Below are 110,777 nucleotides of genomic sequence, written 5' to 3' on the forward strand. Positions count from 1 at the left end.
CGGGGGCGGAGCCCCCCGAGGGATGGGAATGGGTAGGGGCGGCGGGGGCGAAGAAAGTTCGCCCCCGCCGCCCCTACCCGATGTCGACGTTCCTCAGGGGGACGCCGGTGGGTACAGCGTCCGTGGGAGTTGGGACGCTGCCGCCGCGTCCAGGAGCCACAGGGTGCGTTGTCTGCCGTACGCGCCTGCCGCCGGGGCCTGGATCTCGCCCGCGCCCGACAGGGCTATCGACGCCGCCCCCGCCTTGTCCTCGCCCGCCGCCAGCAGCCATACCTCCCTGGCCGCCCGGATCGCCGGGAGGGTCAGGGTGACTCGGGTCGGTGGGGGCTTCGGGGCGCCGTGGACGCCCACCACCGTGCGGTTCGTCTCCCGTACCGCCGGTAGTTCCGGGAACAGGGACGCCACGTGCGTGTCCGGGCCCACGCCCAGCATCAGGACGTCGAAGGTCGGGACCGGGCCGTGGTTCTCCGGGCCCGCCGCCTTCGCCAGTTCCGCCGCGTACGCCTCCGCCGCCGCGTCCACGTCGGAGCCGTACGGGCCGTCCGACGCGGGCATGGCGTGGACACGGGTCGGGTCCAGCGGCACCGCGTCCAGCAGTGCCGCCTTCGCCTGGGTGACGTTGCGGTCCGGGTCGCCCTCGGGCAGGAAGCGTTCGTCGCCCCACCACAGGTCGAGCCGGGTCCAGTCGATCGCGTCCCGGGCCGGTGCCGAGGCCAGGGCGGCCAGCAGGCCGTTGCCGTTGCGGCCGCCCGTCAACACCACCGACGCCGAGCCACGCGACGCCTGCGCGTCCACGATCTTCGTGATCAGGCGGGCCGCGGCGGCCTCGGCCATCAGCTCCTTGTCGCGGTGGACGACGAGCTGCGGTGCCGTACTCACTTCGTGGACACCTTCTTCACCGGTGGCATCAGAGCCGGAGTCGCCCTGTCCGAGTCCTCCGCCGTGGGCGGCTTCCTCGCCGGTTCCAGTGCCAGCGCCGACGACGGTGCCGGCGCCGCCTTCGGCGGTTCGGGGGTCGAAGAAGCGGTCAGCCGCTCCACCCCGTACCGCAGCGCCGACGCGTACGTGTCGTCCGGGTCCAGGCGGCGCAGTTCCTCCGCCATCAGCTCGGACGTCTCACGGCGCTTGAGCGCCACCGCGCGGTCCGGCTGGCCCTGGATGGAGAGGGTTGCGAGAGAGCCGTCGGCCCGGTCCAAGGTGATCGGGCCCGTGCTCGTCCGCATCCGGACCGCCGTCAGGCCGGGGCCCGAGGACAGGGAGCGCTTCACCGGGACGTCCAGCCGGTCCGCCAGCCACATCGCCAGCAGCTCGCAGCTCGGGTTGAACTCCTCGCCCTCCACCTCGACCGCGTCCACCTCGCAGATGACCTGGTCCAGGGCGGCGGCCAGCATCGAGCGCCAGGGAGTGATGCGGGTCCAGGAGAGGTCCGTGTCGCCCGGGGTGTAGGCGTCCGCGCGTGCCGCCAGTTCCCGTACCGGCTGCTCTGCCGCGTACGTGTCCGTCACCCTGCGCTGCGCCAGAGCGCCCAGCGGGTCCTTCGCCGGGTCCAGCGGGGCGTTCACCGGCCACCAGACGACCACGGGGGCGTCCGGCAGCAGCAGGGGCAGGACCACCGAGTCGGCGTGGTCGACGACCTCGCCGTACAGGCGAAGGACGACCGTCTCGCCGGAGCCCGCGTCCACGCCGACCCGGACCTCGGCGTCGAGACGGGACGTCGTACGGTCGCGGGGCGAGCGGGAGACGCGCTTGACGACGACCAGGGTGCGCGAGGGGTGCTCGCGCGAGGCGTCGTTCGCCGCCTTCAGGGCGTCGTACGCGTTCTCCTCGTCCGTGACGATGACGAGGGTCAACACCATGCCCACGGCCGGTGTGCCTATGGCCCTGCGGCCCTTCACCAGCGCCTTGTTGACCTTGCTGGCCGTGGTGTCCGTGAGGTCTATTTTCATGGGCGCCGCCAGCTCCGTCCGTCTCGTTCGAGCATTTCGTCCGCCTCGACGGGACCCCAGGTGCCCGAGGGGTACTGGGCGGGCTTGCCGTGCTTGTCCCAGTACTGCTCGATCGGGTCGAGGATCCGCCAGGACAGCTCGACCTCCTCGGTGCGCGGGAAGAGGTTCGAGTCGCCGAGGAGGACGTCCAGGATCAGGCGCTCGTACGCCTCGGGGCTGGACTCCGTGAAGGACTCGCCGTACGCGAAGTCCATCGACACGTCCCGGATCTCCATCGAGGTGCCGGGCACCTTGGAGCCGAAGCGGACGGTGATGCCCTCGTCGGGCTGGACGCGGATGACGATCGCGTTCTGGCCCAGCTCCTCCGTCGCCGTGTGGTCGAAGGGGGAGTGGGGCGCCCGCTGGAAGACCACCGCGATCTCCGTGACACGGCGGCCCAGGCGCTTGCCCGTGCGCAGGTAGAACGGGACGCCCGCCCAGCGGCGGTTGTCCACCTCCACCTTGATCGCCGCGTACGTGTCGGTCTTCGACTTGGGGTCGATACCGTCTTCCTGGAGGTAGCCGATCGCCTTCTCGCCACCCTGCCAGCCCGCCGCGTACTGCCCGCGGACCGTGTCCTTGCCCAGGTCGTGCGGGAGCTTGACCGCACCGAGGACCTTGGTCTTCTCGGCGGCCAGCGCGTCCGCGTCGAAGGAGGCGGGCTCCTCCATGGCGGTCAGCGCCATCAGCTGGAGGAGGTGGTTCTGGATGACGTCACGGGCCGCGCCGATGCCGTCGTAGTAGCCGGCCCGGCCGCCGATGCCGATGTCCTCGGCCATCGTGATCTGTACGTGGTCCACGTACGACCGGTTCCAGATCGGCTCGAACATCTGGTTGGCGAAACGGAGCGCCAGGATGTTCTGGACGGTCTCCTTGCCGAGGTAGTGGTCGATCCGGAAGACCTGGTCCGGGGCGAAGACCTCCTCGACGGTCGAGTTCAGCTCCTCGGCCGACCTGAGGTCGTGGCCGAAGGGCTTCTCGATGACCGCGCGCCGCCAGGAACCGTTGTCCTGGTCGGCCAGACCGTGCTTCTTCAGCTGCTTGATGACCACCGGGAAGGCGGACGGCGGCACGGAGAGGTAGAAGGCGAAGTTGCCGCCCGTCCCCTGTGCCTTGTCCAGCTCGTCGATCGTCGAGCGCAGCCGCTCGAAGGACTCGTCGTCGTCGAAGGTGCCCTGGACGAAGCGCATCCCCTGGATGAGCTGCTGCCAGACCTCCTCGCGGAACGGCGTACGGGCGTGCTCCTTGACGGCGTCGTGGACCTCCGCCGCGAAGTCCTCGTTCGCCCACTCGCGCCGGGCGAAGCCGACGAGGGAGAAACCTGGCGGCAGCAACCCGCGGTTGGCGAGGTCGTACACAGCAGGCATCAGCTTTTTGCGTGACAGGTCGCCAGTGACCCCGAAGATGACCAGGCCCGACGGCCCCGCGATACGCGGGAGCCGTCGGTCTGCGGGGTCACGCAGCGGGTTGCTGCTTGACAAGGTTTCAGCCCTCCGAGGGGGCGAGGCGCGCCAGTTCCGCCTCGGTCGACTTGAGCAGGTCGGTCCAGGACGCCTCGAACTTCTCGACGCCCTCGTCCTCCAGCAGCTGGACCACGTCGTCGTACGAGATCCCGAGCTTCTCGACCGCGTCGAGCTCGGCGCGGGACTGCTCGTACGTACCGGCGATGGTGTTGCCGGTGATCTGTCCGTGGTCCTCGGTGGCGAACAGGGTCGCCTCCGGCATGGTGTTCACGGTGTTCGGCGCGACCAGGTCGTCGACGTACAGGGTGTCCTTGTACGCCTTGTCCTTGACGCCGGTCGAGGCCCACAGCGGACGCTGCTTGTTGGCCTGCGCCTTGTCGAGGGCCGCCCAGCGGTCGGTCGAGAAGACCTCCTCGTACGCCTGGTAGGCGAGCCGCGCGTTGGCGAGACCGGCCTTGCCACGGGCGGCCTTGGCCGCGTCGGTGCCCAGCGCGTCGATCCGCTTGTCGATCTCGGTGTCCACACGGGACACGAAGAAGGACGCCACGGAGTGGATCTTCGACAGGTCCAGGCCGCGGTCCTTGGCCTTCTCCAGGCCGGCCACGTAGGCGTCCATGACCCCGCGGTAGCGCTCCAGCGAGAAGATCAGCGTGACGTTGACGCTGATCCCGAGGCCGATGACCTCGGTGATCGCCGGGAGACCCGCCTTGGTGGCCGGGATCTTGATCAGGGTGTTCGGGCGGTCCACCAGCCAGGCCAGCTGCTTGGCCTCGGCGACGGTCGCGGCGGTGTTGTGGGCGAGACGGGGGTCGACCTCGATCGACACCCGGCCGTCCTGGCCCTGCGTCGCGTCGAAGACCGGACGCAGGATGTCGGCGGCGTCACGGACGTCCGCCGTCGTGATCATGCGGATCGCCTCTTCGACGGTGACCTTGCGGGCGGCGAGGTCGGTGAGCTGCTGCTCGTAACCGTCACCGCTGCTGATCGCCTTCTGGAAGATCGACGGGTTGGTGGTGACGCCCACGACGTGCTGCTGGTCGATCAGTTCGGCGAGGTTGCCCGACGTGATCCGCTGGCGCGACAGGTCGTCCAGCCAGATCGCGACGCCTTCCTCGGAGAGGCGCTTCAGTGCGTCTGTCATGGAAAATGCATCTCCTACGAGTCGTTATGTCAGCGTCAGCGCTGGGCTGCGGCGATCGATTCCTTGGCTACTGCGGCGACGTTCTCGGGAGTGAAGCCGAACTCCTGGAAGAGGACCTTGCCGTCGGCCGACGCACCGAAGTGCTCCAGGGAAACGATGCGACCCGCGTCCCCGACGTACTTGTGCCACGTGAGACCGATACCGGCCTCGACCGCGACCCGCGCCTTGACGGACGGCGGCAGAACGCTGTCCCGGTACCCCTGGTCCTGCTCCTCGAACCACTCCACGGACGGCATGGACACGACCCGCGTCGGCACACCCTCCGCCTGGAGCTGCTCCCGCGCTCCGACGGCCACGTGGACCTCGGAACCGGTGGCGATGAGGACGACCTCGGGCGTGCCGCCCTCGGCCTCGAAGAGGACGTAGCCGCCCTTGGCCGTGTCCTCGTTGGCCTCGTACGTCGGCACGCCCTGGCGGGTCAGCGCGAGGCCGTGCGGGGCGCCCTTGCCGAAGACCTTCGTCCAGCGCTTGAGGATCTCGCGCCAGGCGATGGCCGTCTCGTTGGCGTCCGCCGGGCGGACCACGTTCAGACCCGGGATGGCACGCAGCGACGCGATGTGCTCGACCGGCTGGTGCGTCGGGCCGTCCTCGCCGAGGCCGATGGAGTCGTGCGTCCACACGTACGTCACCGGCACGTGCATCAGCGCGGACAGCCGTACCGCGTTGCGCATGTAGTCGGAGAAGACGAGGAAAGTACCGCCGTAGACACGGGTGTTGCCGTGCAGCGCGATGCCGTTCATCTCGGCGGCCATCGAGTGCTCACGGATACCGAAGTGGATCGTGCGGCCGTAAGGGTCCGCCTCCGGCAGCGGGTTGTCCGCCGGGAGGAACGAACTCGACGCGTCGATCGTGGTGTTGTTCGAGCCGGCCAGGTCGGCCGAGCCGCCCCACAGCTCCGGGATGACCGCACCCAGCGCCTGGAGGACCTTGCCGGACGCGGCGCGCGTGGCGACGCCCTTGCCCGCCTCGAAGACCGGGAGCTTCTCCTCCCAGCCCTTGGGCAGCTCGCCCGCGGCGATGCGGTCGAACTCGGCGGCGCGCTCCGCGTTGTTGTTGCGCCACTCCTGGAACGACTTCTCCCACTCCGCCTTGGCCTGACGGCCGCGCTCCAGCGCCTCGCGGGTGTGGTTGAGGACCGCGTCCGAGACCTCGAACGACTGCTCCGGGTCGAAGCCGAGGATGCGCTTGGTGGCCGCGACCTCGTCGTCGCCGAGCGCCGAGCCGTGCGCGGCCTCGGTGTTCTGGGCGTTCGGGGCGGGCCAGGCGATGATCGAGCGCATCGCGATGAACGACGGCTTGTCCGTCACCTTCTTCGCGGCCTGGACGGCGTTGTAGATGGCGTGCGGGTCGAGGTCGCCGTCCGGCTTCGGGGCGATCCGCTGCACATGCCAGCCGTACGCCTCGTACCGCTTGGCGACGTCCTCGGAGACGGCCGTCTCGGTGTCGCCCTCGATCGAGATGTGGTTGTCGTCCCACAGCAGGACCAGGTTGCCGAGCTTCTGGTGGCCGGCCAGCGAGGACGCCTCCGAGGAGATGCCCTCCTGGAGGCAGCCGTCACCGGCGATCGCGAAGATGAAGTGGTCGAACGGGGACTCCCCTTCGGGTGCCTCCGGGTCGAACAGACCGCGCTCGTAGCGGGCCGCCATGGCCATGCCGACGGCGTTGGCGACACCCTGGCCGAGCGGACCGGTCGTCGTCTCGACGCCCGTCGTGTGCCCGTACTCGGGGTGGCCGGGGGTCTTCGAACCCCACGTCCTGAACGCCTTCAGGTCGTCCAGCTCCAGGCCGAAACCGGCCAGGTACAGCTGGGTGTAGAGGGTCAGGGACGAGTGGCCGGCGGACAGCACGAAACGGTCGCGCCCGACCCAGTCGGCGTCCGCCGGGTCGTGCCGCATCACCTTCTGGAAGAGGGTGTACGCGGCGGGGGCCAGGCTCATCGCCGTACCGGGATGGCCGTTGCCGACCTTCTGTACGGCATCGGCGGCCAGGACGCGGGCGGTGTCGACGGCCCGTTGGTCCAACTCGGTCCACTCGAGGTCTGTGGTGGTCGGCTTGGTGCTCACCCTGGGTCAGGGCTCCTCTCCACATGTCTAATGCCGGCGTCCTCGGTGTCCACCGGCTGCCGGGGGCTGACACCCTCGGCCTTTGTCGAGCCTACCCCTGTAAGAACGTGCAGCTTTTCGAGTCATTCCAGACTGCCGGGACTGCTTCGGATCCGCCTCCCGACCACTGCCGGACTGCAATACGAAGCGGGTCGTCCGAGTGCTCAATCGAGCCATGTCACGCCCATCACAAAGCGTCCCTCAACACGACCCCACCCCCGCGAAGGACGGGGTCTGGGCAACGTCTAGAGTGGCGTGGTAAGCGCGAGCCGTTACCGGGACTTCACATCCGGGGGCTTGTTGGAATGTCTCTGTCAGGGGTGTGCGTGACGGCCGTTGAATCCCGTCCAGCGGGGATGATCGGGACGAGCCAGAGCCCGAGCCGACGGCCGTTCGGGGCCCGGGTCATGGCGTTCGTGGCACTGACGAAGCCGCGGATCATCGAGCTGTTGCTCATCACCACCGTTCCGGTGATGTTCCTCGCGGAGCAGGGTGTACCGGACCTGGGACTGGTCCTCCTCACCTGCCTCGGGGGCTATCTCTCCGCGGGCGGCGCCAACGCGCTCAACATGTACATCGACCGTGACATCGACGCGCTCATGGACCGCACGTCGCAGCGTCCGCTGGTCACCGGCATGGTCAGCCCGCGCGAGTGCCTGGCCTTCGGCATCACCCTCGCCGTCGCCGCCACCCTGCTCTTCGGCCTCACGGTCAACTGGCTGTCGGCCTGGCTGTCGCTGGGCGCCCTCCTCTTTTACGTGGTCATTTACACGATGATCCTCAAGCGGCGTACGTCGCAGAACATCGTGTGGGGCGGCATCGCGGGCTGTATGCCGGTCCTCATCGGCTGGTCCGCCGTCACGGACTCGCTCTCCTGGGCGCCGCTCATCCTCTTCCTGGTCATCTTCTTCTGGACCCCGCCGCACTACTGGCCGCTGTCCATGAAGGTGAAGGAGGACTACGCGCGCGTGGGTGTGCCGATGCTTCCGGTGATCGCCTCCAACAAGACGGTCGCCCGGCAGATCGTGGCGTACAGCTGGGCGATGGTCGCGGTCTCGCTGCTGCTCACTCCGCTCGGTTACACCGGCTGGTTCTATACGTCGGTGGCGCTCGCGGCGGGTGGGTGGTGGCTGTGGGAGGCGCATGCCTTGCAGAGTCGCGCACGGACTGAGTCGACTGGGGGCAAGCTCAAGGAGATGCGGCTGTTCCACTGGTCGATCACCTATGTGTCGCTGCTGTTCGTGGCTGTCGCGGTGGATCCCTTCCTTCGGTGATGCGCTCGTAGCCGGCTGCGGCGCCGTCGTGGCTGGTCGCGCAGTTCCCCGCGCCCCTGAAGGGGCGCTCTTGCTGGCCGGAGCTACCCGTCGGTAGCATCCTGGGCATGGCAGATACGCAGGAGCGCAGGGTGGCCAAGCTCGCCAAGCAGATCGACGGGTTCGCCAAGGAGCACGGTGGGGCCGAGGGGCAGGTGGCGTACATCGGGGAGCGTGGGGCCCGGATCGTGCTCGTCGGTGAGGACGGCGGCTGGGGCGACCTGGTGGCCCCCACGTACGAGATCGCCCAGCAGGCCGTCGAGAAGGCCGGCATCACCGTCCACGAGGACTTCGACGGTGAGTTCGCGGCCAAGGTGACGACCGGGCCGTACGAGTGGACTCGCATGGCCGGGATCCAGGTCGGCGGGCCCAGCAACTCGTGAGGCGTGGGGAGTGGCCGATCGGCGCCGCTCATTCCCACGGGGTGTGTGAGAGCAACACCTGACAGTCGGTTCACCCGTTAGGACCTTAGGAACACACGGTCCAGAACACGGGGAGCCCGGATGATCGAAACGCCGTCCCTCGTGGACCAGTACTGCCACGGCGTACTGAGAACAGAGCTGGGCCTCGGCACCTTCGAAGCCCAGCTCGCGCGTACGGAGGGTCCGCCCGCCGCCGGGACGACCTTCTTCGACACCCAGACCGGGTTCGCCGTACGCCGTTGGTGCCCCCCGCTGCTCGGGCTGGAACCGCACGCTCCCCCCGCCCGCTATCTCGCCCGGCGTCGTGAACTCGGCGTACTGGAGTCGGGGCGGCGGCTGCTGCGGGGCAGCGGAATCACGACATATCTGGTCGACGCGGGGCTCCCCGGCGACCTCACGGGGCCTGATGAGATGGCCTCCGCCGGGGCCGCCGAGGCCCATGAGATCGTCCGGCTCGAACTCCTGGCCGAACAGGTCGCCGACACCTCCGGCACCGTCGAGTCCTTCCTCGCCAACCTCGCCGAGTCGGTGCACGGCGCGGCCACGAGCGCCGTGGCGTTTACTTCCGTGGCGGGCTTACGGCACGGACTGGCGCTCGCGCCCGATCCGCCGGGGCCGGGGGAGGTGCGGGGCGCGGCGGGCCGCTGGCTGGCCGGGCGCAGGGTCGGCGGCGCGCTCAGTGACCCGGTGCTGCTGCGCCATCTGCTGTGGATCGCGGTCGCCTCCGGCCTGCCGCTGCAGCTCCACGCCGGGCTCGGCGAACCGGGTCTGCGCATCGACCGTACCGACCCGGTCCTGCTCACCGACTTCGTCCGCTCGACGGCCGGGCTCGGTACGGATCTGGTGCTGCTGCACGGATATCCGTACCACCGCCACGCGGCCCACCTCGCCGGTGTCTTCCCGCATGTGTACGCCGATCTGGGCGCAGCCATGGTCCGTACCGGTGCCCGGGCCGCCGCGATCCTCGCCGAGGTCCTCGAACTCGCCCCCTTCGGCAAGATCATCTTCTCCAGCGGCGCCCAGGGCCTGCCCGAACTCCATGTGGTGGGCGCCCGCCTCTTCCGCGAGGCTCTCGGCCGGGTGCTCGGTGGCTGGGTCGCCGAGGGGGCGTGGTCCCTGGGGGACGCGCAGCGGGTGGCGGGGCTGATCGCGGCGGGGAACGCGCGACGGGTGTACGGGCTGGGCTAGCTGTACAGACTGGGGGCATGACGACACACGGGACCCGGACGGACCGGACGGATGCCTTGACCGAAGCCTTACTGGACCGCTTCCTGGACGAGCTGAGCGCGCTCGCCCCGGTCGCCGTCTGGGCCCACGGATCGCTTGGCGGCGGCGACTACCAGGAGGGGCGCAGCGACCTCGACATGATCGCCGTTCTGGAGGGGCCGATCAGGCCGGCCACCGCCTGGCACCTGGCCAAGGCGCACGCCCGTCTCCGCACCCACCCCCTCGCCCCGCTGCTGCACTGCACCTACCTGTCCGACGCGACGACGGCCAACCCCGAGCGACGGCACCTCACCTGGGCGCACAGCCAGCTGTTCCGGCGGACCGTCTCCCCGGTGACCCGGCGCGAACTGCACACCTTCGGGCGGGTGCTGTACGGGGAGGTGCCCGGGGAACTGCTTCCGCCGGTGCCGGACCGGCAGCTGACCGACTACGTCGTGCGCGACCAGCGCGACAACTACCGACCCGCCGTGGACAAGGCCAGGCTCTGGACGCAGGACGTCTGGGTCGACCTGGGCCTGGTCACCTTCGCGCGGGCCACCGTGACGGTGAGGGAGGGCGGCCTGATCTCGAAACGGGAGGCGCTGGATCTGCTGCCGGGGCTGGGGGCACCGGTGGAGGTCGTCGAGGACGTCGTACGGCGGCGGTACGGGCAGGAGGGCGGGCCGCCGGTCGCGGACGGGTGGATCGAGCGGCGGGCAGAGCTGACGCGGGGCTACCTGGGGCCTGCGATCGACCGCCTGGTGGCCTCGTACAGCTGATGTCTTAAGGCACGTCTTACGCGCGCGTGCCGACCGTTGCCTCGGTCGCCGGGCCGGGTACGTCGGCCAGGGCGGCGGTTTCCGGGCGCTCGCGCAGGGCCAGCAGGACGCGCAGGACGGCGATCCACACCAGCGCCGAGCCGAGCATGTGCAGGCCGACCAGGACCTCGGGGAGGTTCGTGAAGTACTGGACGTACCCGAGAATGCCCTGGCTGAGCAGGATCAGGAACAGGTCCCGGGTGCGGTCCAGCGGGCTCTTGGGGGAGTCGACCGCCTTCAGGACGAACCACAGGGCGAACGTCAGTGTCACCACGACCCAGGCGAGCACCGCGTGCAGCTTGCTGACGTTCTCCCAGTTCAGCGGCATGCGTTCGATCTCGCTGGAGTCACCCGCGTGCGGGCCCGAGCCGGTCACCACCGTGCCGACCGCGATCAGCAGCACCGTGGCGGCCACCAGGAACCACACCAACTGCTGCACGGCCTTGCCGACCAGCGGGCGGGGCGCCTCGTCGCCCTCCTTCGTGCGCTGCCACATCACCGTGGCGACCGCGATCAGGGCGGAGGAGAGCAGGAAGTGGGCCGCGACCGTGTACGGGTTGAGGCCGACCAGGACGACGACGCCGCCCAGGACCGCGTTGCTCATGACGACCCAGAACTGCGCCCAGCCGAGCCGGGTCAGGCTGCGGCGGTACGGCTTCTCGGAACGGGCGGCGATGATCGCCCAGCCGACCGCGGAGCACAGGACGTACGTCAGCATGCGGTTGGTGAACTCGATGACCCCGTGGACGCCCATCGCGCTGGTCGTCGTGAGCGAGTCGTCGGTGCACTTGGGCCAGGTCGGGCAGCCGAGCCCCGATCCGGTCAGCCGTACGGCGCCGCCGGTGACCACGATGACCACCGACATGACGAGCGCGGCGAGCGCGGCGCGCCGCACGGTCCGGGGCGTCGGCGTCCAGCGGGCGGCGATGAAGGCGAGCGGGTTCCGCAGGGCGGACAGGGCCTCGGCGGGGGTCATCTTTGGCACGCGTCCCATCGTAGGCGGCTGCTTGTGCACGCTTTCACGAGGGGTCCCGGGTCGCCCGGTTCCTCGGTCACTCCCAGCGGAAGAAGCGGCCCGCCGCCGCCAGCCCCACGACCGCCCACACCCCGAGAATCCCCAGGTCGCCCCAGGGCATCCCGGCGCCGTGCTGCAACACGTCCCGCAGGCCGTCCGAGAGGGCCGAGATCGGGAGCAGGGCCAGTACGTCCTGGGCGCCGGGCGGGAACTTGTCCAGCGGGACGATCACGCCGCCGCCCACCAGGAGCAGCAGGAAGACGAGGTTCGCGGCGGCCAGGGTGGCCTCCGCCTTCAGAGTGCCCGCCATCAGCAGGCCGAGGCCCGAGAAGGCGGCCGTGCCGAGGAGGAGCAGGAGGAGTACGGCGAAGGGGTTGCCGTGCGGGGACCAGCCGAGCGCGAAGGCGATCGCCGTCAGCAGGGCGACCTGGAGTACCTCGGTGACCAGTACGGACGCTGTTTTCGCCGTCATCAGGGCCCAGCGGGGGAGCGGGGAGGAGGCGAGCCTCTTCAGGACGCCGTAACGGCGTTCGAAGCCCGTCGCGATCGCCTGGCCCGTGAACGCCGTCGACATCACGGCCAGCGCGAGGATGCCGGGGGCGAGGAAGTCGACCGCCTTGCCGGCGCCCGTGTCGACGATGTCCACCGAGCCGAAGAGGGCCAGCAGGAGGGCCGGGATGATCACCGTCAGCAGCAGCTGCTCGCCGTTGCGCAGCAGCATCTTCGTCTCCAGGGCCGCCTGCGCCCCGATCATGCGGAGGAGCGGGGCGGCGCCGGGCCGCGGGGTGTAGGTGCCTGTCGCTGTCGTGGTGGTCGTCATGAGCGCAGTTCCTTGCCCGTCAGCTCCAAAAAAACGTCTTCCAGGGTGTGCCGTTCCACCGAGATGCGGTCCGGCATCACCCCGTGCTGCGCGCACCACGACGTCACCGTCGCGAGGAGCTGCGGGTTGACCTTGCCGCCCACGCGGTAGGCGCCCGGGGTCAGCTCGGCGGCCGTGCAGTCCGCCGGGAGGGCCTTGAGCAGGGAGCCCACGTCCAGACCGGGGCGGCCCGTGAAGCGCAGGGTGTTCTCTGCGCCGCCTCGGCACAGTTGTTCGGGGCTGCCCTGGGCGATGACCTTGCCCGCGTCGATGATCGCGACGTCGTCGGCGAGCTGCTCGGCCTCGTCCATGTGGTGGGTGGTGAGGATGACCGAGACGCCGTCGGTGCGCAGGTCGCGGACCAGGTCCCAGGTGGCGCGGCGGGCCTGGGGGTCCAGGCCGGCGGTCGGTTCGTCGAGGAAGACCAGTTCCGGGCGGCCGACGACCGCCATCGCGAGCGCCAGCCGCTGCTGCTGGCCCCCGGAGAGGCGGCGGTAGGTGGTCCGGCCGCAGCTGCCGAGGCCCAGGCGTTCGACGAGGGCGTTCACGTCGAGCGGGTGGGCGTGGAGTTTCGCCACGTGGCGGAGCATTTCGTCGGCGCGGGCGCCCGAGTAGACGCCGCCGGACTGGAGCATCACGCCGACCCGTGGGCGGAGGGCGGCGGCTTCCCGTACCGGGTCGAGGCCCAGCACACGTACCGTCCCGGAGTCCGGTCTGCGGTATCCCTCGCAGGTCTCGACGGTGGTCGTCTTGCCCGCGCCGTTCGGACCGAGTACGGCGGTGATGCCCGCCAGGGCCACCAGGTCGAGGCCGTCCACCGCGGTCTTCGTGCCGTACCGCTTCACCAGGGCCTGGACCTGGACCACGGGCTCGCTTCGCATGGGTCCAGAGTCTAGGTACGGGAGGGGCCGTCCAGGTGCGCGGGGGCCTGATCCGGACGCGACGGCAGGTGCCCTCCCGACCTGCTCCCGTGCTGCTCGGAGCCGGTCCGGTGATCGATCAAAGATCGTTTTCGCAGGTCAGGTTAGGTGAGCCTAAGTGATGCAGGGCACCGTCGGGACGGGTGGACGCGGCTTGCCGCGCTCTGAGGAATTACGCAACAATGGTGTTGTGAAATACGTCGGCGAGGATCGGGAGGCTCCCATGGGTGCCCCTCAGGAGGAACTCGCGACCGGTGAGCGCTCGACGCGCAACCGGGTCGCGCGGTCCATCCTGGACCACGGTCCGTCGACCGTCGCCGAGCTTGCCGGGCGACTGGGCCTGACCCATGCGGCCGTACGCCGTCACCTTGACGCGCTGGTCGCCGACGACGTCGTACAACCGCGGGAACAGCGGGTCTACGGGGCACGTACCCGTGGCCGGCCCGCCAAGGCCTTCGCGCTCACGGACTGCGGACGCGACGCCTTCGACCAGTCGTACGACAAGCTCGCCGTGGACGCGCTGCGCTGGATCGCGGCGCGCGAGGGCGGCGACGAGGCGGTGCTCGCCTTCGCGCGTGCCCGGCTCGCCGAGCAGGCCGAGGGCTACCGCGAGGCGATCGAGGCCGCCGGCCCCGAGAAGCGCGCCGAAGCCCTGGCCAAGGCCCTGAGCACGGACGGGTACGCTGCTACGGCGCGCAGCGCACCGGTCGGAGAGCAGCTCTGCCAGCACCACTGCCCGGTGGTCCATGTCGCGGAAAAGTTCCCGCAGCTCTGCGAGGCGGAGACCGAGATCTTCTCCCAGCTGCTCGGCACGCATGTCCAGCGGCTCGCGACCATCGCCCACGGCGACGGTGTGTGCACGACGTTCATCCCCAAGGCCTCACCCGCCTCGGCACCACCTGCTCCACAGTTGTCCACCACCACCCATAAAGCATCTGCACGTACCGCCGGGAGGAACCCAGCATGACGCTCCCCATCGAGGAGACTGCCCACCCCGAGCTGGAGGGTCTGGGCACGTACGAATACGGCTGGGCCGACTCCGACGTGGCCGGTTCCTCCGCCAAGCGCGGCATCAACGAGGACGTCGTCCGCGACATCTCCTCGAAGAAGTCCGAGCCCGAGTGGATGACCAAGCTCCGCCTCAAGGGCCTGCGCCTCTTCGAGAAGAAGCCCATGCCGAACTGGGGCTCCGACCTCTCCGGCATCGACTTCGACAACATCAAGTACTTCGTGCGCTCCACGGAGAAGCAGGCGGAGTCCTGGGAGGACCTGCCCGAGGACATCAAGAACACGTACGACAAGCTCGGTATCCCGGAGGCGGAGAAGCAGCGCCTCGTCGCCGGTGTCGCCGCGCAGTACGAGTCGGAGGTCGTCTACCACCAGATCCGTGAGGACCTGGAGGAGCAGGGCGTCATCTTCCTCGACACCGACACCGCGCTGAAGCAGCACCCGGAACTCTTCAAGGAGTACTTCGGGACCGTCATCCCGGTCGGCGACAACAAGTTCGCGTCGCTGAACAGCGCCGTGTGGTCGGGCGGCTCGTTCATCTACGTGCCCAAGGGCGTGCAGGTCGAGATCCCGCTCCAGGCCTACTTCCGTATCAACACGGAGAACATGGGCCAGTTCGAGCGGACCCTGATCATCGTCGACGAGGGTGCCTACGTGCACTACGTCGAGGGCTGTACGGCGCCGATCTACAAGTCGGACTCCCTGCACTCCGCGGTCGTCGAGATCATCGTCAAGAAGAACGCCCGCTGCCGTTACACGACCATCCAGAACTGGTCGAACAACGTCTACAACCTGGTCACCAAGCGCGCCGTGGCGTACGAGGGCGCGACCATGGAGTGGATCGACGGCAACATCGGCTCCAAGGTGACGATGAAGTACCCGGCCGTCTACCTGATGGGCGAGCACGCCAAGGGCGAGACCCTCTCCATCGCCTTCGCGGGCGAGGGCCAGCACCAGGACGCCGGCTCCAAGATGGTCCACATGGCGCCGAACACCTCCTCGAACATCGTGTCGAAGTCCGTGGCACGCGGTGGCGGTCGTACGTCCTACCGCGGTCTCGTCGAGATCGGCGAGGGCGCCCACGGCTCCAAGTCCAACGTGCTGTGCGACGCGCTGCTGGTGGACACCATCTCCCGCTCCGACACGTACCCGTACGTCGACGTCCGCGAGGACGACGTGTCCATGGGCCACGAGGCGACCGTCTCCAAGGTCTCCGACGACCAGCTCTTCTACCTGATGAGCCGCGGTCTGTCCGAGTTCGAGGCGATGGCGATGATCGTGCGCGGCTTCGTCGAGCCGATCGCCAAGGAACTGCCCATGGAGTACGCGCTGGAACTCAACCGGCTGATCGAGCTCCAGATGGAGGGCTCGGTCGGCTGACGGGCCGACTGTCCTCCCCATCAAGCCACTTACGCAGGAAAGAGAGCAGACCGACAGCCATGGCTGAGGCTCAGAACATCCCGGTGGGATCCACCACCGCCGGCTCGATCGCGGTGGCCGCTGCCGCCGAGTCGACCGTAGCGACGCGCATGAGCGCGCCGCCGTCCTTCGACGTGGCGGACTTCCCCGTCCCCCACGGCCGCGAGGAGGAGTGGCGGTTCACCCCGCTGGAGCGGCTGCGCGGGCTGCACGACGGCACCGCGGTCGCCACCGGCACCGGCGTGAAGGTGGACGTCCAGGCACCCGCGGGCGTCACCGTCGAGGCCGTCGGCCGTGACGACGTACGCCTCGGCCGGGCCGGCACCCCCGTGGACCGCGTCGCCGCGCAGGCGTACTCCGCCTTCGAGGTGGCCGGTGTGATCACCGTCCCCAAGGAGACGGTCCTCACCGAGCCGATCCGGGTCGCCGTGCACGGCGAGGGCGGGGTGGCCTACGGCCACCAGGTCATCGAGCTGGGCGCCTTCGCCGAAGCCGTCGTGATCATCGACCACACCGGTGACGCCGTGCTCGCCGCCAACGTCGAGTACGTCCTGGGGGACGGTGCCAAGCTCACCGTCGTCTCCGTCCAGGACTGGGACGACCAGGCCGTGCACGTCGCCCAGCACAACGCGCTGATCGGCCGCGACGCCACCTTCAAGTCCTTCGTGGTCACCTTCGGCGGCGACCTCGTACGCCTCCACCCGCGCGTCACCTACGCCGGTCCCGGTGGCGAGGCCGAGCTGTTCGGCCTGTACTTCACGGACGCCGGCCAGCACCAGGAGCACCGCCTCCTCGTTGACCACAACACCCCGCACTGCAAGTCGAACGCCGTCTACAAGGGCGCGCTCCAGGGCGAGGGCGCCCACGCCGTGTGGATCGGTGACGTGCTCATCGAGGCCAAGGCCGAGGGCACCGACACCTACGAGATGAACCGCAACCTGGTCCTCACGGACGGGGCCCGCGTGGACTCCGTACCGAATCTGGAGATCGAGACCGGTGAGATCGTCGGCGCCGGGCACGCCAGCGCGACCGGGCGGTTCGACGACGAGCAGCTGTTCTATCTGATGGCCCGCGGCATCCCGGCCGACGAGGCCCGCCGACTGGTCGTGCGCGGCTTCTTCGCCGAGCTGGTCCAGCAGATCGGCGTCGACGACATCGAGCAGCGCCTTCTCACGAAGATCGACGAGGAGCTGGAGGCGTCGGTCTGATGTCGACCACCTTTGTGCGGGCCTGCGGGCTGAGCGAGCTGGACGAGGACACCCCGAAGCGGGTGGAACTCGACGGCACGCCGGTCTCGGTCGTCCGTACCGAGGGTGAGGTGTTCGCGATCCACGACATCTGCTCGCACGCGAACGTCTCGCTCTCCGAGGGCGAGGTGGAGGACTGTCAGATCGAGTGCTGGCTGCACGGCTCCAGCTTCGACCTCCGCACCGGCAAGCCGTCCGGCCTTCCCGCGACGCGCCCCGTCCCCGTATACCCCGTAAAGATCGAAGGGGACGACGTGCTCGTCTCCCTCAACCAGGAGTCCTGAGGAACCCATGGCAACGCTTGAAATCCACGACCTGCACGTCACCGTCGAGGCCGACAACGCCACGAAGGAGATCCTCAAGGGCGTCGACCTCACCGTGAAGCAGGGCGAGACCCACGCCATCATGGGCCCGAACGGCTCCGGCAAGTCGACCCTCGCCTACTCGCTCGCCGGTCACCCGAAGTACACGATCACCGGCGGCACCGTCACCCTCGACGGCGAGGACGTCCTGGAGATGTCCGTCGACGAGCGCGCCCGCGCGGGCCTGTTCCTGGCGATGCAGTACCCGGTCGAGATCCCCGGTGTCTCCGTCTCCAACTTCCTTCGTACGTCCGCCACCGCCATCCGCGGTGAGGCGCCGAAGCTCCGCACCTGGGTGAAGGAGGTCAAGGAGACCATGCAGCGCCTCCACATGGACCCCGCCTTCGCCGAGCGCAACGTCAACGAGGGCTTCTCCGGCGGCGAGAAGAAGCGCCACGAGATCCTCCAGCTGGAGCTGCTCAAGCCGAAGATCGCGATCCTCGACGAGACGGACTCCGGTCTGGACGTCGACGCCCTGCGGATCGTGTCGGAGGGCGTCAACCGAGTCCGCGAGACGGGCGAGGTCGGCACCCTGCTGATCACCCACTACACGCGCATCCTGCGCTACATCAAGCCCGACTTCGTCCACGTCTTCTCCGACGGCCGGATCGCCGAGTCCGGCGGCGCCGAACTCGCCGACAAGCTGGAGAACGAGGGCTACGAGGCTTACACCACGAAGGGTGGCGTATCCGCGTGACACAGCTGCCGGGCCTCCTCACGGATACATCTCAACTACTCGACGAGGCGATCCGTAAGGACTTCCCGATCCTCGACCGGGTGGTCCACGACGGCAAGAAGCTCGTGTACCTGGACAACGCGGCGACCTCCCAGACGCCCCGCCAGGTGATCGACACCCTCTCCGAGTACTACGAGCAGCACAACGCCAATGTGCACCGTGGCATCCATGTGCTCGCCGAGGAGGCCACGGCGCTGTACGAGGGCGCGCGGGACAAGGTCGCCGCGTTCATCAACGCGCCCAGCCGCGACGAGGTGATCTTCACCAAGAACGCCTCCGAATCGCTCAACCTCGTGGCCAACATGCTCGGCTGGGCCGACGAGCCCTACCGGGTCGACCACGAGACCGAGATCGTCATCACGGAGATGGAGCACCACTCCAACATCGTGCCGTGGCAGCTGCTCGCGCAGCGCACGGGCGCGAAGCTGAAGTGGTTCGGCCTCACGGACGACGGCCGGCTCGACCTCTCGAACATAGACGAGGTCATCACGGAGAAGACGAAGATCGTCTCCTTCGTCCTGGTGTCCAACATCCTGGGTACGGTCAACCCGGTCGAGAAGATCGTGCGCCGCGCGCAGGAGGTCGGGGCCCTGGTCCTGATCGACGCCTCGCAGGCCGCCCCGCACATGCCGCTGGACGTACAGGCCCTCCAGGCCGACTTCGTGGCCTTCACCGGCCACAAGATGTGCGGTCCGACGGGCATCGGGGTGCTGTGGGGCCGCCAGGAGCTGCTGGAGGACCTCCCGCCGTTCCTGGGCGGTGGCGAGATGATCGAGACCGTGTCGATGCACTCGTCGACCTACGCTCCCGCCCCGCACAAGTTCGAGGCGGGCACCCCGCCGATCGCGCAGGCGGTCGGCCTGGGAGCGGCGATTGACTACCTCTCGGCGATCGGCATGGACAAGATCCTCGCCCATGAGCACGCGCTCACCGAGTACGCGGTGAAGCGGCTCGGCGAGGTCCCCGACCTGCGGATCATCGGCCCGACCACGGCCGAGGACCGGGGCGCGGCGATCTCCTTCACGCTCGGTGACATCCACCCGCACGACGTGGGCCAGGTCCTCGACGAGCAGGGCATCGCCGTCCGGGTCGGCCACCACTGCGCCCGCCCGGTCTGCCTGCGCTACGGAATTCCCGCGACCACGCGAGCGTCGTTCTATCTGTACTCCACGCCGGCCGAGATCGATGCTTTGATCGACGGCTTGGAGCACGTACGGAACTTCTTCGGCTGAGGAGCGGCTGAGACGTGAAGCTGGATTCGATGTACCAGGAAGTCATCCTGGACCACTACAAGCACCCGCACGGCCGGGGCTTGCGGGACGGCGATGCCGAGGTGCACCACGTCAACCCGACGTGCGGCGACGAGATCACCCTGCGCGTGAAGTACGACGGCACGACGATCAGCGATGTCTCGTACGAGGGCCAGGGCTGCTCGATCAGCCAGGCCTCGGCCTCCGTACTGAACGAGCTGCTGGTCGGCAAGGAACTGTCCGAGGCGCAGAAGATCCAGGAGACCTTCCTGGAGCTGATGCAGTCCAAGGGCCGGATCGAGCCCGACGACGCGATGGAGGAGGTGCTGGAGGACGCGGTCGCGTTCGCCGGTGTCTCCAAGTACCCGGCCCGGGTGAAGTGCGCGCTGCTCAGCTGGATGGCGTGGAAGGACGCGACGGCCCAGGCCCTGGGCGCGGACGCCGCCGAAAGGAAGACGGCATGAGCGAGACCATTGAGATGAAGCCGGCCTCGGAGGACGAGGTCCGCGAGGCGCTGTACGACGTAGTCGACCCCGAACTGGGTATCGACGTCGTCAATCTCGGCCTGATCTACGGCATCCACATCGACGACGCGAACATCGCGACGATCGACATGACCCTGACGTCTGCGGCCTGCCCGCTCACGGACGTCATCGAGGACCAGGCCAAGTCCGCCACGGACGGCCTCGTCAACGAACTGCGCATCAACTGGGTGTGGATGCCGCCGTGGGGCCCGGACAAGATCACGGACGACGGACGGGACCAGCTTCGGGCGTTGGGGTTCAACGTCTGAGAGCCCTCGCCCGCGGGCCGGCATGTTGTACACGGAAGCGGCGGCACCCTGACCGGGTGCCGCCGCTCTCGTATGCGTATCAGGCCAGTGGGGCCACCAGGCGGAAGAGGAAGTCCTTCCGGTTGGTCGTGTTGTAGCCGTACGGGTCCAGGCGCAGCTGGAAGTTCTTGTGGCGCAGCGCGTAGTTGGGGTAGTTCACCGACGTGAGCATCGCCTCGCCGGTGTAGCCCGAGTACCCGCCGCAGAAGGTGGCGTCCTGCTTGAACAGCGAGGAGCCGTCGTTGCGTTCGGCGCGCAGGATGAACTCGCGGTGGCGCAGGTACTTGCCGTCGTTCGTCCTGAACGAGTAGCAGGAGCTGTTGGACAGCCCCTTGACCACGTCGAAGGTGCTGTCCTCGCGGGACTCCGAGCCACGGACCTGGTCGAGCTTCACCAGGCCGTTTGACACGTGCCAGTACCGGCCGGGGTAGTTGACCGACTCGACGGACCTTGAGGTGGAGGCCGGTTTCGCTGGAGCGGCCGAGGACTTGCTGGGGGACGGGGAAGCGGCGGGCTTCCCCGGGGTCTCCGAGACGGCCGCGGAGGCGGAGCCCTTGGCGTCCGGGGCGGGGACGGCGGCGGCGGGGGCCGTGGCGGCCGGTGCGGGCGGCTGCTCCGACGACAGGCCGCTCTTTCCGCTCGGCGGTGCGGCTCCGGTCGGCGACGGGGAGGCGTAGGTGAGGAGGCCGGGGTATGTGGAGCCCGGCGACGGCACGGGGGCCTTTGCCACGGGCGCCGGCTGCTCGGTCTGCCGCTCCGTGACGATGATCGCGGTCACACAGGCGGCCACGACCGACAGGGCCAGGGTGCCCGCCATCCAGAGCCGCCGCGTCCCGGGCACACGTGAGGTGTCCGGGGCCCAGCCGTTCTCCCACGGTTGAGTTGGGATGAGCCGGGGCTTTTCTTCTGTCATGCGCTGTTCCTCCGGCGTCGCCTGTGGCGAACGTGTGAACGAGTAGTTGAAACAGTAATGGACGCGAGGCTAGGCGACGGTCCATTGCTGTGAGAAGGGTTGTTTCCTCAATGAGACCGGGGGGTGGGGGAGTTGGCGGTCGGTGTGGGGTGGGGTGGGTGGGTTGGGGGTGGGATGGGGCTGGTGTGAGGTTGGGTTTGGGCGGTGCTGTGTACGGGCGTACATATCGATGCGTACACTCGTACACATGGGATATCTGCTGCTGGTCGGAGCCATCGCCGCCGAGGTGGGCGCCACGACCGCCATGAAGTACAGCGACGGGTTCAGCAGGCTGTGGCCGTCCGTGCTGACCGGTCTGGGTTACGCCGTCGCGTTCGTGCTGCTCGCGCAGACGCTGAAGACCGTGTCGGTGGGGACGGCTTACGCGATCTGGTCCGGGATAGGGACCGCTGCCGTCGCGACGATCGGCGCGGTGTTCCTGGGGGAGGGGATGGGCGTGGCGAAGGTCGCCGGGATCGTGCTCATCATCTGCGGGGTCGTCGTGCTGAACATGGGCGGTGCGCACTGATGGGGCGGCGGTACGACCCCGAGCGGCGCCAGCGGATCATCGACGCGGCGATCCGGGTGGTGGGGGAGAAGGGGATCGCGGGGCTCAGCCATCGGTCGGTCGCGGCGGAGGCGGATGTGCCGCTGGGGTCCACCACGTATCACTTCAGCACCCTCGATGAACTTCTCGTTGCCGCGCTTCGGCAGGCCAACGAGGGGTTCGCGAAAGTGGTGGCCGCGCGGGGTGGGCTGCGGGACGGGAAGGGGGATCTGGCGGGGGAGCTTGCCGGGTTGTTGGGGGAGTGGCTCGGTGGGGATCGGGCGGGGGTGGAGCTGGAGTGCGAGTTGTATTTGGCGGCGGTTCGGCGGCCGGCGTTGCGGCCTGTTGCGGCGGAGTGGGCGGAGGGGGTGGGGGAGTTGTTGGTGGGGCGGACTGATGCGGTTACTGCGCGGGCGTTGGTGGCGGTGATGGACGGGATGTGTCTGCAGGTGCTGGTTACGGGGTGTGAGTATGAGGAGGGGTTTGCTCGGGAGGTGTTCGGGAGGGTGTTGCGGGGGTGAGGTGGGGCGTTTTTTCGCCCCCGCCGCCCTTACCCGTTCCCATCCCCTGGGGGCTGCGCCCCCAGACCCCCCTTTCGCGCTGAACGCGCTCGTCCTCAAACGCCGGACGGGCTGGCATACCCAGCCCGCTGGTGACCGGTCCTTGAGACCCGGTCCGTACCGGTTCGCCCGGGCGGGGCACCTCAAGTTAGGTTTTCTCTATGACCGATACGACTGCTTCTCGTACCACCGGCGCCGTGGCCGCCGGGCTTGCCACCGTCGGTGCTGACGGCACTGTTCTCGACACCTGGTTCCCCGCCCCCGTGCTGTCCGCCGAGCCCGGTCCCGCCGGTACCGAGCGGCTGTCCGTCGAGCGGGCCGTCGAGGCGCTCGGCGAGGGTGCGGCCAAAGCGGTCGGCCCGGACGCTCGTCGTGGCGTCGAGGTCGTCGCGGTTCGTACGGTCATCGCCTCCCTTGACGACAAGCCGCTCGACGCGCACGACGTCTATCTGCGGCTGCACCTGCTCTCGCACCGGCTCGTCCAGCCGCACGGGCAGAGCCTGGACGGTATGTTCGCCCACCTCGCCAACGTCGCCTGGACCTCGCTCGGCCCGGTCGCCGTGGACGACATCGAGAAGGTGCGGCTCAACGCCCGCGCCGAGGGTCTGCACCTCCAGGTGACGTCCGTCGACAAGTTCCCCCGGATGACCGACTACGTGGCCCCCAAGGGCGTCCGTATCGCCGACGCCGACCGGGTGCGCCTCGGCGCGCACCTCGCCGAGGGCACGACCGTCATGCACGAGGGCTTCGTCAACTTCAACGCCGGCACGCTCGGTACGTCGATGGTCGAAGGCCGTATCTCCGCCGGTGTCGTGGTCGGCGACGGGTCCGACATCGGCGGTGGCGCCTCGACGATGGGCACGCTGTCCGGTGGCGGCCAGGTCCGTATCACCATCGGCGAGCGCTGCCTGGTCGGTGCCGAGGCCGGCGTGGGGATCGCGCTCGGCGACGAGTGCGTGGTCGAGGCCGGGCTGTACGTCACCGCCGGCACCCTCGTCACCATGCCCGACGGACAGATCGTCAAGGCCCGCGAACTCTCCGGCGCCTCCAACATCCTCTTCCGCCGCAACTCCGTCACCGGCCGGGTCGAGGCCCGCCCGAACAACGCGGTCTGGGGCGGTCTGAACGAGGTTCTCCACAGCCACAACTGAGGTAGCCGTATCCGTACCCGTACGGGTACGCGCGGCAACGTCCCAAGATCACGTACGGGTTACTCCGCGTGACCTCGTCCGGCTTCAGGCAGATGAACGGGTGGACACAGTGTCCGACGATCAGATGTCGAAGCAGGACGAGGGGCGGAGCTCATGACGAACGAGCGGGCGAGGATCGCTGCGCGCTGGCTGACGGGGGCGGCCACCGCGGCCGTGGTCTGCGGGCTCCCCGCAGGGACGGCGTACGCGGACGAGTACAACACGAACTCGCACAACGGTCCCAAGATCGGGCTCGTCAACGTCGGTCAGATCGACGACCCGATGGAGGACGTGCTGGAGCACTTCCTGCTGTTGGGTGACGGGTATCGCTGGGATTGATCCATGGCTTTGGGGAGGGGCGAGGTCCGTTTCGGACCTCGCCCCTCCCCCTTCGCCGGGCTCTATGCGGTCAACTCCTCGTACGCCGTCAGTAGTTCGTCCGTCGTCTTTCGGTCGGCCGGTCGCAGCGGCGCCCGTACCGGGCCCGAGGGCAGGTCGAGGGCTCCCAGCAGCGCCTTGGTCGTCACCGCTCCTGGCAGGTCCGACGCCATCATCAACTCGGTCAGCGGAAGCGCCCGTTGCTGGAGGCGGGCCGCCTCGGTCGTGTCGCCCGCGTCGAACGTGTCGATGGCCGAGCGGAAGTGACGGGGGATCACATTCGCCACGGTGCTGATGTATCCGGACCCTCCCAGCGCGTACAGCGCCAGTACGTATTCGTCGCAGCCCGTGTAGTACGCCAGGTCCGTCCGGGACAGCACCTTCTGGGTGCCCATCAGGTCGTACGCGCAGTCCTTCACGGCGACGATCCTCGGGTGTCCGGCCAGGCGGATCATCGTCTCCGGCTCGATGCGGACGCCGGTGCGGCCCGGGATGTCGTACAGCGCGAGGGGGAGGGCGGTGGCGTCCGCCAGTTCTCGGAAGTGGGCCTCGATCGCGTCCTGCGGGGGGCGGCTGTAGTAGGGGGCCACCGCCAACAGGCCGTCCGCGCCCGCCTTTTCGGCCGCCAGGGCCAGTTCGACGGAGTGCCGGGTGTCCACGGTGCCGACGCCCGCCACGATCGACGGCCGCGCGCCGACCGCCTCCCGCACCGCCCGTACCAGCGCCGACTTCTCCGCGTCCGTCGTGGTCGGGGACTCGCCCGTCGTACCGGAGAGCACCAGCCCGTCGCAGCCCCCGGCCACCAGCCGGTCGGCGAGCTGCTGGGCGCCGTCGAGGTCCAGGGCACCCTCAGCCGTGAAAGGGGTGACCATCGCGCACAGGGCGCGGCCGAAGGGTGTCGGTGTCCGAGTCGGCGTCGGTGGTGTCGTCATGCGAGTAGTCTCGGCGGGTTGTCTTTGAAGCTCTACTTAATTCTCCTATCGGGTATTTGTAAGACCTGCTACGCGGAGTGTTAGGCCCTAGTGCCAACTCGGGCCCCCATGAGTCACCATGGCCGGAACGGTCACCGAACAGCAGTCATGGGAGGCGTCATGAGGCTCGGCAAGGCACTCGCCACCGGTGTCGCGGAGGAGCAGGTTCCCGTCCAGGAGGAGGAACTCCAACTGCCTGACGAAGTGCGGGAGTTGGAAGCCTCCGTCGAAGAGGTCCCGGTCGCCCGATGAGGCTGCGGCTCCCCGAGGAACGTCCGGCGGAGCCGCCGACCGGATACAAGATCGCCCACCCGGTGCTGTCCCAGGACGGCACCCGGGCCGGGTTCACCGGGGTGTCGCTGGGCGGTGCGCTGCCGTACGGAGTCCTCGCCGACGCGTCCTGCGTCTACGGCCTGCGACACCGTGCGCCGCACCGCCGCTGCGACTGCGGCTTCCACTGTGTGCACGACCGGGCGACGGCGGAGGGGCTGCTGTGCACCGGCGAGCACCGGTCGGCCGTCCTGCTCGACGTCACCGTCCTCGGTGCCTACATCCGCTTCGAACTCGGCTTCCGGTACGCCCGTCAGCGGGTGCGTGTCGCGACCGTCGGGCCCTGCGCCTGCGGCGCGGTCGCCGTCGCGTTCGCCGACGCCGGCTGGGGCAGGCCCGGTTGGCTCGGCCTGGCCGCCGCGTGCGCGGGCTGCGTACGAGGGCGTACGTCCGTGTCGCTCGCCGGGTTCGCCCGGCTGGCCGGGGACGGGCTTCGGGTCGTCGCGGGGAGCGTTGGCGGCGCGGTGGCGGGTGCCGCCGGTCAACTCGGCTCCGCCGAAGGGCTCGGGGTGCCCGAACTCGTCGCCGAGGCCGCGCTGTTGCAGGCCCGGCTCGACTGGTTCCAGAGCCAGTTGGCGGGGCTGGAGGAAGGGGGGTCTGGCAACGGGCCCAAGGGGTAAGGGAGTTGGCCTCGGCTTCCAATAGGGCTTGACCTCAATCATGGTCGAGGTCGGAGGCTGGTCGGCGTACACACGTTGCCGACCAAACGGAGGCCGTCATGGCCCGTCGTACCCACACGCACCCCGATCTCACCCGCCCGGACGCCCCGGCGCCCTTCTTCAGCACCTGGCGGGTCGGTACGCCCGAGCGGCAGCGGGAGACCGTCGAGGCCATCGCCGCGACCTGGGAGCGCCGGGCCTGGCCCGCCGAGGGAGGGCTCGGCTACTACGTCTACGCCGGGCACGACGGGACCACCCTCCTCCACCACTCCCAGTGGGCCCGCGAACAGGACTACGAGGCCTTCGTCAAGACCCAGCGGCAGGAGCGCGTCGACGAGATCGACACCGCCGTACCGGGGATCGAGCGGGTCGCCCTCGACCGGTACCGGAGGTACCGCAGTCGGGAGCGGGTCGCCGGTGACACGCGGGTGGCCGGGCTCGTCGTGCTCGTCCGGATCGACTTCGTGGAGGGGGCTGTTGAGCAGCGGCGTCCCTGGGTCGATCTGGTGCTCGACGCCCTCGTCGAGCCGCCGGAGAGCGACCGCGGGCTCATCTCCGCGCACTTCCACCTCAGCCAGGACGGCACCCACGTCCTGAACTACGCCGAGTGGGAGAGTGCGGAGTCCTACGACGCCGCCATCGCCGCGCCGGGGGAGGGCATCGGCTCGCCCGACCCTGAGTGGGAGCGCATCCGGACGTATCCCGCGGTGAAGGAGTTCACGGCCCGCCGGTACTCGTACGCCCTGGGGCTCGTCCCTGAGTGATCCGGGCCTCGCGCCAGCCTCTCACCGAATACTTTTCTCCCCTGGACAAAAAAAGTGTTCGGTGAGACGGTGGAGCCATGTTGGACGTCACCGTGATCGAGGACCCGGCCGCCGCCGCCGTCTCGCTGGACCCCATAAGGGGCCGGCTGCTCGCCGAGCTGGCCGCCGGGCCCGCGTCGGCCGCCATGCTGGCCGGCCGGGTCGGACTGCCCCGACAGAAGGTGAACTACCACCTCAAGGCGCTGGAGCGGCACGGACTGGTCGAGCTGGCCGGGGAGCGCCGCAAGGGCAATGTGACCGAGCGGCTCATGCAGGCGACCGCCGCGTCGTACGTCATCTCGCCGCTCGCCCTGGCCGCCGTACAGCCCGATCCCGACCGCTTCCGGGACCAGCTCTCCGCGCGCTGGCTGCTGGCGGTCGGGGCGCGGCTCGTGCGGGATGTCGGGGCGCTGATCACCGGCGCGACGAAGGCCCGCAAGGGGCTCGCCACGTACGCGCTGGACGGCGAGGTGCGATTCGCCTCGGCGGGTGAACGGGCCGCGTTCGTCGAGGAGTTGACGGCGGGGGTGGCCGCGCTGGTGCGCAAGTACGACTCGCCGGATGCCGACGGTGGCCGTGACCACCGGATCGTCGTGGCCGTCCATCCCACGCTCAAGCAGACCGAGTTGGAATAGTCAGGAGTTCGTCATGTCCAAAGAGTTCGAGATCGTCCGGGAGTTCGAGGTCGACGCCACTCCGGAGCAGGTGTGGGCGGCGGTCACCAGCGGAACCGACGGCTATCTGTGGCCGATGGAGCCGCCCGAGCCCAGGGTCGGCGGAAAGGGGCCCTTCGGGTCGACGGTCACCGCCTGGGACCCGCCGCACCGCTACACCAACCGCGTCGAGGACGTCGAGGGGATGTCCGAACAGACCCTCAACCAGCTCGACTACACCGTCGAGCCGCGCGACGAGGGCCGCCGCGCCTGGGTGCGGTACGTGCACAGCGGGATCTTCGTCGACGACTGGGACAACCAGTACGACGGTGCCGCCAAGCACACCGACTTCTATCTGCACACCCTGCGCGAGTACCTCACCCACTTCGCGCCCCGGCCGGCCGCCTTCGCCACCTTCGACGGGCCCGAGGGTTCCAAGGCGCCCGATGCGCTGGCCGTCGTCGCGCGGGCGCTGGGTCTTGGGGAGGACGTGGCCGCGGGTGCGCGGGTGACTGTCCAGGGGCCCGACGTGTTCGAGGCCGTGGTCGACTTCCGGGACCCGTACTTCATCGGGCTGCGGACGGACCGGGGGCTGACCCGTATCTTCGGGCGCAACCACTGGGGTTACCCCGTCGGCATCTCCCTGCACGACTTCACGCCGGGCGCCGAGACCGGCGACATCAAGGAGTGCGAGGCCGAGTGGCAGGCCTGGCTGAACGGCGTGTTCAACCAGGCCTGAACCACTGGGAGTCACGGCTGGTTACGGCTTGAAGCGCAGCACCTGCGGGTCGTGGTCGCTGATCTGGTCGTTGAACTCCGAGTTGATGTGCACGGAGTCGTAGTCGAAGTCACAGCCACGGCTGATCGACGGGCTGACCAGGATCTGGTCCAGGACCTGACTGTTGCCCTGGTAGTCGTAGGTGTAACGCTCGCTCTTCGGCAGCGACTTGATCGCCGACCACAGCGCGCCGCCGTCCTCCAGCAGCTCGGTGGTGTCGGAGAACTCGAAGTCGTTGATGTCGCCGAGCGTGATCACGTGCGCGTTCTTCTGGACCTTCAGGATGTCCTTGACGAACGTGTTCACCGCGGTCGCCTGGAGGTGACGCTGGGTCTCCGAGCTGCGCGTCGGCGGCTGGTACTGCGCGGTGAGGCCCTGGTCGCCGCCCTTCGAGGAGAAGTGGTTGGCGATCAGGATGACGGTCTTGCCGCGGAAGACGAACTCGCCCGCGAGCGGCTTGCGGCTGTTCGTCCAGGCCGCGTCGGCCGGGTCGATCCGGCCCGGGGAGAGCGTCAGCGCCGCCTTGCCGTGGTCCTTGGTGACACCGGTGGCGGTCGTCGCGTCGCCGCCCGCGCGGTCGGTGAAGGAGACCCGCGCCGGGTTGAACAGGAACACCTGGCGGATGTTGCCGCCGGGCTCGCCGCCGTCCGCGAGGTCGACCGGGTCGATGGAACGCCAGTCGTACGTCGGGCCGCCTGCGGCCACGATCGCGTCGATCAGCTTCTGGACCGTCTGGTCGGCGGCGACCGTGCCGTCCTTCGTCGCGCCGTTGTTGTCCTGGATCTCCTCCAGGGACACGATGTCGGGCGACTGCAGGTTGTGCACGATCGCGGCGGCGTGCTCCTCGAACGTGGCGTCGGACGGGTCGAGGTTCTCGACGTTGTACGTCGCCACCGCCAGCTCGTTCCGCGACTGCTTGCGGGTCGTCTCGCGCTCCAGGCCGCCCTGCTTCAGGGTGCCGATCTCGTTGGCGACGAGGGTGTAGCCACCGAACTGGTTGTAGTCCAGCGGGCCGGTGGTGGTGCCGGTGAGGCTGTCGCCGACGTTCGCCGCCGGGAAGTCGGCGACCGCGCCCAGGGACTGGATCTGGATCCGGCCGGTGTTCTGCGAGGTGTACGAGCCGTACACCGTGCCGCCACGGCGGTTGGAGTTCTCGCGCGGCTTCACCGTGACCCACAGCTCGGTGTACGGGTCGGTGGCGGTGACCACACGGGCGTCCTTGACCTGGACGTTCATGCCCTCAAGGGACTCGTAGTAGTCCAGGGCGTACTTCTTGGGCTGCAGCGTCAGCGCGTTCACCGAGCCGCTCGCGGCGGTGTCGCCGGCCGGGGTGTAGGCGGCCGGCACGGATCTGGCGTCGACGACCGTCGGGGCCGGGACCGCGTTGCCGCTGGAGACGACGGTGACCGTCGGCTTGACGATCTCCGTCAGCGCCTGGTTGCCGGTCGAGGTGCCGCCGGGCACGTACTCCGAGACCGTGCCGGTGACGGTGACCGAGTCGCCGACGGCGACGGTCGGCTTCGAGCTGGTGAAGACGAAGACGCCCTCGCTGGTGGCCGGGTCGGCGTCCGGGGCCGTGTCCTGGATCCAGAAACCGCGCGACGAACCGTAGGTACGGACGCCGGTGACGATTCCCGCCACGTCCGTGACCTTCTCACCCGCGAGCGGGGACAGGCGCGTGGTGCCCTGGATGTCATGAATGCGCACGGTGTCGGCCTGCGCGGACGACGGAATCACCACCAGGGTGGCGACCGTGGAACAGACGGCGGCGACAGTGAGCGCGCCGAGGCGCGCGGAAGACTTGCTCGGCAACGGGATCCCTCCGGGGACAAGCATGGGTGCCGGGACGAAGGTGGTGAAGAAGGTGACAAGGGTGGTGCCGTGGGGGGAACGCGGCCTGCTGGGCGGCTGGCGACGCGCGTAGACATCCGGTGAACACCCGGTACGAAAGGCTCCGCACCGAAGGCTCGTGCACCGGGCGATCGACAGTGAACGCCCGGCTTGGGAGAACAGTGAACACGATGGAACACGGCGGAAGGCAAGGGGATGCGGTGAACCGATATCCACTCGACGCCCACTCGACTTCCACTCACTTCTACGCGCGTCAATCTCCTGCCTGGTCAGGCCACTTGTCAAGGTTTCAGCCATCTACCGCCTTTGGCAGGTTCATGAACCGGGCGGCATGGTGCCAAATCCGTCTAGGCTGAGCGGCTGAGTCGTACGGCCTTCAACACAACGCCGTACGGTCGTCAGACGCCGTCGTCGGACTTCGGATGCGTACCGGATGCGTACCGGGAGCCGCCGTACGGCCCTTCGGGCGCCTGAGGAGAAAACAGCCGATGTCAGACAGCTCCCCCCTGCCGCCGGTGCGACTGCACTCCGAAGCGGAGTTGGCGCGGGACGCGCTCGCCGCCCCGCTGGTTTCCCGCGCCGTCCGGCTCGCCCGCTGGGCCGGACCGGACACCCGGGTCGGGGCCGGTGGAGAACTCGTCGAGGAGCAGCTGCCGGCCGCGGCGGAGGCGCTGGGGCTGATCGGGGGCCAGGGCGCCGGGGAGGCTCTCACGGTCGAGGACGCGCTCGCGCACGCCAGTGAGGCGTGGCGGGTCGCCGTGGACAGCGGGCTCGTCGAGGTCGTCGACGAGGACGAGGGCACCGTCACGGCGGGCGAGGACCTGGCGCTGCTCACCGCCGGGGCACCGCACGACGTGCTCGCGGTCTGGCTCGCGGCGCTGGAGACCGTCCTCGCCGACGCGAGCGTGCCCGACCTCGACGATCTCGTCGACGCCATGGACGAGGGCGCCGAGGTCGACTTCTCCCAGCTGGACTGGGACCCCGAGGCGGAGGCCGACCTCCTCGACGGGGTGCTCGCCAACCTGTACCTGCTGACCGTCAGCGAGGGCGGCCCCGCCGACAGCCCGGTGCCGCTGCCCGCGCTGGCCGCCTCCATGGTCGTACCGAGCGACATGAGCGAGCCCACCAACGACGTCCTGGAGCAGGTCTCGGACACGATGATGCGCCTCGACGACCAGTTCCGGCTGCTCGAACCCATCGGGCTCGTCGCCTACCGGCCCGTCGACGAGGCGCTCATGGCGGACACCGACGAACCCGCCGAGGGCGCGCTCACGGGCGACGACACCGACGTCTCCCGCTACGGCATGGTCCGGCTGACCCCGCTCGGCCTGTACGGCGTACGGGCCCGGCTGCTGGAGTCCGGCTTCGCGGCGCCCGCCGTCGGAGACCTCGCCGACAAGGGTGCGGACGCGCTGCTCGACGGCACGGCGGCCTTCCCCGCGACGGCCGCGCAGGCCGAGACCGAACAGTGGCTGGCGCGTCGCGAACCCCTCGCCGCGGCACGGGAGTTGCTCGCGGCGGCGCGGGGCGCGGACGCGGGTGGGCCACTGCGGCGGCTGCTCTGCCAGCAGGCCCTGTCCCTCGTCGGTGCCGAGGCCGAGCCCGCGCTGCGCGAGGTGCTCGACGACGCGGAGCTGGGTGGTCTCGCGCGGGTCTGGCTCAGCGAGCACGGCGTGCCGGACGTGCCGGCTCCGTCCGAGGCGATGGTGTTCTGGCTGACCATCGACACGGTGGCCGCGCAGCTGGCTGCCGAGGGCAACTCGGCGGAGCTGCGTGGGCTGGTGGAGGGGTTGGCCGAGCAGCACGGGGGTTTCTTCGAGGCGGCCTGGCGGGTGGGGCATCCGGCTACGGCGGATGTGCTGGAGGCGATGGGGCGGTTGCATCCGGACAAGCGGGTGGCTAAGGAGGCGCGTAAGGCTGCGTTCAAGGCGCGGTCGCAGCAGGGGGGGTGAGCGGTGCGGAGTCTGTGAGGGGTGCTGCGGACCGGCCCCGGCTGCGGGTGCGTTGTGGCTTGTCGCGCAGTTCCCCGCGCCCCTGTCGGCGCTGCCCCTGCGGGGCAGCTGCCTCTGGGGCGTCGTCCTGCGTTCAACTCGTGTTCAAGCGTGGGCGGGACGGTTGCGGTCGGCTCGTCCACCGTCACAGGAGACATCACCATGTCGCTCACCCGTAGGGACTTCGGCAGGAACTCCGCGATCACCTCGGCCGGGGTCGTGCTGGCCGGCAGTGTCGGCGCCCTTGCCACCGCGCCGAACGCCCTCGCGTCCACGGAGACGGCCGAGTCGGCGGACCGGCACGGGCATGGCGGGGTCGGCTACGGGCCGCTGCTGCCCGACCCCAAGGGGCTGCTGGCGCTCCCCGCCGGATTCTCGTACCGCGTGATCACGTACAGCGGGAAGACCAAGCTGGAATCGGGGGAGATCACCCCGTCCAACCACGACGGCACCGCCGCCTTCGCGGGCCCGCGCGGTACGACCCTCCTCGTCAACAACCATGAGCTGAAGGGCCCGCGCGCCAACTGGAAGTACCCGGTGCCGCTCACCGAGGGCCTGGTGTACGACCCCGCCGCGTCCGGTGGCTGCACGGTCGTCGAGGTGCGTCCCGGCGGTCAGGTCGCCGAGTGGGTCGGTATCGCCGGTACGTCCACCAACTGCGCGGGCGGCAGCACCCCTTGGGGCACCTGGCTCACCTGCGAGGAGAACTCCGACCGGGCCGGGGTCAACGGCATGACCAAGGACCACGGGTACGTCTTCGAGGTCGACCCCTGCGACAAGCGCGCCAACAAGAACCCCAAGCCCCTGAAGTTCTTCGGGCGTTACGACCACGAGGCCGTCGTCATCGACCCCAAGCGCGGCCACGCCTACCTCACCGAGGACGCTGCCGCGCCCAACGGCCTTCTCTACCGCTGGACTCCGCCGCAGCACTTCCACTACGGCCACGGCACCTTCCGCACCCTCTCCGACACCGCCGGCACCCTCCAGGCGCCCAAGTGCTTCGACTCCGCGGGCAAGTTCGTCGACGACCTCTCCCGCGCCACGAAGATCGGCACGGTGTACGGCGTCGACTGGGTCGACGTACCCGACCGCGACGGCAAGTCGGTCGACGTGCGCAAGCAGTTCGGCACCGGGGAGATCACCCGGGCCCGCAAGCTCGAAGGCATGTGGTGGGGCGACGGCGGCACCTACGTCGTCTCCTCGTACGCCCGTGACGAGAGCCCCGTCCAGCACGACGGCCAGGTCTGGTTCTACGACCCCAGGCGCCGCACGCTCACCCTGAAGGTCCTGCTCGGCGTGAACCCCGACCCGTCCGTCGACGGCGCCTTCGACGGCCCCGACAACATCACCGTCTCCCCGTACGGCGGCCTGATCATCGCCGAGGACGGCGAGGGCATCCAGCACCTGTTCGGCGCGACGGACAGCGGACGGACGTATCCGATCGCCCGCAACGAACTCAACGCCGGTACTGAAGACGAGCCCGAATACAGCGAGTTCACGGGCGTGACGTTCTCGCCCGACGGCAAGACTTTGTACGCCAACATCCAGACGCCGGGGATCATGCTGGCCATTACGGGGCCCTGGAAGCGGCAGAAGCGCGGTTGATTAATTCGCTCGCCGGGCGTGTGCTGCGCCTCCTACAGTGAGATCACAACGTCACGCACCTCCCGGTGCGAAGGCTGCGGCTACTTCTCTTTCAAAGAATCCAGGCCGCCGCCGACTTGATCTCGGGAGGCGCAGCAATTGGTGGGTGACCGGTGCGCAGGCAGCGGATACTTCGGGAACTGGTGGGGTTGACTCCTCATGCGGGTTCGAATCCCGTCATCGGCTCAGGGCCGGTGTGGCGGAACGGAAGACGCGCCAGTTTATAAGCAACCGTCGCCGATTTCGATCTCGGTCACCTTCCTATTGCTGTGCCTCCCCTCCACAACAACCGTTCCACGCACGAAGTGCCGGCGAATGGGGGGGAATTCATCATGGCGCGATTCAACACCAAGGCCACCAAGGCGCAGCCCACTTCGCGGGTCACCTCGACGGGGCGGGTGCTCCGTACGTACGAGGGCGGCCGTGGCCGTGAGCGGGACGAGCGTTCGGAGCTTTTCCTGCTGTCGCTCGCCAACTTCGTTGCCCAGAAGACCTTCTACGAGAGCGGCGAGGACCGGGACGACCGGTTCGGCGCGCTCGTCCGCCGGCTCGCCGTCACCGACCCGGCGTGGACGGCCGGTCTGCTCGGCTGGCTGCGCGGCGAGGGCAACCTCCGTACGGCCGCCATCGTGGGCGCCGCCGAGTACGTGAAGGCGCGCCTCGACGCGAACGTCACCGACGGCCCGACCAACCGGCAGGTCATCGACTCCGTACTGCGTCGCCCGGACGAGCCCGGCGAGCTGCTCGCCTACTGGACCTCCCGGTACGGCCGGAACATCCCCAAGCCCGTCAAGCGCGGTGTCGCCGACGCCGTACGTCGGCTCTACAGCGGCAAGTCGCTGCTGAAGTACGACACCGCGTCCAAGGGCTACCGCTTCGGCGACATCCTCAACCTGGTGCACGCGGCGCCGGACCCGGACAAGCCGTGGCAGGGCGAGCTGTTCCAGTACGCGCTGGACCGGCGGCACAACCCGGACACGGCCGTCGTCCCCAAGTCGCTGCCCGTGCTCACCGCACACCGTGACCTGATGGCGCTGCGGCCCGCCAAGCGTCGCAAGGTCGTGACCGGGGCGCGGGGCGCCGAGCGGTTGGCGGACGCGGGTATGACCTGGGAGGCGCTGGCCGGCTGGCTGCAGGGGCCGATGGACAGGGCGGCCTGGGAGGCGGTCATTCCGTCCATGGGGGCGATGGCACTGGTCCGGAACCTGCGGAACTTCGACGAGGCGGGGGTGAGCGACGAGGTCGCGGCGCGGGTCGCGGCGAAGATCAGCGACCCGGCCGAGGTCGCGCGCTCGCGGCAGTTCCCCTTCCGGTACCTCGCCGCGTACCGCCACGCGCCCTCGCTGCGCTGGGCGTACCCGCTGGAGCAGGCGCTCGGCCACTCGCTGGCCAATGTGCCGGCGCTGGGCGGGCGGACGCTGGTCCTCGTCGACCGCTCGGGATCGATGTTCTACTCCCGGCTGTCCGAGCGCTCGGAACTCACCCGGGCCGACGCGGCGGCGATCTTCGGCTCGGCGCTCGCACTGCGGGCGGCGGACGCGGATCTCGTCGAGTTCGGTACGTCGAGCAAGCGCGTGACGTACCGCAAGGGCGAGTCGGTGCTGAAGATCCTGGACCGCTTCGGCGACCTGGGCGGCACCGACACGACCGAGGCGGTCCGGCGCCACTACAGGAAGCACGACCGGGTGCTGATCGTCACCGACGAGCAGTACGCGTACAGCCGGCACGGTGATCCGACCCAGCAGGTGCCGGCCGACGTGCCGGTCTACACCTGGAACCTCGCCGGGTACCGGCCGGGCCACGGCCCGTCGGGGGCGGCCAACCGGCACACCTTCGGGGGGCTCTCGGACGCGGCGTTCCGGATGGTTCCGCTGCTGGAGAGTGCGCGGGACGCGGACTGGCCGTGGGTCGGCTGAGTCGCGCTTGAAGTGAGCTGCGTGAGCTGCGTGGGGTGTGGCCCGTACTTCGGTGCGGGCCACACCCTTGTGCGTCCGCATGACTGACATCTAACATTTCAGTTGTGGAGGCGATAGGACCAGCGATACGACCCGTCCCCCGGACCCTGCTCAGGGACCGGGCGTACTCAGCGATTCGGGACGCCATCGTCGCCGGGGAGATCGAGCCCGGGGCGGTGGTGCGTGATGCCGAGCTGGCGGAGCGGCTCGGGTTGTCCCGGGCGCCCGTGCGGGAGGCGTTCTCGCGGCTTGTCGACGAGGGGCTGCTGGAGAGCAAGCCGCAGAGCTATACGCGGGTGACTCCCGTCGTGGCCGCCGAGGTGCGGGACGCCGCCGCCGTGGTCGGGGCCATGCACGAGTTGGCGGTGCGGGTGGCCGTACCCCGGTTGCGGGGCACGGACGTTGACGTCATGCGGGCCGCCAACGCGCGGTTCGCCGCCGCCGTGCGCGTCGGTGACGTGGATGCCGCCCTGCACGCCGACGACGAGTTGCACGACGTGCTCGTGCGCGTCAGCGGCAACCGGGCCGCAGCGGCCACCGTCGCCCGCTACACCCCTCTCATCCGCCGGCTGGAACGGCGGCGCTTCGGGGAGGGCGGCAACTGCCGTTCGGCCGGGCTGCACGAGCAGCTGATCGAGGCCTGCGCGGCGGGTGACGCGGACAGTGCGGTCCGGGTCACCGCGGAGATCTGGCGAGGCCTGGAGCAGCTCGCCGACGAAGCCGACCAAGAGGCTCACTGATACCGGGAGGAACCCCATGTCCCTTTCCTCGTACGAGCGTTACCCCCTTCTCTTCGGGCCCTCGCCCGTGCACCCTCTGGAGCGGCTCACCGCGCATCTCGGTGGTGCCGCCCTCTGGGCCAAGCGGGAGGACTGCAACTCCGGTGTGGCGTACGGCGGAAACAAGACCCGCAAGCTGGAGTACCTCGTCGCCGACGCCCTGGCCCAGGGATGCGACACGCTCGTCTCGATCGGCGGGGTGCAGTCCAACCACACCCGTCAGGTCGCGGCCTGTGCTGCGCGTGCTGGGCTCAAGTGTGTTCTGGTTCAGGAGAGTTGGGTGGAGTGGCCCGACTCCGTCTACGACAAGGTCGGCAACATCCTGATCAGCCGGCTCGCCGGGGCGGATGTGCGGTTGGTGCGTGCCGGGTTCGGGATCGGGTTCAAGGAGAGCTGGGAGCTGGCGCTGCGGGAGGTGGAGGAGGGTGGCGGCAAGCCGTACGCCATTCCCGCCGGTGCCTCCGACCATCCGCTGGGCGGGCTCGGGTTCGCCGGGTGGGCGTACGAAGTCGCCGAGCAGGAGAGGGAGTTGGGCGTCTTCTTCGACACCGTCGTGGTGTGCTCCGTGACCGGGTCCACCCAGGCCGGCATGGTCGCCGGGTTTGCCGCGCTGGAGGAGGCGGGCGGGCGGTCACGGCGCGTGCTCGGCATCGACGCGTCGGCGGCGCCCGCCCGGACCAAGGAGCAGATCGCGCGGATCGCCCACAACACCGGTCAACTCATCGGCCTCAAGCGGGAGTTGACCCAGGCCGACGTCGAACTGGACGACCGCTACCACGCCGGTGTGTACGGGATCCCCGACGACACGACCCTGGACGCGATGCGGCTCGCCGCCCGTACGGAGGGGATGGTCACCGATCCCGTGTACGAGGGGAAGTCGATGGCCGGGATGGTCGATCTCGTGGCGCGCGGGGAGATCGGGCGGGAGTCCACTGTGCTGTACGCGCACCTGGGCGGGCAGCCCGCCTTGAACGCGTACAGCGCGCTGTTCTAGTTCGTTGTTCTGGTGCGTCGTTCTGGTTCGTCGCTAGGCCTTCGCGTTCCAGGAGCGCGGTTCCGTTGTGGTGAAGGCGAGTTCGGCGAAGCGTTCGCCCATGCGGCGGTGCGTTGCCGCGTCTGGGTGGAGCTGGTCGGGGAGGGGGAGTTCGGCGAAGTCGGACTCGCCGTAGAGGGCCCGGCCGTCGAGGTGGTGGAGGTTCGGGTCCTCTGCCGACCGCTGTTTCACGATGCTGGACAGCTCCTCCCGGATGACGTTGAGCGTCAGTTTTCCGGCGGCGCGCTCGGCGGGGTCGCCCATGGGCTGGAAGCGCAGTTGACCGGCGTCGAGGGTGCTGAGGTCCAGGGCGGTGGGGCCGGGGGTGTCCTCGTGCATGGGGCAGTAGAGGGGCGAGACGACCAGGAGCGGTGTGGTGGGGTGGCCCTCGCGGATGGTGTCGAGGAAGCCGTGGACGGCCGGGGTGAAGGCGCGCAGCCGCATCAGATCGGTGTTGACCAGGTTGATGCCGATCTTGACGCTGATCAGGTCGGCGGGGGTGTCGCGCATCGCGCGGGCGGTGAACGGGTCGAGCAGGGCGCTGCCGGCCAGGCCCAGGTTGATCAGCTCCACGCCACCGAGGGAGGCGGCGAGCGCGGGCCAGGTGGTCGTGGGGCTCGCGGCGTCCGAGCCGTGGCTGATCGAACTGCCGTGGTGCAGCCAGACTTTGCGGCCCTCGTTCGGTGGGGGTACGGGTATGGGTTCGGTGGGGGAGTTGGTGCGGAGGGCTACGAGTTCGGTCGTTTCGTTGTGCGGCAGCCAGATCTCGACGTCCTTCATGCGGTCGGGTAGATCGGTGAAGCGGAGGGTTCCGGGTTCTCCGGGGCGGTGTTCGGCGGTTCCGGCGGTCATGTCGATGGTGATCGTGTTGCCGGTCCGCACGCTGCCCTGGCCGGCCTGGCGGCCGTCGACGAGCAGGTCGTACACGCCGTCCGGGCGGGGCGGGGCGCCCACGTAGGTGCGCTTGGTGGGCAGCGTGTCCAGTTCGACGGAGGTCGCCCGGGTGCGGAAGACCAGTCGTACGCCTGAGGGTTGGGCCTCCGCCATGGCGAGTTGGGGGTCCGTGTTCTGGGCGCGGGCCCAGGCGGGCAGGCGGTGGGGGAGTACGCCGTGGGGGGTGTGTTCCAGGTCCAGGGCGCCGCGTATGAGGTCTGCGGTGATGGGGGTGTGCGTGGTGGCGGGCTCGGTGGTCCACTCGGGTTCGGTGTGCATGTCCGTCCTCGGCCTGGGGGTCAGCGGGTAGACCTGGGGGTCAACGGGTGGAAGGGGCCGGCCAGTTGCGGAGCAAGGCGTCGAGGGCGTCCATGGTCCGGGTCCAGGTCTCCTGGGAGTCGGGGGCGCTGTGGCTGAAGCCGCCTGCCAGCTCCAGGCTGACGTAGCCGTGGAAGACGCTGCCCAGGAGGCGGACCGCGTGGGTCTGGTCGGGCTCCGTGAGGTCGTAGCCGCGCAGGATCGCCCGGGTCATCTGGGCGTGCAGGACGCCCGCACTCGCCGCCGCAGTCTCGGGGTCGAGTCTCATCCGGGTGGCGGCGGCGCGGCCGGGGTGTTCCCGGGCGTAGTCGCGGTAGACGTTCGCGAAGGCGGTCAGGGCGTCCTTGCCCGCGCGTCCGGCCACGGCGTCGGCGGCCCGGTCGGCGAGTTCCTCCAGGGCGAGGAGGGCGATCCTGGTCTTGAGGTCGTGGGTGTTCTTCACGTGCGAGTACAGACTCGCGACCTTGACGTCGAAGCGCCGGGCGAGTTCCGAGGCGGTCACCTGGTCGAAGCCGACCTCGTCGGCGAGGTCCGCTCCGGCTCTGGTCAGGCGTTCCGTGGTCAGTCCTGCGCGTGCCATGACCTTCCTCCTGTTCGGCCTGCCCCCGGGTTGGTGGCTAACGCCATTATGCTTTTGCCTAAAGCGTTTAGGCAAATTAGCCTGCCGTTATGGAACCGCTGACTGAGCAAGAGATCCGTGCCGCGTTCGTGAACTGCACGAAGGGTGAGGCGCGGCGCCTGTCCGTGCCGCGTGATCTGGCCGATCGGCCCTGGGCGGACCTGGACTTCCTGGGGTGGCGGGATCCGCAGGCCCCTGACCGTGCCTATCTCGTCACCGAGCTGGACGGTCGTCTGTCCGGTCTTGTCCTGCGCAGCGCGGCGCCCGCCTTCGGGCAGACGCGGCGCAGCATGTGCTCGATGTGTCTGACCTCGCACACGGGTGGCGTTTCGCTGATGGTCGCGCCGCGGGCGGGGAAGGCCGGGAAGCAGGGGAACTCGGTGGGGGCGTACATGTGTGGTGACCTGTGCTGCTCGCTGTATGTGCGCGGCAGGAAGGAGGCGGGGGCCGGGGCGCGGCTCCACGAGACGATCACTCTGGAGGAGAAGATCCGGCGGACCGTGGGGAACTTTGCCGCGTTCATCGCCAAGGTGACGGCTTGAGGGCTTGAACGGGGTGGCGGTGTCGCCCCACGGTCCGCTTCTGTGCGTGGTTGTGCTCGCTACAGCGCCTGCGCTGCCGGCTTCACCATGCCCCTGACCGTGCGGGACTTCACGAAGTCGCCGATCGCCGTCATCTCCCACTCGCCCGAGAACTGCTTGATCATCTTCGCCATGATCACGCCCGTCTGCGGTTCGGCGCTGGTCAGGTCGAAGCGGACCAGTTCCTCGCCCGTCGCGGCGTCCAGGAGACGGCAGTACGCCTTCGCCACCTCCGTGAACTTCTGGCCGGAGAAGGAGTTGACCGCGAAGACAAGGCCGGTGACCTCCTGGGGGAGGCGGCCCAGGTCGACCACGATGACCTCGTCGTCGCCGCCGCCCTCGCCCGTGAGGTTGTCGCCGGAGTGCTTGATCGCGCCGTTCACGATGGAGAGCTTGCCGAAGTAGCAGCTGTCGATGTGGTTGCGCTGCGGGCCGTACGCGATGACCGACGCGTCCAGGTCGATGTCCTTGCCCCGGTACGCCGGCTCCCAGCCGAGGCCCATCTTGACCTGCGAGAGGAGCGGCTGGCCGCCCTTGACCAGGGAGACGGTCTGGTTCTTCTGGAGGCTTACGCGGCCCTTGTCGAGGTTGATCTTGCCGGCGCCGAGGGTGGGGGCGGGGGGAGCCGGGGGTGCGGCGGGGGCGGGCGGCGGGGAGACCGAGCCGAGGGTGGGGGTGGGCGGTGCCGCCGGGGGTGCCGGGGGCTGGACCGGGGTCGGCTGTGCGGCCGGGGCCGCGGCCGGTGCCGGTTCCTCCACGCTCACGCCGAAGTCCGTGGCGATGCCGGCCAGGCCGTTCGCGTAGCCCTGGCCCACCGCGCGGGCCTTCCAGGCGCCGTTGCGGAGGTAGATCTCGACGATCACCAGTGCCGTTTCCGAGCCGAGCTGTGGGGGTGTGAACGTGGCCAGTACGGAGCTGTCGGCCGCGTTGCGGATCGTGGCCGTCGGTTCGATGCCCTGGAAGCTCTGGCCTGCGGCGTCCGGGCTTGCCGTGACGACGATCTTCTCGATGCCCGGGGGGACGGCCGTGGTGTCGACCGTGATCGAGTCGGGGGTGGTGCCGCCGCCGGAGCGGTAGGTCACGCCGGGGCCGGTGGGCTGGTTGTAGAAGATGAAGTCGTCGTCTGAGCGCACCTTGCCGTCGGCGGTGAGCAGCAGGCTCGATACGTCGAGCCGCACGGGGGCGGTGACGTCCACCGTCACGCGTGTGGTGGGAAGAGGGATGTTCGAGCCGGGGGTCATAGCTGTCATGCCGAGTGAACGACCGGGCCCGTTTTACCGTTCCCTTACTTGGCGTCCGATTGGGGGAGGGGGGTGCCTGGCGGGTTGTTCTCGCCCCCGCCGCCCCTACCCGTCCCATCCCTGGGGGCTGCGCCCCCAGACCCCCCTTTCGGCCTGAACGGCCTCGTCCTCAAACGCCGGACGGGCTGGAGATGCGGGCCGGCGCTGAAAGATCAAGCCCTGACCGCACCCCTCCAAGCCCTGACCGCAACCTCTAAGCCCCGACCGCAGACTCCAAGCCCTGACCGCAACTCTCCAGCCCCGACCGCAGACTCCAAGCCCTGACCGCAACTCTCCAGCCCTGGCCGCAACCTCTAAGCCCTGACCGCAGACTCCAAGCCCTGACCGCAATCTCTAAGCCCCGGCCGTAACCCTCCAAGCCCGACCGCAGCCCTCCAGCCCCGGTCGGCACCATCCAGCCCGTCCGGCGTTTGAGGACGAGCGCGTTCAGCGCGAAAGGGGGGTTCGGGGGCGGAGCCCCCGAGGATGGGACGGGTAGGGGCGGCGGGGGCGAGGATTCCTCGGGGTGGGTCAGGGGAGCCTTGGGAAGCGGGCCTGCAACGTCCAGATTGCTGGGTTTTCGTCGAGGGACTCGTGGAGGTCCGTCAGGTCGGCCAGGAGGTCGTGGAGGAAGTCGCGTGACTCCTTGCGGAGTTCGGCGTGGGAGAAGGTGAGGGGCGGCTCCTCCGCCGGCATCCAGTCGGACTCGATGTCCACCCACCCGAAGCGGCGCTGGAAGAGCATGCGGTCGGTGGACTCGGTGAAGTCCAGTTCGGCGTACTGGGGGCGGGCGGCGCGGGAGCCCGCGGGGTCCTGGTCCAGCAGTTCCACGATGTCGCACAGCGCCCACGCGAAGTCGAGCACCGGCACCCATCCCCAGGCTGTGGACAGTTCCCGGTCCGCCTTGGTGTCCGCGAGGTAGACGTCACCGCAGAACAGGTCGTGGCGGAGTGCGTGGACGTCCGCGCGGCGGTAGTCGGTCTGCGGGGGGTCCGGGAAACGGTTGGAGAGGGCGTAGCCGATATCGAGCACGGAGGTGATGGTGTCACGGCGGGATTCCCGCCCGGGAACCTGTGCCCTCCGTTGTCCTCCGGAACCGCGAATGTCCTCCGGAACCGCGAAAGCCCCCGGCCCAGACGCAGACTCGCGCTCGGCCAGGGGCTTTTCAGCCGCCGTTACGACTCAGACGTTGACGCCGAAGTCCTGGGCGATGCCCGTAAGGCCCGAGGCGTAGCCCTGGCCGACCGCGCGGAACTTCCACTCCGCGCCGTTGCGGTACAGCTCGCCGAAGACCATCGCCGTCTCCGTCGCCGCGTCCTCGGAGAGGTCGTAGCGGGCGATCTCCGCGCCGCCGGCCTCGTTCAGGATGCGGATGTAGGCGTTGCGGACCTGGCCGAAGTTCTGCGAGCGGTTCTCGGCGTCGTAGATCGAGACCGGGAAGACGATCTTGTCGATGTCGGCCGGGAGGCCGGCGAGGTTGACCTTGATCGCCTCGTCGTCGCCCGCGCCCTCGCCCGTGCGGTTGTCGCCGGTGTGGACGATCGTGCTGTCCGGGGTCTGCTTGTTGTTGAAGAAGACGAAGTGGCCGTCCGAGTAGACCTTGCCCTCCAGGTTGACCGCGATCGCCGAGGCGTCGAGGTCGAAGTCCGTGCCGGTGGTGCTGCGGACGTCCCAGCCGAGGCCCACGGTGACGGCGGTCAGGCCCGGAGCCTCCTTGGTGAGCGAGACGTTGCCACCCTTGGACAGGCTTACAGCCATTGTTGGGAGTCCTTCCCTCGTTTTTGACGTGCGTACGTGCGTGCGGTGACGAAGCTACCGTCACCTCCTTGAACGCCGACGGGGGTACCGAAGGTTCCGCGCGGCTTTACTTTCTTTACCTCCGGTGGCGAAAAGAGGGTGACGTGGACCGGACAGCCGCGCGACCATGGGGGGCATGTCCGGTCCCTACCTCATCCGTGGCTCCGTCTCGCTCCCCGAGGCCGAGCTGATGTGGCGTTTCTCGCGGTCCGGCGGGCCGGGCGGGCAGCACGTCAACACCAGTGACTCCAGGGTCGAGCTGAGCCTCGACCTCGCGAACACCGAGGTGCTGCCCGAGGTGTGGAAGCGGCGCGCCCTGGAGCGCCTCGCGGGGCGGCTCGTCGACGGAGTCGTCACCGTCCGCTCCTCCGAGCACCGCTCCCAGTGGCGCAACCGAGAGACGGCGGCCGTACGTCTGGCCGCCCTGCTCGCCGAGGCCACCGCGCCGCCGCCCAAGCCGCGCACCCCCACCCGTATCCCGCGCGGAATCAATGAACGCCGGTTGCGGCAGAAAAAGGCGCGCGCGGACGTGAAGCGGGGCCGTACCGGACGCGACTGGGGTTAGCGGGACCGGAGTTGGTCGGTAACGGTCGCCACGATCACAAGATCAGTGGATCAGTGGGTGGCGACGGATGAACGATTGCGAATTTCCGAACGGCCGGGAGAAAGAACCGTGGAACGGCCCCGGGAATGAATTTCTCGCGGTGGGATCCGAATCACACCGAAGCCGAGCCGAAGCCCCGGCCTAGGTCAGTTTCAGTACCCCGACCGTCTGGCCGCCGCTCGTCTCGCCGGTCGGGGTGAAGCCCAGGGCCAGATAGAAGGACTCGGGGCCGGTCGGGCCGGGGTGCCAGGTGACGTAGAGGTCGGTGCCCCCGCGGCGGCGGATCTCGGCGGCGACGGACTCGACGGCGAAGCGGCCGTAGCCCTTGCCCTGTTCGGCGGCGGCGATGTTCAGGCGCCAGAGGCCGGAGCGCAGGTCGGTGCCGGTGTCGCCCCAGTTGATGTCGAGGAAGGCCATGAGGAAACCGACGGGCCGCTGGCCGTCGAGGATCAGCCGGGGCCAGGCGGTGCGGGGATGGACGTACGCCTCGGCCAGGGACTTCACCACCGGGTCGACCGCGTGTTCCTGGTCCGGGCGGACCCGTACGGCGACGGCCGCCTCGAAGTTGTCGGAGCTGATCCGCTCCAGCCGGAGCGCGTCGTCGGTCACGTTCGTCATATGGGCAACCTAAGCCGCCCGCTACCGTCGTGACCAGCGAATATCCCGTCAGCCCAACTGCCGGTAGCGGCCCCGGAAGTACGCCAGCGGGCCGCCTTCCGCGCTCGGTGTCGTCGCCGTCAGGACGCGGCCGAGCACCAGGGTGTGGTCGCCCGCCGGGACCCGCTGTTCCGTACGGCACTCCAGGGTCGCCAGGGCGCCGCCCACCAGGGGAGCGCCGGACGCGTCGCCCCGGACGTACGGGATGTCCTCGAAGAGGAGGCGGTCGCTGATGCGGCCCTTCATGGCGAACCGGCCCGCGATGTGCCGCTGGCTCTCGGAGAGGACGGAGACCGCCCACAGGGGCTGCTCGGCGAGCAGGTCGTCCATCCGGGAGCCCTCGCGCAGGCTGACCATGACCAGGGGCGGGTCCAGGGAGACCGACAGGAAGGCGGTCGCCGTCATGCCGACGTCCTCGCCGACGGGCGCCTGGGGGTCGTCCGCGTCGAGGGACGCCTCCCGCGCGGTCACCAGGACCACGCCCGAGGCCAGGCGGGACATGGCGGCGCGGAAGTCGTCGTTGCTCACGCCCCCAGGATGCCCGCCCGACGGGGCAGGGGTGGCATGGGGGGCGGGCGAGGTGGGTACGGCAGGGGGAGTCGGCACACGGGAAACGTATGCGCCGCTCCCGCCCCGCCGCATCGGACCAGCGCCCGAACCCGGACCTAGGACCACCGACCGAGATCCTCGCCAACTCCAAAAGGCCGGTAAAGATCGGGAACGGCCCCGCCGACTTCTTCTCCCCCGTATCCTCGCTCGTAGTATCCGCACAGATACAAAGATTGCGTTCAGTAAACGCACAGGGAGAACCCAGAAACTCCACTCAATTGCTCATCTTTCGCTGTGACTTGAGTCACAGGTGCCCCTTTTTGTTGACCCTGTGTACCGAGTGAGCAGCGCGCTGTGATTCAGTGGCGGAGATGGTGGGACAGGCGGAGGGAGGGCGAATGGAGACCGACCAGGAGCCGTACGTCCGTCTCGCGACCTTGCGGCAGCTGCACCAGGTCATGGCGGACATGAACACCGCGCGCAGTCTGGCGGACACACTCCAGACCGTCGCCGACGGGGTCGTCAACGGCCTCGGGTACGAGCTGGCGTGCGTCAACCTCGTCCGCCCCGACGGCGATCTCGTCGTCGCCGCCCTCGCCGGGAACTCCGCCGCCGAGGCCCTCATCACCGGCCGTGTCGGCTCCCGCGACTCCTGGGAGCGCCGGCTCGCCATGGGCGAGGCCTGGGGCGAACTGGTCTTCATACCGCACACCGAGGGCTGGGTCCTCGACGACGACGACGTCCCGCAGTGGTACACCGACGGCCCCGCCCCGCGCTTCGAGGACGAGTGGCACCCCTCGGACCGCCTCTTCGCCCCGATGTTCACGCCCAGCGTGCCCGGCGGCAGCAGCAGCTGCGGCGAACTGATCGGCGTCCTGTCCGTGGACCGGCCCCGCAACGGCCGCCGGCCGGGCGCATGGGGCAAAGAAGCGCTCCAGATGTACGCCTTTCAGGCCGCGATCGCTATCAGCAACGCACGTCTACGCGCGAATATGCAGCGGGCACTGGTCAGACTCGAACGCGAGCAGCAGGCGCTGCGGGCCAGCGAGGAGAGTTTCCGGCAGGCCTTCGAGTACGCCCCCTCCGGCATGGCCATAGCCGAGATGGGCGGCGACCAGCACGGCCGAATACTGCGCACCAACGACGCCCTGTGCCGCCTCCTGGGCCGCCCCGCCTCCGCGATGCGCCGCTACGCCTTCTCCGACCTCGTGCACCCCGAGGACATCGGCACCCTGCTCCGCACCTCCGCCGAGGGCGGGCGCACCGAACTCCGGCTCTGCCGCCGCGACGGCTCCTACCTGTGGGTGTCACTGCGCAACTCCGTCGTCGCGGACGCCGCCGACGGCCCGCGCTTCCTGCTCACCCACGTCGAGGACATAGAGGAGCGCAAGCGCCGCGAGCTGCAGCTCGCCCACCGAGCCTCCCACGACTCCCTCACCGGCCTGCCCAACTCCGCCGAGCTGCGCTCCCGGCTCAGCGCCCGCCTCTGCCCGCGCCCGCAGTCGGCGGAGCCCGGCCTGGTCGAGTCGGTCGACGCGGCCTACGGCAACACCCAGCCCGACCCGTACGGCCGCAACGACCAGTACACGGCGACGGCGACGCCCGTGGCGGCCGACGGCACGCTCCAGCCGTACGACGCGAACGGCCATGCCTTCGCCTTCCGCGCCGCCCCCGATGTGTACGGCGCCTACGACCACCACGTCCACGCGGTCGCCCCTGAGGGTGAGAAGGACGACGGCACGAAGGGGCTCGCGGTTCTCTTCTGCGACCTCGACGGCTTCAAGTCGATCAACGACCGCTTCGGGCACAACGCCGGCGACGCGGTACTGATCGAGGTGGCCCGGCGGCTCGGCCGCGCCGTGCGCGACGGCGACACGGTGGCCCGGCTCGGCGGCGACGAGTTCGTGGTGCTCGCCGACGGCCTCGGCCGGGCCGACGCCCAGGACCTGGCCGTACGCCTGCGCAACGAGATCATCCAGCCCATCCGGGTCGACGGCCGCGCGATGCGGGTCGGCGGGAGCTTCGGCATCGGGTGGGCGCAGTGCGGGATGACGGCGGACGAGGTCCTGAAGTCGGCCGACGAACGGATGTACGTCGAGAAACGATCTCGTCCCAAACAGCACCGCCGGGCTGGATGATCACCAGGTCAGTGGCCTGACGGTGACCCTGTGCGGGCAGAGTCACCCGTTTGGGGCAGTGGGAGCGGGTAGGCTCGCTATTCGCATTGCATGTTTCGCAGGACCTCGCAAGATCTCGTGGTCCCGCCCCGCAGTAGTCCCACCCGCACCTGTTGAGGAGACCAAGGGATGACGCCCGGCAACAGCGGCGCGAGCACGCCCGAGGACGACGATCCGTTCGGCTACCTGTACGAAGACGGGCGGGCCAACGGCGCCCAGCCGCCGAGCAGCGGCTACGGCTACCCGAACTCGGTCGGCCGGGTGCGGCCGGTCGGCGAGCGTCAGTACAGCCCGTCGACGGGCCCGGGCCAGGCTCCCGGCCAGGGCCAGCAGCCGGCGTACGGCCAGACCGCCCCGACCGCGCAGTACGGCCAGACGGTCCCGCAGCAGCAGGGGGCGTACGGCAGCAGCCCGAACGCCCACTACCAGGCCCCCGAGGCCTTCGGCGGCGGCCCCACGGGTCCCCAGCAGCAGCCCGCGTACAGCGGTGGCAGCGGCAGAGGCGGGCGCGGCGGCGGGCCCAACACCAAGGGGCTGCTGATCGGCGCCATCGCGGTGGTCGCCGCGGTCGTCATCGGCATCGGCGTGGCCATGATGGGCGGCGACGACGACAAGACCGCCGGAGGCGACACCAGCGCGAGCCCGTCGGCCGGGCAGAGCGCCGAGCAGTCCCCGTCGGCCAGCGCCTCGGAGTCCGCCGACGCGGAGCTGCCGACCATCGACGCGAAGGCCCTGCTGCTCGGCGGTGGCGCCAGCGCGGTGTCGGACGTCGACGGCGCGCAGGCCGCCGGCGGTGTCTATGTGGGCAACTTCAACAACGTGGGCGCGTCCGTCACGTGGAACGTGAGCGGTATCGCGAAGGAGGGCGAGTACCGGCTGTACGTCAACTACGGCGTACCCGGCAAGGACGCCTCCGCGACGCTGACGGTCAACGGGACGGCGCAGTCCCGGTCGCTCAACCTGAGCAACTTCGCCAAGGCCGCCGAGGGCGACTATGCGAAGGGGTGGACGAACACGTGGGCGTCCGTCCAGCTGAACAAGGGCACCAACACGATCAAGATCTCCTGCGAGCAGGGGGATCAGTGCGATGTGAATCTGGATCAGTTGTATCTGGCTGCTGCTGAATAAGGGCCGCTTGCTGGGGTTCGGGGTTTCTGGGCTTCGTGCTTCGGCTGCGGGTCGGTGGGGGCTGGTCGCGCAGTTCCCCGCGTCCCTAAGGGGCGTGCCCCTGACGGGGCTGCCCCGATAGGGGCGCCTGCCTAAGCTGCCGTTGCTTCGGTTGTCACCCTTACTCGGCTCAGTAGCTTTTCGTACGTTGGTCTGTCGAACTCGCCCGCCACTGGGGTCGATACCGTTGCCGCCGACAGGGCTGTTGCCCTTGCCAGGCGTTCGGGCCACGGGAGTTGGTCCACGAAGCCCGACAGCAGGCCCGCTGCCGCCGAGTCGCCTGCGCCTGTCGGGTTGCCCCGGACGCGGGTCGGCGGGATCGCTCGCCAGCGGCCCTCCGGGGTCACCGCGAGCAGGCCGTCCGGGCCCAGTGAGGCCACCACCGCCCGTGCACCGCGCCTGCGGACGTCCCGGGTGGCCTGTGACGGCTCGTGGGAGCCGGTGAGTTCGGTGAGTTCGGCGGCGTTCGGCTTGACCACATCGGGGCGGGCCGCCACCCCGCGCCTGAGCGGCTCCCCGCTGGTGTCGAGCAGTACGGGTACGCCGGCTGCCCGTGCGGTGCGGATGAGGTGGGCGTACGCGCCCACCGGCACGCCCGGCGGCAGGCTTCCGCAGAGGGCGACCACGGAGACGGACGGCAGCAGCCCCTCGTACACGCCCTGGAAGGCGGACCACTCGGCCGGGGTGATCTGCGGGCCCGGTTCGTTGAGTTGGGTCGTGTCCGGGGTCAGGCTCGTGGCTGTTTCCTCGACCACCGCTATCGTGCGGCGAGTTGAGCCCGACACCGGGACCAGGGCGTCCAACACACCAGGCGTGGCGGTGAGTTGGTCCTGCACGGCCCGTCCGGCCGGGCCACCCGTGAAGCCGGTGACCGTCACCTCGTGACCGAGGGCCGCCAGGACGCGGGCCACGTTCAGGCCCTTGCCGCCGGGGCGTTCGGTCACCGAGGTGACCCGGTGGGAGGCGTACGGGCACAACTCCCGTACGCGGTACGTGATGTCCAGCGCGGTGTTCAGCGTGACCGTGAGGATCACCGGGGCGGCCCCCTCCCTCGGCACAGGCCGGTTACGGCAGTTGAGGCTTCACTACCCAACTCCCCTTGCGCATCACGCCCTTGACTGCGAAGTCCGCGTCCAGGAGCACCAGGTCCGCGTCCTTGCCCGGTTCCAGGGAGCCCACCCGGTCGTACATGCCCAGCAGGCGGGCCGGGTTGGCCGACAGGGCGGCGACCGCGTCCGTGATCGGGAGGCGGTCGACCGTGACCGCCCGGCGGAACGCGCGGTCCAGGGTCAGCGTCGAGCCCGCGATCGAACCGCCCTCGACCAGCCGTGCCACGCCCTCGCTGACCTCGACCTCCAGCGGGCCGAGGAGGTAACGGCCGTCGCCGAAGCCGGCCGCGTCCATCGCGTCCGTGATGAACGCCACGCGGTCCGCTCCCGCGTGGTGGAACGCGAGTTGGAGGGAGGCGGGGTGGAGGTGGGTTCCGTCGTTGATGAGTTCTACCGTTACTCGGTCGTCCTCCAGGAGCGCGGCGATCGGGCCCGGGGTGCGGTGGCCCAGGGCCGGCATCGCGTTGAAGAGGTGTGTTGCCACCGTGGCGCCCGCGTCGATGGCCTCCACCGTCTGTTCGTACGTCGCGTCCGTGTGGCCGATCGCCGCGATGACGCCGTGCTCGGCGAGCAGCCGTACGGAGTCGAGGCCGCCGGGGAGTTCGGTGGCGAGGGTGACCATCCGGGCGTGACCGCGCGCCGCGTCGATCAGCTTGCGGACCTCCGCCGGGTCCGGGTCGCGCAGCAGCGCCTCGGAGTGGGCTCCCTTGCGGCACGGGGAGATGAAGGGGCCCTCGAAGTGGACGCCGGCGATGTCGCCCTGCTCGGCCAGTTCGGAGAGGAGGCCGGCCTGGGCGGTGAGGGTGTCCATGTCGCCGGTGACTGTGCTGGCGACGAGGGTGGTGGTGCCGTGGGTTCGGTGGGTGTGGATGCCCTTGAGTACGTCTTCGGCGGTGCCGGAGGTGAAGGAGGCTCCGCCGCCGCCGTGGTTGTGGAGGTCCACGAAACCGGGGATCAGCCAGTGGCCGCTTACGTCGATCTCGTGGGCGTTTTCGGGGGCGTGCTCGGTGAACTTGGTGCCCTCGATGGCTAGTTGGGCGCCGTCGGTGATTCCTGTGGGGAGTACCAGCTTGGCGCCCTTGAGTACCAGGTTGTGTGCATGGTGCGGGGCGGTGGGGGCTGGTCGCGCAGTTCCCCGCGCCCCTAGGTGGGTTGCCATCAGGGCGTTGCCTCCGTGAGGTCGGTGACGGTCAGGAGATCCCAGGCCAGCAGGCCCGCGCCCAGGCAGCCTGCTGTGTCTCCGAGGGCTGCGGGGACGATGGTCGGGAGCTTCTGGAAGGTGATCCGCTGTTGTACGGCGGTGCGCAGTGGTGTGAACAAGGTGTCGCCCGCCTCCGCGAGGCCGCCGCCGATGATCAGGGTGCGGGGGTCGAGGAGGGTGAGGGCGGTGACCAGGCCGTCGGCCAGGGCGTCGATCGCCGCCTGCCAGACCTCGTGGGCCTGTGGGTCGCCGGCGTCCACTGCTCGGGCGCAGTCCGCCGCGTCCGCGTCGGGGGTGTCGGAGGCCGTGGCCCAGGCCTCGCTGACCGCCGCCGCCGACGCGTACCGCTCCAGACAGCCGCGCTGGCCGCACGGGCAGGGGGTTCCGCCGGGCCGTACGACGATGTGGCCGATCTCGCCCGCGAAGCCGTGCGCGCCCGCCTCCACCCGGCCGTCGATGCCGATCGCGCCCGCGATACCGGTGCCCAGGGGGACGAAGAGGAAGCGGTCGGCGCCCTGGCCGGCCCCGATCCGGCCCTCCGCGAGGCCGCCCGTGCGGACGTCGTGGCCGAGGGCGACCGGCAGGCCGAGCCGTTCGGTGAGCAGCTTGCGCAGGGGTACGTCGCGCCAGCCGAGGTTCGCCGCGTAGACGGCGAGGCCGCGGTCGGCGTCGACGATGCCGGGGACGGAGACCCCGGCCGCCGCGGCGCTCTCGCCGAGGTGGGCGATGCCGTGGGCGCGCAGGTCGGCGGCGAAGCCGAGGATCGCCTCGACCACGGCGTCGGGGCCGCGCTCACGTCCGGTCGACCGGCGCGCCTGGTGCAGCAGGGCGCCGTCCGGCCCGATCAGGGCGGCTTTCATCGCGGTGCCGCCCACGTCGAGGGCGATGACATGTCTCACGGGGACAGTGTGGCCCGTCGACCCGCAAGAGGTCTAGTCCACTCACGTGGTGTAGACCTGGTGGGTCAATTAAATTGAACGTACCAATGAACACATCTGTGAACTTTGGGTCGGGGTTTGGGGTTGAAGCAGTGCAGCGGCACAGGACAGGCATGATCGCGGCGGTGTCCGCACTCGGGATGACGGCGGCCCTCGGGGGCTGCGGAGGCACCGGCTCGGGTGAGGTCACCCTGAAGCTGGTCGCCGCCGACTACGGCGACTCCGACGCCAACAGCTCCCAGAAGTACTGGGACGACCTGGTCGCGGAGTACGAGGACGCCAACCCGGGTGTGAAGGTCGACGTCAGCGTCTACTCCTGGAACGACGTCGACCGCAAGGTCGGGGAGATGGTCGCCGCCGGTGACGCGCCCGACCTGGCGCAGATCGGCGCGTACGCCGACTACGCGGCCAAGGGCGAGCTGTACCAGGCCGACGAGCTGCTCTCCATCCCGACACAGGCCGACTTCGTCGCCCAGCTGGCCGACGCCGGCGAGGTCAGGCGCACCCAGTACGGCATGCCCTTCGCCGCCTCCACCCGCCTCCTCTTCTACAACAAGAAGCTCTTCACCGAGGCCGGCCTCACCCCGCCCACCACCTGGAGCGACCTGGCCGCCGACGCCGCCGTGCTGAAGGAGGCGGACGTGAAGTACCCGTACGCCCTTCCGCTCGGGCCCGAGGAGGCGCAGGCCGAGACCCTCCAGTGGCTGCTCAGTGGCGGCGACGGCTACACCAGCGCCGTCGGCACCTACGGCATCGACTCCCCGCAGAACATCCAGACGTTCACCTGGCTCAAGGACGAACTCGTCGACAAGGGCCTCACCGGTCCCGTCGCCCCCGGCAAGCTCAACCGGGCCGACGCCTTCGCCGCCTTCGCGCGCGGCGAGGTCGGCATGCTCAACGGCCATCCCTCGCTGATGAAGACGGCGGCGGCGCAGGGCGTAGACGTCGGCATGGTGCCGATGCCGGGCGAGGAGAGGTCGACGCGGGCCGCGCTGGGCGTCGCCGACTGGATGATGGCGTTCAAGAAGAACGGCCACCGCAGCGAGGCCGGCAAGTTCCTCGACTTCGTCTACGACGAGAAGAACGTGCTCGCCTTCTCCCGCAAGTACGACCTGCTGCCGGTCACCACCTCGGCCTCCGCGACGATGTCCACCGCCGCCCAGGACAAGGACCTCGCCCCCTTCCTGGAGGAACTCCCGACCGCCCAGCTCTACCCGGTCGGCAAGACGTCCTGGGCGCAGGTCAGCGCGGACATCAAGAAGCGGATCGGTACGGCGTTCGCGACGAACGGCAGCCCGGAGGCGGTACTGACGACGCTTCAGACGGAGGCCAACTCCCTGCAGAACGAGGCCGACAGCGCCGAATAGGCCCCGACGGGCCACCAGGCCATGGGAGTTGGGCCGGGAAATGTTGCACGGCCGAAACGCCCGGGGCATTGGACCGGACCCCAGGGTGCGGGAGGCTCTACGCGCGTCCACAGAGCGTGACGCGTGTGCCTCCCAGGGGAGGGGTCTGCCGTGCGAGAAGTGTGGGGCGGGAGCCGCTGGCCGGTCTTCACCGCCGTGACGGTTCTGAGTCTGGGTTCCGTCCTGGTGCTGGGCGGCTGCGGCGCGAGCGGTGAGGGGTCCGACGGTGTCACCCTCACCGTGGTCGCCACGAACTACGGCGACGGCGTCGTCAAGAACTCGGAGTCGTACTGGAACCGGGTCGACACCGCCTTCGAGGCCGCCAACCCCGGCATCCGGCTCGACGTCGAGGTGTACGAGCCCGGCGAGGCCGAGGCGCAGGTCGCCAAGATGGTCGCGGCCGGCGACCCGCCCGACATCGCCCAGATCGGCAACTACGCGGACTACGCCGCCGACGGCCTCCTCTACCCGGCCGACGACCTGCTCTCGATCCGCGTCCAGGGCAACTTCCTGCCCAACCTCGTCGACGCGGGCACCACGGACCGCACCCAGTACGGCCTGCCGTTCCTCGCCTCGACCCGCCTCCTCTACGTCAACAAGACCCTCTTCGCCGAGGCCGGCCTCGAACCCCCCACCACCTGGGCGGAGTTGAGGAACGCGGCGGAGGTCCTGGACGAGCGGGGCGTGAAGTACCCGTACGCGCTTCCGCTCGGCCCCGAGGAGGCGCAGGCGGAAACTCTCCAATGGCTGCTCGGCGGAGGCGGCGGGTACACCGGTGACACCGGCGAGTACGACATCGCCTCCACCACCAACATCTCCACCCTCACCTGGCTGCGCGACCGTCTCGTCGGCGAGGGCCTGACCGGCCCGATCCCGCCCGACCGCCTCAACCGCAAGGCCGCGCTCCAGGCCTTCGTGGACGGCGAGGCGGGCATGGTCAGCGCGCCGGGCGCGCTCGTACGGGAGATCGCGCGGTCCGTCGAACCGGTGGCGTACGAGGCGGTCCCGATGCCGGGCCGTACGGCGGGGCTGACGACGGCGACGGTCGGTACGTCGGACTGGATCGCCGCGTTCAAGGACGGCGGTCATGCCACGGAGATCGGTACGTATCTGAACTTCCTGTACGAGGACAAGAACATGGTGGATCTCGCGGGCACGTACCAGTTGCTGCCGGTGACGTCGTCGGCGTCCACGTTGATGCGCGCGAACAAGACGTACGAGGACCTGTGGGACGGCCTGGACGCGCTCGACGCCGCCCAGCTGTACCCGGTCGGCAAGCCGTCGTGGGCGGCCACGAGCCGGAACATCCAGAAGACGGTCGGTGGGGCGGTGCTGGGGGAAGGGAAGCCGGGGGAGGTGCTGGGGGCGATACAGCGGGCGGCTACGGCGGCGGAGGAGTCGGAGTCGGAGTCGGAGTAACTCCGGGTGTCAGTGGTGGGGGCTACGGTTCTTGCCATGGACGAAGGGGAGCGGCTGGGCCGACTGGGTCGACGGGAACAGGACATTCTTGCGTTGGAGCGGCGGGGGTTCGCGGGGCCGGGGGCGAAGGAGCGGGCGATACGGGAGGAGCTGGGGTTGGTGCCGGTTCGGTACTACCAGCTGCTGAACGCGCTGATCGATGATGAGCGGGCGTTGGCGTGTGATCCGGTGACGGTGAATCGGTTGCGGAGGGTGCGGGAGGGGAGGCGGGGGGAGCGGTAGGGGCGGCGGGGGCGAGGAAGATAGGGTCGGGGTCATGGACCTCCTGCCTACGCCCGTGACGCAGGCCGGGCGGGACGGGCTTGATGCCGTTCTCGCGCAGCCCGCCGGCGCCGTCGTCGTCCTCGACTTCGACGGGACCCTCGCTCCGATCGTGGCTGACCCCGAGCAGGCCCGCGCCCACCCGGAGACACTCCCCGCCCTCTCCGCCCTCGCCCCCCACATCGCCTCCGTCGCCGTCCTCACCGGCCGCCCCGCTGACGTCGCCGTCCGGCTCGGCGGCTTCGCGGGCGTCCCCGGGCTGGAACACCTCACCGTCCTCGGCCACTACGGCACCGAACGCTGGGACGCCGCCACCGGCACGGTCAGCGCCCCCGCCCCCCACCCCGGCGTCGCCGCAGTCCGCGCCGAACTCCCCGGGTTCCTCGAACGGCTCGGTGTCTCGCAGGGCACCTGGGTCGAGGAGAAGGGTCGGGCCGTCGCCGTGCATACCCGGCGCGCCGCAGATCCGCAGGCCGCCTTCGAGGCTCTCCGCGAGCCCCTCGCCGACCTCGCCACCCGCCACGGTCTCATCGTCGAACCCGGCCGCCTCGTACTGGAGCTGCGCCCACCCGGCATGGACAAGGGCGTCGCCCTCCAGGAGTACGTCCGCGAGACGGGCGCCACCTCGGTCGTCTACGCCGGCGACGACCTCGGCGACCTCCCGGCGTTCGCGGCGGTGGAGAAGCTCCGCCAGAACGGCATCCCGGGGCTGCTGGTCTGCAGCCGCAATGGCACCGAGGAGGTCACGGAACTGGTCGAGCGCGCCGACCTCGTCGTCGACGGGCCCGCAGGCGTCGTTCGACTGCTGGCAGCCCTGGCGTCGAGGCTTCTCTGACCTGCAGGGCCTGCGCGGCTGTGGGCCGAGACGACGGGGTGACAGCCGAGGCGCCGATTGTCACGCAAAGTCCTGGAGCGTCACCGTAAGATCACCCGCATGGTCGATGTAGGGGTGAGGCAGCTGCGACGCAGCAGAGACCGACTGGAGCAGCGCGGGGAAGAGCTGTCCGACGGTGACGATCACGCCACGGCCGGCCTGCTGTTGTTCTACAGCGCCGAGTGCGGCCTGAAGGCGGAGGTGATGCAGCGAATGAGGCTGCGGGACACCTCGCAACTCCCCGCCGATCTGCGTACCCACGACCTGCGGGTGCTTGCCAAGGAACTCAAGTGGTCGCCGCAGACCCAGAGCGCCCTGCAGGGTTGCGCCAGACCCCGGTACAACGGGCAGGCGGTCCAGAAGGTCGAGCCTCCGGCGCTGCACGAGGCTTGGAGGTACGGTGCGGATCTGGAACCGGATGATGAGAAACAGGCGTTGGCCGCATTGCGGACGCTGATCTCGGAATCCCGGAAGTGACGTCGTGAGCAGGGAAGCGGGATCACACGTGGGCATCGGCGACCGCAGCGGTGTTGTACCGGGCCGCCTCTTCACCTGGGTGGACGTCGACGAGCATCTCTCGTACCTGGCCGGAGCAGGGGAGTGGCCCGAGTGGCTTCGTGAAGCCGATGCCTGGTGGGATCAGCTGGCGCTGACTGTCCGTTCGGACACGACCGAGGACATGGTGCGCACGTGGTTGGACCAAGCCTTCGGCCGTGGCTCGGTGACCGGGGAGCCCGGGCGACCGGCCCTTGCCCTGGATCGGCCGAGTGGGCTTGGAACCGAAGACATCCCCGTGGTTCTCGACCCGGTCGACGAGCGCTCGGCGGGGCGGAGGGTTCCGCGGCTGGCAGAGCGCAGGACGACGGCCGAACTGGCTCAAACGCTCCCCCGCCCGCGATCCGAGCGCTTTGCCGGTGATGTGCAGGTCATCGCCTTCCACTCCTTCAAGGGTGGTGTGGGCCGTACCGTGCACGCGGTCGCTCTCGCCGACCAGCTTGCCCGGCAGGGGCGCCGGGTGCTGCTCATCGACGCGGATCTTGAGGCACCTGGTATCACCTGGATGCATCAGGCCCAAGGCGGGACGAGCGACATCAGCTACGAAGACGTGCTGGCCCTGCTCCATGGCACGGCTGATGGGGGTATCGCCTCGGTCACGGAGATCGTGCGCGACTTCCTGGCCGGTCAGTTCGTGGTCGGAACCGGACCGGGACGGCTCGCGATCCTTCCCGCCACCCGCCGCTCCAGGCTCGGCCCGCCGCGCATCGAACCAGTCGACCTGCTGACACACGACCGGTCGAGCTACTTCCTCACAGAGTCCCTGGCCGAAGTGGCCTCGGCCGCCGATCTCGACACGGTGATCATCGATTTGAGGGCGGGGGCGTCCGAGTTGTCAGCACCCGTACTACTCGATCCGCGGGTACAGCGGGTGTTCGTCACCACGCTCAGCCATCAGTCGCTGGACGGAACTCTGCGGATGATCGGGCAGCTGGGCGCCAAGGCACCCGCGCTGCTCGGTCAGGACCCGGCCCCTGCGGCGGTGGTCACGCAGTACCGCATGGATGTCCACGACGCCGACGCGGAGGAGGCGCGGCGGAAGCTCTCCGAGGCCCTACTCGGGACGCTGAGTGCCCCCGAAGGCGATGAGCACGAGCGTGACCTCGCTGTCGACACCCAGGCGCTGACTGCCGCGCTGGTCAGCCCGTTCCGCGACGAACTGCTCGCTCTTCCGGGCAGCTGGGACGAGGTTGTGGAGGTCGTACGCCGCTGCGGACTGGGGAAGCGGGTCGAGGGGCTGGCGCCGCAGCCCTTGCCGCTGCCGGTCGCGAATTCGCGACCGGACGAGAACGGTCCTGCGGGCATCGAGGAGCGCAGGACCATGCTGCGGGACCGGGCGGCCTCGCTGGTCTTCGCCGAGCGGACCGGTCTGGACGGCGCGCTGGGCTTTTTGTCGACCGAGCCGCTCCGTCGGCTGATCGGCGACCACCGCAGCTCCCTGCCCGTGGCCGTGGTGGTGGGTGCGAAAGGTGCCGGGAAGACGTTCACCTATGCGCGGATGTGCGCTGCGGGGAAATGGGCCGCCTTCGCGGAGAAGGCGGGCCTGAAGGTGTTGGACGACGCGCACGTCGTGCCCGTTCTGGATCCCGCCAATCTCGACCAAGAGCCCACCGGCGCAGGCAGCACCAGCCCGCAGGACCTCCGTGACTTCGCCGCAGGGGGGCAAGGAGCGACTCGTACTCAGATCCTGAGGCTCCTGAACGAATCCCTTAGGGCGCCCGGGTCCGTGGAGCCGTACTTCTGGCTCGACGTCTGGCTGAGGTGCATGCTGATCGCCGGTGGCAGCGACACCGAGGGGAGCACTGGCTACGAGGTCGAACAGGAACTGTTGCTGCTCGGCAGGGAACGGCAACTGCTCTTCGTTTTCGACGGGCTGGAGGACTTCCTTCAAGAACTTGAGGGCGAGGCCAAGCGTGTTGCGTTGCGCTCGCTGCTCGTGGATGTTCCCGAGTGGCTGCGGTCGCTGCGAGGGCGCCCGCTCGGCCTGGTGGTGTTCGTACGCCGAGATCTGGCGCAGTGGGCGATCCGGCAGAACCTCGGCCAGTTCCTCGACCGTTACGAGCCTTACGCGCTGCGCTGGGACGCTCAGGAAGCCCTGCGGCTCGCTCTCTGGGTCGCGGTGACCGCCAAGGCTGTGCGGGCGCCGGAGCGGGAGCTGATGGAACTGTCGTACGACGAGATCGCGCAGGCTTTGCATCCGGTGTGGGGGGCGAAACTCGGCTCGGACAGTTCGCGGGAGGCCTGGTCGGACCGCTGGGTGCCGGCAGCACTGGCCGACTTCAACGACCAGGTGCAGGCCCGCGATGTCGTGCGCTTCCTCCGTGAGGCCGCCGACCTGTCATCGGGGGACGAGCGGACGGATCGGCTACTCGCCCCCTCGGCCATGCGCACCGCCCTCGTCCAGTGCAGCTCGGAAAAGGTCAAGGAGATCGGCCAAGAGAACAGGACACTCGGTGACCTCCTGCGCGGATTGGGCGGGTACGCGCATGAGGTGCTCATGCCCTTCAGTGCCGAAGACGTCGGACTGGACGCCAACGGCATCGAAATACTGCGCGATGCCGGAGCGCTGACCGCGGACTCGGACGGCCGCTACCGGCTGCCGGAGATCTACCGGCATGCCCTCGGCTTCCGGACCCAGGGACGGGCCCGCGTCGTACGGCGGTGAAGCAGTCGTGGCCGTCAGTCGTTGAGTGCGTTCAGCTGGTCCAGGAACCACTGGGCCGGCGGCAGTGCCGTCGCCGCCGCTGCCAGGCGTTTCGTGCGTTCCGCCCGTTCCCCCGACTCCATGTTCAGCGCCTCCTCCAGCGCCCGGGCCGTCTCGATCACGTCGTACGGGTTCACCACGATCGCGTCCTCGCCCAGTTCCTCGTACGCCCCCGCCTCCCGGGACAGCACCAGCGCGCACCCTTCGTCGGAGACCACCGGGATCTCCTTGGCGACGAGGTTCATGCCGTCGCGGATGGGGTTGACGAGTGCCACGTCGGCCAGGCGGTATGCGGCCAGGGAACGGGCGAAGTCGTCCTTCACGTGCAGGACCACCGGGGTCCAGGTCGGGGTGCCGTACGACGCGTTGATGTCGTCCGCGACCCTCTGCACCTCCGCCGTGTAGTCGCGGTAGACCGCCAGGTCCTGGCGGGAGGGGTATGCGAAGGCGACATGTACCACCCGCTCGCGCCACTCCGGGCGGTCCTCCAGCAGCTGCCGGTACGCCAGCAGGCCCCGCACGATGTTCTTCGACAGCTCGGTACGGTCGACTCGGACGATGGTCTTCCGGGATCCGTCAGCCCCGCCGATCTCCTTGCGCAGGGTCGCCATCCGGTCCTCCACGTCCGGCTCGTGCGCGCGCCTGCGCAGGAAGTCCGCGTCCGCGCCCAGGCCGTGCACCCCGATCCGGGTGTCGCCGAGGCCGCCCACCAGGTCCGTACAGCAGGCCGTGAACGCGTTCGCCCAGCGTTGGGTGAGGAAGCCGAGGCGGTCCGCGCCGAGCATGCCGCGCAGGAGCTGTGCGGAGATGTCGTACGGCAGCATCCGGAAGTAGTCCGCCGGGGCCCACGGCGTGTGCGAGAAGTGGCCGATCCGGAGGTCGGGGCGGAGGGTGCGCAGCATGCCTGGGACCAGGCACAGGTGGTAGTCCTGGACCACCACCGAAGCGCCCTCCGCCGCCTCCTCGGCCAGTGCCTCGGCGAACGCGCGGTTGTAGGCCTCGTACGACGCCCACTGGCGCCGGAACTCCGCGTCGAAGACCGGCTCCAGCGGGGTCTGGTACAGCATGTGGTTCACGAACCACAGCACCGAGTTGGCGATGCCGTTGTACGCGTCCTCGTGGACGGCGGCAGGGATCGCGAGCATGCGTACTCCCGGCTCGCCCTCGCCCCGCCGTACCGCCTCGCGGTCGCCGTCTCCGAGGGCCGAGCAGACCCACAGGGCGCCCGCGTCCGGCCCGATCGCCGAGAGCCCGGAGACCAGCCCGCCACCGCCGCGCCGGGCGTGCAGCGAGCCGTCCTCGCGGACCTCGTACGTGACCGGGCCGCGGTTGGACGCGACCAGCACCCGGTAGTCGCCCGGACTGTCCTGCGTACCCTGTGTGCCCTGCGTTGAAGCCATACGCCTCAACCTAGCCCGGCCCGGAAACAATCAAACGTACACACGTACGCCTCAGCCGTATACAAGCCCGCTTCAAGCCCCCACGGGGCCTGTACCGGGCCTTGTATCGGCCCTGTGCCGGCCTACGCGACCTTCCTTCGCGCGTACTCCGCGATGTCCGCCATCGGCGGGCGTTCCTCCGTGTCCACCGAGTACGTACGCGGCTCGAAACCGTCCTCCCCGCGTTCGAACTGGGTGAGGGAGGGGCGGATGAGGTGGCCTCGGGCCAGTCGGAGCTGGGCCGTGCGGTAGATCGCGGCGGACATCCGGCCCAGGGCCTGTCCGTCCTGGTGGCGGTGCTTGCGCACACCCACGTCGACCTGGGCCAGCGCGTCCAGGCCGACCAGGTGCAGGGCGTCGATCAGCATGCCCAGCTCCACGCCGTAGCCGACGGGGAACGGGAGCTGTTCGAGGAGCGAGCGGCGGGCCGCGTACTCACCGCCGAGCGGCTGGACGAAACCGGCCAGCTGAGGCCAGTGCATGTTGAGGAGGGGGCGGGCCATCAGCTCGGTCACGCGTCCGCCCTGGCCGGCCGCCTGGCCGAGCGGGCGGTCGTACATCGCCTTGACGAGGTCGACGCCGGGGTCGGTGAGCAGGGGGCCCACGATCCCGGAGACGAAGTCCGACGAGAACTCCTTCAGGTCGGCGTCGATGAAGCAGACGATGTCCCCGCTGGTCACGAGCAGCGAGCGCCACAGCACCTCGCCCTTGCCCGGCACGGCCGGGATACGCGGCAGGATGTCGTCGCGGTGGACGACCCGGGCGCCCGCCGCGGCGGCCACCTCGGAGGTACGGTCGGTCGAGCCCGAGTCGATGACGACGATCTCGTCGACGAGGGGGACCTTCAGCATCAGGTCCCGGCGGATGACGGCGACGATCTCGCCGACCGTCGCCTCCTCGTTCAGCGCGGGCAGGACGACACTCACCGTGGCGTTCGATGAACGCTTGGCGGCGATCAGCTTCTTGAGCGGGCGGTCACCAACGGACCAGGAGCGCGTGCTCAGCCAGCGCTCGACGTTCTCCAGCACGTGCGGCTCTCCCTTGCGTTCTCATGGGAAGCGCGTGATTCGCATCTCGCGGTTCGGACGGCTCCCACCACCATCCAAGCCTTCGGTTACAGTCTTGAACAACGCGGATGACCATCGCATGTCCGAGGTCGTCGGTGTTCACAACCTCACAACTTCATACCGCTCATCCAGAGGGGCAGAGGGATACGGCCCGATGAAGCCCCGGCAACCCTCCAGCCGGTCTTGTCGCATGTCATGCGCGAGGCTGCCGGCTCGGGAAGGTGCCAAATCCGTCTCATGGCGAGATGCGCCATGAGGAAGATGAGGAGAAAGGGCCTCGCCTCCATGGCTGCGCAAACTGTCGAGAGCACCACTACGGACTCCGTCGCTTCTGTCGATCTCGGTCCCGCCACCGCGCTCTCCTGCCGCGAATGTGGCCACCGCGTCCCGCTCGGTCCGGTGTTCGCCTGCGAGGAGTGTTTCGGCCCGCTGGAGATCGCCTACGACTTCTCGGCGTACGACACCGAGGACCTCCGCAAGCGCATCGAAGCGGGACCCGCGAACATCTGGCGTTACGCGCCCCTCCTGCCCGTCCCCGCGGACGTGGCGACCAAGCCCAACATCAACCCCGGCTGGACCAAGCTCGTCCAGGCCGACAACCTGGCCCGTGAGCTGGGCGTCGACGCCGGCAAGCTGTTCGTGAAGGACGACTCCGGCAACCCGACCCACTCCTTCAAGGACCGGGTCGTCGCCCAGGCCATCGAGGCCGCGCGGGTCTTCGGCTTCACCACCCTCTCCTGCTCCTCCACGGGCAACCTGGCCGGTGCCGTCGGCGCCGCCGCCGCCCGCGCCGGCTTCCGCTCCTGCGTGTTCATCCCGCACGACCTGGAGCAGGGCAAGATCGTCATGGCCGCGGTGTACGGCGGTGAGCTGGTCGGTATCGAGGGCAACTACGACGACGTGAACCGCTTCTGCTCCGAGCTGATCGGCGACCCGGCCGGCGAGGGCTGGGGCTTCGTCAACGTCAACCTGCGGCCGTACTACGCGGAGGGCAGCAAGACCCTGGCGTACGAGATCTGCGAGCAGCTCGGCTGGCAGCTGCCCGACCAGCTGGTGATCCCCATCGCCTCCGGGTCGCAGCTCACGAAGATCGACAAGGGGCTGCAGGAGCTGATCAAGCTCGGGCTGGTCGCCGACAAGCCGTACAAGATCTTCGGCGCCCAGGCGGAGGGCTGCTCGCCGGTGTCCGTGGCGTACAAGGCCGGGCACGACGTCGTACGGCCGCAGAAGCCCAACACGATCGCGAAGTCGCTGGCGATCGGGAATCCGGCGGACGGGCCGTATGTGCTGGATATCGCGCGGCGGACGGGTGGGGCTGTCGAGGACGTCAACGACGAGCAGGTCGTCGACGCGATTCGGTTGCTCGCGCGGACCGAGGGGATCTTTGCGGAGACCGCCGGTGGGGTGACCGTGGGGGTCACCAAGAAGCTGATCGAGAACGGGCTTCTCGACCCGACGTTGACGACTGTTGTGCTGAACACCGGGGATGGGCTCAAGACGTTGGACGCTGTGGCCGATGTCGGGCTTACTGCGACGATTCGGCCCAGTCTTGAGTCGTTCCGGGATGCCGGGCTCGCTTCTTAAGAGGTACGAGGTAATAGGTCGTTGTTCGTCTGCGGGCCTGTGGGGGCTGGTCGCGCAGTTCCCCGCGCCCCTTCAGGGGCGCCCCACTGACCGGAGGTCGAAGTCATGAGCGTTTCCGTCCGCATCCCCACCATCCTGCGTACCTACACCGGTGGGCAGGCCGAAGTGGCCGCCGAGGGTGGGACTCTCGCCGAGGTCATCGACGATCTGGAGAAGAACCACACGGGGATCGCCGCCCGGGTGCTCGACGATCAGGGCAAGTTGCGTCGGTTCGTCAATGTGTACGTCAACGACGACGACGTCCGGTTCGAGCAGGGGCTGGAGACGGCGACGCCGGACGGTGCGAGCGTGTCGATCATCCCCGCGGTCGCGGGCGGCTGATACCCGCCAGTAGTAACCGTCGGTAACTTTGATTACCGAGAGTTCATCGAATTGCCCCCTCCGTGAGAGAAGCGGAGGGGGCAATTCTGTATGGTTGAGCGCGGTACAGTTGGGGAAGCCGCACCACTTGGCTTGCCGCACGAGTATGAATTCCTGCCGCGCACCCATTGAGAAGTAGCCAAAGTGTGCAGGCCTTTTGCGTTTTTTGCTCCCTTTGTGGGGCCCGACTTGCCCTGAATTCGTGTGAATTCTCCGCATATTCCATGACCTGGCGTGCCCGGATTTCTCGTCCGATTGACCTGTTGCAGAGGGCAGTTGGACAGATACATTCGGCCGCGGTCGACGCGTTCCGGCGCACACCCCCACCGGTTGGGGGGTGAGGTCTGACCCGGATCCGCGAAGTGTGGATCTGTGCAAGGGCCAGTAATAGGGGAGTTAGGCATGGCTCAGGGCACCGTCAAGTGGTTCAACGCGGAGAAGGGGTACGGCTTCATCGCGGTCGACGGTGGTGCGGATGTTTTCGTCCACTACAGCGCGATTCAGATGGACGGCTACCGCACCCTCGAAGAAGGTCAGCGGGTCGATTTCGAGATCTCGCAGGGCCAGAAGGGGCCGCAGGCGGACATGGTCCGTCTGGCGACCAGCTGAAGCACGCGCCGGCGCACCGCAGCGACGTTCTTCTTCAAAGGGCTCGTACTCCGTGGGACCTCACGGGGTGCGAGCCCTTCGGCGTGTCTGCCGGTGGCCTACCGGCCCGTAGGTCCCTCTCTGCTCACCTGTGTTCACCTGCGGATCTTCGAGAGCCGCTTGCACTCGACAGGGGCGAGTGCTAATCATTGGCGTTAGCACTCTGAAGGTGAGAGTGATAACGAAGGACCGGGTCGGTGAGGCCCGCAGGCCAGGTGGTGCAAGGAACCATCGGGGCAGGCAGGCCGTCCGTCGCGGGCGCCAACGCGGTCCGGAGCAATCCACCCCAGTCCGGGAGGACCACTTCACATGGCCAAGATCATCGCGTTCGACGAGGAGGCACGGCGCGGCCTCGAGCGCGGCATGAACCAGCTCGCGGACGCCGTCAAGGTGACGCTCGGCCCCAAGGGCCGCAACGTCGTCCTCGAGAAGAAGTGGGGCGCCCCCACGATCACCAACGATGGTGTTTCCATCGCCAAGGAGATCGAGCTCGAGGACCCGTACGAGAAGATCGGCGCCGAGCTGGTCAAGGAAGTCGCGAAGAAGACGGACGACGTAGCCGGTGACGGCACGACGACCGCGACCGTCCTGGCCCAGGCGCTGGTCAAGGAAGGCCTGCGCAACGTGGCCGCGGGTGCGAACCCGATGGCCCTGAAGCGCGGTATCGAGAAGGCCGTCGAGGCCGTCTCCGGTGCGCTGCTCGACCAGGCCAAGGAGGTCGAGACCAAGGAGCAGATCGCTTCGACCGCCTCCATCTCCGCCGCCGACACGCAGATCGGCGAGCTCATCGCCGAGGCGATGGACAAGGTCGGCAAGGAAGGCGTCATCACCGTCGAGGAGTCCCAGACCTTCGGTCTGGAGCTGGAACTCACCGAGGGCATGCGCTTCGACAAGGGCTACATCTCGGCGTACTTCGCGACCGACATGGAGCGCATGGAGTCCTCGCTGGAGGACCCCTACATCCTCATCGCCAACTCCAAGATCTCCTCGGTCAAGGACCTGCTCCCGCTCCTGGAGAAGGTCATGCAGTCGGGCAAGCCGCTGCTGATCATCGCCGAGGACGTGGAGGGCGAGGCCCTCTCGACCCTGGTCGTCAACAAGATCCGCGGGACCTTCAAGTCCGTCGCGGTCAAGGCCCCGGGCTTCGGCGACCGCCGCAAGGCGATGCTGAACGACATCGCGATCCTCACGGGTGGCGAGGTCATCTCCGAGGAGGTCGGTCTCAAGCTGGAGAACACCTCCCTGGACCTCCTGGGCCGTGCGCGCAAGGTCGTCATCACCAAGGACGAGACGACGATCGTCGACGGCGGCGGCTCCGCCGACCAGGTCGCCGGCCGGGTCAACCAGATCCGCGCCGAGATCGAGAACTCTGACTCGGACTACGACCGCGAGAAGCTCCAGGAGCGCCTGGCGAAGCTCGCGGGCGGCGTGGCCGTCATCAAGGCCGGTGCCGCGACCGAGGTCGAGCTCAAGGAGCGCAAGCACCGCATCGAGGACGCCGTTCGCAACGCGAAGGCGGCCGTCGAGGAGGGCATCGTCGCCGGTGGTGGCGTGGCCCTGCTCCAGGCCTCCTCGGTGTTCGAGAAGCTGGAGCTGACGGGTGACGAGGCGACCGGCGCGAACGCCGTGCGGCTCGCCCTGGAGGCCCCGCTCAAGCAGATCGCCGTCAACGGTGGCCTCGAGGGCGGCGTCATCGTCGAGAAGGTGCGCAACCTTCCCGTCGGCCACGGCCTCAACGCCGCGACCGGTGAGTACGTCGACATGATCGCCGAGGGCATCATCGACCCGGCGAAGGTGACGCGCTCCGCGCTGCAGAACGCGGCGTCCATCGCCGCGCTCTTCCTCACCACCGAGGCCGTCATCGCCGACAAGCCGGAGAAGGCCGGCGCCGGCGCCGGCGCCGGTGGCGGCATGCCGGGCGGTGACATGGACTTCTGATCCTTCAGGGGATCGGCAGTTCATCAGCCGTACGAACGCGAGTACGGACTGTACGAGTTCGAGGGCGGCACCCTTCTTCAAGAAGGGTGCCGCCCTCGGGCGTTTGCGGGACCATTGGGGCGTGCTTTTCGGGGGAGCGGGCGGAAGACGTGGTGGTCGGGACGCCGGGAGGCCCGGGGGTTCGGGTCAGCCCGGGGCGCCGCCCGAGCCGCCGCCCGACTCGTCGATGCCGGAGCGGGCGCCGCTCAAGGGGCGCGGGGTGCATTCGGCGTTCGTGTACGTCGGAGCGGGGCTGTTCGTGAGTGCGGTGCTGGTCGTGGGGTCGATCCCTGGGCTGTTGGCGTCGCGGTCCACGGTGAACGGGGGCGATGTGGGGCCGACGTACACCGACACGGGGTCGGCGCCCACTCCGGAGGACGTCCTCTACCGAGGTGACGTGCAGCTGGGGTCGATGGAGTGGTTCGACCTCGACCGGTGGTCGTTCGGGCCCGAGGAATCGGCTGACGTGCTGCTTCAGGCGGACGAGAACGGTACCTCCCTCATCCGTCCGTCGCAGGAGACCTTGGTGAAGGCGCCGGCCGGTGTGGTCGTCCGGTCGCTGGACAGGTGCGCCGAGCTGCTTTCCGACTCCGAGGGTGGCCCGCAGGTGAACGCCGTGCCGGTGTCCACGGGCGACACCGTCTGTCTCCGGACCGACGAGGGGCGCGTCGCCAGACTCGTCATGGGGGCCGTCGAGCCCGGCGACGAGGTGCAGGCCGAGGTGACCGTCTGGACCCCCGAGGTCCCGCCCACGCAGTGACGCAGTGGCCGGGATCACAGCGGACATCCCCGGTGGGCCGGAATGGCGGGCCGGACGGGCGTAGTTGATGCACATGCATGCACACAGGCGCAGTCATGTGCATCGACCGCACCTCTGCCCGTTCTGCCCCCTGCCCTCAGGAGCCCCCACGTGACAGCCCCCGCCCCCGCCGACACCTCCCGCGCGGCCCAGATCCTCTCCCGCCCCCTCACGGTGAACGGCCTCACCGTGCCGAACCGGATCGTGATGGCGCCGATGACGCGCAACTTCTCGCCCGGTGGCGTGCCCGGCGAGGACGTGGCCTCGTACTACTCGCGTCGGGCCGGGGCGGGCGTCGGCCTGATCGTCACCGAGGGCACGTACGTCGGACACGACTCCGCCGGTGGCAGCGACCGCGTCCCCCGTTTCCACGGCGAGGAGCAGCTCGCGGGGTGGGCGAAGGTCGCCGAGGCCGTGCACGCGGCCGGCGGGAAGATCGTGCCGCAGCTGTGGCACATCGGCATGAGCAGGGAGGCCGGGCAGCCCCCGTACGCCGACGCCCCGCCGGTCGGCCCGTCCGGGCTGCGCCTTGACGGCACCGCCGGTACCGGGAAGGCGATGACGCAGGACGATCTGGACGACGTCATCGACGCGTTCGTCGAGGCCGCGGTGGCCGCCGAGCGCATCGGCTTCGACGGGGTCGAACTGCACGGCGCCCACGGCTACCTGATCGACCAGTTCCTGTGGGCCGGCACCAACCACCGCACGGACGCGTACGGGGGTGACCTGCTCGCCCGTACGAAGTTCGCGGTGGAGATCGTGGCCGCCGTACGCGAGGCGGTGTCCGCGTCGTTCCCGATCATCTTCCGTTACTCGCAGTGGAAGGGGAGCATCTACGACGCCCGCCTCGCCGGGACCCCCGAGGAGCTGGAGTCGATCCTGACCCCGCTCGCGGCGGCCGGAGTCGACGCCTTCCACGCCTCCACGCGCCGCTACTGGCTGCCGGAGTTCGACGGCTCGGACCTCAACCTGGCCGGCTGGACGAAGAAGCTCACCGGCAGGCCGACCGTCACCGTCGGATCGGTCGGCCTGGACGGCGACTTCATGCGGGGCTTCGCGGGCGAGGGCGCGCCGCTCAAGAGCATCGACGACCTCCTGGACCGCCTGGAGGACGAGGAGTTCGACCTGGTCGCGGTCGGCCGGGCGCTGCTCCAGGACCCGGAGTGGGCGGCGAAGGTGCTGGCGGGCCGGACCGGTGAGCTGAAGGCGTACGACGCGGCGGCGCTGGGTTCGCTGAGCTGATTCAGGCCCGCTGAGAGTTGATCCAGGCCCACCGAGAGCTGATTCAGGCCCGCCGACGTGGTGAACCGGTCGCCCGCAGATACCGTCCGCAAGATTTCCGCCAAAATTGCTGACAATTTTGTGGGCGATTGGTTCGTTTTGCTGGCCGCCCGTCGGCCACCCGCCTCCGCCGTCACTGGAGACGCACAGGAGACCTTAAGAAACGGCTGTTGAACTGTGCGGCGTCCGAACGAGCCGCGAAGACAGGAGACAGCGATGAAGCGCAGGTCAGTGGTGATGGGACTCACCGCCGCAGCCGCCGCGATCCCCACGGTGGGATTCGCCTCCAGTGCCCGGGCCGCGTCCGTGGCAGCCGCGTCCCTGGTCTTCGACCCGGCCGCCCACACCGAGCAGACGGTCACCGTCACCGACACCACGGGCACCGCCCACGAGGTGGTCTACCGCTTCTACAAGGTCGCCTCCTACGTGGCGAACCCGGTCGACGCGGTGTACCAGTCCCTGAACGTCTGCGAGCCGGTGCGGATCGACGGCGCGGCGGTCGACGCGAGCGGAGCGCCGATCCTCCTGGCGAACGCCGTCGGCGGCTACATGCCGTCCTCCGTGGCGGCCAAGACCGGGATCACCGCCACCGGAATGGGCGGCACGACCACCCGCCAGGCGCTCGCGCTGGCCGCCGGGTACGTGGTCGTGGAACCGGGAGCGCGGGGCCGTACCCTCGTCGACGCGACGACGGGCGTCTACTACGGGGTCGCGCCCGCCGCGATCGTCGATCTCAAGGCCGCCGTACGGTACTTGAAGTCCAACAAGGGGCGGGTTCCGGGGAACGTGAACCGGATCTTCTCGTCAGGTGTCAGCGCGGGTGGGGCCCTGTCGTCGCTCCTGGGGGCGTCCGGCGACAGCCCGCTGTACGAGCCGTACCTGGAGGCGATCGGCGCGGCCGACGCGAGCGACGCGATCTTCGGGACCGGCGCGTGGTGTCCGATCACGGACCTCGAACACGCGGACATGGCGTACGAGTGGTGCTGGGGGACGAACCCGCTGGGCAGCGGAGCACAGGTGGACCAGACGTTGTCGGCCGAGCTGAGGACGGCGTACGGCGAGCATGTGGCGTCGCTGGGCCTGCGGGCGAAGGGGTACGGCAGACTCACCGCCCGCAACCTCGACGACTACCTGCTGAAGACGTTCATGGAACCGTCGGCGACGAGGTACCTGACGGCCCTGTCGGACGAGGCCCGCGCGACCTACCTGGCCGCGAACCCGTTCATCACCTGGTCGGCAGGCAGGGCCGGCTTCAACTGGGCGGACTTCCTCGCCCACGTGGGCGCACGGAAGAAGAACGTCCCGTCCTTCGACACCTTCGACATGGCCAGCCCCGAGAACAACCTCTTCGGTACGGGAACCACCCGGGCCCGCCACTTCACCCTCTGGAGCCTCCGCCACGAGAACGGCGACAGCGCCCGTCTCGACGCGGACATCCCGGAGAAGCTCGCCCTGATGAACCCGATGCACCACCTCGTCGACAAGGTCAACGGCAAGCGCTCCAAGCACTGGTGGATCCGCCTCGGCACGAACGACACGGACACGTCCCACACGGTCGCGGGCAACCTGCACGCCCGCCTGAAGCAGCTGGGCGACGACGTCGACACGTCGTACTACTGGGACGCGGGGCACGGGGCGGATCAGGACCCCGGGGAGTTCGTGAGGTGGATCGGGGAGGTCGCGGGTCAGCCGGCGTAGTCCTTGAGCTTCTCGGTGTGCAGGGTGATGCCCACGGGGTGCGGGATCGCCACGGTGGCCCCCCAGGGGTAGGACGGGGACTGCTGGTACCGGCCGTCCTTCGGCTCGCTGAACACGGTGACGGTGTTGTTGTCGCGGTCGACGAGGAGGTACACCGGGATGTCGGCCTCCGCGTAGCCGATGGGCTTGTCGACGCGGTCGCGCTGGTCGGTGTCCCGGTCGTGGGAGGTGATCTCTACGGCCATGAGGATGCCGACGGCGTCGGACCATTCGCCGTGGCCCTTGAAATGGTCCTCCGGTACGAGGGCTCCGTCTGGGCGAGCGCGTCCTCTGCGGTGGGCCTCGACTCTGATGCCGGGGCGGGGCATGAGGTTCAGGTCGGGTCGCTGTGGCAGGGACTGGCGGAACAGCCACATGAAGATGCAGCTGTGCTTGCCGTCGGGCACGGCCTTGACCACTAGTTCTCCGGTGAGGTACTCCAGCCGCACGGTCTCGGGTGCCCTTCGCTCCAGTTCCTCGAAGTCCTCGACGCTGAGCGGGTCCCGCGTACGCAGTTTTCCGCCGATGAATTCGAGCCGCACATGCTCGGGGGCCACGTCGGCCAGTTCCTCGAAGTCCTCGATGGGCAGCAGCTGCGGGCGAGAGTTCATACCCGTGGCCTTTCTCGGCGTCGGTCGATCAGGGCCGCGCGGGTCGCGGCGGCGTAGGCGTGGATTGTTGTGGCGGCGACGTGAGAGGGGGACGGCCGGGGCGGGGTGCGCTCGCCCGGCCGCCCCCGCACACGCACCCGGTGTGCCTCTGCCCGGCCCGGCGCACCGCCTTTCGCGCACGCTGGGACGCGCAGCGGCGGCGCGATGATGTCAGGCTGCCGAGTGGCCGATGAAGGTGACTTCCTCGCGGTCGTCGTCCAGGGCGATGTTCAAGGAGGCGTCCAGCGCGAGGGCCAGGCGGCGCAGCAGGGGGAGGGTCGGCACGGCATCGGCGCCTTCGATGCGGGAGACCTTGGCCTGGTTGAGGCCGGCCCGCTCGGCGAGTTGGGTCTGGGTCAGCCCCAGTTCCGTGCGGCGGTCGTACACGGCTTTTGCGAAGGCCATGGCCAGCCGGATCTCCGCACGCTCTGCCCTGACCTCCGGGGACTCGGTGTCTCCCCCGGCCAGCTTCCTTTCCCGGGCCAGCCTCCATCGGGTGTGGCTCATGCGCCCTCTCCTTCCTGGCCTCGGGTGTACATGGTGTGGGCAGGTCCGTGCGCGTCGGCACACACCTTGCGGGCGGACACCGCGCGCACCCCTTCCTCCAGCGGGCGTGCGAACGGCATGGGCGTTCGCGGGCCCAAGGTGGCCAGCAACTCGGCGTACTCCTCGACTTTCCGGTGCTGCTTGTCGGGGAGCAGCTCAAGCCATGACTGCACCTCGGGCTCCAGCTCGATCACGTACAGGTCGTCCATACGGCGACCGTATTATGTCGTCAGCAGCATACTCGCGCCGCTGGGAAACGGTCACCCGATGGAGTGATCCGACGGCTGCTTGAGGTCGTCGACGAACGTCGTCCACGCCTCCGCCCGGAACGCGAGCTTCGGCCCCCGGCGGTTCTTGGAGTCGCGTACGGGGACGAGGTCGGGGTGGCCGGCGGCGACTTCGAGGCAGTCGGCGCCACTGCCGTCGCTGGGCGTCGACCCCATCAGCGGTGCGAGCGACGAGCCCTTCGCGCTGGTGCTCCTCGGGCGCTGCAACGTCCGTACGGCGACGCGGCTGGCCGCCGTGCTGGAGGGCGTGGCCGCGGGCGGCGACGAGGGTGAGTGACGTGTCGTACGCCCTTGATGCGCGCGACGGGCGCATCGGCGAGGTCATGGGGCGCGAGGGCGGGTACGTGCAGTTGCGGCCCGTGGGCGGCGGGTGCGAGTGGGACTGTCCGGCTGAGGCGTTGGGGGAGGCTGCGCCTGCGGATGTGCTGCGGGCGCGGGTGCGGCGGGTGAACCGGGAGGGGCGGCTGCCCTGAGGTGGGGGCGGTCGGCCCGGGCGAGGCCGGGCCGACCGGCTCAGGTCGGGGTCAGCAGAGGCGGCCGACGTAGTGGGCGCCGTCGATCTTGCTGCTGCTGCCGAGCCAGGTGTCGCCGGGGCCCACGCACTTCTCGTAGTTCGGGCCGAACACCTCCACCTCGATGATGATGCGGGAGCCGTCGCCCGTGCAGTGGTTGTAGTACGCGTCGCTGCCCGTCTCGTAGAACCCGCAGGGGTTCGCGGCTGCGGTGGCCGCCGGGGCTGCGACGGCGAGCAGCAGGGCGCCGGCCACGGGGGTGGCGGCGGCGAGGGCGGTGGTGAGGACGCGGCGGACGTTCAAGGCCTTCAAGGACGGTCTCCTGGAGAGGGGAAGGGAAAGGTGGGTGTCGGACATCGGCAGCATTGACGATCAAGGCGCGGCGATCCGGCACTTTTCCCGGACGGGGTGCGTGGTTCACCCGGTCGTGTGGATCAAGGTTTGACAGACCCGGGGCTGTGGTGGGCGTCACACTCTGGGTTTCGAACTTTGGGCGTCGGCCGCGCATCTACTCGGCGTCGGGTTCACAGAGGAACATCTAGAGGAACACTCAATGGGTTATCTGCGCGGATTCATCCCCTGGATCGTCTCGGGTGTGGTCTCGTCCTTCGACTGGCGCTGGGGCGCGGCAGCGGGCCTCGTCACGGGGCTGCTGCTCCTGGTGCAGGACCGCCGTCGCGGGGTCGGCCTCGATGCCCTGATCCTGGAGATCAGCACCGTCGCGTACTTCGTCGTGGTCGGCGTCGTCGCCGTCACCGCGCCGGACTCGGCCCTGGCGGACCACACCGACGTCGTCTCCTTCGGCTGGCTTGCGGCCACCGCCTGGGGGACGCTGGTGATCAGGCGCCCCTTCACGCTGGGGATCGCCCGGCGCCAGACACCCCGCGAGTACTGGGACATGCCGGAGTTCATCCGGGTCAACAACCACATCACCAGTGCCTGGGGCGCCGGCTTCACCTTCATCGGCGTCGCTCTGGCGGTCTGCGGCGCGGTGGACGCCCCGGCCTGGGTGGGCATCACCGCCCATGTCGCCGGTCTCGTCGGCCCCGCCGTCTTCACGAAGGTCTATCCCGCCCGGGCCCAGGCGCGAGTGACATCCGCGGCCTCGCAGGCCCCGCACCCGCACCTCACCGTCATCCCACCGCACGACCACGAAGGAGCTGGCGCATCGTGAGCACCACACCGGAAGCAAGCCAGGCAAACCAGGCAAGGGAAGCGAAGAACGTCGTCCTCGTCCACGGCGGATTCGTCGACGGATCGGGCTGGAAGGGGGTCTACGAGCTGCTGCGCGCCGACGGCTACCACGTGAGCGTCGTCCAGAACCCGACGCTCTCGCTCGCCGGCGACGCCGCCACGACCAGGCTGTCGCTCGACGCCCAGGACGGCCCGACCGTACTGGTCGGACACTCCTACGGCGGCGCGGTGATCTCCGAGGCCGGCAACCACGAGAACGTGTCCGCGCTCGTGTACATCGCGGCGTTCGCGCCCGACAAGGGCGAGTCCGTGAACACCCTCATCGCGGACCCGCCGCCCGGAGCCCCCGTACCGCCGATCCTGCCGCCCGTCGAAGGGTTCCTCTTCCTCGACCGGGAGAAGTTCGCCGAGTCCTTCGCCGGGGACCTGCCCGCCGAGGAGGCCCAGTTCCTGGCCGACTCCCAAGTGCCGTGGGGCCTGGACGCGTTGGGCGGGGCGGTCGGTCACCCGGCCTGGCGCAGCAAGCCGAGCTTCTACCTGGTCGCCACCGACGACCGCATGATCCCGCCCCCGGCCCAGCGGATCATGGCCGAGCGGGCCGGCGCGACGGTGACCGAGACCGGCGGCAGCCACGCCGTGTACGTGTCCAAGCCCGCCGAGGTCGCCGAGCTGATCAAGAGGGCCGCGTCGGGGAAGTAATCCCGGACCATCCCATCCCATCCCCGTTCCCCTGCGGATCCCGCGACCGGCACGACACTCGCGGGATCCGCAGGGGGCTCACCGAGGTCACGAGGGCCGCCAGGCCACCAGGGCCGCGAGGGCACCAGCGCCACCAGGTCATCAGGCCGCCAGGGCCACGAGGCCACCAGGCCACGAGACCGCCAAGGCGCCAAGGCCCCCCGAGCAACAAGGAGACAAGGTAAGCGGCATGGCCGACGAGACAGCTCTTCCCCTGTATCTCCGGGGCCGCTTCGCTCCGGTCCCGGACGAGCACAGCGCGGCCGGTCTCACCGTGCGGGGCGCCCTGCCGCCCGAGCTGGACGGCCGCTACCTGCGCAACGGCCCCAATCCGCTGCCCGGCGAGGACAAGGGCCACTGGTTCACCGGCCCCGGCATGCTCCACGGCATCCGGCTGAGGGGCGGACGCGCCGAGTGGTACCGCAACCGGTGGGTCCGTACCCGGGAGTTGGAGGGGCACCCGTTCATCCGCGCGGACTCCACCGTCGACCTGGCCACGACGCCCGCCAACACCCACGTGATCCGGCACGCCGGTACCGTGCTGGCGTTGTGCGAGGTGGGCCTGCCCTACTGGGTCACTCCGGAGCTGGAGACCGTCGGCCCGTACGACTTCGGGGGGCGCCTGACGACCGCGATGACCGCGCACCCCAAGGAGGACCCGGTCACCGGCGAACTGCACCTGTTCGGCACCGGGTTCACCCCGCCGTACCTCACCTACCACCGGGTCACCGCGGACGGGCTGCTGCTCGACAGCCGGCCGGTCGGCGTACCGGGCCCGACGATGATGCACGACTTCGCCATCACCGAGCACCACATCGTGTGGCTGGACCTGCCCGTCGTCCTCGACCCGGGGCTGGCCGGGCGCGGCGGCATGCCCTACCGGTGGGACGACGAGTACGGCGCCCGGCTCGGCGTCATGCCGCGTACGCCCGGCAGCACCGAGGTGCGGTGGTACGACGTCGATCCCTGCTACGTCTTCCACGTGGGCAACGCCCACGAGGACGCGCACGGGCGCATCGTGCTGGACGCGGTGCGCTACGACCGCGCCGGCTTCGAGCACACCTGGTCGGACATCGGCGGCCCCACCGGCCCCACCGGGCCCACGTGGCCCACAGCACCGGGCCGCTCCTCGGCTCTCTCCCCGGCCCCCTCCGTCCTGCACCGCTGGACACTGGACCCGGGCACCGGCCGCGTCACCGAGTCCCGGCTGGACGACCGCGAGGCCGAGTTCCCCACCCACAACGAGACCCTCACCGGGCGCCCGAACCGCTACCTGTACACCGTCTCCGGCGACGGCATCGCCAAGCACGACCTCACGCGGCACACCCGCCAGGTCCACGAGACCCCCGGCAGCCGCTACGCCGGGGAGGCGGTCTTCGTACCGGCGCCGGACGCCACCGGCGAGGACGAGGGCTGGCTCCTGTCGCTCGTCTCGGACGACGACGGTGCGGCGGGCGAACTGCTCGTCCTCGACGCCGCCGACCTCTCCGTACAGGCGGTGGTGGAACTGCCCTGCCCGGTCCCGGCCGGCTTCCACGGCAGCTGGCTGCCCGAGCCCGCGCACGGGCTCTGAAGCCCTCCCGGAAAAGAGGGACTTCCGCGATACTCCACTCCATCCCGTCTTCTTCTTAAATGGCTAAACAGCACACGGTTTGTGACACGTCGTCACGGAGGCGTTCAGACATGGTGCCCCTCGACCCGCCCACGGATGAGGAACTCACCCGCCGGGCCCAGTCCGGCGAGGCCGAGGCCCTCGGTCTGCTGCTGGCCCGCCACCAGGCGCCGATGCGCGCGGTGGCGCTGAGCCTGCTCGGGTACGGCCCCGACGCGGAGGACGCGGTGCAGGAAGCCGCGCTGACCGCGCTGCGGCGCATCGGCGACGTACGGGATCCCACGGCCGTGGGAGCGTGGCTGCGGGCGGTCGTACGCAACGCCTGCCGCATGCGCCTGCGCGCCGCGCGGGAGACGCCCGGCCTCGACGGCCTCGACCACCTGCGCCTTCGCGACGACGAGCCGTCGCACCCGGAGCAGCTCATCGAGCGGCACGCGATGCGCGACTGGATCTGGGACGCGGTGGAGGAACTGCCGGAGCAGCTGCGGCTGGTGCTGATGCTGCGGCACTTCAGCGGGATCACCTCCTACCAGGAGATCGCCGACGCGTGCGACGTACCGGTCGGCACGGTACGCAGCAGGCTCAACCAGGCCAGGGCGAAACTGGCCCGGGTGCTCACGGACAGCGCCACGCAGGCGCACGACGACGCGGCGGCCGTCACCGAGGAGAGCAGGCACGAGGGCATGGCGACCCTCCAGGCGTGGCAGACCGGGGGCCTGCCCCGGGAGATCTCCGAGCTGTGGCCGGCGGAGTCCGAAATGGTCGGCCGGCTCGGTCGGCCGGGCGAGCACACGCATCCCATCCCGGTCATGCGCCGCTACCTGGAGTACGGGGTGCGCCAGCATCTGCGCCATGTGGTGGCCAGCCGGGACATCGACATCTGGGAAATGGACGTCACCCACGAGGTGGACGTCACCCTGCTCGACCCCGCCCACATCTGCCCACCGAACCTCGCCTGGCTCATGTTCCGCCGCGACGGACGGGTTCAGCGGCTCCGGGTGGTCTTCCCCCGGCAGGCGTGACGAGAACAGCTCCGGCCGCGCGGGAGCCCGAAGCCGAGCCTGCCGACCTCCATTCGGAACGTGCTCACAGGTTCCCCATCGGCTCGATGTCCACCTTCACCGGGGTGCCCCAGATCCGCAGGACCTCGTAGTCGGTGAACTCGTGGACCAGGCGATAGGCGATACCGGGACGGGATCCCCGGCGCTCGGCGGAGAGGTAGCGCTCGGCCTCCAGGCGGTCGCGGCGCGGGGTGCCGCAGAGCTGCCAGACCTGGCCGGTCCAGACCTCGGGGAGCCAGCGCTGCTGGGGCTGGGGGCGGTCGGCGCGGACGCCGTAGCGGGACATCGTGCGCTCGGGGGCCGCCGATTCCGGGTCGGCGGGACGCGACTGGGGGTAGGTGCCGTTCTGCTCGCTGCTGCGGCGTGCGCTGCGGCGGCGCGTCTCGCAGAGCAGGCACAGGTCGACGGCGCTCTCGTCGACCGGGCCGTTGGGGTGCTCGGCGCAGCGGGTCGTGGGCGCCGACCCGATCACCGTGTCCTCCAGGATCGCCAGGGCCCGCTTCAGGTCGGCCTTGACCTCGTGCAGTTTCGCGTCGGCGCTGTCGCGGGTGAGCACGTCCCCGTGCTCGCCGAGGACGCGCAGGGCTCGCCCGAGGGCGGTCAACTGGGCGTGGTTCACGATGGTCGTCCCTTCGGCGGACAGGCGTACGTGCGTGTACATGCGGTTCGCTGAGTGTTCAGCGGTCTCCACCGTCGCACACGCCACTGACAACGCGGGCGCGAGTACGGGTATGCCTACGGAGGCGGCCCTACGCCTCGAACTCCGTGAGGTCGATCGCGTGCACGATCAGCTGATGGCCGTACACCGGGTGGGTCGTCTGCCGTTCCTCCGTCAGGCCCAGCTTGCGGATGACGTTCTCGGAGGCGTCGTCGCCCGCCCTGCTGATGCTGATCACCCGGTCGAGACCCCGGTCCTGGAGGGCGAACTCCAGGGTGGCGTGGGCGGCCTCGGAGGCGTACCCCTGGCCCCAGAACTGCGAGCCGAGCAGCCAGCCGATCGCCACGTCGGCCGCGACCTCCGGCAGGAACTCGGGCACGGACAGGCCGACGGCGCCCGTCAGTTCGCCCGAGGCGAGCAGTTCGACGGCGAAGACGCCGAAGCCCTCCTCGTCCCACTCCTCCTCCCACCGCTCGATCGCCTCGGCCGTGTACTCCAGGTCACGCACCGAGCCGTCGTCGATCCAGCGCATGACCTGGGAGTCCGCGTGGATCTCCGACAGGGGCACGAGGTCGTCGTCGGTCCAGCGGCGGAGGAGGAGGCGGGGGGTGTGGATCTCGGTCATGGCGCCCATCCTGCCCGACGGGTGGAGGCCCCCACGCATCAGTGGGGTGCAGCCGCCAGGGCGGCCCGCAGATGGCCGTCGTTCTCCGCGAGGAGGCGGGCGGCCGTCGGGCCGTCCACTCCGCCCAGTACGACGAGGATCGCGTTCTTCGTCTCCCCGTCCGTCGCCGCGAGCGCCGCCTCGATCTCCTCGTCGCCCGCCCCGGTCGCCAGGGCGACGATCCGCCGCGAACGGGCCCGGAGCTTCTCGTTCGACGCCCGTACGTCGACCATCAGGTTCCCGTACGTCTTGCCGAGCCGGATCATCGTGATCGTCGACAGCATGTTGAGGACCAGCTTCTGGGCCGTGCCCGCCTTGAGCCGCGTCGAGCCGGTGAGCAGCTCGGGCCCGACGACGATCTCGATGCCGTGCTCGGCCGCCGCCGCGAGCGCGCTGTGCGCGTTGCAGGACAGCCCGATCGTCAACGCGCCCTGCGCGCGGGCGTGTTCGACGGCACCGATCGCGTAGGGGGTGCGTCCGGATGCGGAGACGCCGACCACCGTGTCCAAGGGGGTGATGTCGAGCGCGTCGAGGTCACCGGCGGCCAGCTCCTTGGAGTCCTCGGCGCCCTCGACCGAGGTGACCATGGCCTCGGGGCCGCCCGCGATCACGCCCGTGACCTGCGCGGGGTCGGTGTTGAAGGTGGGCGGGCACTCGGACGCGTCCAGCACGCCGAGCCGGCCGGGCGTCCCCGCGCCCGCGTAGACCAGCCGGCCGCCGCGTGCCATACGGGCCGCCAGGGCGTCGATCGCGGCGGCGATCTCGGGGAGCCGTTCGGCGACGGCGGCCGGGACGGTGGTGTCCTCGGCGTTCATCAGCCGGGCGATGTCGAGGGTGGGCAGCTGGTCGATCTCGGCCAGCTCCGGGCGGAACGCCTCGGTCGTCAGCGTCTCCAACTCCTCTTTGAGGGCGCGGTGGTTGGAGGAGGCGTCAGCGGTGGAGGTCATGGCGTGCGGCTCTTTCTGGTCTAACGGTCCAACGGTCTTCCCGTGTTATCGGCGTGCTGTCGTGCTGCCGCTGCGCGGGGTGTGGCGGTGCGCCAGGGCCTCGTAGGAGGCCGAGAGGGCGGGTGCGGCGGTCTCGTACGTCTTCTGCGCCACGCCTATGAACAGGCAGTCCACGACGAGGAGTTGGCTGGTGCGGGACGACATGGCCGCCGGGCGCAGCTCGCTCTCGCGGGCCGTGGAGGTGGTCAGGATGTGGTCGGCGTACTGCGTGACGGGCCCGTCGGGCCGCCCGGTGATCGCGACGGTGGTGGCCCCCCGCTCGAACGCAACCCTGAGTGGCTCGATGACGTCCCCGGTCGACCCCGAGTGCGTGATCGCGACGGCGACGTCCTTCGCGCGCAGCTGCACGGCGTTGGTGACGGCGAGATGCGGGTCGCTGTGGGCGTGCGCTATCAGCCCTATGCGCAGCAGCTTCTGGGTGAGGTCCTGGGCGACCAGGCCGGAGGCGCCGACGCCGTAGATGTCGATCCGACGGGCGGCGGCGAGCGCGCCGACGGCGGCGGACAGCTGGGCGATGTCCAGCCCGGCGGCCGTGTCGGCGAGGGTCTGCTGCTCGTCGTACGCCAGTTTCGCCACCACGTCGGCGAGCGGGTCGTCGACGGCGATGTCGGCGGTCACGGCGGGGGAGCGGCCCGACTGCTGCTGGGCGGCCAGGCCCGCGAGCGCGAGCCGCAGATCCCGATACCCGGGGTACCCGAGCAGCCGGGCGGTACGGACGACCGTCGCCTCGCTGGTACCGGTGAGTTCGGCGAGACCGGTGACCGTGAGGGCCGCGCAGCCGGCCGGGTCGGCGGCGACCGCCTCGGCGACGCGCTGCATGGAGCGGGTCATCGTGGGCGCCAGTGTCCGCACCTTGGCGGCGAGGGCGGCGGGCGCGGGCGGGGTGACACCGAATCCACCGGGTCCACCGGGCGCGGCGGCGGCTGATCCGAAAATTTCCTTCACTTCTTGGGTCACATGATGAAAGATATTTTCCATTCGGTCGGACGGTCAAGAGTGCGCACAATGGGTGCATGACCCCCATCACCTCCTTGGAGCAGGCGTTGCACGCGGCACGCGCCCTCGTGCTCGCCGACCTGGTCGCGGGCGAGGTCGCCGAGGCGGACGTGGTCTCGATGGTCGAGGAGTCGGTCGTACAGCGCCGCTGGTGGGTCGAGCAGTGGCCGGAGGGTTCCGGGTACGTGGCGGGGCTGGTCGCCCAGGACGTCCAGGACGCCCTCCTGGAGAGCTACGGCCGCTGGCCCCTGTGCCCGGTGTGCGGCGCCGGCGATCCGCACGCCCTGGAGGTGGAACCGGAGCTGGGCCCCGACCCGCAGTGGGTCTGCCACAAGGCGGGGGTGCGGGTCGCGTCCCTGGGTGCGCTGGGTTCCGCGGGCGGGACCGACGGTGGGTCGGCCTCGTCGTGACCGTCTACATAGACCCGCCTGTCTGGCCGGGCCACGGACGCCTGTGGTCCCACCTCGTGAGTGACGTGTCGTACGACGAACTGCACGCGTTCGCCGATGAGTTGGGGGTGCCTCGACGGGCCTTCGAGCGCGACCACTACGACATTCCGTCGCATCGGTACGGGGATGTGGTGGCGGCCGGGGCGGTGGAGGTCAGCAGCCGCGAGGTGGTGCGGCTGCTGCACGGGGCGGGGCTGCGCAGGCGGAAGACGTCGGACCTGACCGACAGGCCGGGGCGTCAGCCGCGCAACTCGTAGGCCTGGAGCCCCTCTTCGTCCAGTTCCTCGCTCACCTTCACGAATCCGGCGCGGGCGATCACCGCCTGGGACGGGGTGTTGTGCGGCTCGATGGTCGCGAACAGGGACCGTACGTCGTCCCGGGCCAGCGCCCACTTCGCCAGAACGCGCAGCGCCTCTGTGGTGTAGCCGTTGCCGCGTGCGGCTTCCGCGAGGTCGTAGCCGACCTCGGCCTTGCCGTCCTCGTCGGGAACGCCGTGGAAGCCGATGCCGCCGACCGCGCGGTCGTCCTCACGGCGTACGAGGACGTACAGGCCGAACTCCGGGCGGTGCACGCCCGCTTCGTACGACTTGACCACCATCCCGGCGGCCTCGCGAGTGCCGTCGAAGGGGCCGCCCTCGATCCAGTCGAAGCCGCCGGTGCCGCCCGCGCTCAGATCGGTGGCGGCGGCCGGGGTGACGCCCTCCAGGCGGAGGCGTTCGGTGTCGAGGACGTGGTTGTTCGTCCAGTGCCACTCGGTGAGCCGGGCGCGGCCGGGGAGGTCGGCGCGGCCGGTCGCCCAGAGCAGGTTCCGCCAGTGGTCGGGGCCCGGCCGGACCTCCGGGAAGATCCGGGTGAGGACGAACTCGGCCAGATGCGCGGGCGGTTCGTACGGCAGCCCGAGGCCCTCGGCCATGTCGTGGGCGTGCAGCAGTACCTCGGCGATGCCCATCGCGGCGAAGCCCTCGCGGTTCGCGCTGCGGAAGGGGAGCGGGTGGAAGGCCCGCGCGTCACGGGGTGCGGTGCGGATGGCGGCGGTGAGCAGGGCGCCGGTCGCCGCGATGACGTCGAGGACGTCGGAGTTGCCGGCGTTGGTGGCGGGGTTCAGGCCGTCGTCCTCGCTGGTGAGGCTGATCCTGAGGGGGAGGTAGCCGTGCTGTGCCCGACCCGCCAGCCGGGTGGCGTACGCAATGAAGTCGGCGACGATGTGCTCGGCGGTCTGCCGGCAACTCCACTCCAGCCCACCGGCGTTGATGCCCACCCAGTCCCGGTCCACCGCCGGCCGCAGCAGCGCCACCACGCTCGCGACGGCCTCGTCCACTTCGTCCGCACCCATGCTCAGCATGCGGCGAGGATAGGTGGTCGGGTGGGCGCGCGGACACGGATTAATGGGCCCGGTCAAAGGGGCTCCGGATCCGCTTCGAGCCGCGCCAGCTCCGCCGCGACATTGGCCCGCGCCGCCTCCTCCCACACCTGCGCCCCGTACGGCGTCCGGAACAGTCTTGGCAGGGCGAGGAGTTGGCGCAGTACCGCTGCCCGCCCCTCCCGGAAGGCGTCCTCCGGGACGAAGCCGTACTCCTCGCGGACGGCGGCCGTGTAGGTGGCGTACGTCTCCGGGGGCGCGGCCAGGATCGCGAGGTCCGCGTCGCACAGGACCTGGCCGTTGCGGTCGTCGGGCGCCGGGGCGTGGGTGACGGTCAGGCGGACCAGGCGGGCCACCTCGGCCGTGTCCGCCGCCGAGACACCGGCCTCCGGGAGCGCGCGCTCGGCGAGACGGGCGGAGCGTTCCTCGTTCTCGGAGCGGTCGGGGGCGTACACGGCGTCGTGGAACCAGGCGGCGAGGCGGACCAGGGCGGGGTCGGGGGCGTACCCGGCTTCGGCCTGCTCCAGCACGTCGATGTGGTCCAGGACCGCGGTGAGGTGGGTGAGGGTGTGGTAGCGGCGGTGGGGTTCCTGGTAGCGGGTGAGGAGGTTGTCGGCGTAGGGGGTGGGGGTGGCCGTGGTGGCTTGGGCTGCTTTCAGGGTTTGGGTCCAGCGGGTGCGGAGGGCGTCGAGGGTGCTGGAGGTGTCTGGATCGGCTTGATCAGGCATGGGGGCATTCTCCCGGTCGGCCGCTTCCGCCCCTAGCGTGGAATCCATGACGTCTTCTGCCGATGTACGTGACGTACGTGACCCCGAGCTGCCCGGGCGGCTCCTGACCGTCGAGCGCGACACGCTGATACCGCTGCTGCGGGCCCGGTCCGAGGCCGACTTCGGGATCCTGACCGCCGGGTGTCCCGAGTGGACCGTGCGGGATGTGCTCGCGCACTGTTCGGCCGTGCTGCTGAGGGTGGTGGAGGGGCGGCTGGAGAAGGGGGCCTTCTCGCCCGAGTCGAACGCCCGGGACATCGCCGAGCGGGGCGACTGGACGAACGCGCGGGTCGTGGACGAGCTGGAGCGGGCGATGGGGGAGGCCGGGGTGGTGATCGCCCGGGCCGGCGGGGTGCTGGACGGGGTCGCGCTCGGGGAGTGGGTGCACGCAGGTGACGTACGCGAGGCTCTTGGCGAGCCCGGGGCGTATGCGGGGCCCGGGCTGCCGTACGCGCTGCCGCTGCTCGCGCGGCTGAGCCGTGAGCGCGGGCTGGTGCCGCTCCATGCCGACGTCGACGAACTGGACGAGCCGTTGCGGCTGGGGGATGTGTCGGGGGTGCGGACGCCGGGGCGGTTCATCGGGGGTGCGGCGACGCTTGTACGGCTGTATGCGGGGCGGTCTGTGGTGGGGGCGGGGGCGGGGGCGGAGTCAGGATCGGGGGCGTTCGAGCTGGTGGGGGTGGAGGTGGGGGAGCTGAACATGTTCGGGGGGTGAGGGACGGGGCGGACCTCATGGGCGTACGCTTGGATTGGACTAGACCTGTAGTGCTCCAAGGGCGACCAAGGGAAGGGGTCCGATGGGCCAGCGTGCAGTCCTGGAGGTGATCGCCCTCGGTGTCGAGGACGCCGTCGCCGCTCGGGACGGAGGTGCGGACCGGCTGGAGCTGGTCACCGACATGGCCGCCGACGGGCTCACCCCGACGGTCGCGGCCTTCGCGGAGATCCGGGCCGCCGTCGACATTCCGCTGCGGGTGATGCTGCGGGTGACGGACGGGTTTGCCGCGGGGGATGTGGACGGGGTGGTGCGGGTGGCTCGGGAGCTGCGGGGGGTGGGGGCGGAGGAGTTCGTGCTCGGGTTCCTGGGGGCTGACGGGGGTGTCGATCTCGGGGCGGTCGAGCGGGTCGTCGGTGTGCTTGACGGTTGCCGGTGGACGTTCCATCGGGCGATCGACCATGCCGTCGACCGGGATGCGTTGCGCAAGCAGCTCGATGGTCTTCCGGGGCTCGACACTTACCTCACGGCTGGCTCGGTGGCGGGTGTTGATGAGGGCCTGCCTACGTTGCTCGCCGAGGCGGCGAGGGGTGGGGAGCCGGGGTATGAGCAGCGGCTTCTTGTGGGTGGGGGGTTGCGGCTGGAGCATGTGCCGCGGTTGCGGGCGGCTGGGGTGGATGCGTTTCACATCGGGGGGGCGGCTCGGCCGGAGGGGTGGGGGCGGCCGGTGTCTGTGGCGGCGGTGGGGGAGTGGCGGGGGGTGTTGGACGCGGGCTGAGGCCGGGCCTTTTCTCGCCCCCGCCGCCCCTACCCATTCCCATCCCCTGGGGGCTGCGCCCCCAGACCCCCCTTTCGCGCTGAACGCGCTCGTCCTCAAACGCCGGACGGGCTAAAAGATCAAGCCCCGGCCGGCACCATCCAGCCCGTCCGGCGTTTGAGGACAAGGCCCGTTCAGGGCCGGAGCGGGGGTCTGGGGGCGCAGCCCCCAGGGATGGGACGGGTAGGGGCGGCGGGGGCGAGAATCCTGCCCGCGCGTCCGTCAGGCCAGTTCCCCCGGCAGCGGCGCCGCATGCGTCACGATCAACCCCGACACCGCTCGGGTCAGGGCCACGTACAGGCGCCGCAGGCCGGTGCGTTCGTCGGGCTCTCCGTCCACCACCGCCCGGGGCTCGTCCAGGACCACGTAGTCGTACTCCAGGCCCTTCGCCAGCGACGCCGGGACCAGGGTGAGGCGGGTCTCCTGCGTTGTCTCCTCGCCGGGGGACAGGTATCCGATGCCCGCCTCCCTCAGCGCTTCCGCCAGCGCCGCGACCCGCGCGTCCGCCGCGATCAGGCCCGTCGAGCCCTCGTTGCGGAGCAACTCCTCGCAGGCGCGCACCACTTCGGCCTCCGGAGAATCCGTACCGCTGATCTCCCGTACCTCGAAGAACCCCGGGTTCTCGCGGACCGATGCCACGGGCGTGAGACCTGGTGCGATGTGCGGCAACAGGCGGGACGCGTACGTGATCACGTCCGTCGGGACGCGGAAGCCCGCCGTCAGCTCCTCCACCACCGCGTCCGACTTGCCCAGGTGGGCCAGCGCCTCCTCCCAACTGCGCGTCGCCCAGGGGGTGGTGCCCTGCGCCAGGTCGCCCAGTACCGTCGCCGAGCCGGTCGTGCAGCGTCGGCCCACCGCCCGGTACTGCATCGGGGAGAGGTCCTGTGCCTCGTCCAGGACGACATGCCCGAGGGAGTGCGTGCGCTGGACCAGGTCGGTCGTCTCGTCGATCAACACGGCGTCCGCGGCTGACCACTTGGCCGACTTCACCGACCGTACGGGCTTCGCCCAGAGGATCTCCTTCTGCTCGTCCTCGTCGAGGATTCCCGCCGCGTGGACGGCCAGGAAGTCCGCGTCGGTGAGCAGCCGCAGGACCAGTTTCGCGGGGTCGACCGGTGGCCAGACCGCCTTCACCGCCGCCTTCACCGCCGTGTTGCGGGCCACCGCGTCCTGGACGCGGTCGTCGGGCGCCTCGCCCGACCGTTCCATCTGCACCAGCACCGCGTGCGCGATCCGCTGCGGCAGCGCCTCGCGGGCGGCGCCGTACCGGATGCCCCGGTCCAGCAACTCCCGGACGATGACTTCGAGTTCGTACGCCGGGACGCGCCAGCGCCGTGACCCCCGTACGACCATCACCGGCTCGGTGGGGAGGGTGACGTGGGAGTAGACCGCCCTGCGGAGAACCTCCGCCATCCTCGCGTCGCCCTTGATGACGGCCGCCGCCGCGTCGTCCCTACCGCGCACCTCCACATGGGCCACCAGGTCGTCGACCGTGGCCTGCTTGACCTCCAACTCGCCCAGGGCGGGCAGCACTTGCTCGATGTAGTGGAGGAAGGAGCGGTTCGGCCCGATGACGAGGGTGCCGGTGCGGGCCAGCCGGTCGCGGTGGGCGTAGAGGAGGTAGGCGACCCGGTGGAGGCCGACTGCCGTCTTCCCGGTGCCGGGACCCCCCTGCACGCACACCGAGCCGCCCAGCCCGCTGCGTACGATCTCGTCCTGTTCGGGCTGGATGGTCGCCACGATGTCGCGCATCGGGCCCACGCGCGGGCGCTCGATCTCCTGCTGGAGCAGCTTGCTGGTGGCCGCCGCCTCGGCGGGGTCGGAGAGGTGCTCGTCCTCGTACGCGGTGAGGTCCCCGCCGGTGTACCCGAACCGGCGGCGCAGCCCGATGTCCATCGGGTCCTTCTTGGACGCCCGGTAGAACGGCTGGGACACCGGGGCACGCCAGTCGATGACCATGGGGTCCCCGTCGGCGTCGTGCACGTGCCGCCGCCCGATGTAGAACTGCTCCCCCTCCGCGCCCTCGGCCTGCTCGGCGCCGGGCGCGTGGAGGTAGTTGAGGCGGCCGAAGAACAGCGGGGTGTGACTGAGGTCGGCGAGGGCCTTGATCCGCTCCTCGATCTGGTGGGAGAGGACCGCCGCGTTGACCCAGTTCGCGGTGACGTCCTTGATGTCGAGGGACTCCGCGTCCTCACGCATGGCCCGGAGGGCCGCCCGGGAGGCGGAGAGATGGGAACGTTCGCGGCCGAGGGGGTCGTCGGGCATGGGGATGGGGATGGGGACGGGGCTGGACAAGGGGGGTGCCTCCGGATACCTGCTGCATACCTGCCGCATTTCTGCTGCGGTATCTGCTTCTGCTGCTGGGGTGTGACGTCGAGAGCCACCCGGTTTCCGTCCGGGCGGCGGCACTCCGTGAGCGGGAGGCGGGCAAGAGCGGAGATTTTAGGGGAGGGGAGGAGGCGGAGGCCAATCAATTTCGACGCCCCGGCACGCACGCCCCGGCCGCACGCCACCGCCTACGTCGTCCGTAGTCCCCTAGGGGGCAGGCTCCACCTTCCTATGGGGGAGACGTCCACCCGGAGTCGTACGGCGGTACGACGGAGGTTCGCCCCGCAGGCCGATGGCATCGGGGGCCCCGGACGCGACCATGGATACATGAGCGCAGCAACCTTCACCCCCGCGTCCGTGTCCTCCCGTCGCCCCGGCGCCACCGCCGTAAAGGGCGGCCACAGCCACCGCCTTGGCGACGCTTTCCGCGCCGTCAGGGTGTTCACCGGCGCCGCCCTGAGCGTCGTACTCCTCGGCGAATACGGCGAGGAGGCGGGCGTGCGCCGCAGGTGAGCGGCGCCCCGCCAGGAGCACCGGTCATCAGCCGGTGATCAACCGGTCATCAGCCGGTCAGCTCTCGTCCGAAGCCAGCAGCTCGTCCGCGTCCACGATCCGGTACGCGTAGCCCTGTTCCGCCAGGAAGCGCTGGCGGTGTGCGGCGAAGTCCTGGTCGATGGTGTCCCGGGCGACCACCGAGTAGAAGTGCGCCTTGTGGCCGTCGGCCTTCGGACGCAGTACCCGGCCCAGGCGCTGGGCCTCCTCCTGGCGTGACCCGAACGTGCCCGAGACCTGGATGGCGACCGTCGCCTCCGGCAGGTCGATCGAGAAGTTCGCGACCTTGGACACCACCAGCACACTGATCTCGCCCTGCCGGAACGCCTCGAAGAGCTTCTCGCGCTGCGAGTTCGGCGTCTCGCCCTTGATGACTGGCGCGTTCAAGTGCTCGCCCAGTTCGTCCAGTTGGTCGATGTACTGGCCGATGACGAGGATCTGCTGACCGGCGAAGCGCCGCACGATCGCCTCCGTGACCTTGCGCTTGGTCGCGGTGGTCGCACAGAAGCGGTACTTCTCCTCCGTCTCGGCCGTGGCGTACGCCAGTCGTTCCGACTCCGTGAGGTTCACCCTCACCTCCACGCAGTCCGCCGGCGCGATGTAGCCCTGCGCCTCGATCTCCTTCCAGGGCGCGTCGAAGCGCTTCGGGCCGATGAGGGAGAACACGTCCGACTCGCGGCCGTCCTCCCTGACCAGGGTCGCCGTCAGGCCCAGGCGGCGACGCGCTTGCAGGTCTGCCGTGAACTTGAAGACCGGTGCCGGCAGCAGGTGTACCTCGTCGTAGACGATCAGGCCCCAGTCGCGGGAGTCGAACAGCTCCAGGTGCGGGTAGACGCCCTTCCGCCTGGTCGTCAGTACCTGGTACGTCGCGATGGTGACCGGGCGGATCTCCTTCTTCGTGCCGCTGTACTCGCCGATCTCCTCCTCGGTCAGCGACGTCCGCTTCACCAGCTCGTGCTTCCACTGCCGGGCCGAGACCGTGTTCGTGACGAGGATCAGGGTCGTGGCCTTGGCCTCGGCCATTGCCCCCGCTCCTACCAGCGTCTTTCCCGCGCCGCAGGGGAGGACCACCACTCCGCTGCCGCCGTGCCAGAAGTTCTCCACGGCCTGCTGCTGGTACGGGCGCAGCGCCCACCCGTCCTCGGCCAGCTCGATCGGATGCGCCTCGCCGTCGACGTACCCGGCGAGGTCCTCGGCCGGCCAGCCCAGCTTCAGCAGCACCTGCTTGATCTGCCCGCGCTCGGAGGGGTGCACGGCCACGGTGTCCGGGTCGAGGCGGGCGCCGACGAGAGGGATGATCCGCTTCGAGCGGAGGATCTCCTCCAGGATCGGGCGGTCGGTGGTCGTCAGGACCAGACCGTGCGCCGGGTGCTTGGAGAGGGTGAGGCGGCCGTAGCGGTCCATCGTCTCGGCGATGTCGACGAGCAGCGCGTGCGGCACGGGATAGCGGCTGTACTGCACGAGCGCGTCGACGACCTGCTCGGCGTCGTGCCCCGCCGCCCGCGCGTTCCACAGGCCCAGCGGGGTCACCCGGTAGGTGTGGATGTGCTCGGGCGCCCGCTCCAGCTCGGCGAACGGCGCGATGGCCCGACGGCAGTCGCCGGCCTGCTCGTGGTCGACCTCCAGGAGCAGGGTCTTGTCCGACTGGACGATGAGTGGACCATTCACGTACGTACACATCCCTTCCGTACGGTCAAACGTCCAGTGTGCCCCATCGCGGGGGTGACCCCGGGGGCGGCGTCGGCTACGAAAGGCTGTGCGGAGGTTACGGAGTGGGTTGTTGTTCTGGATCAGGCGTCCCAGTCCCGATACGCTGCGTCAGGTTTCGCGTGCCACGGACCTGACAGCGCACGCGTATGTGCGAAGGATGCCGATGGATGCCAGTGCCGCCCGTATCGACTCATGTCTGCTCGATGTCACGGAGCTGAGCATGGAGGCGCTGGACGAACTGGTCGAGAACCTGCCCGACACCGTGCTCGGCGCGATGCTGCGACGCGTGGTCGACGAGGCGGTCAACCCGGTCGGGGTGCCGTACGCCGCGTTCGACTCCTCGATCTGACATCGGCTGACATCGGACGGGCATTCGAGATCGGGTTGGGCAGCTTGAGCCGGTACCGCTCTGGGTATGACCATGACCCGGACGTGCTCCGGCGCACAGGCGGCATGCCGTCAGGCCGGCCCGGGAGGTATCGGGGGGCGTTTTGGTTCAGGAGCCGTACTTCTTCCTCAGCTATGCGCGGAAGGACGATCGCGACGAGTTCGTGAAGCGGTTCTACGACGATCTCGCACTGGAGTTGCGCCGCATCGGCGCCGATCCGTCCGCGCAGCCGCCGTTCCGGGACGTCGAGCGGCTCGGCCTCGGCGCGGACTGGGCCCGGGTGCTCGGCGGGGCCGTCGGGCACTGCCGTGCGTTCGTCGCGCTGTACTCCCCCTCCTATCTGAGCAGCGAGTACTGCGGCAAGGAGTGGACGGCGTTCCGGGAGCGGCTGGACAAGTACCGCCAGGAGACCGAGATCGATGTCCCGGCCCTCGTTCCGGTGCTGTGGGTGCCCATGGAGGGGGAGCTGCCGGATGGCATCGCCCGCTACCAGTACAACGAGGCGGGCATGGGCCAGGAGTACGCCACCCACGGGCTGATGCACATCCTGCGCACCGACCCGACGGGCCCGGTGTACCGCACGATCGTCGAGAAGGTCGCCGCCCGGGTACGGGTGGCCGCGGACCGCTTCCGGCTGCCGCTCACGCCCGGCCTCGATCTGAGTGAGGTCCGCGGGCTGTTCCCGGTGGCCGAGCAGCAGCGGCCCGCCGAACCGGGCACCGGGCACGTCCAGGTCTTCCTGGCCGCCGGGGTCGCCGACCCGCTGCCGGAAGGGCGGCAGCGGCCCGAGTACTACGGGCGCTCCCCGCGCGAGTGGACGCCGTACCACCCGCCCAAGTACCCCACGGTCGCCCACCGGGCGCAGAAGGTGATCGTGGAGGAGGGGTACACCAGCAACATCGAGGTCGTCGACGCCGGTCTCAGCGGTCGCCTCGACGAGACGATGGACAACAACCAGACGAGCATCCTGCTGGTCGACCCGTGGGCCGTGCGCTCCGAGACCTACCGGGACGTCCTCGCCGAGTACGACGGCCAGTACCGCCCGGCCACCGGCGTCCTGGTGCCCTGCCACGACGCCGACGAGGAGTCCGGCGGCGAGGCGATCTGGCAGGACCTGAGCCAGGTGCTGTGGCGCAACTGGCGCCGGCGCAACGACCCGCACGACCCGCTGTTCCGGGTGCGGGTGGATGCGGAGGACTTCGACGACCGGCTCGCCGTGATGCTGACGGTGGCGCAGAACCGGCTGATGGAGATGGAGAGCACGACTCCGTACCGGCTCCCGGTGGGGCCGCCCCCGCCCCCGCTGCACGGCCTCACCGTTCCGGGCCCGGCGCCCTCGGCTCCGCAGGAGCCGCCCCGGGACTTCGGCGGACACCACCCCGACAGCCCTGCCGCCCCCTACGACTCCGAGGAACCCGGCGGACCGCCCGCGCCTCGCTACTAAGGACACACGACGATGACCACTAGGCCTACCGGACCGGGCAAGATCGTCACGTTCTACTCGTACAAGGGCGGCACCGGTCGCACCATGGCGCTGGCCAACGTCGGCTGGATCCTCGCCAGCGCCGGCCACCGGGTCCTGCTGGTCGACTGGGACCTGGAGGCCCCCGGCCTGCACCGCTATCTGCACCCGCTGCTGGTCGACCCCGAACTGCGCTCCTCCAACGGTCTGATCAACATGGTGCAGTCGTACGTACGGACCGTGCTGAGCCCCCAGGAGCCGGCGGTACGCGCGACGGCCGCCGGGGGAGTTCCTCAGCAGCCCCGCCCGGCCGCCTCCTCCGCCTCCGTCACCGCCGAGGCCGACGACTGGCTGCGGGCCGCCGCCGATCTGTCGCCGTACACCATCGGACTGCTCCTTGAGCTGCCCTCCGGCGGCCGGCTCGACTTCGTGCCCGCCGGACGTCAGTCGGCCGCCTACTCCGCCGCCGTCACCAGCTTCAACTGGCACACCTTCTACGACCAGCGCGGCGGCGGGCACTTCCTCCAGGCCCTGCGCGAGGAGATGATCTCCTCCTACGACTACGTCCTGATCGACAGCCGGACCGGCGTCAGCGACACCTCCGGCATCTGCACCATCCTGCTGCCCGACATCCTCGTCGACTGCTTCACCATGAGCGTCCAGAGCATCCGGGGCGGTGTGGACGCGGCAGCCGCCGTACAGCGCTCCGCGCCCCGCCCCATCAGGGTGCTGCCGGTCCCCATGCGGGTCGAGGAGGCCGAGACCGAACGGCTGGAGGCCGGCCGGGACTTCAGCCGCAGCGAGTTCGGGCCCTTCCTGTCCTGGCTGGGGGAGGAGGAGCACGCCCGCTACTGGGGCGAGATCGAGATCCCGTACAAGGCGTTCTACGCCTACGAGGAGATACCCGCCACGGTCGCCGACCGGCCGCGCCAGGAACGCTCGCTGCTCACCGCGTTCGAGCGGCTCACCGAATGGATCTCGGAGGGGCAGGTGCGCCGCCTCGCCCCGCTGCCCGCCGACCGCCGGGCCGAACTGCGCACCGCCTATCTGCGCGTCCCCCGCACCCTGCCCACCCAGATCTACGTCAGCTACGCACCGCTGGGCCGGATGTGGGCCGAGTGGGCGGCGGAGGCCCTGGAGTCGGTCGGCTACCAGGTCTCGCTGCACAGCACGGTCGGCCCGGTCGGCGGCGTGCTCCCCGAGGTGGCCGGCACCCTGAACGGCCAGGGCCGGCTGCTGGCCCTGCTGTCCCCCGACTACGCGGCCCAGCCCCGGGCCGCCGCGATCCGCTTCCAGCTCGCCGGGCACGAGACGAACGACGGCCCCGGCATGGTCGCGGTCCGCCTCCAGGAACTCGCCCCGGCAGCCGCCGAGGCCTACCTCGACAGCACGGCCGCCGACCTCGGCCGCAGCGGCCCCGCCGAGGCCTTCGACCAGCTCGTCGCCGTACTCGGACCGCCCCCGGGCCGCCGGCTCCCGGACGGCTCGACCCCGGCCGTCGGCACCACCCTGCCCAGCTTCCCCGGCTCGGACCCGGTGGCCCAGCGCCTGCCCTCCCGCAACCTCACCTTCACCGGACGCGGACCCCTCCTGGAGCGGCTGCGCGACCACTTCACCGCCGGACCCGCGACCGCCGTACCCAGCCAGGTGCTGTACGGACTCGGCGGCATGGGCAAGACCCAGACCGCGCTGGAGTACGCCCACCGCCACAAGTCCGCCTACGACGTGGTCTGGTGGATCGACGCTGCCCAGCCCGGCTACATCCGCTCCGCCCTCGCCGACCTCGCCCCCGCCCTCGACCTGGAGGAGGGCGAGGACGTGCGCGGCACCGCCGAGGCCGTGCTGCGCGCCCTCGGGGAGGGACGGCCGTACAACCGCTGGCTCCTCGTGTACGACAACGCGGGCAGCCCCACCGAGCTGGACGGCCTGCTGCCCGAGGGGCCGCCCGGCGGGCATGTGCTCGTCACCTCCCGCGACCGGGCCTGGGTCAACAGCGTGGGCCGGGCCGAGGTGGAGGTGTTCACCCGCGCGGAGAGCGTGGAACTGCTGAACAGGTTCAGCCCGCGGCTCGCCGTGGAGGACGCCGAACAGGTCGCCCACGAACTCGGCGACCTGCCGCTCGCGGTGGGCCAGGCGGCGGTCTGGCTGAGTCAGAGCAGCATGCCCGTCGAGATGTACCTCGCCCGGCTGCGCGACCGGCCCACGGACATCCTCGACGACACCTCGCTGCCGCCCAAGGAGTACCCCACCTCCGCCGCCCGGACCTGGAAGATGGCGGTGGAGGAGCTGCGCGGGCCCAACCCGGCCGCCGTCGAGATGCTGGAGATCTGCTCCTTCTTCGGCCCCGACCCGATCCCCATGCGGCTGCTCTACAGCCGTGCCGTCACCCGCGCCCTCACCCCCGACGACGACGAACCCCGCGACGACATGGCCGTCGCCAAGCTGCTGCGCGCCCTGAGTCGGTTCGGGCTGGCCCGCAGCGACCAGGGCAGCGAGACCCTGACCGTGCACCGGCTGGTCCAGGCGGTCATCCGCGACGACGTCGGCGCACAGCGCTGGAAGGAACTGCGCGGGGTGGTCCACGCGGCACTCGCCGACGCCAACCCCGGCAACCCGGAGTCCACCGCCGACTGGGACGCGTACGACGAACTCCTGCCCCACCTGGAGCCGTCCCGCGCGCCGGCCGACCCCAACCCCGAGGTCCGCAGACTGATCACCGACTCCGTGCGCTACCTGTGGCGGCGCAGCCTCTACGGCACGGCCCACGACCTCGCCGTACGCACCCTGGAACGCTGGGGGCGGCCGGACTTCCAGGGCGGCGGCTCCGACGATGTGCACACCCTGCTGCTCCGCACCCAGCTGGGCAACGTCCTGCGCTCGCAGGGCAGGCTCACGGAGGCGTACGAACTCGACTCCGACGTGCTGCGGAGGTTCACCGCGACCAGGGGCGCCGAGTACCCGGCCACCCTCGCCGCGGCCGGCAACGTCGGCGGCGACCTTCGGGCCCTCGGCCGCTACCAGGAGGCCCGTGAACTGGACCGGCACACCTGCCAGGTGGCGCTGCGCGAGTTCGGCGAGGACCACCAGCGGACCCTGATGTACCTCAACAACCTCGGCATGTCCGAGTATCTGGCGGGCGACCGCCGGGCCGCCCTCGACCTGCACCGCTCGGCCTACGAACGCCAGCGGCAGAACCAGGGCAACCTGAAGCCGCGCACCCTGAACCTCGCCAACAACTACGCCCGTGACCTGCGCGAGGCCGGCGAACTGGCGGAGGCGCTGCGCCTGTTGGAGATGACCACCCGCCTCTACCAGCAGCTCCTCGGCGACGGACACAGCGACACCCTGCGGGCCCGCAAGAACCTGGCCGTCGCCCTGCGCCGGGACGGCCGCTACGCGGAGGCCCACGACATCGACCAGGACATCTACAACCGCCTCCTCCTGGCCCACGGCGCCGACCACTACGACACCCTCGCCGCCGCCTGCAACCTGGCCAGCGACTTCGCCGCGCTCGGCGAGATCACCCAGGCGCTGGAGCTGGCCGAGCGGGCCCTGGGCCGCTACAAGGACTACCTGGGGGAGGAACACCCGGTCACCCTGGTCTGCGCCAGCAACATGGCGGTGTACCTGAGGCTGCTGGGCCGCGCGGAGGAGGCGCTCGCGTTCTCGGGCCGCACCACGGAACAGCTGCGCGCCGTCCTCGGGGAGTCGCACCTGTACACGTACAGCTGCATGCTCAACCACGCCAACGACCTGGTGACGGTCGGCCGGACCCAGGAGGCCGTCGTCCTGGAGACCGCCGTACGGGACGGACTGCTGCCCGTCCTCGGGCCCGACCACTACGACGTCATCGGCAGCACCTCCAACCTGTCGCTGAGCCTGCGCGCCCTGGACCGCACGACGGAGGCGGACGAGCTGCGCGACGACGCCCTGGGGCGGGCCAGACGCACGCTGGGGCCTGACCACCCGACGACCCGGGCGATCGCGGAGGGGACCCGCCTGGACTCGGACATCGAGCCGCCGACGACGTGAGCGGACGGGTGGGAGTCACCCTCACAGGAGGGCGTCCGTCCGGTAACTGACAGGCTGTAGGCTGCCGCCACCCGTTATCCGCAATCCGCGACCCCTGATCCAGCGAGGCCGGACCATGGTTCCCTTCCGGCAGTTCCTGCTGAAGATCCACAGCCGTTGCAACCTCGCGTGCGACTACTGCTACGTCTACGAGTCGGCCGACCAGAGCTGGCGCGACCGTCCCCGGACCATGGACCTGGCGACCGTCCGCCGCACCGCCGCCCTCATCGCCGAGCACGCCCGCACCCACGCGCTGGCCGAGGTCCACGTCATCCTGCACGGCGGCGAGCCGTTGCTGGTGGGCGCGGCGCGGCTGGAGGCCATGCTGAGGGTGCTCGTCGACGCCCTGGACGGGGTCGCGGCCCTGCGCCTCACGCTCCAGACGAACGGCCTGCGGTTGGCGGAGGACCCGACGCTGTTACCCGTACTGGCCCGGTACGGGGTACGGATCGGCGTCAGCCTGGACGGCACCCCGGCCAACCACGACCGGCACCGCCGCCGCCCGGACGGCCGCGGCAGCCACGCGGACGTGGCAAGGGCGCTGCGGTTGCTCTCCGACGGCCCGTACCGCCCCCTGTACGCGGGCGTGCTGTGCGCGATCGACCTGACGGCCGACCCGGTGGAGACGTACGAGGCACTGCTGGAGTTCTCCCCGCCCCGCCTGGACCTGCTCCTGCCACACGCCACCTGGCACACCCCGCCACCGGGCCTGCCCGCCCGCACGACGCCTCCCCGAACACCGCCCGGAACGGTCCCCGAGGAGCCGGTCCCGTACGCACGCTGGCTCTGCACAGTGTTCGACCACTGGTACGGAGCCCCGAGCCGCCGGACCGGCATCCGGCTCTTCGAGGAGATCTCGGTCCTGCTGCTGGGCGGCACGGCCAGCAGCGAGTCGGTGGGTCTCGCCCCGGTCGACCTGGTCGTCGTGGAGACCGACGGCACGATCGAACAGGCCGACTCCCTCAAGGTCACCTACCCGGGCGCCCCGGCCACCGGCCTGGACGTCTTCGGTCACACCTTCGCGGACGCGGCCCGCCACGAGGCGTTCCGGGCCCGCCAGCGCGGCAGGGCCGACCTCGCTCCCGTCTGCGCGGCCTGCCCCCGCGCGGCAGTCTGCGGCGGCGGCCTGTACGCCCACCGCTACCACCCCGGCGCCGCACCCACCCCCTTCGCCGCCCCGTCCGTCTACTGCCAGGACCTCGCCGCCCTCATCGACCACATCGCGGGCCGCCTGAGCGAGGACGTCCCGGAGCTTGTGGCGTCGGCGCGGTCGGTGCGGGGGTGAGGGGGGGGCGTGGCTGGTGCGGGGGTGCCGGGGTGACACCCGCACGGCCGGTTTCGAGAAGACGGCGGTGCCTCGCGCCCGCCTCGACCCGCGAGGAGCAAGCCCCCGTGTCCGAGCCAGCTCCCCTTCGGCCTTCCGGCCCACCCCCTGACACCCCCTCCGCCCCCGGCCCCCTCGCCCCCCAGGACTTCGACCCCGACCTCTTCGACGCCATTGCCCGCGCCCGGGGCGGTGCCGCGGCCGTGGCTGTGCTGCGTCGGGGGCAGTTGGGGAAGCGCATGCTGCTGGCGGTGGCCGTACGCCGGGCGTTGCCCTCCGATGCCGGTTTCGAGGAGCTGTACCGGCGGCTGTCGGAGATGAAGTGCGCGGCCCCGGACCGCTGGCGGCGGACGATGCTCTACCCCTACCTGGACGAGGGGCTGGCCCGTGCGCTGGCCGAGTCGGCGCAGGGTGGGCGGCCCGATCTCGGCTGGTTCGGTGAGCTGGTCCGGGGTGGACCGGCCGCGCTGTCCGGACCGCACGTGCTGTCCACCGCGTGCGACGGCGTCGTACTGCGGGTCAGGCTCGACGACCGTGGGCCGTTCCGGGCCGTCCACGGCCACCCGCCCGCCGGGCCGCAGGACGCCGCCGAAATCCGCGACTGGCAGCGGCTGCTGGACGGTGCCTGGCGGGTTCTCGTGCGCCGTCATCCCTGGCATGCCCGCGCCGTCGCCGCCTGTCTGACCACCCTGGTGCCGCTGCACCCCGCCCCCGGCGGTACGTCGGTGAGTTCGGCCGCCCGCCGGGCCTACGGCGCCGTAGCCCTCTCCCCGCCCGGCGACCCCGTGCTCCTCGCGCTCACCCTCGTCCACGAGTTCCTGCACATCCAGCTGGGCGCCCTGCTCGACCTGGTCCCGCTGCACGGCCCGCCCTCCCCGGCCCGCTACGACGCCCCCTGGCGCCCCGACCCCCGCCCGCTCGACGCGCTCCTCCAGGGGACCTACGCCCACCTGGGCGTCTGCGACTTCTGGCGCACCGAACGGGCCGCCGCCCCGCCCGACCCCCGGGCCGAGCAGGAGTACACCACCTGGTACGGCCACACCCGCGGCGCCGTCGACACGCTCCTCGGCAGCGGCGAACTCCTGCCCCCCGGCCGCCGCTTCACCGAGGAGATGCGCCGAGCCCTCGCCCGCTCTACTTCAACAGAGGCAGAGACAGGTTGTTGACCAGCGGCCCTTCGATGGTGACGCCCTCGGTGACCAGGGACTCGACAGCGGGCAACGGCAGCGGCAGCGCGGCGGTGGCCGCCGAGGACTCGGGCGCGAGGACGGCGACGAGCGCCGCCGCGGAGAGCAGCACGGCGGCGGCGGTCATGACGACGACGGAACGGGTGCGGACGGGGGGTTTTGCACGCATGGGGACTTCAGAGGCCTTTCCGGCAGGGAGGTGGGGGGTTCGGGGCGGGCCGGGCCCGGGGTGTCGGGCCCGGCGCCCGGGTTCAGATGGCCGGGGTCTCGATGACCAGGCCGGCGATGTCGATGCCGATGGCCGCGGCCTGGGTGGTGAAGGCGCCGAGCAGCAGGGCGGTGGCGGCCAGGAGGGTGGCGACACGACGGGCAGAACGCATGGGACGGAACTTCCTCTCACTGCACTTGATGCACCACTTGGCACTTGATGCACCACTTGATCAGGACGTTCCGTGGCTGCCCAGCGGTCCGATCAGGGATGCCGAACGGGCCCGAAGCTCCCTCGTGCGTGGGAAGTCTCCGGCGTGGCGTGCATGAATTCGGGCCGCCACCCGTATGAGTGACCGGCGCGGTTACGGCTGGTCGTCCGCCAACTCCGCCACGCCCGTGACCCGGTGCAGCGGATACGTCCGTACCTCGTCCGCCGTGTGGTCGTACGCCGTCACGAAGCCGCCCTCCACCCGGATCGGCGCGATGACGCGCTGACTGGCGGAGCCCTCCGCGTTGACGTACCCGATCCACACCGCCTCGCCGGTCATCACGGCGGCCTGCATGGTGGCCAGGGTCTCGGCGGAGCTGGTGCGCGGGAGGTCGCCGTTCGCGGCCGGGGTCTCCGTCGGCTTGCGCGGGGTCGTCGAGGCCAGGTCGCCCGCCCTGATCGCGCGGATCGCCGCCGAGAGCAGCGTGCCGTCGGGCGCCGGCGGGCCGTCCGGCACCGGGTCCGGGGCTGTGCGCGGCGGGGTGCGGTGGGCGTGGGCGCGGGTGATCAGGACGTCGCCCTCGGCGGACTCGGCGGCCGGCGCGAAACCCATGCCGCGCAGCCCGTCGAGGAGGGTCGCCGGGTCGGCCTGGGCGGCCAGCACCGTGGGCGCCAGGCGCCGCAGCCGCAGATTCGCGGACCGCTTGTCGGCGAGGATCTCGCTGAGCACCGCGTCGTCGTCGCAGCGCACGTACGCCGAGGCCGCGCCGATCCGCAGATGCCCGTGTCTGCGCGCCACGTCGTCGATGAGGTAGGCGAGGGGCTGGGGGACCGGCGTACGGGAGTGGGCGGTGAGGAAGTCGTGCAGGTCGGAGGCGGAGCGGCCGGCGTCCAGGGCACGGCGTACGGAGCCCGGGGTGAAGCGGTAGACCGTCGCGCCGCCCTTCGACTCGACGTCCGCGAGCACGTCGAGCACATCGGCCAGGGGGCGCTTGAGCGGGCCCGGGGCCACTGCCGTCAGGTCCGCCTGGAGCAGGACGTGGTCGAGCGGTTCGGGGAGGAGGGGGGTGAGGAGGCGGGCGGCCGTCGCGGAGGCGGTGGCCTGCTCAGGGGCGGTGAGGGGTTCCGGGGCGGGATGCCGGTGATGATGGACCGGGAGTTTGTCGCCGGGGCCCGTCGGCTCGGGCGCCTTCGCCGGAGCCGCGGGGAGGCCCAGTAGAGCCCGGCCCTGCGCGGAGAGCGCGCCCCGACCCGTGACGCCCAGCGACTCGGCCTCGGACAGGGTCCAGCGGGCGAGCCGGGTGCGCAGATCCTCGTCACCGTCTCCACCCAGGGACCGGTCCTGCTGCGGGCCGCGCGTCGGACGCTCCCAGTGCAGCCGGGCCAGCATCGACTCGACGGTCGGCGAGGTCCCCTCCGGGAGAGCCGCCAGCAGAGTCAGCACCCGGTGCCGTACCTCCGGCGCCGCCGACCGGTCCAGGCCGGGCCCGAGCGCGGACAGCGTCCGGTCCTTGGTGTCCCGGCCGCCGATCACCCCGGCCGTCCGGGTCGCCGTCAGCCAGGCCTCCGCGAGCCGCGCCCAGCGCGTGGCGGCGGGCAGCTCCAGCCACTCGTCGTACGCCGGGGTCGCCGCGTACCGCTCGTCGGCCTCGCCGTCGGACGCCAACAGGCCCGCCGCGTAGGCGAGTTCGACCCAGAAGGCAGCCACCGGCTCGGCGAGGTCGAGGGCGACGGCCGTCCGCTTGAGGTCACGGACACTGAGCCCGCCGGCCCGCAGCACCGCGGGCCCGCCCTCGTCCCACTCCTTCAGCAGCTCCTCGACGGTCGCGAGCGCGGTGTACGCCTGCCCGGCCGCCGCGTTGTCCACAACCTGTGGACGATGGGTCGCGGCCGGCTCGACCCCCGGCGGCAACGGCTCGGTCGTGCGATGCGCCCGGCCGTCGCGCAGATGCAGGGCCACTTCACGGGGGAGTACGACGGTTCCGGGCGCGGTCGGGAGCAGCAGCCCCCGGTCCAGCAGCCAGCGCAGGTGTACGGCCGGATCGGCCGTGACCTGGCCGTACGGCGGCCCCCAGACGAGGCGCCGCAGCACGTCGACGGAGTCAGGGGAGCCGGAGTCGAGCAGCGCCGCCATCCGCCTGCGGTTCGTGAACAGGGCGGTCAGCGAGGCCACCGCGCTCACCGCGTCGTGCGTCGACGTGAGCCCCGCCGCCGCCACGATCTCCTGGATACGCCCCGGCGACATCCCCGCCGTCGCCTCCGCGACCGTCGGACCGAGCCCCGTCGGCGACGGATGCTGCGGCGAGGGCGCGAGCAGCTCACGCGCGGTACGGACGAGGCGGAGGCGGTCCGTCCCGCCCCACACGAGCGCCTGCTCGCGCAGCACGGTCAGGGCACGCGGGAGGGCGGCGGCGACGGCGGGATCGGCCGCGTCGCCGGCGAGCAGCGCCAGCAGATCCTCGTACGCCGCCAGGTCCGGGGCCACGGCCAGCGCCTGCGCCGTCTGGAGCGTGAACCTGTCCAGGCGCTCCAGGGCCCGCACGACCGACGCGCGCGTGCCGGCGCGGGTGGCCAACTGGGTGAGGTCGGTGGGGACGGGGGTGATGAGGTCGGGGCGGCTGCGCAGCAGCGCGGCCAGGGACGCGTCGTCCCGCGCGCGAAGCGCTTCCGCGAGCGAACGCGGCGCCGGTGTCTCCTCGGTGCTCATCCTGACCACGGTAGCGGGTGGTGCGGGTGGGCGGGTGTGCGCGCCGTGAGGGGGTTCGCCCCCGCCGCCCTTACCCGTCCCATCCCTGGGGGCTGCGCCCCCAGACCCCCGCTATCGGCCTGAACGGCCTCGTCCTCAATCGCCGGACGGGCTGGATGGTGCCTGGGGTGGGTGGGTAAGGCGGGTGTGGGTGGGTGGGATTGTCGGCCTGAACGGCCTCATCCTCAAACGCCGGACGGGCTGGGGTGCCTGGGGTCTGGGTGAAGCTGCGGCGGGGTGGGTGGGGAAAAGCTCGCGCTGAACGCGCTTGTCCTCAATCGCCGGACGGGCTGGATGGTGCCGGCCGGGGCTGGAGGGTTTCGGTCGGGCTTGGAGGGTTACGGTCAGGGCTTGGAGGTTGCGGTCAAGGCTGGAAGGTTGCGGCCGGGGCTTGAACTTTCAGCGTCGGCCCGCATTTCCAGCCCGTCCGGCGTTTGAGGACGAGGCCCGTTCAGGGCCGATAGCGGGGGTCTGGGGGCGCAGCCCCCAGGGGATGGGAATGGGTAGGGGCGGCGGGGGCGAGGAAAAACGGGCTCACCCCGAACACGCCGGCCCCGCTGGAGATGCCGGTAACGTCTCGCTTCGTGGGTATCGAGAGCGATCAGGTCGTCTACGAGTATCTGGGCAAGGTCGGAGACCTGGCCCAGCAGCGCCAGTTGCCGTCCGGCGACCGGATGCGCCTCGTCTCGGGGCTGCGGGACGAGATCGACCGCCGCCGCGCCAAAGCCCCGGTCGACAGCCCCGCCTCCGTACGCCGCATCCTCGACCGCATCGGCACCCCCGACGAGGTCGTGGCCGGCATCGGCACAGGCAGCGGCGCCGGTGTGTCCGAGGCGCCGCGTGCCTCCGTACCCGTACAACGCGACCGCGAAGAGCCCCCGCGCAAGGGCAAGGGGCTCGGCCGCCTCGTACCGCGCCCGCGCCCCGCGGAGACGGCACCGGACCTGTCCAGGACGCCGGAGGCATTCGCCCCGTTTCCCTCCGAAGGAGACCCCGTCCCGCCCCACCTCGACGGCACCGGCGAACTCGGCGACGCGGACTGGTGGTTGGCGGGCAGCAGGGGCCCGCTCGCGGACACGGACAGCCTCCCGGCCGGGTTCGTCGGCGGGATCGAGATCCCCGACCTGCTCGAGCCGCCACGGCCAAAACTGGACAAGTCGCAGGCCAGGCCCGCTGACGAGCCCGTTGAGGAGCCGTCCGAGCCGGCGGAAGCCGATGGCGGCAGCGACGCGCAGACCGCCCCCCGGCGGCGTCTCCGCCTGCGTCTCCCCGTCCCCTCCGGCCGCTGGACCAACCCGCTCCTCCTCCTCGCCGCCGGACTCCTCGTCGCGGGAGCGGTCCTCGGCAACCTCTACGCCCTGCTCGTGGGGTGGGCCATCGCGTACGCCTCGCGCCGGCTCTCCCAGGCCGAGACCAAGTGGGCGGTCGTCTACCTCCCGGGCGCGGCGGTCGCCGCCGGTGCCGGGTGGCTGTGGGGGCGTACGCAGGCCCGCTGGGGCGACCCCATCGCCGAGGGGCACATGAACGAGGCCCTCACCGAGACCTGGCCCTGGGTCCTGCGCGGCGCCGCGATCGCCTCCGCGCTGTTCCTGGTCTGGCGGTCCCAGCGACCCCGCTGAGCGCTCCCGCACAATGGTGCATATGACATCCACACCCCCCGGCCCGCTCACCGTCGGGTTCGACCTCGACATGACCCTCATCGACTCCCGGCCCGGCATCCACGCCTGCTACGTGGCGCTCGCCGAGCGGACGGGCACGTACATCGACGCCGATCTGGCCGTCACACGCCTCGGACCGCCGCTCGCGGACGAACTCGTGCACTGGTTTCCGGCCGATCGCATCGCGGAGATGAGCGACCTCTACCGGGAGATGTATCCGGCCATCGCCATCACCGCGACCCCCGCGATGACCGGCGCCCGCGAGGCGATAGCGGCCGTACGGGAGTGCGGCGGGCGGGCGATCGTCGTCACCGCCAAGTACGAGCCGAACGCCAAGCTGCACCTCGCGCACCTCGGTATCGAGCCCGACGCGGTCATCGGGAACCTGTGGGCCGAGCAGAAGGCCGTGGCGCTGCGCGAGCACGGCGCGAGCGTGTACGTCGGCGACCACGTCGGAGACGTACGCGGCGCCCGTACCGCCGGTGCCCTGTCCGTGGCCGTGCCCACCGGGCCCTGCGGCGCCGCTGAGCTGCGCGCGGCGGGCGCGGACGTCGTCCTCGACGACCTGACCCACTTCCCGGCCTGGCTGGCCTCCTACAGCGGTGTGGACGCGCGCGCCTGACGCCTGCCCTCGGCCACCGACCGGAGGACGCCCGCGCCCGCGACGAGGAAGCCGACGCCCATCAGCATGCTCAAGCCGAACATGAACGTCGGGAATGGCGTCGTCCCGAGGAGGAATGGGGCCACGGTGACCAAAGTGGCCACCGCACCGACGAAGAACACGATGGCACCGACACGGATCAGCCGATCTCCGGCCGCGGCGGAATTCGTTTGGGTTTTGTCACGCACTCGACCAGGGTAGTTCCCTGCCCGAAGGAACAACCCGGCGACGTCTTGTCACCCGCCTGTCGACCATTAGCCTTGGTACCGGCGGGTCCAGCGACCCGCCCAAGTGCTATCAGCGCTCGTTTTCCTCCAGCAGCCCGAAGCAGTTTTCCGACGAGTACGAGGACGAGGAACAGACGTGCCCACCGGCAAGGTCAAGTGGTTCAACAGTGAGAAGGGCTTCGGCTTTCTCTCCCGCGACGACGGCGGTGACGTCTTCGTCCATTCCTCGGTCCTGCCCGCCGGAGTCGATTCCCTCAAGCCGGGCCAGCGTGTCGAGTTCGGAGTCGTCGCCGGGCAGCGCGGTGACCAGGCGCTTTCGGTCGTGATCCTGGACCCGACCCCGTCGGTCGCGGCGGCGCAGCGCAAGAAGCCCGACGAACTGGCCTCCATCGTCCAGGACTTGACGACCGTCCTGGAGAACATCACCCCGATGCTGGAAAGGGGCCGTTACCCCGAGAAGGCCTCGGGCGCGAAGATCGCGGGCCTGCTGCGGGCGGTCGCCGACCAGCTGGACGTGTAAGGCATTCCCGAGGATTCCTAGGGGAAATCGAGTGCGTTCGGGCCGAGGGGCGGCACCAGCCCCTCGGCCGCCGCACGCGTCAGCAGACCGCGCACGGCTGCGTAGCCGTCCTCGCCGAGGTCGGCGGTGAACTCGTTGACGTACAGGCCGATGTGCTGGTCGGCGACCTTCGGGTCCATCTCCTGGGCGTGCTCCAGGACATAGGCCCTGGAGGCCTCAGGGTCGTCCCAGGCGGCTCGTACGGACGTCCGGGCGGCCTGGGCGAGGAGTTCCAGCGTCTGTGGCCCCAGCGACCGCTTGGCGATGATCGCGCCGAGCGGGATCGGCAGGCCGGTCGTCGCCTCCCAGTGCTCGCCCATGTCCGCGAGCTTGTGCAGCCCGTAGTTCCGGTACGTGAAGCGCGCCTCGTGGATGACCAGCCCGGCGTCGACCTTCCCGTCCCGCACGGCGGGCATGATCTCGTGGAACGGCATCACGACGATCCCCCCGACCCCGCCCGGGATCGTGTCCGCGGCCCAGAGGCGGAACAGCAGGTACGCCGTCGACCGCTCGCTCGGCACGGCGACCGTACGGCCGGTCAGATCCGTCCCCGCCTCCCGCGTGAGCACCAGCGGGCCGCAGCCCCGGCCCAGCGCGCCCCCGCAGGGCAGCAGGGCGTACTCGTCAAGGACGTACGGCAGCACGGCGTACGACACCTTCAGCACGTCGAACTCGCCGCGCTCGGCCATGCCGTTGGTGATGTCGATGTCCGCGAAGGTCACGTCGAGCGCGGGCGCGCCCGGCACCCGGCCATGGGCCCAGGCGTCGAAGACGAAGGTGTCGTTCGGGCAGGGCGAGTACGCGATCTGCAACGGCTGCTCGGGCTGCTCAGTCTTTGGGCTCATGTGGGTTCCAACTCTCCAGTACCGGCGCGAGCTTCCCGAACGCCTCCGTCAGGGCCTTCAGCGCCTCGCCGATGCGCCAGGCGGCTCGGTCGCGGGGGCCTACGGGGTTCGACACCGCCCTGATCTCCAGTACCGGTACGTCGTGCGCTGCGGCGGCCTCGGCCACGCCGAAGCCCTCCATCGCCTCGGCCAGCGCACCGGGGTGCCGGGCGCGCAGTTCGGCGGCGCGTTCGGCGCTGCCGGTGACGGTGGAGACGGTCAGTACGGTGCCGGTGCGGGCGCCTGTCACGGCCGTGAGATCTCGTACGAGTGATTTCGGCGGACGGTGGGTGACGGTGCCGAAGCCGAGTCCGGTGACCGGAACGAAGCCTTCCGCGGTCTCGGCGCCCAGGTCCGCGACGGTGATCTCGTCGGCGACGACGAGCGAGCCGACCGGTGCCTCCGGCTGGAAACCGCCTGCGATGCCCGCCGAGACGACCAGGCCGTACGGGGTGCCGTCGAGGGCGGCCGTGGTGAGGGCGGTGGCGGTGGCGGCGGCGGAGGCCGCCGGGCCCACTCCCACGGCGATGATGTCGACCGGCCCGTCATCGGCCGTGAACGCCTGTGCCACCGCGTCCCGTTCGGCGGGGACCGCGGTGGCGATCAGGACTCGTACCCCTCGTACGCCTGACGTGGTCAGGAGTCCTTCTTCAGGCGGAACGACCACAGGCCGTTGACCTCGTTCTCGCCCTCCTTGACGGAGACGAGCGTCGAGTTGCCCTGGGCGCCGTACTGGGCGTTGAAGAAGACGCTGCCCGGGATCGTGCGGTACGTCTTGGTGCTGGAGTCGGTCAGCGGCTGACCGTTCATCAGGATCGTCCAGCCCTTGTCGGCGATCTCCGGGTCGACACCGAAGCGCACGGTCTCGTCCGGGTCCACCTTGATGCTCTTGATGTCCGTGTCCTTGAGGCACGCGGCCACGTCGGCGGTCTTCAGCTCCTTGCCGTCGTCGTAGCAGGAGGCCTCCGAGTTCACCGAGGAACGGCCGACGGTGATCGTGGAGATCGGGGTCGGCTTGTCGCAGGCGGACAGGACGAGCAGTCCGGCACCAACGGCGCCGACGGCGGCAACAGCGCGGCGACGGCGCGCAGTGGAAGCGGAACGCAACGAGGTCATGGCCGAAGGCTATCGGGCACCCGGGGCGCGGTTGTCACGTGGGTACGGCGTGCCGGGCGCCGGTGAGCGGTGTCAGGCGATGCGGGGGTGGGCCCGGCCTCCGTGGCGGGCCGAGCCGATCAGGCCCTTGGCCGTGGTCAGCCAGCCCGTGGCGACGATCGCGGCGGCCACCCCGAGGCCCAGGGTGCCGTCCAGGGGCAGCGCGATCCCGACCGCGCCGCCGAGCACCCAGGCCATCTGGAGCATCGTCTCCGAGCGGGCGAACGCGGAGGAGCGGACCAGTTCGGGGACGTCCCGCTGGATCAGCGCGTCCAGGGACAGCTTGGCGAGGGCCTGGCAGAACCCGGCGACCGCCGCGAGACAGGCCACCAGGGCGGCGCCGAAGAAGACCGCGGTGACGATCGAGGCGCCGAGGACCACGCCGACGACCGTCACGACGATCAGCTCGGGCGCGCGCTGCTTCACGGCCGCCCCGACCGCCGTACCGAGCGCGTTGCCGACACCCGCCGCGACGGCGACCATGCCCAGCGACCACGCGGCGCTCTCGCCGGTCAGCGGATGCTCGCGGAGCAGGAAGGCGAGGAAGAAGGTCAGGAAGCCCGAGAGGCAGCGCAGGGCGGCGTTGGCGCCGAGGGCGTGGGTGACGGCCGTACCGACCGTGCGCAGTCCGGGCCGTTTGACGGGGTGGAGGTGCGGGCCGTGCAGATGATCCGGGTCGGCCGCCAGCAGGGCGGTGTCCTCGCCCTTGGCGGAGTCCACCTTGGAGGGGAGCGTGAAGGACAGGAACGTACCCGCGATGAAGATCACGAAGGCGCCGTAGAGCGGCCAGCGCGGGCCGAGGACCTGGAGCCCGGCGCCGATGGGGGCCGCGATGCCGGTGGCGAGCAGGCCGCTCAGCGTGACCCGCGAATTGGCCTTCACCAGGGAGAAGCGGGGTGGCAGGAGGCGGGGGACCACCGCGCTGCGGACCACGCCGTACGCCTTTGACGCGACCAGGACGCCCAGCGCGGCCGGGTACAGCTCAAGGCTGCCCGTCGCGACCGCGCCCGCCAGGAGCAGGGCGAGGAGGGCGCGGGCGAGCATCGCGCCGGCCATCGCGGCGCGGCGGCCGTGCGGGAGGCGGTCGAGGAGGGGGCCGATCACGGGGGCGAGGAGGGTGAAGGGCGCCATGGTGATGCCGAGATAGATGGCCACGCGCCCGCGTGCCTCGTCGGTGGGGACGGAGAAGAAGACGGTGGAGGCGAGGGCGATGGTGATCATGACGTCGCCGGCGCCGTTCACCGCGTGCAGTTCGATGAGCTTGCCGAGCCCGGACTCACCGGCGCCGTGCGCGTGCGTGGCCTTGCGGATGCCGCGGGCGGTACCGGTGACCGGGAAATGCAGGGCGCGCCCGACCGCGCGTACGGACCCGTTCACCCGGTCCCGTACGCCACGCCGGCCGTTCTTGGTGCCGGTGCCGCTCCGGTTGTTCCCCTGGACCCCACCGGTCCCGGTGGCGCCGTGGGGCGACCTCTCGCTTGCCACCCCGTCATAGTGCCCCGAGAAGGGCGTACCTAGCGCGGTTACCGCGCGTATGGGGGCCGAGTGAGGTGGGGGAGGAGAGGGAGAGCGGGGTCGTGTGGGGTGTTTTCCGGCCATCGAGGGCTGGGAAGAGTGGCGTGAGAGGCGCGTCGGAACGGGGTTTGAGAGGGGCCGGAGTTGCCACAGTTGGATGTCGGTCGTCGCGAACCGTCCCGTCGGTGTGGGCCCCGGGCGCTGGAGAAGGTAGCGTGCGTAGCGCGCAGTGGCGGTTGTTCTCGGCCGCGCGCCTCTCGGCCATCCCGCAGAATGGATGACGTAGGCGCGCCCGAGCGTGATCGGGCGCGGACGTCGACGCGGCCCTCTGGTCCGCTCCGTTCGCAACCGTTCGCACCCCGTCGGGACGGGCGCACTCGTGAGACGGCGTAGGAGAGAAGCGATACCTGTGAGCGCAGCGACAACGCGAAGCCGCACCCCCGACCGCCTGTGCGCAGAGGCCGTCGACCTCGCCCGGTCCGCGGCGGAGGAGGCGGCGGCACCAGGCGTGGTGGGTGAACACTCGGGCCTCGTGTCCGAAGGGGACCGCGTCGTCACGCACTTCTTCGAGTGCAAGGAGTTCGGCTACCGGGGCTGGCGCTGGGCGGTGACGGTCGCCCGGGCGTCCCGGGCCAAGCTGGTCACCCTGGACGAGGTGGTCCTCCTCCCCGGCCCGGACGCCCTCCAGGCACCGGAATGGGTGCCGTGGAGCGAGCGCCTGCGCCCCGGGGACATGGGCCCCGGCGACCTGCTCCCCACGGACGCGGAGGATCTGCGTCTGGAGCCGGGCTACTCGGGCGAGGACGAGCCCCTCCCGAACTCCGTCCTGGCGGCGACCTCGGCTCCGGGCTCGGCCTCGGCCTCGGTCGAACTGGCCGCGGATCTGGCGGACGCCGAGGACGCGGACATCACGGCGGGCTCACCGTCCGACTTCACGGTGGTGCCGGCCCGCGGTTCGATCGCGTCGGTGGCGGAGGAACTGGGCATGCGCCGGGCGCGCGTCCTGTCCCGGTACGGCCTCCACAGCGCCGCCGACCGCTGGGAGGACGCCTACGGCCCCAAGACCCCCATGGCCCAGGCCGCCCCGGCGACCTGTGTGAGCTGCGGGTTCCTGGTGGCCATCGGAGGCTCGCTCGGACAGGCGTTCGGCTTGTGCACGAACGAGTTCGCCCCGGCGGACGGCCGCGTGGTGTCCCTGGCGTACGGCTGCGGCGGCCACTCGGAGGCAGCGGTCATGCCGAAACCTCCGGTACCGCCACCACCGGTGATCGACGAGACGAAGGTCGACCCCTTCCCGCTGCGGCCTGCGGCGGACTCGGGGTCGGTCTCGGTGGGCGGGGCGGACGCGGATGTGGCGGAGCTGGGGCACTCCTAGCCTCGCAGACGCCGGTCAGCGGTCTCGTCGGTCTTGTTTCAGGAAGGCGATCGCGGTGGAAACGGCCGCGGTCGCGGCGAGGCTTCCCATCATGACCAGCGTCGCGCCGATCACGTAGAGGCCGCTGCCGTCGTCCGACCAGTCGTAGAAGGCGGCAACGGTCAGGCCGGCGGTGATGCCGAGCACGGCGGCCGCGAAGTCACGCCGGGACGCCGCCCAGTACGCCGGTGCCAGCAGCGTCAGCACCAGCCCGATCACCTGCCAGGCCTCGTACGGGCCCGTCGACGATCCGTCGGGGTGCACGTCGTACTGCTGGTCCCAGCCCAGCCAGGCGGCCCACATGGCCGAGGCCAGCACAGCCAGCAGGATGGTCGTCAGCAGTTGGGGCACGAGGGGTCGTTGTCGCATGAGCCGATCGTCCTGGCTCCCCCCCGCGACCGGCCAGAGCACAGGTACTCAGTTCTGTTCTGGGTACCTGTGCCCTGGGCACTCAGGGTTCTTGGGGTACTTGCCGGCTCCGGCTAGTTCTTGCTGCTGTCCACGATGACCGGGGTGCCGTTGGAGTCGGTCCCGCACGGTACGGCGTACACCGGGTTGGCCGCGGCTGCCTCCTTGTAGGCCTCCAGGCACTGGTTGTACAGCACCTTGTCGGTCAGCGACTTCTCGAGGATCCCGTTGGCGCGGGCGATGCCCTCCGCCTCGATCCGCTTGCGCTCGGCCTCCGCCTTGGCCGTCCGCGCCGCCTCGACGGCCCGCTCGGTGGTCTGCTCCTGCTGGAGCTTCTTGTCGATCTGGTCCTGCAGCTTGTCCGACGGCTTCACGTTCCGCAGATTGACGGTGGTGACGTCGATGCCGCGCGGTGCCAGGCGCTCCTTGATGAGGGCGGCGATCTCCGAGCCGATCTGCTCGCGCGCGGTGGCGTAGCCCTCCTCGCTGGTGTGCTTCGCGAAGACGTTGCGGATGATCTCCCGGCTGTCCGGCAGCACCAGCCGCTCCTGGACGGCCTCTTCACTGCCCGCCAGCCGGTACAGCTCGACCGCCTTGGCCGGTATGACGGCCCACTTGATGGTGACGTCCGCGTACAGGATCCCGCCCTGCGCGGAGCGGACCTCGACGACGTCCTTGTCGTACAGGTCGAGGTCCACGGGACGCGTGGAGAACGAAGTGACCTCGGTGAAGGGCGACTTGAACTGGACGCCGGAGTACAGCGGCTTGCCGACCTTGCCGAAGGTCACCGGCACCCCGACCTCGTAGGCGCGCACCACATGGAGACAGGCGAAGGCACCGGCGAGTACGGCGGCGACGGCACTGAGGGCCGCCCCGATCCGCCAGCCCTTCGCCTCGGTTCTGCCGCGGCCGACGAGAAAGAGCACTACCGCCGCCATGAGCAGCAGAATGGACAGCACGAACACAGAGGTCCCCCCTCAGGAACAAACAGCTCACTGGATCAGCACAGGCTTGGGCTTGATCCGCAGCGCATCGTAAGGGGCCTGGTCACTTGGGGCGTACGCAGCCCCTTCTGGGCCTACGCCGGAGTGCGGGAGCGCACCATGAGCGTGCCCGGGCTCCCCGGTTCCGGGGCCCTGAGGATGTGAGATTCCCGCACATCACGCTTCACGTACACCCGCGGGTCGCGGACCTGGGTTTCCACTGCTGGTTCGCCGTACTGGTCACAAGGTGCCGGAGACAGCCTGTCGTCCTGCGCTCACGCCCGCTCGCCGTGTTCGGTCATCGGTGCCGCCGATCCGGCACGGCGCGTCTGGCGCCGCCGCAGTGGCTGCGTCGTCCTGTCCCTGACGAGGAACGAGCGCGTAGTAATGCCCGTAACGGGACCGGCCCTCCGGGCTGAAGACCACGGTGACTTCCTCGCCGTGGTCAAAGGCGGGGGAGGACCCGTACTCCGCCTGATTCCAGGTGATCCCGCATGCCATCCCCTCATTCCCCACGCACTTGGCGGGCAGCCCCATGCGTACGGGGTGTCCGTAGCGCATGGCGTAGCCGGCCGAGTCGTACGCGGACTGTGAGACCGCACCGAACACGGCCACCAGTACGGCGACGACGACCGGCACCACGGTGAGCGTCACCTGAGCCCGGACCAGGGCCAGGACGGAAGTGGTCGCGGCGCCCGCCCCGGCGACGGCGAGCAGGGTCCACCCCAGTCCGTAAAACGGTGGCTCGGTGAGGAAAGCACCGACGCTCAGACACCCCGCTGCCAGCGCCAGCGCGCCCGACACGTGTACTGCCAGCGGCAGACCGCGTACACCCTTGCCGTACCGCAGGACCGGTACCGCCGTCACCATCAGCACGGAAAGGGCGGCGATCGCCCAGACGCAGCCGTTGTCGGGGTCCGGGTCGGCCACCGCCAGTTCCACCAGGACGATGGCCACGATGACGATGAGGATGGCGCAGCAACTCAATGTCGCCTCGTCGTCCCAGCTGCTGTGCGTGTCCGCCGTGTCCTTCTCCAGCGTGACGCGCCTGGCCTCCGTGCCGAGCCGGTCGGGAGGGCCGGTCCGGGGCTGCCCCTTTCCTGTCTCCGTGCCCCCTGTCCCCCAGACGACAAGCAGTCCCACAAAGAGCCATCCCACCAGGGCTGTTGCGATCGCCACCAAGATGCCCTGGACCACTGTCATGTGCCGCGCCCTGGTTCGTCGTAGAGATCGTCGGAGATCCCAGCCTGTCAGGGCACTGGACGATGGGCGGTATCGGGAGGAAAGAGACAGCCGGTTCGAGGGAATCGGACCGGAAGTCCATCCCCTGGAAGCGGCACTCCGCTACCGGCCCGCTGCCCCTCCTCGGCGGCCTCCGCGACTCCGGCGCGACTCACCCACGCCATCCGCCGACGCGTCGCCTCGTACGGCGCCGATGGGCCAGGAAGCTCAGCACCACCACCACTCCGAACAGCGTGGCTCCCGCCACTGGAAGCCGCCGCTCCACCACGCCCCCGTCGTCCTTCCCCACGGGAGTCCCGAGGGCGTCCGACGTGCTGCCGTCCTCGTCCTTCCCCGTCTCGTCCTTGCCGCTGTCCTCCGCCGGGACACCTCCGCCGAGCCAGACCTGCCCCTTCGCCCGGTCTCTCGTCGGCTCGTCGAGCGACTGGCCCACGTTCTGGGCGAGCGTGGGCCAGGAAGTCC

The 110,777-nt window shown here is 70.2% G+C and carries 111 protein-coding genes, 1 pseudogene and 1 riboswitch (1 of these 113 running past the window's edge); of the genes and pseudogenes, 62 read left to right on the forward strand and 50 right to left on the reverse strand.

Translation table 11 applies throughout. From position 1 onward, the window contains the following. Positions 1-93 precede the first annotated feature (93 nt). Genes pgl through tkt form a run of 5 tightly spaced genes read right to left on the reverse strand, consistent with a single transcriptional unit; the run spans position 94 to position 6,712 of the window. Positions 94-834: a 6-phosphogluconolactonase gene (gene pgl / locus ACWDR4_RS20190; protein ID WP_450410452.1), complete on the reverse strand. Its 741-nt coding sequence runs from the start codon at positions 832-834 to the stop codon at positions 94-96. A gap of 41 nt (positions 835-875) precedes the next feature. Next, positions 876-1,946 carry a glucose-6-phosphate dehydrogenase assembly protein OpcA gene (gene opcA, locus ACWDR4_RS20195; protein ID WP_450410223.1) on the reverse strand — a complete coding sequence of 357 codons (1,071 nt, stop codon included), beginning with the start codon at positions 1,944-1,946 and terminating at the stop codon, positions 876-878. Beyond that, on the reverse strand, positions 1,943-3,466 hold the full coding sequence (gene zwf / locus ACWDR4_RS20200; protein ID WP_450410225.1) for a glucose-6-phosphate dehydrogenase: 1,524 nt from the start codon (positions 3,464-3,466) through the stop codon (positions 1,943-1,945). Before zwf ends, opcA begins: the two co-directional genes overlap by 4 nt. Before the next feature lie 4 nt (positions 3,467-3,470). Beyond that, positions 3,471-4,589, reverse strand: a complete 1,119-nt coding sequence (gene tal / locus ACWDR4_RS20205; RefSeq protein ID WP_450410227.1) for a transaldolase — start codon at positions 4,587-4,589, stop codon at positions 3,471-3,473. 35 nt (positions 4,590-4,624) lie between these two features. Beyond that, positions 4,625-6,712 (reverse strand): transketolase, encoded by a 2,088-nt coding sequence (tkt, locus tag ACWDR4_RS20210; protein ID WP_450410229.1) that lies wholly within the window; start codon positions 6,710-6,712, stop codon positions 4,625-4,627. Between the two features lie 395 nt (positions 6,713-7,107). Between tkt and ACWDR4_RS20215 the strand changes: the two genes are divergently transcribed. The 4 genes from ACWDR4_RS20215 to ACWDR4_RS20230 all read left to right on the forward strand — a co-directional run bounded on the left by ACWDR4_RS20215 (position 7,108) and on the right by ACWDR4_RS20230 (position 10,471). Then, positions 7,108-8,025 carry a heme o synthase gene (locus ACWDR4_RS20215; RefSeq protein WP_450410454.1) on the forward strand — a complete coding sequence of 306 codons (918 nt, stop codon included), beginning with the start codon at positions 7,108-7,110 and terminating at the stop codon, positions 8,023-8,025. A gap of 107 nt (positions 8,026-8,132) precedes the next feature. Further along, positions 8,133-8,447, forward strand: coding sequence for a hypothetical protein (locus tag ACWDR4_RS20220; RefSeq protein WP_450410231.1), 315 nt, complete (start codon positions 8,133-8,135; stop codon positions 8,445-8,447). A 120-nt stretch (positions 8,448-8,567) separates the two neighbouring features. Continuing rightward, a complete protein-coding gene (locus ACWDR4_RS20225) occupies positions 8,568-9,674 on the forward strand; it encodes an amidohydrolase family protein (RefSeq protein ID WP_450410233.1) in 1,107 nt (368 codons plus the stop codon). Positions 9,675-9,691: 17 nt separating this feature from the next. Beyond that, positions 9,692-10,471: a nucleotidyltransferase gene (locus ACWDR4_RS20230; protein WP_450410235.1), complete on the forward strand. Its 780-nt coding sequence runs from the start codon at positions 9,692-9,694 to the stop codon at positions 10,469-10,471. A 16-nt stretch (positions 10,472-10,487) separates the two neighbouring features. Here ACWDR4_RS20230 and ACWDR4_RS20235 read toward each other — a convergent pair whose 3' ends face one another. From ACWDR4_RS20235 to ACWDR4_RS20245, 3 genes are read right to left on the reverse strand one after another with little or no spacing between them, the layout of a single operon-like run. Continuing rightward, positions 10,488-11,504: a COX15/CtaA family protein gene (locus ACWDR4_RS20235; RefSeq protein WP_450410237.1), complete on the reverse strand. Its 1,017-nt coding sequence runs from the start codon at positions 11,502-11,504 to the stop codon at positions 10,488-10,490. A 58-nt stretch (positions 11,505-11,562) separates the two neighbouring features. Next, positions 11,563-12,345 carry an ABC transporter permease gene (locus tag ACWDR4_RS20240; RefSeq protein ID WP_450410239.1) on the reverse strand — a complete coding sequence of 261 codons (783 nt, stop codon included), beginning with the start codon at positions 12,343-12,345 and terminating at the stop codon, positions 11,563-11,565. Next, entirely contained in the window at positions 12,342-13,265 is a 924-nt protein-coding gene (locus ACWDR4_RS20245) for an ABC transporter ATP-binding protein (RefSeq protein ID WP_450410241.1), read from the reverse strand. Before ACWDR4_RS20245 ends, ACWDR4_RS20240 begins: the two co-directional genes overlap by 4 nt. 229 nt (positions 13,266-13,494) lie before the next feature. Between ACWDR4_RS20245 and ACWDR4_RS20250 the strand changes: the two genes are divergently transcribed. From ACWDR4_RS20250 to ACWDR4_RS20285, 8 genes are read left to right on the forward strand one after another with little or no spacing between them, the layout of a single operon-like run. Continuing rightward, positions 13,495-14,271: a helix-turn-helix transcriptional regulator gene (locus ACWDR4_RS20250; RefSeq protein WP_450410243.1), complete on the forward strand. Its 777-nt coding sequence runs from the start codon at positions 13,495-13,497 to the stop codon at positions 14,269-14,271. After that, positions 14,268-15,692, forward strand: a complete 1,425-nt coding sequence (sufB, locus tag ACWDR4_RS20255) for a Fe-S cluster assembly protein SufB (protein ID WP_450410245.1) — start codon at positions 14,268-14,270, stop codon at positions 15,690-15,692. Before ACWDR4_RS20250 ends, sufB begins: the two co-directional genes overlap by 4 nt. A gap of 59 nt (positions 15,693-15,751) precedes the next feature. Continuing rightward, a complete protein-coding gene (sufD, locus tag ACWDR4_RS20260; RefSeq protein WP_450410247.1) occupies positions 15,752-16,939 on the forward strand; it encodes a Fe-S cluster assembly protein SufD in 1,188 nt (395 codons plus the stop codon). Continuing rightward, positions 16,939-17,262 (forward strand): non-heme iron oxygenase ferredoxin subunit, encoded by a 324-nt coding sequence (locus ACWDR4_RS20265; protein WP_450410249.1) that lies wholly within the window; start codon positions 16,939-16,941, stop codon positions 17,260-17,262. Before sufD ends, ACWDR4_RS20265 begins: the two co-directional genes overlap by 1 nt. Positions 17,263-17,269: 7 nt before the next feature. Further along, the gene (sufC, locus tag ACWDR4_RS20270) at positions 17,270-18,037 is read left to right on the forward strand and encodes a Fe-S cluster assembly ATPase SufC (protein WP_450410251.1); all 768 of its coding nucleotides are present in this window, start codon (positions 17,270-17,272) and stop codon (positions 18,035-18,037) included. Further along, complete coding sequence (locus tag ACWDR4_RS20275; RefSeq protein WP_450410253.1) at positions 18,034-19,308, forward strand: cysteine desulfurase; 1,275 nt, start codon at positions 18,034-18,036, stop codon at positions 19,306-19,308. Before sufC ends, ACWDR4_RS20275 begins: the two co-directional genes overlap by 4 nt. A 14-nt stretch (positions 19,309-19,322) precedes the next feature. After that, complete coding sequence (gene sufU, locus ACWDR4_RS20280; RefSeq protein WP_450410255.1) at positions 19,323-19,790, forward strand: Fe-S cluster assembly sulfur transfer protein SufU; 468 nt, start codon at positions 19,323-19,325, stop codon at positions 19,788-19,790. Next, complete coding sequence (locus ACWDR4_RS20285; RefSeq protein ID WP_010352445.1) at positions 19,787-20,119, forward strand: metal-sulfur cluster assembly factor; 333 nt, start codon at positions 19,787-19,789, stop codon at positions 20,117-20,119. The genes sufU and ACWDR4_RS20285 overlap by 4 nt, the downstream gene beginning before the upstream one ends. Before the next feature lie 79 nt (positions 20,120-20,198). Here ACWDR4_RS20285 and ACWDR4_RS20290 read toward each other — a convergent pair whose 3' ends face one another. Further along, a complete protein-coding gene (locus ACWDR4_RS20290) occupies positions 20,199-21,071 on the reverse strand; it encodes an AbfB domain-containing protein (protein ID WP_450410258.1) in 873 nt (290 codons plus the stop codon). Between the two features lie 247 nt (positions 21,072-21,318). Here ACWDR4_RS20290 and ACWDR4_RS20295 point away from each other — a divergent pair, with 247 nt between their 5' ends. The 4 genes from ACWDR4_RS20295 to ACWDR4_RS20310 all read left to right on the forward strand — a co-directional run bounded on the left by ACWDR4_RS20295 (position 21,319) and on the right by ACWDR4_RS20310 (position 23,746). Continuing rightward, positions 21,319-21,639 carry a DMT family transporter gene (locus tag ACWDR4_RS20295; protein WP_450410260.1) on the forward strand — a complete coding sequence of 107 codons (321 nt, stop codon included), beginning with the start codon at positions 21,319-21,321 and terminating at the stop codon, positions 21,637-21,639. Further along, on the forward strand, positions 21,639-22,178 hold the full coding sequence (locus tag ACWDR4_RS20300; RefSeq protein WP_450410262.1) for a TetR/AcrR family transcriptional regulator: 540 nt from the start codon (positions 21,639-21,641) through the stop codon (positions 22,176-22,178). The genes ACWDR4_RS20295 and ACWDR4_RS20300 overlap by 1 nt, the downstream gene beginning before the upstream one ends. Before the next feature lie 200 nt (positions 22,179-22,378). After that, positions 22,379-23,368 carry a 2,3,4,5-tetrahydropyridine-2,6-dicarboxylate N-succinyltransferase gene (gene dapD, locus ACWDR4_RS20305; RefSeq protein WP_450410264.1) on the forward strand — a complete coding sequence of 330 codons (990 nt, stop codon included), beginning with the start codon at positions 22,379-22,381 and terminating at the stop codon, positions 23,366-23,368. 153 nt (positions 23,369-23,521) lie between these two features. Continuing rightward, on the forward strand, positions 23,522-23,746 hold the full coding sequence (locus ACWDR4_RS20310) for a hypothetical protein (protein ID WP_450410266.1): 225 nt from the start codon (positions 23,522-23,524) through the stop codon (positions 23,744-23,746). A 62-nt stretch (positions 23,747-23,808) separates the two neighbouring features. Here ACWDR4_RS20310 and dapA read toward each other — a convergent pair whose 3' ends face one another. Continuing rightward, positions 23,809-24,717: a 4-hydroxy-tetrahydrodipicolinate synthase gene (gene dapA / locus ACWDR4_RS20315; RefSeq protein WP_450410268.1), complete on the reverse strand. Its 909-nt coding sequence runs from the start codon at positions 24,715-24,717 to the stop codon at positions 23,809-23,811. A gap of 159 nt (positions 24,718-24,876) precedes the next feature. On the opposite strand from dapA, the gene ACWDR4_RS20320 reads away from it, so the two are divergent. The 5 genes from ACWDR4_RS20320 to ACWDR4_RS20340 all read left to right on the forward strand — a co-directional run bounded on the left by ACWDR4_RS20320 (position 24,877) and on the right by ACWDR4_RS20340 (position 27,940). After that, a complete protein-coding gene (locus tag ACWDR4_RS20320) occupies positions 24,877-25,008 on the forward strand; it encodes a hypothetical protein (RefSeq protein WP_450410270.1) in 132 nt (43 codons plus the stop codon). Then, positions 25,005-25,706: a hypothetical protein gene (locus ACWDR4_RS20325; protein ID WP_450410272.1), complete on the forward strand. Its 702-nt coding sequence runs from the start codon at positions 25,005-25,007 to the stop codon at positions 25,704-25,706. Before ACWDR4_RS20320 ends, ACWDR4_RS20325 begins: the two co-directional genes overlap by 4 nt. A gap of 98 nt (positions 25,707-25,804) precedes the next feature. Then, entirely contained in the window at positions 25,805-26,509 is a 705-nt protein-coding gene (locus ACWDR4_RS20330) for an antibiotic biosynthesis monooxygenase (RefSeq protein ID WP_450410274.1), read from the forward strand. A 77-nt stretch (positions 26,510-26,586) separates the two neighbouring features. Next, positions 26,587-27,183, forward strand: coding sequence for an ArsR/SmtB family transcription factor (locus ACWDR4_RS20335; RefSeq protein ID WP_450410276.1), 597 nt, complete (start codon positions 26,587-26,589; stop codon positions 27,181-27,183). Between the two features lie 13 nt (positions 27,184-27,196). Then, the gene (locus ACWDR4_RS20340) at positions 27,197-27,940 is read left to right on the forward strand and encodes an SRPBCC family protein (protein WP_450410278.1); all 744 of its coding nucleotides are present in this window, start codon (positions 27,197-27,199) and stop codon (positions 27,938-27,940) included. 21 nt (positions 27,941-27,961) lie between these two features. On the opposite strand, the gene ACWDR4_RS20345 is transcribed toward ACWDR4_RS20340, so the two are convergent. After that, the gene (locus tag ACWDR4_RS20345; protein WP_450410280.1) at positions 27,962-29,791 is read right to left on the reverse strand and encodes an endonuclease/exonuclease/phosphatase family protein; all 1,830 of its coding nucleotides are present in this window, start codon (positions 29,789-29,791) and stop codon (positions 27,962-27,964) included. 527 nt (positions 29,792-30,318) lie between these two features. Here ACWDR4_RS20345 and ACWDR4_RS20350 point away from each other — a divergent pair. The 5 genes from ACWDR4_RS20350 to ACWDR4_RS20370 all read left to right on the forward strand — a co-directional run bounded on the left by ACWDR4_RS20350 (position 30,319) and on the right by ACWDR4_RS20370 (position 37,193). After that, positions 30,319-31,782, forward strand: coding sequence for a hypothetical protein (locus ACWDR4_RS20350; RefSeq protein ID WP_450410282.1), 1,464 nt, complete (start codon positions 30,319-30,321; stop codon positions 31,780-31,782). Positions 31,783-31,983: 201 nt separating this feature from the next. Beyond that, the gene (locus tag ACWDR4_RS20355; RefSeq protein ID WP_450410284.1) at positions 31,984-33,426 is read left to right on the forward strand and encodes an alkaline phosphatase PhoX; all 1,443 of its coding nucleotides are present in this window, start codon (positions 31,984-31,986) and stop codon (positions 33,424-33,426) included. A gap of 371 nt (positions 33,427-33,797) precedes the next feature. Continuing rightward, positions 33,798-35,381, forward strand: coding sequence for a TROVE domain-containing protein (locus ACWDR4_RS20360; RefSeq protein ID WP_450410286.1), 1,584 nt, complete (start codon positions 33,798-33,800; stop codon positions 35,379-35,381). A 104-nt stretch (positions 35,382-35,485) separates the two neighbouring features. Further along, the gene (locus tag ACWDR4_RS20365) at positions 35,486-36,160 is read left to right on the forward strand and encodes a GntR family transcriptional regulator (protein ID WP_450410288.1); all 675 of its coding nucleotides are present in this window, start codon (positions 35,486-35,488) and stop codon (positions 36,158-36,160) included. Between the two features lie 16 nt (positions 36,161-36,176). Then, positions 36,177-37,193, forward strand: a complete 1,017-nt coding sequence (locus ACWDR4_RS20370; RefSeq protein WP_450410290.1) for a 1-aminocyclopropane-1-carboxylate deaminase — start codon at positions 36,177-36,179, stop codon at positions 37,191-37,193. A gap of 33 nt (positions 37,194-37,226) precedes the next feature. Here the strand turns inward: ACWDR4_RS20370 and ACWDR4_RS20375 are convergent, their stop codons facing one another. Both ACWDR4_RS20375 and ACWDR4_RS20380 read right to left on the reverse strand, forming a co-directional pair. Further along, entirely contained in the window at positions 37,227-38,444 is a 1,218-nt protein-coding gene (locus tag ACWDR4_RS20375) for a GDSL-type esterase/lipase family protein (protein WP_450410292.1), read from the reverse strand. 40 nt (positions 38,445-38,484) lie between these two features. Then, on the reverse strand, positions 38,485-39,063 hold the full coding sequence (locus tag ACWDR4_RS20380) for a TetR/AcrR family transcriptional regulator (RefSeq protein ID WP_450410294.1): 579 nt from the start codon (positions 39,061-39,063) through the stop codon (positions 38,485-38,487). Between the two features lie 89 nt (positions 39,064-39,152). On the opposite strand from ACWDR4_RS20380, the gene ACWDR4_RS20385 reads away from it, so the two are divergent. Then, positions 39,153-39,644: an FBP domain-containing protein gene (locus ACWDR4_RS20385; RefSeq protein WP_450410296.1), complete on the forward strand. Its 492-nt coding sequence runs from the start codon at positions 39,153-39,155 to the stop codon at positions 39,642-39,644. 59 nt (positions 39,645-39,703) lie between these two features. On the opposite strand, the gene ACWDR4_RS20390 is transcribed toward ACWDR4_RS20385, so the two are convergent. The 3 genes from ACWDR4_RS20390 to ACWDR4_RS20400 form a co-directional block, all read right to left on the reverse strand. Continuing rightward, entirely contained in the window at positions 39,704-40,924 is a 1,221-nt protein-coding gene (locus ACWDR4_RS20390) for a TerD family protein (RefSeq protein ID WP_450410456.1), read from the reverse strand. Positions 40,925-41,494: 570 nt separating this feature from the next. Then, complete coding sequence (locus tag ACWDR4_RS20395; RefSeq protein ID WP_450410298.1) at positions 41,495-41,995, reverse strand: hypothetical protein; 501 nt, start codon at positions 41,993-41,995, stop codon at positions 41,495-41,497. A gap of 150 nt (positions 41,996-42,145) precedes the next feature. After that, the gene (locus tag ACWDR4_RS20400) at positions 42,146-42,721 is read right to left on the reverse strand and encodes a TerD family protein (RefSeq protein WP_450410300.1); all 576 of its coding nucleotides are present in this window, start codon (positions 42,719-42,721) and stop codon (positions 42,146-42,148) included. A gap of 166 nt (positions 42,722-42,887) precedes the next feature. Here ACWDR4_RS20400 and arfB point away from each other — a divergent pair, with 166 nt between their 5' ends. Further along, positions 42,888-43,325, forward strand: a complete 438-nt coding sequence (arfB, locus tag ACWDR4_RS20405; protein WP_450410301.1) for an alternative ribosome rescue aminoacyl-tRNA hydrolase ArfB — start codon at positions 42,888-42,890, stop codon at positions 43,323-43,325. Positions 43,326-43,505: 180 nt separating this feature from the next. On the opposite strand, the gene ACWDR4_RS20410 is transcribed toward arfB, so the two are convergent. Beyond that, the gene (locus ACWDR4_RS20410) at positions 43,506-43,982 is read right to left on the reverse strand and encodes a GNAT family N-acetyltransferase (RefSeq protein ID WP_450410303.1); all 477 of its coding nucleotides are present in this window, start codon (positions 43,980-43,982) and stop codon (positions 43,506-43,508) included. Between the two features lie 48 nt (positions 43,983-44,030). Next, entirely contained in the window at positions 44,031-44,663 is a 633-nt protein-coding gene (locus ACWDR4_RS20415; protein WP_450410304.1) for a flavin reductase family protein, read from the reverse strand. 305 nt (positions 44,664-44,968) lie between these two features. On the opposite strand from ACWDR4_RS20415, the gene cdgB reads away from it, so the two are divergent. Together cdgB and ACWDR4_RS20425 are read left to right on the forward strand one after the other, a co-directional pair. Beyond that, positions 44,969-46,708, forward strand: a complete 1,740-nt coding sequence (gene cdgB, locus ACWDR4_RS20420; protein WP_450410306.1) for a diguanylate cyclase CdgB — start codon at positions 44,969-44,971, stop codon at positions 46,706-46,708. Positions 46,709-46,876: 168 nt separating this feature from the next. Continuing rightward, on the forward strand, positions 46,877-47,875 hold the full coding sequence (locus ACWDR4_RS20425) for a CBM35 domain-containing protein (RefSeq protein ID WP_450410308.1): 999 nt from the start codon (positions 46,877-46,879) through the stop codon (positions 47,873-47,875). A gap of 131 nt (positions 47,876-48,006) precedes the next feature. Here the strand turns inward: ACWDR4_RS20425 and ACWDR4_RS20430 are convergent, their stop codons facing one another. From ACWDR4_RS20430 to ACWDR4_RS20440, 3 genes are read right to left on the reverse strand one after another with little or no spacing between them, the layout of a single operon-like run. Next, positions 48,007-48,948 carry a 1-phosphofructokinase gene (locus tag ACWDR4_RS20430; RefSeq protein ID WP_450410310.1) on the reverse strand — a complete coding sequence of 314 codons (942 nt, stop codon included), beginning with the start codon at positions 48,946-48,948 and terminating at the stop codon, positions 48,007-48,009. Positions 48,949-48,979: 31 nt separating this feature from the next. Next, entirely contained in the window at positions 48,980-50,182 is a 1,203-nt protein-coding gene (gene nagA / locus ACWDR4_RS20435; RefSeq protein WP_450410312.1) for an N-acetylglucosamine-6-phosphate deacetylase, read from the reverse strand. Continuing rightward, on the reverse strand, positions 50,182-51,123 hold the full coding sequence (locus ACWDR4_RS20440; RefSeq protein WP_450410314.1) for an ROK family protein: 942 nt from the start codon (positions 51,121-51,123) through the stop codon (positions 50,182-50,184). The genes nagA and ACWDR4_RS20440 overlap by 1 nt, the downstream gene beginning before the upstream one ends. Before the next feature lie 152 nt (positions 51,124-51,275). On the opposite strand from ACWDR4_RS20440, the gene ACWDR4_RS20445 reads away from it, so the two are divergent. The 6 genes from ACWDR4_RS20445 (at position 51,276) to ACWDR4_RS20470 (ending at position 58,402) form a co-directional block, all read left to right on the forward strand. Next, entirely contained in the window at positions 51,276-52,529 is a 1,254-nt protein-coding gene (locus ACWDR4_RS20445; protein ID WP_450410316.1) for an extracellular solute-binding protein, read from the forward strand. A gap of 150 nt (positions 52,530-52,679) precedes the next feature. Next, the gene (locus ACWDR4_RS20450; protein ID WP_450410318.1) at positions 52,680-53,987 is read left to right on the forward strand and encodes an extracellular solute-binding protein; all 1,308 of its coding nucleotides are present in this window, start codon (positions 52,680-52,682) and stop codon (positions 53,985-53,987) included. 36 nt (positions 53,988-54,023) lie between these two features. Beyond that, positions 54,024-54,269 (forward strand): DUF3263 domain-containing protein, encoded by a 246-nt coding sequence (locus tag ACWDR4_RS20455; RefSeq protein WP_450410320.1) that lies wholly within the window; start codon positions 54,024-54,026, stop codon positions 54,267-54,269. Positions 54,270-54,303: 34 nt separating this feature from the next. Further along, positions 54,304-55,143: a trehalose-phosphatase gene (gene otsB / locus ACWDR4_RS20460; protein ID WP_450410322.1), complete on the forward strand. Its 840-nt coding sequence runs from the start codon at positions 54,304-54,306 to the stop codon at positions 55,141-55,143. A gap of 99 nt (positions 55,144-55,242) precedes the next feature. After that, positions 55,243-55,659, forward strand: a complete 417-nt coding sequence (locus ACWDR4_RS20465; RefSeq protein WP_450410324.1) for a hypothetical protein — start codon at positions 55,243-55,245, stop codon at positions 55,657-55,659. A gap of 4 nt (positions 55,660-55,663) precedes the next feature. Beyond that, positions 55,664-58,402: a ParA family protein gene (locus ACWDR4_RS20470; RefSeq protein ID WP_450410326.1), complete on the forward strand. Its 2,739-nt coding sequence runs from the start codon at positions 55,664-55,666 to the stop codon at positions 58,400-58,402. 14 nt (positions 58,403-58,416) lie between these two features. On the opposite strand, the gene ACWDR4_RS20475 is transcribed toward ACWDR4_RS20470, so the two are convergent. Beyond that, positions 58,417-59,841: an alpha,alpha-trehalose-phosphate synthase (UDP-forming) gene (locus tag ACWDR4_RS20475; protein WP_450410328.1), complete on the reverse strand. Its 1,425-nt coding sequence runs from the start codon at positions 59,839-59,841 to the stop codon at positions 58,417-58,419. A gap of 122 nt (positions 59,842-59,963) precedes the next feature. After that, the gene (locus ACWDR4_RS20480; protein ID WP_450410329.1) at positions 59,964-60,908 is read right to left on the reverse strand and encodes a glucosyl-3-phosphoglycerate synthase; all 945 of its coding nucleotides are present in this window, start codon (positions 60,906-60,908) and stop codon (positions 59,964-59,966) included. 160 nt (positions 60,909-61,068) lie between these two features. Then, positions 61,069-61,215: riboswitch (SAM riboswitch) on the forward strand. 17 nt (positions 61,216-61,232) lie between these two features. Between ACWDR4_RS20480 and thrC the strand changes: the two genes are divergently transcribed. The 4 genes from thrC (at position 61,233) to groL (ending at position 65,537) form a co-directional block, all read left to right on the forward strand. Continuing rightward, positions 61,233-62,531, forward strand: coding sequence for a threonine synthase (thrC, locus tag ACWDR4_RS20485; protein WP_450410331.1), 1,299 nt, complete (start codon positions 61,233-61,235; stop codon positions 62,529-62,531). A 105-nt stretch (positions 62,532-62,636) separates the two neighbouring features. Then, positions 62,637-62,912 carry a ubiquitin-like small modifier protein 1 gene (locus ACWDR4_RS20490; protein WP_450410333.1) on the forward strand — a complete coding sequence of 92 codons (276 nt, stop codon included), beginning with the start codon at positions 62,637-62,639 and terminating at the stop codon, positions 62,910-62,912. A gap of 441 nt (positions 62,913-63,353) precedes the next feature. Further along, the gene (locus tag ACWDR4_RS20495) at positions 63,354-63,560 is read left to right on the forward strand and encodes a cold-shock protein (RefSeq protein WP_019057200.1); all 207 of its coding nucleotides are present in this window, start codon (positions 63,354-63,356) and stop codon (positions 63,558-63,560) included. 348 nt (positions 63,561-63,908) lie between these two features. Then, a complete protein-coding gene (gene groL / locus ACWDR4_RS20500; protein ID WP_450410335.1) occupies positions 63,909-65,537 on the forward strand; it encodes a chaperonin GroEL in 1,629 nt (542 codons plus the stop codon). Positions 65,538-65,723: 186 nt separating this feature from the next. Here the strand turns inward: groL and ACWDR4_RS20505 are convergent, their stop codons facing one another. After that, entirely contained in the window at positions 65,724-65,945 is a 222-nt protein-coding gene (locus ACWDR4_RS20505; protein ID WP_450410336.1) for a hypothetical protein, read from the reverse strand. 28 nt (positions 65,946-65,973) lie between these two features. Here ACWDR4_RS20505 and ACWDR4_RS20510 point away from each other — a divergent pair, with 28 nt between their 5' ends. Both ACWDR4_RS20510 and ACWDR4_RS20515 read left to right on the forward strand, forming a co-directional pair. Next, positions 65,974-66,336 (forward strand): hypothetical protein, encoded by a 363-nt coding sequence (locus ACWDR4_RS20510; RefSeq protein ID WP_450410338.1) that lies wholly within the window; start codon positions 65,974-65,976, stop codon positions 66,334-66,336. 150 nt (positions 66,337-66,486) lie between these two features. Beyond that, the gene (locus ACWDR4_RS20515) at positions 66,487-67,617 is read left to right on the forward strand and encodes an NADH:flavin oxidoreductase (protein WP_450410340.1); all 1,131 of its coding nucleotides are present in this window, start codon (positions 66,487-66,489) and stop codon (positions 67,615-67,617) included. A gap of 20 nt (positions 67,618-67,637) precedes the next feature. Here ACWDR4_RS20515 and ACWDR4_RS20520 read toward each other — a convergent pair. Beyond that, positions 67,638-67,928, reverse strand: a pseudogene (locus ACWDR4_RS20520) (hypothetical protein); the annotation flags it as partial. Between ACWDR4_RS20520 and ACWDR4_RS20525 the strand changes: the two are divergent. Next, the gene (locus tag ACWDR4_RS20525) at positions 67,873-69,354 is read left to right on the forward strand and encodes a subtype B tannase (RefSeq protein WP_450410341.1); all 1,482 of its coding nucleotides are present in this window, start codon (positions 67,873-67,875) and stop codon (positions 69,352-69,354) included. The pseudogene ACWDR4_RS20520 and the gene ACWDR4_RS20525 overlap by 56 nt on opposite strands. Here ACWDR4_RS20525 and ACWDR4_RS20530 read toward each other — a convergent pair. The 4 genes from ACWDR4_RS20530 to ACWDR4_RS20545 form a co-directional block, all read right to left on the reverse strand. Further along, a complete protein-coding gene (locus ACWDR4_RS20530; RefSeq protein WP_450410343.1) occupies positions 69,342-70,004 on the reverse strand; it encodes a Uma2 family endonuclease in 663 nt (220 codons plus the stop codon). The genes ACWDR4_RS20525 and ACWDR4_RS20530 overlap by 13 nt on opposite strands. A gap of 210 nt (positions 70,005-70,214) precedes the next feature. Next, a complete protein-coding gene (locus ACWDR4_RS20535) occupies positions 70,215-70,550 on the reverse strand; it encodes a helix-turn-helix domain-containing protein (protein WP_450410345.1) in 336 nt (111 codons plus the stop codon). After that, on the reverse strand, positions 70,547-70,798 hold the full coding sequence (locus tag ACWDR4_RS20540) for a hypothetical protein (protein WP_450410347.1): 252 nt from the start codon (positions 70,796-70,798) through the stop codon (positions 70,547-70,549). The genes ACWDR4_RS20535 and ACWDR4_RS20540 overlap by 4 nt, the downstream gene beginning before the upstream one ends. Before the next feature lie 51 nt (positions 70,799-70,849). Beyond that, entirely contained in the window at positions 70,850-71,032 is a 183-nt protein-coding gene (locus ACWDR4_RS20545) for a DUF397 domain-containing protein (RefSeq protein ID WP_450410349.1), read from the reverse strand. A gap of 122 nt (positions 71,033-71,154) precedes the next feature. On the opposite strand from ACWDR4_RS20545, the gene ACWDR4_RS20550 reads away from it, so the two are divergent. After that, positions 71,155-71,349: a hypothetical protein gene (locus ACWDR4_RS20550; RefSeq protein ID WP_450410464.1), complete on the forward strand. Its 195-nt coding sequence runs from the start codon at positions 71,155-71,157 to the stop codon at positions 71,347-71,349. A gap of 51 nt (positions 71,350-71,400) precedes the next feature. On the opposite strand, the gene ACWDR4_RS20555 is transcribed toward ACWDR4_RS20550, so the two are convergent. Continuing rightward, a complete protein-coding gene (locus tag ACWDR4_RS20555) occupies positions 71,401-71,691 on the reverse strand; it encodes a DUF6355 family natural product biosynthesis protein (RefSeq protein WP_450410458.1) in 291 nt (96 codons plus the stop codon). A gap of 250 nt (positions 71,692-71,941) precedes the next feature. Between ACWDR4_RS20555 and ACWDR4_RS20560 the strand changes: the two genes are divergently transcribed. The 4 genes from ACWDR4_RS20560 (at position 71,942) to ACWDR4_RS20575 (ending at position 75,954) form a co-directional block, all read left to right on the forward strand. After that, a complete protein-coding gene (locus ACWDR4_RS20560; RefSeq protein WP_450410351.1) occupies positions 71,942-72,562 on the forward strand; it encodes a hypothetical protein in 621 nt (206 codons plus the stop codon). Then, positions 72,559-73,281 carry an alpha/beta hydrolase gene (locus ACWDR4_RS20565; protein WP_450410353.1) on the forward strand — a complete coding sequence of 241 codons (723 nt, stop codon included), beginning with the start codon at positions 72,559-72,561 and terminating at the stop codon, positions 73,279-73,281. Before ACWDR4_RS20560 ends, ACWDR4_RS20565 begins: the two co-directional genes overlap by 4 nt. A 229-nt stretch (positions 73,282-73,510) precedes the next feature. After that, entirely contained in the window at positions 73,511-74,893 is a 1,383-nt protein-coding gene (locus ACWDR4_RS20570) for a carotenoid oxygenase family protein (RefSeq protein WP_450410355.1), read from the forward strand. Between the two features lie 110 nt (positions 74,894-75,003). After that, a complete protein-coding gene (locus tag ACWDR4_RS20575) occupies positions 75,004-75,954 on the forward strand; it encodes an RNA polymerase sigma factor (protein WP_450410357.1) in 951 nt (316 codons plus the stop codon). Between the two features lie 64 nt (positions 75,955-76,018). On the opposite strand, the gene ACWDR4_RS20580 is transcribed toward ACWDR4_RS20575, so the two are convergent. From ACWDR4_RS20580 to ACWDR4_RS20595, 4 genes are all read right to left on the reverse strand, one after another. After that, a complete protein-coding gene (locus ACWDR4_RS20580; RefSeq protein ID WP_450410460.1) occupies positions 76,019-76,612 on the reverse strand; it encodes a hypothetical protein in 594 nt (197 codons plus the stop codon). Positions 76,613-76,742: 130 nt separating this feature from the next. Then, positions 76,743-77,276: a GNAT family N-acetyltransferase gene (locus tag ACWDR4_RS20585; RefSeq protein ID WP_450410359.1), complete on the reverse strand. Its 534-nt coding sequence runs from the start codon at positions 77,274-77,276 to the stop codon at positions 76,743-76,745. A gap of 38 nt (positions 77,277-77,314) precedes the next feature. Beyond that, positions 77,315-78,262, reverse strand: a complete 948-nt coding sequence (gene murQ / locus ACWDR4_RS20590) for an N-acetylmuramic acid 6-phosphate etherase (RefSeq protein WP_450410361.1) — start codon at positions 78,260-78,262, stop codon at positions 77,315-77,317. A 45-nt stretch (positions 78,263-78,307) separates the two neighbouring features. Then, positions 78,308-79,279: a MurR/RpiR family transcriptional regulator gene (locus ACWDR4_RS20595; RefSeq protein WP_450410363.1), complete on the reverse strand. Its 972-nt coding sequence runs from the start codon at positions 79,277-79,279 to the stop codon at positions 78,308-78,310. 56 nt (positions 79,280-79,335) lie between these two features. Between ACWDR4_RS20595 and ACWDR4_RS20600 the strand changes: the two genes are divergently transcribed. Beyond that, positions 79,336-79,728: a hypothetical protein gene (locus ACWDR4_RS20600; RefSeq protein ID WP_450410365.1), complete on the forward strand. Its 393-nt coding sequence runs from the start codon at positions 79,336-79,338 to the stop codon at positions 79,726-79,728. Continuing rightward, positions 79,725-80,024 carry a DUF4031 domain-containing protein gene (locus tag ACWDR4_RS20605; RefSeq protein ID WP_450410366.1) on the forward strand — a complete coding sequence of 100 codons (300 nt, stop codon included), beginning with the start codon at positions 79,725-79,727 and terminating at the stop codon, positions 80,022-80,024. The genes ACWDR4_RS20600 and ACWDR4_RS20605 overlap by 4 nt, the downstream gene beginning before the upstream one ends. On the opposite strand, the gene ACWDR4_RS20610 is transcribed toward ACWDR4_RS20605, so the two are convergent. Together ACWDR4_RS20610 and ACWDR4_RS20615 are read right to left on the reverse strand one after the other, a co-directional pair. Then, positions 80,006-81,109, reverse strand: a complete 1,104-nt coding sequence (locus ACWDR4_RS20610; protein ID WP_450410368.1) for a GNAT family N-acetyltransferase — start codon at positions 81,107-81,109, stop codon at positions 80,006-80,008. The genes ACWDR4_RS20605 and ACWDR4_RS20610 overlap by 19 nt on opposite strands. Before the next feature lie 53 nt (positions 81,110-81,162). Next, positions 81,163-81,855, reverse strand: coding sequence for an HD domain-containing protein (locus ACWDR4_RS20615; RefSeq protein WP_450410370.1), 693 nt, complete (start codon positions 81,853-81,855; stop codon positions 81,163-81,165). Between the two features lie 46 nt (positions 81,856-81,901). Between ACWDR4_RS20615 and ACWDR4_RS20620 the strand changes: the two genes are divergently transcribed. Together ACWDR4_RS20620 and ACWDR4_RS20625 are read left to right on the forward strand one after the other, a co-directional pair. Then, positions 81,902-82,609: a maleylpyruvate isomerase family mycothiol-dependent enzyme gene (locus ACWDR4_RS20620; protein ID WP_450410372.1), complete on the forward strand. Its 708-nt coding sequence runs from the start codon at positions 81,902-81,904 to the stop codon at positions 82,607-82,609. A gap of 82 nt (positions 82,610-82,691) precedes the next feature. Further along, the gene (locus ACWDR4_RS20625) at positions 82,692-83,384 is read left to right on the forward strand and encodes a copper homeostasis protein CutC (RefSeq protein WP_450410374.1); all 693 of its coding nucleotides are present in this window, start codon (positions 82,692-82,694) and stop codon (positions 83,382-83,384) included. Positions 83,385-83,645: 261 nt separating this feature from the next. On the opposite strand, the gene ACWDR4_RS20630 is transcribed toward ACWDR4_RS20625, so the two are convergent. Beyond that, positions 83,646-85,688, reverse strand: a complete 2,043-nt coding sequence (locus ACWDR4_RS20630; protein WP_450410376.1) for a HelD family protein — start codon at positions 85,686-85,688, stop codon at positions 83,646-83,648. A 390-nt stretch (positions 85,689-86,078) separates the two neighbouring features. Here ACWDR4_RS20630 and ACWDR4_RS20635 point away from each other — a divergent pair, with 390 nt between their 5' ends. Then, the gene (locus tag ACWDR4_RS20635) at positions 86,079-86,264 is read left to right on the forward strand and encodes a hypothetical protein (protein ID WP_450410378.1); all 186 of its coding nucleotides are present in this window, start codon (positions 86,079-86,081) and stop codon (positions 86,262-86,264) included. Between the two features lie 57 nt (positions 86,265-86,321). On the opposite strand, the gene ACWDR4_RS20640 is transcribed toward ACWDR4_RS20635, so the two are convergent. Further along, complete coding sequence (locus tag ACWDR4_RS20640) at positions 86,322-87,971, reverse strand: DNA repair helicase XPB (protein WP_450410380.1); 1,650 nt, start codon at positions 87,969-87,971, stop codon at positions 86,322-86,324. A gap of 205 nt (positions 87,972-88,176) precedes the next feature. On the opposite strand from ACWDR4_RS20640, the gene fxsA reads away from it, so the two are divergent. The 5 genes from fxsA to ACWDR4_RS20665 all read left to right on the forward strand — a co-directional run bounded on the left by fxsA (position 88,177) and on the right by ACWDR4_RS20665 (position 96,424). After that, a complete protein-coding gene (fxsA, locus tag ACWDR4_RS20645) occupies positions 88,177-88,362 on the forward strand; it encodes an FxSxx-COOH cyclophane-containing RiPP peptide (protein ID WP_450410381.1) in 186 nt (61 codons plus the stop codon). A 142-nt stretch (positions 88,363-88,504) separates the two neighbouring features. After that, the gene (gene fsxC / locus ACWDR4_RS20650) at positions 88,505-89,845 is read left to right on the forward strand and encodes an FxsC protein (RefSeq protein ID WP_450410382.1); all 1,341 of its coding nucleotides are present in this window, start codon (positions 88,505-88,507) and stop codon (positions 89,843-89,845) included. Between the two features lie 12 nt (positions 89,846-89,857). After that, positions 89,858-93,895: an FxSxx-COOH system tetratricopeptide repeat protein gene (gene fxsT, locus ACWDR4_RS20655; RefSeq protein ID WP_450410384.1), complete on the forward strand. Its 4,038-nt coding sequence runs from the start codon at positions 89,858-89,860 to the stop codon at positions 93,893-93,895. Between the two features lie 115 nt (positions 93,896-94,010). Next, the gene (locus ACWDR4_RS20660; protein WP_450410385.1) at positions 94,011-95,219 is read left to right on the forward strand and encodes an FxsB family cyclophane-forming radical SAM/SPASM peptide maturase; all 1,209 of its coding nucleotides are present in this window, start codon (positions 94,011-94,013) and stop codon (positions 95,217-95,219) included. Between the two features lie 107 nt (positions 95,220-95,326). Continuing rightward, positions 95,327-96,424, forward strand: coding sequence for an aKG-HExxH-type peptide beta-hydroxylase (locus tag ACWDR4_RS20665; RefSeq protein WP_450410387.1), 1,098 nt, complete (start codon positions 95,327-95,329; stop codon positions 96,422-96,424). On the opposite strand, the gene ACWDR4_RS20670 is transcribed toward ACWDR4_RS20665, so the two are convergent. From ACWDR4_RS20670 to ACWDR4_RS20680, 3 genes are all read right to left on the reverse strand, one after another. Next, complete coding sequence (locus ACWDR4_RS20670; protein WP_450410389.1) at positions 96,393-96,614, reverse strand: hypothetical protein; 222 nt, start codon at positions 96,612-96,614, stop codon at positions 96,393-96,395. The genes ACWDR4_RS20665 and ACWDR4_RS20670 overlap by 32 nt on opposite strands. Positions 96,615-96,696: 82 nt before the next feature. Next, positions 96,697-96,825 (reverse strand): hypothetical protein, encoded by a 129-nt coding sequence (locus ACWDR4_RS20675; protein WP_369037653.1) that lies wholly within the window; start codon positions 96,823-96,825, stop codon positions 96,697-96,699. A gap of 192 nt (positions 96,826-97,017) precedes the next feature. Continuing rightward, entirely contained in the window at positions 97,018-99,570 is a 2,553-nt protein-coding gene (locus ACWDR4_RS20680; RefSeq protein ID WP_450410391.1) for a helicase-associated domain-containing protein, read from the reverse strand. A gap of 623 nt (positions 99,571-100,193) precedes the next feature. On the opposite strand from ACWDR4_RS20680, the gene ACWDR4_RS20685 reads away from it, so the two are divergent. Both ACWDR4_RS20685 and ACWDR4_RS20690 read left to right on the forward strand, forming a co-directional pair. Continuing rightward, on the forward strand, positions 100,194-101,228 hold the full coding sequence (locus tag ACWDR4_RS20685; RefSeq protein WP_450410393.1) for a hypothetical protein: 1,035 nt from the start codon (positions 100,194-100,196) through the stop codon (positions 101,226-101,228). 13 nt (positions 101,229-101,241) lie between these two features. After that, the gene (locus ACWDR4_RS20690) at positions 101,242-101,889 is read left to right on the forward strand and encodes an HAD family hydrolase (protein ID WP_450410394.1); all 648 of its coding nucleotides are present in this window, start codon (positions 101,242-101,244) and stop codon (positions 101,887-101,889) included. Here ACWDR4_RS20690 and ACWDR4_RS20695 read toward each other — a convergent pair. Continuing rightward, complete coding sequence (locus tag ACWDR4_RS20695) at positions 101,862-102,116, reverse strand: hypothetical protein (protein WP_450410396.1); 255 nt, start codon at positions 102,114-102,116, stop codon at positions 101,862-101,864. The genes ACWDR4_RS20690 and ACWDR4_RS20695 overlap by 28 nt on opposite strands. Positions 102,117-102,291: 175 nt before the next feature. On the opposite strand from ACWDR4_RS20695, the gene ACWDR4_RS20700 reads away from it, so the two are divergent. Beyond that, positions 102,292-102,675 carry a cold-shock protein gene (locus tag ACWDR4_RS20700; RefSeq protein ID WP_189145246.1) on the forward strand — a complete coding sequence of 128 codons (384 nt, stop codon included), beginning with the start codon at positions 102,292-102,294 and terminating at the stop codon, positions 102,673-102,675. Between the two features lie 17 nt (positions 102,676-102,692). Here ACWDR4_RS20700 and ACWDR4_RS20705 read toward each other — a convergent pair whose 3' ends face one another. The 4 genes from ACWDR4_RS20705 to ACWDR4_RS20720 all read right to left on the reverse strand — a co-directional run bounded on the left by ACWDR4_RS20705 (position 102,693) and on the right by ACWDR4_RS20720 (position 106,238). Further along, positions 102,693-103,559: a 1,4-dihydroxy-6-naphthoate synthase gene (locus ACWDR4_RS20705; protein ID WP_450410398.1), complete on the reverse strand. Its 867-nt coding sequence runs from the start codon at positions 103,557-103,559 to the stop codon at positions 102,693-102,695. Further along, the gene (locus ACWDR4_RS20710; RefSeq protein ID WP_450410400.1) at positions 103,543-104,265 is read right to left on the reverse strand and encodes a futalosine hydrolase; all 723 of its coding nucleotides are present in this window, start codon (positions 104,263-104,265) and stop codon (positions 103,543-103,545) included. The genes ACWDR4_RS20705 and ACWDR4_RS20710 overlap by 17 nt, the downstream gene beginning before the upstream one ends. Beyond that, entirely contained in the window at positions 104,235-104,714 is a 480-nt protein-coding gene (locus ACWDR4_RS20715) for a DUF2771 domain-containing protein (RefSeq protein ID WP_389351584.1), read from the reverse strand. The genes ACWDR4_RS20710 and ACWDR4_RS20715 overlap by 31 nt, the downstream gene beginning before the upstream one ends. 72 nt (positions 104,715-104,786) lie before the next feature. Beyond that, positions 104,787-106,238 carry an MFS transporter gene (locus ACWDR4_RS20720; RefSeq protein WP_450410402.1) on the reverse strand — a complete coding sequence of 484 codons (1,452 nt, stop codon included), beginning with the start codon at positions 106,236-106,238 and terminating at the stop codon, positions 104,787-104,789. A gap of 439 nt (positions 106,239-106,677) precedes the next feature. Here ACWDR4_RS20720 and ACWDR4_RS20725 point away from each other — a divergent pair, with 439 nt between their 5' ends. Continuing rightward, positions 106,678-107,643 (forward strand): DUF3027 domain-containing protein, encoded by a 966-nt coding sequence (locus ACWDR4_RS20725; RefSeq protein WP_450410403.1) that lies wholly within the window; start codon positions 106,678-106,680, stop codon positions 107,641-107,643. A 15-nt stretch (positions 107,644-107,658) separates the two neighbouring features. Here ACWDR4_RS20725 and ACWDR4_RS20730 read toward each other — a convergent pair whose 3' ends face one another. From ACWDR4_RS20730 to ACWDR4_RS20745, 4 genes are all read right to left on the reverse strand, one after another. Continuing rightward, positions 107,659-108,051 (reverse strand): hypothetical protein, encoded by a 393-nt coding sequence (locus ACWDR4_RS20730; protein WP_450410404.1) that lies wholly within the window; start codon positions 108,049-108,051, stop codon positions 107,659-107,661. Between the two features lie 113 nt (positions 108,052-108,164). Continuing rightward, on the reverse strand, positions 108,165-109,049 hold the full coding sequence (locus ACWDR4_RS20735; RefSeq protein ID WP_450410405.1) for a prohibitin family protein: 885 nt from the start codon (positions 109,047-109,049) through the stop codon (positions 108,165-108,167). A 264-nt stretch (positions 109,050-109,313) separates the two neighbouring features. Continuing rightward, positions 109,314-110,276 carry a hypothetical protein gene (locus ACWDR4_RS20740; RefSeq protein ID WP_450410407.1) on the reverse strand — a complete coding sequence of 321 codons (963 nt, stop codon included), beginning with the start codon at positions 110,274-110,276 and terminating at the stop codon, positions 109,314-109,316. Positions 110,277-110,466: 190 nt separating this feature from the next. Continuing rightward, positions 110,467-110,777 carry the end of a hypothetical protein gene (locus ACWDR4_RS20745; protein WP_450410409.1) on the reverse strand. 1,774 nt of this gene lie beyond the right edge of the window, so the window shows 311 of its 2,085 coding nt (coding positions 1,775-2,085); its start codon lies beyond the right edge, outside the window; the stop codon is at positions 110,467-110,469.

The organism is Streptomyces sp. NPDC000878 (assembly GCF_053599695.1).

Excerpts from the sequence above, each read along its gene's own strand:
- pgl (WP_450410452.1), bottom strand. The coding sequence starts at position 834 with ATGGCCGAGGCCGCCGCGGCCCGCCTGATCACGAAGATCGTGGACGCG.
- opcA (WP_450410223.1), bottom strand. The coding sequence starts at position 1,946 with ATGAAAATAGACCTCACGGACACCACGGCCAGCAAGGTCAACAAGGCG.
- tal (WP_450410227.1), bottom strand. The coding sequence starts at position 4,589 with ATGACAGACGCACTGAAGCGCCTCTCCGAGGAAGGCGTCGCGATCTGG.
- ACWDR4_RS20215 (WP_450410454.1), top strand. The coding sequence starts at position 7,108 with ATGATCGGGACGAGCCAGAGCCCGAGCCGACGGCCGTTCGGGGCCCGG.
- ACWDR4_RS20220 (WP_450410231.1), top strand. The coding sequence starts at position 8,133 with ATGGCAGATACGCAGGAGCGCAGGGTGGCCAAGCTCGCCAAGCAGATC.
- ACWDR4_RS20225 (WP_450410233.1), top strand. The coding sequence starts at position 8,568 with ATGATCGAAACGCCGTCCCTCGTGGACCAGTACTGCCACGGCGTACTG.
- ACWDR4_RS20230 (WP_450410235.1), top strand. The coding sequence starts at position 9,692 with ATGACGACACACGGGACCCGGACGGACCGGACGGATGCCTTGACCGAA.
- ACWDR4_RS20235 (WP_450410237.1), bottom strand. The coding sequence starts at position 11,504 with ATGGGACGCGTGCCAAAGATGACCCCCGCCGAGGCCCTGTCCGCCCTG.
- ACWDR4_RS20240 (WP_450410239.1), bottom strand. The coding sequence starts at position 12,345 with ATGACGACCACCACGACAGCGACAGGCACCTACACCCCGCGGCCCGGC.
- ACWDR4_RS20245 (WP_450410241.1), bottom strand. The coding sequence starts at position 13,265 with ATGCGAAGCGAGCCCGTGGTCCAGGTCCAGGCCCTGGTGAAGCGGTAC.
- sufB (WP_450410245.1), top strand. The coding sequence starts at position 14,268 with ATGACGCTCCCCATCGAGGAGACTGCCCACCCCGAGCTGGAGGGTCTG.
- sufD (WP_450410247.1), top strand. The coding sequence starts at position 15,752 with ATGGCTGAGGCTCAGAACATCCCGGTGGGATCCACCACCGCCGGCTCG.
- ACWDR4_RS20265 (WP_450410249.1), top strand. The coding sequence starts at position 16,939 with ATGTCGACCACCTTTGTGCGGGCCTGCGGGCTGAGCGAGCTGGACGAG.
- sufC (WP_450410251.1), top strand. The coding sequence starts at position 17,270 with ATGGCAACGCTTGAAATCCACGACCTGCACGTCACCGTCGAGGCCGAC.
- ACWDR4_RS20285 (WP_010352445.1), top strand. The coding sequence starts at position 19,787 with ATGAGCGAGACCATTGAGATGAAGCCGGCCTCGGAGGACGAGGTCCGC.
- ACWDR4_RS20290 (WP_450410258.1), bottom strand. The coding sequence starts at position 21,071 with ATGACAGAAGAAAAGCCCCGGCTCATCCCAACTCAACCGTGGGAGAAC.
- ACWDR4_RS20295 (WP_450410260.1), top strand. The coding sequence starts at position 21,319 with ATGGGATATCTGCTGCTGGTCGGAGCCATCGCCGCCGAGGTGGGCGCC.
- ACWDR4_RS20300 (WP_450410262.1), top strand. The coding sequence starts at position 21,639 with ATGGGGCGGCGGTACGACCCCGAGCGGCGCCAGCGGATCATCGACGCG.
- dapD (WP_450410264.1), top strand. The coding sequence starts at position 22,379 with ATGACCGATACGACTGCTTCTCGTACCACCGGCGCCGTGGCCGCCGGG.
- ACWDR4_RS20310 (WP_450410266.1), top strand. The coding sequence starts at position 23,522 with ATGACGAACGAGCGGGCGAGGATCGCTGCGCGCTGGCTGACGGGGGCG.
- dapA (WP_450410268.1), bottom strand. The coding sequence starts at position 24,717 with ATGACGACACCACCGACGCCGACTCGGACACCGACACCCTTCGGCCGC.
- ACWDR4_RS20320 (WP_450410270.1), top strand. The coding sequence starts at position 24,877 with ATGAGGCTCGGCAAGGCACTCGCCACCGGTGTCGCGGAGGAGCAGGTT.
- ACWDR4_RS20325 (WP_450410272.1), top strand. The coding sequence starts at position 25,005 with ATGAGGCTGCGGCTCCCCGAGGAACGTCCGGCGGAGCCGCCGACCGGA.
- ACWDR4_RS20330 (WP_450410274.1), top strand. The coding sequence starts at position 25,805 with ATGGCCCGTCGTACCCACACGCACCCCGATCTCACCCGCCCGGACGCC.
- ACWDR4_RS20335 (WP_450410276.1), top strand. The coding sequence starts at position 26,587 with ATGTTGGACGTCACCGTGATCGAGGACCCGGCCGCCGCCGCCGTCTCG.
- ACWDR4_RS20340 (WP_450410278.1), top strand. The coding sequence starts at position 27,197 with ATGTCCAAAGAGTTCGAGATCGTCCGGGAGTTCGAGGTCGACGCCACT.
- ACWDR4_RS20350 (WP_450410282.1), top strand. The coding sequence starts at position 30,319 with ATGTCAGACAGCTCCCCCCTGCCGCCGGTGCGACTGCACTCCGAAGCG.
- ACWDR4_RS20355 (WP_450410284.1), top strand. The coding sequence starts at position 31,984 with ATGTCGCTCACCCGTAGGGACTTCGGCAGGAACTCCGCGATCACCTCG.
- ACWDR4_RS20360 (WP_450410286.1), top strand. The coding sequence starts at position 33,798 with ATGGCGCGATTCAACACCAAGGCCACCAAGGCGCAGCCCACTTCGCGG.
- ACWDR4_RS20370 (WP_450410290.1), top strand. The coding sequence starts at position 36,177 with ATGTCCCTTTCCTCGTACGAGCGTTACCCCCTTCTCTTCGGGCCCTCG.
- ACWDR4_RS20375 (WP_450410292.1), bottom strand. The coding sequence starts at position 38,444 with ATGCACACCGAACCCGAGTGGACCACCGAGCCCGCCACCACGCACACC.
- ACWDR4_RS20380 (WP_450410294.1), bottom strand. The coding sequence starts at position 39,063 with ATGGCACGCGCAGGACTGACCACGGAACGCCTGACCAGAGCCGGAGCG.
- ACWDR4_RS20385 (WP_450410296.1), top strand. The coding sequence starts at position 39,153 with ATGGAACCGCTGACTGAGCAAGAGATCCGTGCCGCGTTCGTGAACTGC.
- ACWDR4_RS20390 (WP_450410456.1), bottom strand. The coding sequence starts at position 40,924 with ATGACCCCCGGCTCGAACATCCCTCTTCCCACCACACGCGTGACGGTG.
- ACWDR4_RS20400 (WP_450410300.1), bottom strand. The coding sequence starts at position 42,721 with ATGGCTGTAAGCCTGTCCAAGGGTGGCAACGTCTCGCTCACCAAGGAG.
- arfB (WP_450410301.1), top strand. The coding sequence starts at position 42,888 with ATGGGGGGCATGTCCGGTCCCTACCTCATCCGTGGCTCCGTCTCGCTC.
- ACWDR4_RS20410 (WP_450410303.1), bottom strand. The coding sequence starts at position 43,982 with ATGACGAACGTGACCGACGACGCGCTCCGGCTGGAGCGGATCAGCTCC.
- ACWDR4_RS20415 (WP_450410304.1), bottom strand. The coding sequence starts at position 44,663 with ATGCGGCGGGGCGGGAGCGGCGCATACGTTTCCCGTGTGCCGACTCCC.
- cdgB (WP_450410306.1), top strand. The coding sequence starts at position 44,969 with ATGGAGACCGACCAGGAGCCGTACGTCCGTCTCGCGACCTTGCGGCAG.
- ACWDR4_RS20425 (WP_450410308.1), top strand. The coding sequence starts at position 46,877 with ATGACGCCCGGCAACAGCGGCGCGAGCACGCCCGAGGACGACGATCCG.
- nagA (WP_450410312.1), bottom strand. The coding sequence starts at position 50,182 with ATGGCAACCCACCTAGGGGCGCGGGGAACTGCGCGACCAGCCCCCACC.
- ACWDR4_RS20445 (WP_450410316.1), top strand. The coding sequence starts at position 51,276 with ATGATCGCGGCGGTGTCCGCACTCGGGATGACGGCGGCCCTCGGGGGC.
- ACWDR4_RS20455 (WP_450410320.1), top strand. The coding sequence starts at position 54,024 with ATGGACGAAGGGGAGCGGCTGGGCCGACTGGGTCGACGGGAACAGGAC.
- otsB (WP_450410322.1), top strand. The coding sequence starts at position 54,304 with ATGGACCTCCTGCCTACGCCCGTGACGCAGGCCGGGCGGGACGGGCTT.
- ACWDR4_RS20465 (WP_450410324.1), top strand. The coding sequence starts at position 55,243 with ATGGTCGATGTAGGGGTGAGGCAGCTGCGACGCAGCAGAGACCGACTG.
- ACWDR4_RS20475 (WP_450410328.1), bottom strand. The coding sequence starts at position 59,841 with ATGGCTTCAACGCAGGGCACACAGGGTACGCAGGACAGTCCGGGCGAC.
- thrC (WP_450410331.1), top strand. The coding sequence starts at position 61,233 with ATGGCTGCGCAAACTGTCGAGAGCACCACTACGGACTCCGTCGCTTCT.
- ACWDR4_RS20490 (WP_450410333.1), top strand. The coding sequence starts at position 62,637 with ATGAGCGTTTCCGTCCGCATCCCCACCATCCTGCGTACCTACACCGGT.
- ACWDR4_RS20495 (WP_019057200.1), top strand. The coding sequence starts at position 63,354 with ATGGCTCAGGGCACCGTCAAGTGGTTCAACGCGGAGAAGGGGTACGGC.
- groL (WP_450410335.1), top strand. The coding sequence starts at position 63,909 with ATGGCCAAGATCATCGCGTTCGACGAGGAGGCACGGCGCGGCCTCGAG.
- ACWDR4_RS20525 (WP_450410341.1), top strand. The coding sequence starts at position 67,873 with ATGAAGCGCAGGTCAGTGGTGATGGGACTCACCGCCGCAGCCGCCGCG.
- ACWDR4_RS20530 (WP_450410343.1), bottom strand. The coding sequence starts at position 70,004 with ATGAACTCTCGCCCGCAGCTGCTGCCCATCGAGGACTTCGAGGAACTG.
- ACWDR4_RS20535 (WP_450410345.1), bottom strand. The coding sequence starts at position 70,550 with ATGAGCCACACCCGATGGAGGCTGGCCCGGGAAAGGAAGCTGGCCGGG.
- ACWDR4_RS20540 (WP_450410347.1), bottom strand. The coding sequence starts at position 70,798 with ATGGACGACCTGTACGTGATCGAGCTGGAGCCCGAGGTGCAGTCATGG.
- ACWDR4_RS20545 (WP_450410349.1), bottom strand. The coding sequence starts at position 71,032 with ATGGGGTCGACGCCCAGCGACGGCAGTGGCGCCGACTGCCTCGAAGTC.
- ACWDR4_RS20560 (WP_450410351.1), top strand. The coding sequence starts at position 71,942 with ATGGGTTATCTGCGCGGATTCATCCCCTGGATCGTCTCGGGTGTGGTC.
- ACWDR4_RS20570 (WP_450410355.1), top strand. The coding sequence starts at position 73,511 with ATGGCCGACGAGACAGCTCTTCCCCTGTATCTCCGGGGCCGCTTCGCT.
- ACWDR4_RS20575 (WP_450410357.1), top strand. The coding sequence starts at position 75,004 with ATGGTGCCCCTCGACCCGCCCACGGATGAGGAACTCACCCGCCGGGCC.
- ACWDR4_RS20585 (WP_450410359.1), bottom strand. The coding sequence starts at position 77,276 with ATGACCGAGATCCACACCCCCCGCCTCCTCCTCCGCCGCTGGACCGAC.
- murQ (WP_450410361.1), bottom strand. The coding sequence starts at position 78,262 with ATGACCTCCACCGCTGACGCCTCCTCCAACCACCGCGCCCTCAAAGAG.
- ACWDR4_RS20600 (WP_450410365.1), top strand. The coding sequence starts at position 79,336 with ATGACCCCCATCACCTCCTTGGAGCAGGCGTTGCACGCGGCACGCGCC.
- ACWDR4_RS20610 (WP_450410368.1), bottom strand. The coding sequence starts at position 81,109 with ATGCTGAGCATGGGTGCGGACGAAGTGGACGAGGCCGTCGCGAGCGTG.
- ACWDR4_RS20615 (WP_450410370.1), bottom strand. The coding sequence starts at position 81,855 with ATGCCTGATCAAGCCGATCCAGACACCTCCAGCACCCTCGACGCCCTC.
- ACWDR4_RS20620 (WP_450410372.1), top strand. The coding sequence starts at position 81,902 with ATGACGTCTTCTGCCGATGTACGTGACGTACGTGACCCCGAGCTGCCC.
- ACWDR4_RS20625 (WP_450410374.1), top strand. The coding sequence starts at position 82,692 with ATGGGCCAGCGTGCAGTCCTGGAGGTGATCGCCCTCGGTGTCGAGGAC.
- ACWDR4_RS20630 (WP_450410376.1), bottom strand. The coding sequence starts at position 85,688 with ATGCCCGACGACCCCCTCGGCCGCGAACGTTCCCATCTCTCCGCCTCC.
- ACWDR4_RS20635 (WP_450410378.1), top strand. The coding sequence starts at position 86,079 with ATGAGCGCAGCAACCTTCACCCCCGCGTCCGTGTCCTCCCGTCGCCCC.
- fxsA (WP_450410381.1), top strand. The coding sequence starts at position 88,177 with ATGGATGCCAGTGCCGCCCGTATCGACTCATGTCTGCTCGATGTCACG.
- fxsT (WP_450410384.1), top strand. The coding sequence starts at position 89,858 with ATGACCACTAGGCCTACCGGACCGGGCAAGATCGTCACGTTCTACTCG.
- ACWDR4_RS20660 (WP_450410385.1), top strand. The coding sequence starts at position 94,011 with ATGGTTCCCTTCCGGCAGTTCCTGCTGAAGATCCACAGCCGTTGCAAC.
- ACWDR4_RS20670 (WP_450410389.1), bottom strand. The coding sequence starts at position 96,614 with ATGCGTGCAAAACCCCCCGTCCGCACCCGTTCCGTCGTCGTCATGACC.
- ACWDR4_RS20675 (WP_369037653.1), bottom strand. The coding sequence starts at position 96,825 with ATGCGTTCTGCCCGTCGTGTCGCCACCCTCCTGGCCGCCACCGCCCTG.
- ACWDR4_RS20680 (WP_450410391.1), bottom strand. The coding sequence starts at position 99,570 with ATGAGCACCGAGGAGACACCGGCGCCGCGTTCGCTCGCGGAAGCGCTT.
- ACWDR4_RS20690 (WP_450410394.1), top strand. The coding sequence starts at position 101,242 with ATGGTGCATATGACATCCACACCCCCCGGCCCGCTCACCGTCGGGTTC.
- ACWDR4_RS20705 (WP_450410398.1), bottom strand. The coding sequence starts at position 103,559 with ATGAGCCCAAAGACTGAGCAGCCCGAGCAGCCGTTGCAGATCGCGTAC.
- ACWDR4_RS20715 (WP_389351584.1), bottom strand. The coding sequence starts at position 104,714 with ATGACCTCGTTGCGTTCCGCTTCCACTGCGCGCCGTCGCCGCGCTGTT.
- ACWDR4_RS20730 (WP_450410404.1), bottom strand. The coding sequence starts at position 108,051 with ATGCGACAACGACCCCTCGTGCCCCAACTGCTGACGACCATCCTGCTG.
- ACWDR4_RS20740 (WP_450410407.1), bottom strand. The coding sequence starts at position 110,276 with ATGACAGTGGTCCAGGGCATCTTGGTGGCGATCGCAACAGCCCTGGTG.